We start from the raw sequence: 95167 nt of genomic DNA on the forward strand, positions 1-95167 counted from the left end.
TTTGTTGATGATGGTCATGTGTCGTCTCCTCGTTTGAATGTGACCCGGTTGCGCCGGGTGTATTCGTATGTCGGGCGGCGACGGCGGAAGGTTCAAAGAAAGACGAAATTTTCGTCAGATTTCTTTCATTGCATTGTTTTTATTGATTATTTTTTTGAAAGAAACCGGAAGGTCAGCAACCGGAGGCCTGGACAAGGCCCCACCCGGTCGCATGATCCCGCCCGCCAGCGCCGATATCACGCGCCGAGGCGCGCAGAACGCGGCGCAGGTCCGAGGCGGACAGCGCCGCACCGGCCCCAAGCTGGGCCGCAAGCGCGGTGACGATCGGCGCGGCATAGGAGGTGCCGCTGGCATAGCCGCCGCTGTCGCGCCGCGCGACCCAAAGATCGACGCCGGGGGCGGCGAACTCGATTTCCGGCCCGCGATTGGCGCGACCATAGGGCGCCATCGCCGCATCTACTGCCGTGACGGCGATGACCTCCGGCGCGGCAGCAGGCCAGCCCACGCCGCGCCCGTCATTGCCCGCCGCCCCGATCATCACGACACCCTGCTGCGCGGCGGCCGCCAGCAATGCGCCGAGCGCAGCGTTCTCGCCCCCCGACAGGGACAGGTTGATCACCCGGACGCCGCTCCGGACAAGCACATCGAGCCCGGCGCCGATCATATCCACGTTGGTCCGTTCCCGCCGGCCCGAGCCTGAAAAGGCATCGACAGCCACGAGTCTGGCGCCCGCCGCGAACCCGGCATAGACGCCGCGCGCATCCGCCCCGACGATCAGGGCCGCAACGGCCGTCGCGTGATCCGGGGCTTCGGCAGCACGCCCGCCCGGCGCGACCGAAATGGCGTCGACCCGCGCTGATGCCAGCGCGGGATGTGTCAGGTTCACGGGTCCGTCTATCATGCCGATCGTGCGGGACGGTGGCGCCCTGCACCGCCCGGCCCCCAGCACCATGCGTTCCGCATACAATCGCGGGCCACCCTCGGCATAGCGATACAGCCCATGCGCGTCGAACCGTGTCGCGGGAGCAGCGTCGGCCACCAGACGCCGGGCCCGCTCCGGCGAGAGGGTAAAGGGCAGAACGAAGATCTGCCCGACTCGTCCAAGCCCCGGATAGGCGCGCCGCCGGACCAGCGTCGCGCCGGCCGACAGGAGGGTCCGGGCAGTGCCCGCCGCCTCGCCCTCAGGCCCGATGGCGATGTATTCGGTGCGACCGTTGAGCGTCTGAACCTCGGACGCGACGATCCGCAGGGGCGTTCCGGAAGGATCGCGATCATCGCGCGGAACCCGCGTGGTCGTCCCTGATCCCGTGGGCCGCGTGGCTGGTGTCGTCGCAGGCCCCGACGGTGTCGTCGTGGTGACGGGCGTCCGCCCCGGGGTGGCGCCCCGCGGGGTCTGAGCCTGTCCCTGCGCGGCAAGGCTCAGTGCGGCGATCAGCAGAACCACGGCCCAAGGCCCCCTATGAAGCCCGAGCCTAGTCATTGCGGTCAGCGGACTCGACCTGCGGCGCCCCCCGCAGCGCCTCCAGATCCGCCTCCGTCACCTCCCCCGCAGGGTCGGCAAGCTCATACAGCCCCAGCGCACTGGGTCCGCCGACAATCTCAAGCCCCAGGCCGTTGAGAAGCGCGCGGATGTCTGCCTCGGTGGCCTCCGGATCGAATGCGACCACGATCTGGCCATCCGCCTCTCCGGCGAGCCGGTAGTCGGGCGCGCGGCTGTCGAACAGGAACAGGCTCTGCGCGACAAGCGCGACGAGCGCGAGAGCGGCCGCGACCTGCCAGAACCGAACCGGGATGCCGCGGGCGGGCGCCCGAGGCTGCGCGCGCGCCTCCCGGTCGACCTCGCGCATGAGCCGCGCAAGCCCGAACTCTCCCGGGCTCCCCGGCTCTTCCGATTGCAGGTTCTCGCGCATCGCACGCAGCACCGAAAGCTCAAGATCGAGCGACGGGTCCTCCGCCAGCGCCGCCTCGACCTCCGCGCGTTCGGCGTCCGACAGCGTGCCGTTCGCGTAGAACGGCAGCAGGGCTTCGATGTCTTCGCGCGCCATCACGCCCTCGCCTCCCGCGTCACGCGACCCGACAGGCACCGCAGCAGCAGCTTCTTCGCGTGATAAATCCGCGTCTTGATCGTGCCTTCCGGAACGCCCGCAACCTCGGCGATCTGGCCGTAAGCCATATCCTCGTAGAAGGCGAGCGAGATGGCCATGCGATGCTCATCACCAAGTTCGCCAAGGCAATGGCGCACATGAACGGCCTCCTGCCCGGCCAGAACGGCCGCCTCGGTATCGACATGCTCATCCGCAATATCCGGCGTCTCGCCCGGCAAATCCATGCGCCCCGACTTCCGCCTGAGGTCGATCACCTTGCGCCACGCGATTCCGAATACCCAGGTCTGCACTTTCGATCTCCCTTCGAACCGCCCGGCGCTGCGCCAGACGTCCATGAATACGTCATGAAGTATGTCGGCCGACTCGTGCGGATCGTTCAATTTCGACTGGATAAATCTGTAGACCGGTTTTTCGAGACGCTGATAAAGGCCCGCCAGCGCGGCCCTGTCGCCGGACGCGATCGCGGTCATCAGGGGGGAGAGGGGGTCTTCCAAGTCCGTGCTCTCCTGAAGGTTCGTGTCGCTTCGCCGAGGAATGATCGGGTACGGCAAGTGTTCGGACCCGCGCGCCACCTGTCAAGCTGTCTGGTCATGACCCCGGCGCACAAGCCCGCGCCCCGGGGGACCTGCCGGAATTGACTCGGCGGGCCGGCTGTCGGAGAGTCCCGCCATTGCACGGAAGGATTTGCCCATGACCCAGTTGCCGATGTTTTACAAGAACGTGGAGGCGCTCTCGACCGTCAACCACAAGCGGTTCCAGATTTCCGCCGCGGCCGAGCCCTTCGCCTTCGCGCGCGAGGCACAGGTGATCCCGGCGGTGTTCGACGAGTTCACGGCAGCGGCCCATGACCTTCCCATCGTCTTCGTGCCGACCGGCACCGGCTTTACCCCCGTCTTCCTGTGCGGGCTCAAGAGTGGCGAGAACGTGTTTGTCGATGCCGAAGGCAAGTGGACGCCGGGCTATATGCCGGCCTACCTGCGCCGCTATCCCTTCATCCTCGGCGAGCAGGAGGGGGCCGACCCGATCGTCTGCGTCGACAGCGGCTATGCGGGCTTTGCCGAAAGTGACAGCGGCACCCCGCTCTTCGACGAGGCGGGCGAGAAGACCGAGTTCATGGACCGCGTTGTGCGCCTTGTCACCGAATACGCGGCTTCGGCCAAGCGGACCGAGGGCGCGCTGGAGGTTCTGAAAGACCTCGACCTCTTCTCGCAGATCTCGATCGAAGCGCGTGATGCCTCGGGCGAGGTATCGGCGAGCCTGCATGGTTTCGCCGTGGTGGACGAGGAAAAGCTGCGCGCCTTGCCTGACGCCGACTACCTGAAACTGCGCGAGGCGGGGGTGCTGCCCGCGATCTACGCGCATCTTTTGTCTGTGAGCCTCGCCAACAAGCTCGCCCGCGCGACCGCCGACAAGACAAAGGCGGCCTGACCGCGCCGCGTCCGGCGCCGATTCCCCAGCCTCGGAATCGGGATGCCGAGACGCAGTGCGAAATACGCCAATTGGTTGCCACCTTCACCGACCGGCAACTTCAGATTGCGGAGTCATTGTTTGTCGCGCTATCGCAGGGCGTTAGCGGCAACAGGACGCCCAAAAACCGGGCAGTTGGCGCTTGTTAGTAGGCACAAGCACGCCGGTTTGCCCTTTTAGTCTTAAGAGAGTCTGTACAGGATGCCGCATTGCAGTATGTTGGCGCAGTGGGCTGCCGGAAACCCAGAAAGGGTTTGGTCCGGCAGGTAAGACACTGGGGGCGATAATGTCTGCCGATCCGAATATCGGGTATCGGTTTTCCGACGTTGAAAACGTCGGGACCCGATTCAAGAATGATTTTCAAAGGCCTGGCGGTTCTGCCCTATTCTGGGCGACCAAGCGCGCGTTCGACATCGTGTTGTCGGTGATCCTGTTGATCCTTGCCGCTCTGACCGGGCTGGCGCTTCTCGTGCTGAACCCGTTCTTTAACGCAGGTCCCCTGTTTTTCCGTCAGGACCGCATGGGTCGCGACTGCGAACCCTTTAAAGTCATTAAATTCAGGACGATGACCCACTCGGCCAGCACCACGCGCACCGCCAAGGACCCGCTCGAAACAAACCGGATCACCCGGCTGGGCGGACTTCTGCGCCGCATGAGGCTTGATGAGCTGCCGCAGGCCTACAACGTCCTTCGTGGCGAAATGAGCATCATCGGGCCGCGCCCCGACACCTTCTCCCATGCCCACGAATTCTCGCGCATGGTCCCGCGCTACCGCGAACGCCACCTCGTGCGCCCCGGTATCAGCGGACTTGCGCAGGTGGCGCTCGGCTATGCCGTCGGTGTCGATGCCACGCGGGCCAAGACGGCGCGCGACCTCAACTACATCCGCAACGCCGGTTTCGCGATGGAACTGCGGATCATCGGCATGACGTTCCGCACGGTCTTCGGCCGCCACGGCATGTGATCCGGGCGATCCGGCCGCTCAATTTTCAGGCAGGCTATCCGACTGACGACTGCGCCGTTTCCTCCGGCGCACCGACATGGAACCCCTGAACATAGCGCACGCCGACCGAGCTTAGCGCCGCCAACTGTTCAGCCCGCTCGATGCCTTCGATGACAAGGATCGTGCCCGTTTCGTCGCAATACCCTTGCAGCGCCCGGAAGAGCGCCAATGCCTCGGGATCGGTGTCGACCCGCGTCGACAACGCAGCATCCATCTTGCGGACGTCGGGCTTCAGGTCGAGGATATGGCGCAGCGAGGTATAGCCCGCCCCTGCGTCATCGATGGCAAGGCTCAGGCCCGCCGACCGCATCTGCGCCACCCGCGCGGCAAGGGCCGGGTAATCGCGCACCGGCTCATGCTCCGTCAGTTCCACGGTGATCCCCGGCTCGGCCTCCTCGGCCAGAAACGCTTCGAACGCCGGGGCGTGAAGCGTGGTTTCCGACAGGTTGATCGCCACGCCCGCCGCATCCGGCCAGGCCCTATCGGCTGCGAGGATCGCGCGGGCGAAGCCAAGCTCGACTTCCGGGCCAAGGCCGACGGAATGAGCCGCCGCGATGACCTCGGGCACGCTCATGCCCACATTGTCCTCAAGCCGCGTAAGCCCTTCGCGATAGATCACGTCGCCCGTGACCAGATCCAGCACCGGCTGGAACACGGGGCGGAACCGTTGCGCGCGGATCAGGTCCCGAAGCTTCCCGCGCAGCCGCTGGGCCGCCAGGGCGTCGTCGTGGAGCACGTCCAGCGCGACGGCAAGGTGCGACGCCGTCACCCGCAGCCGCGCTTCGGCATCCGCCACGACGCGCCGGGCGACCCCGCCCAACACGCCGAAGACCTCCCCGCTCGACAGGCGCAGCGCGACACCTGCCGCCCCGTCGCCGGGCGATCCGGGCCAGATGGTCGCGGGAATGATCGTTGCGAAGGGGGACGGATCGGTTGCGACGGCGGCGGCCACCACGGGGCACTCGCCGAGGCCGCACACCTGACCGGCGCGCAGCGTCGTGTCGGCGGCAGGGTCGGCCGCCACCGCCTCCACCCGCCGCTCGGCACCCGCGATGCGGGCGATGAACACCGCGTCGAACCCGGCCTCCTGCCGCACACCGTCCAGCAGAAGATCGAGCTGAGCCCGCACGCCCTCGGCAACCTGGGCATTTCAAAGGTGGTTCAGGATCACGCGACACCCCTTTCCGGACTCGACAGTATACAACTCATACAGGCAAACAAGACAAATACATTACCTAAGGTTGTTAATCGGGCGCACGGTTCGCCCCAACACGCGCCGCCCCGCCGACCAGGACCGCATCGCCCTTTTCATTCCCGGCCCGCTGCGACAGGTTCGCCGGATGACGACTCGCCTGCGCAAACAGTTCTGGACCCTGCCGCTCGACAGCCTCACCCCGCCGGAGTGGGAGGCGCTGTGCGATGGCTGCGGCAAGTGCTGCCTGAACAAGCTCGAAGACGACGACACCGGCGAGGTCGCCTTCACCCGCGTCGCCTGCCGGCTGCTCGACAACGACACCTGCCGCTGCGCGCAATACGACATCCGGCTTCAGTTCGTGCCGGAATGTATCGTGCTGACCCCCGCGAACATGGACAAGATCGCCTACTTCATGCCCGCGACCTGCGCCTATCGCCTGCGGCACGAAGGCAAACCCCTGCCCGACTGGCACCCGCTCGTCACCGGCGACCCGGAAAGCACCCACGCTGCCGGGCAATCCGTGCGCGGCTGGACGGTGCCGGAGTTCGAGGTGCCGGAAGAGGACTGGGAAGACTACCTGATCGAAGAGGACCTGTGATGTTTTTTGCCTCGGACAACGGCGGCCCCGCCCACCCCAGCGTGATCGAGGCGCTGGCGGACGCGAACACCGGCTACACCGGCGGTTACGGCGCCGACGACACGACCGCGCGGGCCGCCGCCGCTGTGCGCGAGGTGTTCGAAGCGCCCGACGCCGCCGTCCACTTCGTCCCGACCGGGACCGCCGCCAACTCCCTCGCCCTCGCCAGCTACACGCAGCCGTTTCAGACGGTGTTCTGCTCCGACACCGCCCACATCCACGAGGACGAGTGCAACGCGCCCGAATTCTACACCGGCGGCGCCAAGCTCACCCTCGTTCCCACCACCGATGGCCGCATGACCCCCGACGCCCTGCGCGACACGATCGCCGGCGAGGGCACGCGCGGCGTCCACGGGCCACAGCGCGGGCCGGTCTCGATCACCCAGATCACCGAACGCGGCACGATCTACTCCCGCGGCGACCTCACGGCGCTCTGCGAAGTCGCCAAGGATTTCGGCCTGCCCGTCCACCTCGACGGCGCCCGCTTCGCGAACGCGCTGGTGGAGCTCGACTGCACCCCCGCCGAAATGACCTGGAAGGCGGGCGTGGATGTGGTGAGCTTCGGCGGCACCAAGAATGGCCTCATGGGGGCCGAGGCGGTGGTTTTCTTCGACCCGGAGAAAGCCCGCGAGTTCGAGTTCCGGCGCAAGCGCGGCGGTCATCTCTTCTCGAAACACCGCTACCTCTCGGCCCAGTTCCTGCCCTATCTCGACGGCGGGCGCTGGCTCGACCTCGCCCGGGCCGCCAACGCCTCCCGCCTCCGGTTGCAGGACGGGATGCGGGGCCTGAACGACGTGGGCTTCGCCTATGAACCGTCGGGCAACATGATGTTCCCTATCCTGCGGGCCGGCGACCATCGGCGGCTGTTCGACGCGGGCGCGATCTATCACATCTACGACGGCCAGCTCGACGGCGCCCATGACGACGACCGCCTGACAGCGCGGCTCGTCTGCGACTGGTCGATGACCGAAGACGGCGTGGACCGCTTCCTGCACGTTCTGCGCGGCTAGACCTTCAGGAACGCGGCAATCTCGCCCGCGACATTCTCGGGATGGGTGATGGGCGACATGTGCCCGGCGCCGACCACCACCACCCGTTGCAGGTGCGCAATCCGCGCGGCCAGCGCCTCGTGCACCGCGCGCACGCCGACGGGCGGGTTGCTGCTCTCCAGCAAGAGCACGGGCTGGCGGATCTTCTCAAGCCGCCCCGGCTCCAGCAAGCCCGCAGTATCCTCGAACGTCGCCGGGGATTCCTCCAGCACCAGGTCGATGCGCGCCGCCATCCGCTTCTGCCGCTCGGGCGACAGGTCGTCGAAATACATCCCGTGGTTCGTCGCGTCGTGAAAGATGCGCGCGGCCTCCATCCGGTTGCCCCGCTCGATATGGCTGCGCAGGCCATAGATCATTTCGCGCGCCGCGTCGTATTCCGCCGTGCCCCGGATCGCGGCGAACAGCACCGGCTCGATCATGGTGAGCGTGCGCACATGCTCGGGCCATTCCATCGCGAGCCGCAGCGCCACGGTCGCCCCATAGCTGTGCCCGACCACGTCGGCCCGCTTGTCGATCAGCTGCCCCGCGATCTCGGTCGTCAGGTCATGGAGCGCCTTGCCGTCCTCGCCCCCGAGCCACGGCGCTGACCGCCCGTGTCCCGGCCGGTCGAAGGCAGTCATCGACAGCTTATCCAGAAGCGCGGCGCCAACCCCCATCCACGCCCCGCTGTGGGCCAGCGAGCAATGAATGAACAGCGCCCGGCGCACGCCAGACCCCATTCTCACGACATGGGTGGGATGCCCCGCAATCCGTGACAGCGGCGGACCGCCCTCCATCAGAGCGCGCCCTTCAGGAAAAGATCCAGATCCTCGATCCGGTCCTGCCCCCAGAACATCTCGCCCCCGTCCACGATCCACGTCGGCGCGCCAAAGACCCCGGCCGCGACGGCCTCTTCAAGGTTGCGGCCATAGGCCTCGGCCCCGGTGAACAGCCCGGTATCGGCCAGCGCCGGATCGAACCCGGCCGCGCCGAGGCATTCCTTGATGACGTCGTCCTGCGCGATGTCTTTTTCCTCGGCCCAGCAGGCCGCCAGCAGGCGCTCGACAAGGCCGAGCACATCGCCCCCCCCCGCCGCCTGTGCCGCGATGATCGCATAGGACGAGGGCGCGGGATTGGTCGGGAAATGCGCGGGCTTCACGTTGAGTGGCATCCCCGCCTTCTTCGCCTGCCGTTCGAGATCGACGAGGCGATAGGCCTGCCGCGACGGATGCCGCTCCGGCAAGGGCAGACCGCCCGTGCGCGGGAACAGCCCGATGATATCGAAGGGTTTGACCACGATCTCGGCCCCGTGCGACTCGACGATCGCGCGCAAACGCGGGCCTGCAAGGTAGGTGTAAGGGGAGATTGTGCTGAAATAGTACTCGATCTTCGCCATAACGCTTCCCCCAACGCACCACAGGTGGCCATGAACCTAGCCCGGTGTTAAGCGAAGTCAACGCGATCAATCGCGATTCTGTTACATGGACAGCCGGGGATCATTCCATGCCAGCCATCACCGAACCCAAGCTCATCTCGGGCAACGCGAACCTCAAGCTGGCCGAAGCGGTCGCCCGGCGCATGTCGATCCACCGTGGATCGCCCGTCCGTCTGGTCGATGCGCGGGTCGAACGGTTCAACGACGCCGAGGTCTTTGTGGAAGTGCACGAAAACGTGCGCGGCGAGGACATGTTCATCATCCAGTCGACCTCGCGCCCGGCCAACGACAACCTGATGGAACTGCTCATCATCGCCGACACGCTGCGCCGGTCGTCTGCGGGCCGGATCACCGCTGTGATCCCCTATTTCGGCTACGCCCGGCAGGACCGCCGGACCAAGGCCCGCACGCCGATTTCGGCCAAGCTCGTCGCGAACATGATCTCGCAGGCCGGGATCGAGCGGGTGCTGACGATGGACCTGCACGCGACCCAGATCCAGGGCTTTTTCGACATGCCCGTCGACAACCTCTATGCCAGCCCCGTGTTCGCGCTCGACGTGAAGCACCACTTCAAGGACTGCATGGACGACGTAATGGTGATTTCGCCCGACGTGGGCGGTGTGGCCCGTGCCCGTGAACTCGCCAAGCGGATCGAAGCACCCCTCGCCATCGTGGACAAGCGCCGCGAGAAGGCGGGCGAAGTGTCAGAGATGACCGTGATCGGCAACGTGACCGGCAAGCGCTGCATCATCGTCGACGACATCTGCGACACCGCCGGCACCCTGTGCAAGGCCGCCGACGTTCTGATGGAATGCGGCGCGGAAGAGGTGCACGCCTATATCACCCACGGCGTCATGTCGAACCCGGCGGTGGAGCGTGTCACGGCGTCGAAGCTGAAAAGCCTCGTCCTCACCGACTCGATCTCGCCCACCCCCGAAGTGGCCGCCGCGCCGAACATCCGCGTGGTGCCGATGGCCCCGATCTTCGCGCAGGCGATCCTGAACATCTGGGGCGGCACTTCCGTCTCGTCCCTGTTCGAACACGCCACGCTCCAGCCGCTCTACGAGACGCTGTATGCCTGACCTCGCGCGGCCTCGGCGCACGCGCACGGGCGGGCGACGGTTAACCTGATGTCATACAATCGTATGTACAGTGTGTGCACAGGATGTGCATACGGTGTGCATACCGTTTCCGGGGCCTAGATCACGTCCCAGTCGTCGTCATCGGCGACCTCACCAAAGGCCACCCAGTCGGCCCGGATTCGGGCAACCTTGGTATCGCCCCAGGTGTGAAAGACGATCTCGAAATCCTTCTCGGTGATGTTCTCGGACGAGATATCGATCCGCGAATTGGTCTCGGCGTCGATGTCCCACATCGACATGCCAACCATCACGGCCGGGGCCGATGTGAAGGGTTCGGAGAAGGGAATGAGCATCCGGATCTCCCGGTCGCCCTCGCCAGTCCACATCGCGCCATCCGTCACGAAGTCGGAAAAAAGCACTTTTGACCCGCGGTCGATGCCCATTCTATGGGTTCTGATGCGCCACATGTTCGAAACCTGCTAGCTTGTCGCCCTGCCCGGTGCCAACTTGCCTCAAACGCAGGCGGTCCTGCAAGACCGTCAGGACGATTGTGCGACCGGGCGCATCTTCAATACCACGGGCACCAAAGCGACGAGCAGCAGTCCCGCCATCAGGAACGGCGCGCCCGGCAAACGCAGTGCCGCGTCGGGGCCCGAAAAACTGCGGAACACCGGCGTCATGATGAGCGGCGCAAAGATCGCCGCGAGCGAGCCGAGCGAGGCGATCACTCCTTGCAGCACGCCCTGCCGGTCGTCGCTCGTCACATTGGCCATGATCGCCGTCAAAGTCGGCGGCGCCATATCCGACAGGCACGCAATGGGAAGCACCACCGCCACCATCCAGGCCGCCTCCATCAGCCCGAAGGCAAAGGCCGCGACGATCCCGACGCAGAGCGCGATAAGGAGCACGCGGAACTCGCTCATCCTTTTGAGAAGCGCGGGCAACACCACCGCCTGCGTGATCGCCACACCCACGCCATATGTGGCGAGCGAGACCCCGATGATCGCGGCAGACCACCCGAAATTGGCCCGTCCCCAGAAGGCCCAGAGCGTCGGGTAGACCATGTTGGCGAACTCGAAGACGAACATGCACGACAGGGGCAGCGCCAACTCTGGCAGGCGGAAGGCGTCTCGGATCGCACCAAACGGGTTGAGGTCGCTCGCCCGGAACGCCCGCCGTTTCTCGGGTGGCAGGCTCTCAGGCAGCACCGCGAGGCCGAAACCCACGTTCGCCGCCGACAGGGCGGCCGCCACCCAGAACGGCGCGGTCACGTCGATCCCGGCGAGCAGCCCGCCAAACGCCGGGCCGAGCACGAAGCCGATGCCGAAAGTCGCGCCGATCAGCCCGAAATTCGCCGCGCGCTTCTCCGGCGGTGAGATATCGGCGAGATAGGCGGTCGCGGTGATATAGGTCGCCCCCGCCACACCTGCGAGAAGCCGTCCGACCAGCAGCAGCCAGAAGCTCGTCGCCAGCGCCATGATGACATAGTCCACCGCCAGCGTCGCCAGCGCCACGAGCAGCACGGGCTTGCGCCCGATCGCGTCCGACAGCCCGCCCACGGCCGGGGCACACAGAAACTGCGTCGCCGCATAGGCGGCCATGAGGATGCCGCCCAGCACGGCCCCGTTCGACACCCCGCCCGCGCCGACACGGTCCATCAGGTCCGGCATCAAAGGAAAGATCAGCCCCACCCCGATCGCGTCGATCAGGATGGTCGCGAGGATGAAATGAAGCGGGCGCGGGGTCATGGCTTTTGCTAGGGTGCGATGCGCCCGCGATCAACGGTTTTCAGGCCGGACTAAAGCCCCAGCTCGATCCCCCGATCCGCGGCAAAGGACCGGCAATAGGCCGTCCAGTCCCGGAATTCCTGCGAAAAGACGATGCGCATCCCCTTGGCCTCCCACTCCGCCTTGGCCACGCGATAGGTCGCGTGCACGGTCTTTTCCGGATCAACCACCCCTTCGCCCACCGCCTGCACGCGCGCAGCGTCGAGCCAGTCGGCGGCGGCATGGACCAGCTCCGCCTGCCGGTTCGGGTCGGTCATGAACCGCGCCACGGAATCGTAGATGCCCGCACACTGGGCCATCGAGGTCGAAAATGGCTGCGCCGCAGCCCCTGTGGGGGCAAGAATCAGCAGCGAAACGAACAAGGATTTCAACATCATGCCGAATACTCCTTTGTGATGGCCCCCAGTCTGGACCCCCAAATGGACGATTTCGTGGCACTCCTTGGAAATGAACCGGATTTGGGCAAGGTCAGCAAGCGTGATAGGCTGCGGTCAGCCCCATCGTCAGGACACCCCATGTTGCGTTCCGCTCTCGCTTGCCTCGCCCTGTGCTCCGCCGTTCTCGGTTCGACGGCGGCCCGCGCCTGCGACATCGCGCTGGTGCTGGCTCTGGACGTCTCGGCCTCCATCGACGCCCGCGAGTACCGGCTCCAGCAGGACGGCCTGGCCGGTGCGCTGACCGATCCGGCGGTGGCTGACGCGGTGGCGGCGCGGGGCGGCATCTGGCTCACCGCGTTCGAGTGGAGCGGTTCGCGCCACCAGTACGAACAACTCCCGTGGACCTTCGTGCGGGGCGCTGACGACCTTGCACGCGCCGCCGGAACCTTCCGCAGCGCCGCCCGGCGCGTGGACGAATTTCCAACGTCGCTGGGCTACGCGCTGGGGCACGCCCTGAACCTGCTGAAGGAAGCGCCGGAGGCGTGTGACCGGCAGGTCATCGACGTGTCAGGGGACGGGGTGAACAACGATGGGTTCCCGCCTGAAAGCGCCTATCTCGCCCACGACATGTCCCTGATCACCGTAAACGGTCTCGTGATCATGGACGACGACCCGACCGTGGTTCAGTATTACTTGCAGTCGGTCATCCAGGGCGCGGGCTCTTTCGTGCAACCCACGAATAGCTACAATGATTATGAAGAGGCGATGCGCCGGAAACTGCTACGGGAGCTTGGCGCGTTCAGCTTCGTGCGGCTCGACCTCCCGGCCTTTGACCGGTGACGGTTTCGTCACTTCCACTTATTCAATTTTAGGCATAGGACTTGGGGATCACGAAGGAGATTCCAATGGTTCGTCCCCACCGCTGCGCGTCCGCTCTTCTTGCCGTCATGCTGGTCTTTGCCCCGTCGCTGGCCAGCGCGCAAATGTCCCACATGCACGGCGCGGACGGCACGGGGCATGATGAGGTGACCATGCCCGGCCTCAGGGGCGAGAACGCGACACCGGAGGAAAGCGCCGAACTCGCCATGATGTTTCGCGGCTTTCAGACCCTCTCGCGCACGGTCGAAAATCTGCCCAACGGCATCCGCACCGTCACAAGCTCCTCCGACCCGGAAGTCATGGCGGCCCTCGTCAGCCATGTGGTCGGCATGATCGGACGGGTCGAGGCGGGCGACGACCCGCGCATCTTCATCCAATCCCCGACGCTCGACATTTTCTTCGACCGCGCCGAGGGACTGGTGAACGAGATCGAGGTGACCGAAGCGGGTATCGTTGTGGTCCAGACGAGCGACGACCCGGACCTCGTCGCGGCGCTGCACACCCACGCGGCCGAAGTGAGTGATATGGCCGAGCGCGGGATGCAGGCGGTTCACGAGCGCATGATGGGCCAGAACCACTAGGCACAGGACGCCCCCCGCGCGTCCGTCCGGCCCCCACAAAGCAAAAGCCCCGCATCCGAAGATGCAGGGCTTTCACTGTCCCCCGGTCGTTCGGGTTCTTATGCCTTGCTTTGCAGGCCCAGCTCGGAGGCGACGAGCGCGATGTCGCCCACCTGCTTGGACAGCTGGTCGAGCATCTCGGGCGTCGCGTTGTCGCGGGCTGCGACGGCGGAGGCCACGAAATCGTCGATCACCTCCTGCGTCACCTCTCCGGCGGGCATGGCCCGCTCGGCCAGAACGCTGGTCCCGTCCGGCGTCACCTCGGCGAAGCCGCCGGTCACGACGAACTTCTCTTCGCCCGATGCGCCCTGCACCGTGACGATGCCGGGCCGCAGCGTGGCGATGACCGGCGCGTGGTTGGCCATCGCCGTGAAGTCGCCATCGGCGCCGGGAATCTGCACCGCGCTGGCCTCGGTCGAGGTCAGGCGGCGCTCCGGCGACACCAGGTCGAATTGCATCATGTCAGCCATGTTTGTCTCCTGTCAGGAGCCGCCCCCCGGCACGGGCCGGGGGAGGACTGATTACGCAGCTTCCGCAGCCATCTTCTCGGCTTTGGCGATCACTTCGTCGATGCCGCCAACCATGTAGAAGGCACCCTCGGGCAGGTGATCGTATTCGCCGGCGACGACCGCCTTGAACGACGAGACCGTGTCCTCCAGCGGAACCTGCACACCGTCGGACCCGGTGAACACTTTCGCCACGTCGAACGGCTGCGACAGGAAACGCTGGATTTTCCGGGCGCGGGCCACGGTCAGCTTGTCCTCTTCCGACAGTTCGTCCATCCCGAGAATGGCGATGATGTCCTGCAGCGATTTGTAACGCTGGAGAATCCCCTGCACGTCACGAGCGACCTGATAGTGCTCGTCGCCGATGATCAGCGGGTCCATGAGACGCGAGGTGGAGTCGAGCGGGTCAACCGCCGGGTAGATCCCGAGTTCCGAGATCGCGCGGTTAAGCACGGTCGTCGCGTCGAGGTGGGCAAAGGTCGTGGCCGGCGCCGGGTCGGTAAGGTCGTCCGCGGGCACATACACGGCCTGGATCGAGGTGATCGAGCCGTTTTTCGTGGACGTGATCCGTTCCTGCATCGCGCCCATGTCGGTGGCCAGCGTCGGCTGGTAGCCCACGGCCGAGGGGATACGACCCAGAAGCGCTGACATCTCGGAACCCGCCTGCGTGAAGCGGAAGATGTTGTCGACGAAGAACAGAACGTCGGTGCCGGTGGCGTCGCGGAACTGTTCCGCCAGCGTCAGGCCGGTCAGCGCGATCCGGGCACGGGCACCCGGCGGCTCGTTCATCTGGCCGTAGACCAGCGCGATCTTGGAGTCGGGCAGGTTGTCCGGGGTCAGAACGCCGGATTCGATCATCTCGTGGTAAAGGTCGTTGCCCTCACGGGTCCGCTCACCCACGCCGGCGAACACGGACAGACCCGAGTGCACCTTGGCGATGTTGTTGATGAGCTCCTGGATGAGAACCGTCTTGCCCACGCCGGCACCGCCGAAGAGGCCGATCTTGCCGCCTTTCGAATAGGGCGCCAGCAGGTCGATGACCTTGATGCCGGTGACGAGGATTTCGGCCTCGGTGGCCTGCTCGTCGAAATCCGGGGCTTCCGCGTGGATCGGGCGGAACTCGTCGGCCTCGACCGGGCCCTTTTCGTCGACCGGATCGCCGGTGACGTTGAGGATACGGCCCAGCGTCGCGGTGCCCACGGGAACCGAGATCGGCGCGCCGGTGTCGTTCACTTCCTGACCGCGCACGAGGCCCTCGGTCGCGTCCATCGCGATCGCGCGCACGGTGTTCTCACCAAGGTGCTGCGCCACTTCGAGGACGAGGCGGTTGCCGTTGTTGTCGGTTTCAAGCGCGTTCAAGATCGCCGGCAGGTGATCGTCGAACTTCACGTCCACGACGGCGCCGATGACCTGGGTCACCTTGCCTTTCGCGGCTGCTTTGGTCGGTGCTTTCGCCATGTTTCGTTTCTCCGGTTCCCTAGAGCGCCTCGGCGCCCGAAATAATTTCAATCAGCTCGTTGGTGATGACGGCCTGACGCGAGCGGTTGTACTCGATGGTCAGCTTGTCGATCATCTCGCCGGCGTTGCGGGTGGCGTTGTCCATCGCGGACATCCGCGCCCCCTGCTCGGACGCGCTGTTCTCCAGCAGTGCAGCGAAGATCGCCGTCGACACGCCCTGCGGCAGGAGGGTGGCGAGCACCTCTTCTTCCGAGGGTTCGTAGTCGTAGACGTAGCCGGTATCCTGGCTCTCCGTGTCGACATCGTCGAACTTGGCCGGGATCACCTGCCATTCGGTCGGGATCTGGCTCACCACGTTCTCGAACGTGTTGAAGAAGATCGTCGCGACGTCGAACTCGCCCGCGTCGAACCGCGTGAGGAGGTCGTTGGCGATCCCCTGCGCGTCCGGATAGGTGATGTTCTTCACCTCGGTCAGGTCGACGTGACCGATGAGCAGGTCGCCGTAGTCGCGGCGAAGCTGTTCCCGGCCCTTCTTGCCGACGGTGAGGATCTTCACGGTCTTGCCCGCCGCCTTCAGCTCGTCCGCCTTTACCTTGGCGAGCTTCACGATGGACGAGTTGAAGCCACCGCACAGACCACGCTCGGCGGTCATGACGACGAGCAGCTGCACCTGATCCGAGCCCGTCCCGCGCAGAAGGCGCGGGGCGGCGTCCGACCCGGAGGCCGCCTTGGCGAGCCCCGCGAGCACGGCGTTGAACCGCTCGGTATAGGGGCGCGACGCCTCGGCCGCTTCCTGGGCGCGACGGAGCTTGGCCGCCGCGACCATCTGCATGGCCTTGGTGATCTTGCGCGTCGACTTAACCGTGTCGATCCGGTTTTTCAGGTCCTTAAGACTTGGCATTGCCAGCCTCCTTCCAGATCACCGGGGTTTACGAAAAGCCTTCGGCGAACTCGTCGAGGGCGCCCTTGATCTTGTCGGCAAGCTCGTCCTTCACCTTGCGGTCGTTCTGGGTGATGTCGTCCAGAAGCGCCTCGTGCTTGGAGCGCAGGTGATTGAGCAGACCTTGCTCGAACCGGCCCACGTCCTTGACCGCGACCTTGTCGAGGTAGCCGTTGGTGCCCGCGAAGATCACGCAGACGATTTCCGCGTTGGTCAGCGGCGAATACTGCGGCTGCTTCATGAGCTCGGTCAGACGCGCACCACGGGCCAGCAGGCGCTGGGTCGCGGCGTCGAGGTCGGAGCCGAACTGGGCGAAGGCCGCCATCTCGCGGTACTGGGCGAGCGACAGTTTCACCGGACCGGCAACCGAGGACATGGCTTTCGTCTGGGCCGACGAACCGACGCGCGACACCGAGAGACCGGTGTTCACGGCCGGGCGAACGCCCTGATAGAACAGCTCGGTTTCAAGGAAGATCTGGCCGTCGGTGATCGAGATCACGTTGGTCGGGATGAACGCCGAAACGTCGCCGCCCTGGGTTTCGATGATCGGCAGAGCCGTCAGCGAACCACCACCGAAATCTTCGTTCAGCTTGGCCGAACGCTCCAGCAGACGAGAGTGAAGGTAGAACACGTCACCCGGATAGGCTTCACGCCCCGGCGGACGACGCAGGAGCAGCGACATCTGACGATATGCGACGGCCTGTTTGGACAGGTCATCGTAGATCATCAGGCCGTGGCGGCCGTTGTCGCGGAAGTACTCGCCCATCGCGGTGGCGGTGTAGGGGGCGAGATACTGCATCGGCGCGGGGTCCGACGCGGTCGCGGCGACGACGATCGAGTATTCGATGGCGCCGGTCTCTTCGAGTTTCTTCACCAGCTGGGCCACGGTGGACCGCTTCTGGCCGATGGCGACGTAGACGCAGTAGAGCTTCTTGCTCTCGTCGTCGCCGGCGGCATCGTTGTAGGTCTTCTGGTTCAGGATCGCGTCGAGCGCCACGGCGGTCTTGCCGGTCTGGCGGTCGCCGATGATGAGCTCGCGCTGACCACGGCCGATCGGGATCATGGAGTCGACGGCCTTGAGGCCCGTCGCCATCGGCTCGTGCACCGATTTACGCGGGATGATGCCCGGCGCTTTCACGTCCGCGACCGAGCGCTGCTCGGACTTGATCGGGCCCTTGCCGTCGATCGGGTTGCCCAGACCGTCGACCACGCGGCCGAGGAGGCCGTCACCGACCGGAACGTCCACGATCGACTTGGTCCGCTTGACCGTGTCGCCTTCTTTGATGTCGCGGTCCGAGCCGAAGATCACGACGCCGACGTTGTCGGCTTCGAGGTTCAGCGCCATCCCCCGGATACCACCGGGGAATTCGACCATTTCACCGGCCTGGACGTTGTCGAGGCCGTAGACGCGCGCAATGCCGTCACCGACGGAGAGCACATGACCCACTTCGGCCACTTGGGCCTCCTGGCCAAAGTTCTTGATCTGGTCCTTGAGGATCGCAGAAATTTCGGCTGCTTGGATACCCATTCTTATCCGACCTCTTTCATGGAATTCTGGAGTGCGTTCAGGCGCGAGGCGATCGAGCTGTCGATCATTTTCGAACCCACTTTGACGACGAGACCGCCGATGAGACTTTCATCGACGGCCAGTTTGATCTTCACGTCCTTGCCGAAAGACGACTTGAGCGCCTTGGCAAGCTTGTCCTGCTGAGCCTTGGTCATCGACTTGGCGGCGGTCACTTCGGCAACCACCTCGCCCTTGTCGTCCGAGATCATCGTGCGCAGGCGTGCGATGAGTTGCGGCAGGATGAACAGGCGGCGCTTCTCGGCCATGACGCCAAGCACGCCGGTCATCTGGGACGACAGCCCCATCTTCTCGGCAAGCGCCTTGACCGCTCCGGCCTGCTCACTGCGCGAATAGATCGGCGAGTTCACGAGGCGGGAAAAGTCCACACTGTCGTTGTAAGCAGCCTCGAGCTGGTCGATGTCCTGCTCGACAGCCGCGAGTTTCTTGTCATCCTTGGCCAGTTCAAAAACGGCCGTCGCATAGCGCTGGGCAATCCCAGAAGTTATCGAAGCTGGTTCCGACACGTCCACCCTTCCGATGTCCTTAGCCCCATCGTGGTCTGTCGTCGACAAACCGGGGCGGCCTCTTGATGCCGCGCTTTCGCGAGCAATCTGAAATTCGGCGTGGGTCTAGCAGAGCAATCCCACACCCGCAATACGCATGAGGAGGTTTTGCGCCAACATAGGGGAACTTGGCGAAAGGGGAAGGTAAATGGTGCTGCCGGACTGTGACTCCCGCGCTTTTTCTTCGTCCTATCGGGTCACGAACCGAATCCCTCGCCCGTCCGCCCGGCCTGCCGCCCCGGCTCCGGCGCCCCGAACCCGTCGAGGGCGCGCAGGGGGCGTTTGACCGCTTCGGGAAGTCCCGGACGGTTCTGTGCGCGCACCTGCTTGGAGGCCTCGACCAGAAGCACGCCCCCGGCCATGCGCGGGGCACCGGACCCGATCCGCTCCCACATCGGCCCGGTCTTGAGCCAGAACCGCCGGTGCGAGGGCGGCTGATAAAGTGCGGCAGTATGTCGCTCGATGGCGAATCCGTGGTCGCGCAGCTGATGTTCAAGCTGCCCCGTCGTATAGGGCCGCCCGTATCCGAAAGGCGTGTTGTCGGAGCGCGACCAGAGCCCCGCCCGGTTGGGCACGATGAACAGTGCACGCCCCCCCGGCCCGAGCACACGATAGGCCTCGTCCAGCAGCGCAGGCGCGTTGGTCGATGTCTCCAGCCCGTGCAGCAGCACCAGCTTGTCGGCTACGCCCGTGTCGATGGGCCAGAGCACTTCCTCGCACAGGACCGAGACATTGGGCATCCCGGCCGGCCAGGGCATCACCCCCTGCGGCCCGGGCATGAGCGCGATGACCCGGCGCGCGTCCTTGAGGAAGGGGCGCAGGAGCGGCGCGGCAAAGCCATAGCCCAGAACCGTCTGCCCCTTGCACGGCCCGCTCCAGATCCGCACCACCTCGTCGCGGATGTTCTTCTGCGCCACCCGGCCAAGGGCCGAGCGATAGTAGAAAGTGCGAAGATCCTGTGCGTCCAGATGCATGCAACGCAGGTTAGACCAAATGGCGCACTTGGAAAGAGGGCAAAACGCCCCTTGAGCAATGCCCGGCCCCGCCCCATATTCGTCTGGACATGACACTCGACCTCGTGACCATCCCCTGCCGATCGGACAATTACGCCTTTCTCGTGCATGACACGGAAAGCGGTGACACCGCGCTGTTCGATGCCCCCGAAACCGCTCCGATCAAGGCGGAACTCGACGCGCGTGGATGGACGCTGACCGATCTGTTCATCACCCACCACCACGGCGACCACGTCGAAGGGGTCGAGGATCTGCGCGCGGCCTTCGGCTGCCGCGTCATCGGCGCAAAGCACGACGCACACCGCCTGCCCGCGCTCGATCAGGCCGTCTCCCCCGGCGACGACCTGTCGTTCTCCGGCCACAAGGTCGACGTGATGGCCGCCGACGGCCACACCATCGGCCATATCGCCTTCTACATGCCCGGCGCGAAAGCCGCCTTCACCGGCGACAGCCTGATGGCGCTTGGCTGCGGGCGGCTGTTCGAAGGCACGCCCGACCAGATGTGGACGACGCTGACCACGCTGATGTCCCTGCCCGACGATACGCTGATCTGTTCGGGCCACGAATACACCGCCGCGAATGCGCGTTTCGCGCTGTCCGTCGACCCGCAGAACCCGGACCTGATCCGGCGCGCCGACGACGTGACAGCGATGCGCAACCGCGATGAATTCACCGTCCCCTCGCTCCTCTCACTTGAAAAAGCGACCAACCCGTTCCTTCGCGCGGGCGAGCCGGGGATGAAGAAAGCCGTCAGCATGGAGCATGACGGCGATGCCGAGGTTTTCGCCGCGATCCGCAAGGCCAAGGACAATTTCTAGGCCTTTGGGCAACGATCACCACCGTGTGAGCGTTGTTCAGCCAGAAAACACTTGAAGATACGCCGCGAACACCGAACCTTAAAGATATGAGGCCAAGGTCGAGACGGACGGGCCACTCCCGTCCCCGAGACCCCGGAAACGAGGAGTGAACCACTTGCCTTCTTTCTCCAACACGCTCGAACAGGCCATCCATGCCGCGCTCGCTCATGCCAATGAACGACAGCATGAGCTGGCGACGCTGGAACACCTGTTGCTCGCTTTGATTGACGAGCCCGATGCGGCCCGCGTCATGAAGGCGTGCAGCGTGGACCTGGACGAACTTCGGGGCACGCTCCTGAAGTACATCGACGACGAACTCTCGGCGTTCGAAACGAACATCGAGGGGTCCGAGGCCGTCCCCACCGCCGCATTCCAGCGCGTCATCCAGCGCGCCGCGATCCACGTCCAGTCCTCGGGCCGGACCGAGGTGACGGGGGCCAACGTGCTCGTCGCGATCTTCGCCGAGCGCGAGTCCAACGCGGCCTATTTCCTGCAAGAGCAGGACATGACCCGTTACGACGCCGTGAACTACATCGCGCATGGTGTGGCCAAGGATCCGTCCTACGGCGAAACCCGCCCCATCTCCGGCTCCCCGGACTTTGAGGAGGCGACCAACGAGGCCGCCGACGAGGAAGCCAAGGATTCGGCACTGGGCAAGTATTGCGTCGACCTGAATGCCAAGGCCCGAAAGGGCGAGATCGACCCGCTCATCGGGCGCGATCACGAGGTCGAGCGCTGCATCCAGGTGCTGTGCCGGCGCCGCAAGAACAACCCGCTTCTCGTGGGTGATCCCGGCGTGGGCAAGACCGCCATCGCGGAAGGGCTCGCCAAGAAGATCGAGGCCGGCGAAACCCCCGACGTGCTCTCGGAAACCACCATCTTCTCGCTCGACATGGGCGCGCTGCTGGCCGGCACCCGGTATCGCGGCGACTTCGAGGAGCGTCTGAAGGCCGTGGTGAACGAGCTGGAAAACCACCCCGACGCGGTGCTCTTCATCGACGAGATTCACACCGTCATCGGCGCGGGCGCGACTTCCGGCGGGGCGATGGACGCCTCGAACCTCCTGAAGCCCGCGCTTCAGGGCGGCAAGCTGCGCTGCATGGGCTCCACCACCTACAAGGAGTTCCGCCAGCACTTCGAAAAGGACCGCGCGCTCAGCCGCCGGTTCCAGAAGATCGACGTGAACGAGCCGACGGTCGATGACACCGTGAAGATCCTCAAGGGCCTCAAGCCCTATTTCGAGGAGCATCACGCGATCAAGTACACCAACGACGCGATCAAGACCGCCGTCGAACTGTCGGACCGCTACATCAACGACCGCAAACTGCCGGACAAGGCCATCGACGTGATCGACGAGGCGGGCGCGGCCCAGCACCTCGTCGCCGCCTCCAAGCGCCGCAAGTCCATCGGGACCAAGGAGATCGAGGCGATCATTGCCAAGATCGCCCGCATCCCGCCCAAGTCGGTCTCCAAGGACGATCAGGAAATCCTGCGCGACCTCGAAGCCTCGCTCAAGCGCGTGGTCTTCGGTCAGGACCCGGCGATCGAGGCGCTGTCCTCGGCGATCAAACTGTCCCGCGCGGGTCTGCGCGAGGCGGAAAAGCCGATCGGCAACTACCTGTTCGCGGGGCCCACGGGTGTCGGCAAGACCGAGGTGGCCAAACAGCTGGCGGCCTCGCTCGGGGTCGAGATGCTGCGCTTCGACATGTCGGAATACATGGAGAAGCACGCGGTCTCGCGCCTCATCGGCGCACCGCCGGGCTATGTCGGCTTCGACCAGGGCGGCCTGCTCACCGATGGCGTGGACCAGCATCCGCATTGCGTGCTGCTGCTCGACGAGATCGAAAAGGCCCACCCGGACGTCTACAACATCCTGTTGCAGGTCATGGACCACGGCCAGCTCACCGACCACAACGGTCGCACGGTGAACTTCCGCAACGTGGTGCTCATCATGACCTCCAACGCGGGCGCTTCGGAGCTGGCCAAGACGGCCATCGGCTTTGGCCGCGACCGCCGCGAGGGCGAGGATACGGCGGCCATCGAGCGGACCTTCACGCCGGAGTTCCGCAACCGCCTCGACGCGGTGATCAGCTTTGCCCCGCTGGGCAAGGAGATCATCACGCAGGTGGTCGAGAAATTCGTGCTGCAACTCGAGGCACAACTCATGGACCGCAACGTGGCCATCGAACTGACCCCGGCAGCGGCGGAATGGCTGGCCGACAAGGGCTATGACGACAAGATGGGCGCGCGCCCGCTGGGCCGCGTGATCCAGGAGCACATCAAGAAGCCGCTGGCGGAGGAGCTTCTCTTCGGCAAGCTCGCCAAGGGCGGTGTTGTGCAGGTCGGCGTCAAGGACGGCGAGATCGACCTCAGGATCGAGGAGCCGGGAAGCCCCCGCATCGCCTCGCGCAAGAAGCCCCCGCTCCTGACGGCGGAATAAGCACCGCAACGACATCATCCAGACCGGCCCTCGGGCCGGTCTTTTCACGTCCGCGACCCATGCTGACGGATCGCCGCCGCGATGCTAACCTGCAACGGATCAGCACGGGAGAACGGCGATGCAGCCCATAGATTTCTGGTATTCCATCGGCTCGACCTACAGCTACATGACCATCATGCGCCTGCCCGACGTGGCCCGCACAACCGGGGCCAGTTTCACTTGGCGGCCCTTCAACGTGCGACACGTCATGGTTCAGCAGAACAACGTGCCCTTCAAGGACAAGCCGGTGAAGGCCGCCTATATGTGGCGCGACATCGAACGGCGCGCCCCGCGCTACGGCCTCGCCCCGCGCCTGCCCGCGCCCTACCCGCTTCCGGGCCTCGTGCTCGCCAATCAGGTCGCGCTTCTGGGCATGTCCGAGGGCTGGGGGCAGGACTACACCCGCGCGACATACCGGCTGTGGTTCGAGGAGGGGCTTCCCGCCGGCGAAGACCCCAATCTGTCGCGCGCCCTGCGTGAGGCCGGGCAGGACGCCGAGGCCACGCTGGCGCGCGCTCAATCCCCCGAGACCGAGGCGCGCCTTGCCGCCGAGACCGAAACGGCCATGTCTCTGGGCGTCTTCGGCTCCCCCACCTTCGCGGTGGGGGAAGAGCTGTTCTGGGGCGACGACCGGCTGGACGACGCGCTCGACTGGGCCGCGAAACCCACCGCTTGAGCCGCCCCCGTCCCCGCGCCTAGAGTGGCGCCATGCGCCCTGTCCTGATCCTCGCCGCCCTCGCCCTCACCGCCACGCCCGCGCTGGCCCGTGACCCGATCCTGGGTCTCCCGCTCGACTGCACGCTGGGCGAGGATTGCTTCATCCTGCAATACACCGACGCCGACCCCGGACGGGGCGCTGCGGATTTCACCTGCGGGCCGATGTCCTATGACGGGCACAAGGGCACGGACTTCGCCCTGCCCACCTTCGCCGCGATGGAGGCGGGCGTTCCGGTCCAGGCCGCCGCCCCCGGCATCGTGCGCGGCGTGCGCGACGGGATGCCAGACCTCGGCGCCGACGACACGCCGCCCGCCCAGCTTCAGGGGCGCGAATGCGGCAACGGCGTCGTGCTCGACCACGGCGGCGGGTGGGAGACGCAGTATTGCCACCTCAAGGAGGGCAGCGTCGCGGTCCAGTCCGGCCAGCGCGTGACGATGGGCGCGACACTGGGTGACGTGGGCTATTCCGGGCGCACGCAGTTTCCGCATGTCCATATTGCTGTGCGTCAGGATGGCCGCGTCGTGGACCCGTTCAACACCGACGAGATCACCGAATGTGGCCTCGACGACGGCCCCGAGGACGACCTGTGGAGCGACAGCCCCGTCTACCGCCCCGGCGGCCTTGTCACCATCGGGGCCAGCGCGGGCCTGCCTGACTACGACGCGATCAAGGCGGGAACGGCGGATGAGGCCATCACCGCCGCCTCCCCCGCACTGGTCGGCTGGGGTTTCGCCTTCGGGGGCCGCGCGGGCGATGTGCTCGAGGTCACGATCACGCGGCCCGATGGCACCGAGCTTGTGAGTTCGCCGCAGGAGATAGAGGGCAACAAGCCGCTGTTCTTTCGCGCGGCGGGCAAACGCCGCCCCGACGGCGGCTGGCCGGTCGGGGAGTACGCGCTGAGCGTGCGCCTGTTGCGTGACGGGGCCGAGGTGGACGGGCGCGGCACGACCATTTCGGTCACGCCCTGAGCCTCACTTCTCGGTCAGCTTGAGCTCGATGCGCCGGTTCGCCGCCAGCGCCTCGTCACTGTCGCCTTGCACGAGTGGCTGGAACTCCCCGAACCCGGCGGCGACCAGCCGGAAAGGCGGGAAGCCAAGCTCGTCCTGCATGAAGCGCACGACCGAGAGCGCCCGCGCCTGGCTCAGTTCCCAGTTGTCGGCATATTCCGCGTTGCCCCGGATCGGCTGGCTGTCGGTATGACCGTCGACCCGCAGAATCCAGTCGATCTCGGCGGGGATCTCGGAGGCGACCTCGATAAGCGTGTTGGACACCCGCGTGATCTGCGCCCGGCCGGCGGGCGACAGGTCGGCCGCGCCCACGGGAAACAGCACTTCCGAGGAGAAGACGAACCGGTCGCCGTCGATCCGGATCCCCTCGCGGTCCCCCAGAACCTGCCGGAGCCGTCCGAAGAATTCCGAACGGTAACCTTCGAGGTTGCGGGCCTCCTCGCGGGCGCGCTCCGCTTCGGCGGCCTCGAGCTCTGCCCGGCGGCGCTGTTCTTCGGCCAGCGCGGCCTGTTCCTCGGCCAGCGCGCGCTGTTCGGCGGCCACCTGTGCAAGCGCGGTGTTGAGCCGGGACCCCAGCGCCTCGATCTGCACCTGCGCCGCGTCCTCGCGCGCCTCAGCCTCCTCGAGCACGGTCTCGAGGTTGCCCAACTGCTGACGCAGCGCGGCCGTCTGTTCGTTCAGCAGGGCCACGCGCCGCTGCGACTCGGCGCTCTGGGCCTCTTCCGTCTCCAGCGCATTGCGCGCGGTGGCGAGCAATGCGGCCTGCCGGTCCGCCTCACTCAGCGCTTCGTCCCGCGCGGCCTCCACCTCGTCACGCGCAGCGCGGGCGGCAGCGAGGAGCGTCAGCGTCTCCTCCGCCTTGCGCCGCTGTTCTTCGAGGGCGAGCGTCATGGCGGTGATTTCCTCATCCGCATCCGCCAGCCGATCACGCAACGTCTGAAGCGCGGCAGCATCGGCCAGACGCGCCGCTTCCTCGTCCGAGAGTTCTTCCTGCGCCGCGCGCGCGGCGGCCTGCGCGGCTTCAAGGTCGGCCTGCTGCTGGTCGATCGTGCTCTGGGCGTCTTCCAGCGCGGCGGTGCGCTCGGAAATCCGGGTCTGGGCATCGGCCAGCGCGGCGTCGGCCTCGGCGGCCTCGGCCCGGATGTCGGCCAGCATCGCCTCCACCGCTTCACGCCGGGCCGCTGCCAGCCGCGCTGCCTCGGCCTCGGCATCCACCTCGTCGCGGGCACGGGCGAGGGCCAGTTGCAGCGCCTCCTGCTCCGAAATCAGGCGGCTCTGCGCATCTTCCAGTTCGGAAATACTGGCGCGGAGCTGTGTCGACTGCACCTCGGCCGCGTCGCGTTCCTCGCGGGCCTCGTCACGCTCGTCGATCACCGTGTCGCGCTCGGCAATCACCGTATCGCGCTGCGCCATCAGGCTTGCCACCTGTTCCTCGAAACTGGCGATCTGCCCCTGATAGCCCGCGATCCGCTGCGCCTGTTCCTCGGTCTGTTCGACAAGTTCCCCGATCCGCGCCTGTTGCGCGGCGTTCTCGGTGCGCATGTCGCCAAGGGTCGCGGTGAGGCCCCCGACCTCCTCGCCCAATTGCGCGGTGCGCTGACGTTCCAGACCCAGCGCATCGGCGAGCCCCGCCACCTGCGCCGACAGGTTGTCGAGTTCGGTGGCCTGCCCGGAAATCTGCTCGCGCAGCACATACTGGACGACCATGAAGATCGTCAGGACGAACATCAGCACCAGCAAAAGCGCCGTCATCGCATCCACGAACCCCGGCCAGATCGTGCCGGAGACATTGCGGACAGAACGCCGGGCGAGAGCCATCACTGACCTCCGAGAGCGCGGATCGCCTTGGTGAGCGCGTTGATGTCGCCGCGCAGTTCGGACATCGTCTCCTGCCGGCCCGCCGCCATCTCTTCGAGAATGCGCAGAAGCTGCACGTCGATGGAGCGCAGGCGCATCCGGGCTTCGGCATCGTCATTGGCAGCCGCCGGAACCGCGGCGGTCCCCTGCGCTTCGATGGCGGCGATCATGCGGTCCTGACCCTCCGCCATCCGGGCGAATTCGGGGCCGAGGTCGGGTTGTTCGTTCATGTTGGAGGCGAGCCGTTCGACCCCGTCCACAAGCTGCCAGAGCCGCGCATCGGTGGTCGCGCGCCCGTCTTCGGCGGTGGCGACGGCCTGCCGGAGCGCTTCGATCTGTTCGGCCACATAGGTCAGATAGGCCGCCATGCCCGCTTCGCCCTGGCTTTCGTCGCCGGGGGAGAAGCCGACCTTGGTGATCGAGGACAGCCATTCCTCGAGTTCCCGGTAAAAGCGGTTCTGCCCGTGGCTCGCGAACAGTTCCAACAGCCCAACGACAAGCGACCCGGCCAGACCCAGAAGCGAGGACGAGAACGCCGTGCCCATGCCGCCAAGCTGCGCCTCCAGCCCGGTCATCAGCCGCTCGAACACCTGAACGCCCTCTTCCCCCTCGCCGGGGGCGAGCGAACGGATCGTCTCGACAACCGCCGGAACGGTGGTGGCGAGGCCGAAGAACGTCCCGAGAAGACCGAGGAAGATCAACAGGTTGGTGATATAGCGCGTGATGTCGCGCTCTTCGTCGATCCGGGTCGCGACGCTGTCGAGGATCGACCGCGCCGAGGTCGACCCGATCTGCATCCGGTCGCGCCGCGACCGCAGGAGTGCGGCCAGCGGGGCCAGAAGCCGCGGCGCCCCGCGCCCGTCCTGCTCGCCCGACGCGAAGCGTTTGAGCCAGCCGACCGAGCTTGCGATCTGCACGACCTGCCAGAAACAGGCGATCAGGCCGATCACGAAGACCAGCCCGATGAAGGCGTTGAGATAGAGGTTGGCGAGGAAGACCGGCAGAACCTGCGGCAGCGCAAAGAACACGCCGACACCGACGAGGCCCAGAACGATGAGCATCGTCAGGATCTGACGCAAGGGTCGTGTAAATTTCGGCTCGGCCCCGAGATCCGGCTGGTCCATGCGGACGGGCTCCTTCCGGATGTTTATTTGTTGGCGAGGTTAGTCGCTGAGCGCGGCGCTCACAAGGAACGAATGGTCGATTATCCCGTGATCCTGCGCACTTCGGTGGCGAGCCACGTCAGGTCCGGGTCCTCGATCCCCTCGTCGGTGAGATGTTGGGCGGTGTTGTAGAGGTATTCCGTGTTCGGCCCCCGCCCGCCCACGGCACGCGCGATGATCCGGGCCTGCTCATCAAGGTCGAGGTGGCAGTATTGCACATGGTCCGGGTCGATGACGTAGCAGACCGCCGTAACCGCCCGCCCGTCGGCCAGCGTGACCGGCAGGGTCTTTTCGACATAGGCCGACGAGATCAGCTCACGCTCCCGGAGCGCGACCATCGTCGGTGCGTGGTGATCGGGATGGACGCGATAGGCGATGCCCGCGCAGGACGCCCCCGCCGCCTCGTCCAGCGCCAGCACCAGGCCGGGCTCGGCATCGGTGCCGCGATGATGGATCGAGCGCATGCAGAACGACCTGTGATAGCCGTCGAGCCGGGCCCGCACCGCCTCTACATGCGGAAAGCCCTGGTTCCACAGAAGCGAACCGTAGCCGAAGACCCAAAGGTCGCTGTCCATCCCGCTTCCCCTCCTGTCACGCGCTGGCTAGAAGGGGGGACGGTAACAGAGAGGCCCCGATGCGCAAGGCACCCCAGATCATCATCGCCCTGATCCTCCTCATCTTTATCGGATGGGGCGGCTACTGGGTCGTCGGGTCGCAGGCGACCGAACGCGTGCTGGCGGGCTGGTTCGAGGACCGGCGGGCCGAAGGCTGGACGGCGCAGTACGACAGCCTCAACACGGCGGGTTTTCCCAGCCGCTTCGACACCACCATCACCGACCTCAACATCGCCGACCCCGAGACGGGCATCGCCTGGTCCGCCCCGATCTTTCAGAACCTCTCGCTCAGCTACAGCCCGACCGAAGTGATCGCGGTCCTTCCCGGCGAACAGGTCTTCGCGACCCGTGACGCGAGCCACCGCATCACGTCCGAGACCTTCCGCGCCTCGGCCTCCTTCGCCCCCGCCGTGGAGCTTCCGATCCGACGCAGCGTGATCGAGATCGACGGGGCCACCATCGCCACGACCGCCCGGGGCGAGACACGCGAGACGGGGCTGGAACACGCCCAGATCTCCATGCGCGAAACCCCTGACCGGCAGGGCCATGTCTATGATTTCGACGTGAACGCGACCGGCATCCGCCCCGATCCGGCGCTCCTGTCCGGCGCGCGCAACGCCGGGGCCATTCCCGAGGTCATCGACCGCGCCCGCCTCACCGCCACGGTGCGCTTCGACAACCCGTGGGACCGCTTCGCCATCGAACGCGCCCGGCCGCAGCCGCGTGAAATCGAACTCACCCGCCTGTCCGTCGACTGGGGCGCGCTGACCCTCGACGCGACCGGCGTGCTGGTGGTGGGCCAGAATGGCGTTACCGAGGGCGAGGTGGACGTGAAGGCCGAGAACTGGCGCGACATGATCGCGGTGGCGCAGGCGGCGGGGGCCGTGCCCGAGATGCTCGTGGGCACCATCACCCGCGCGGGCGAAATGCTCGCCCGCCTCTCGGGCGACCCCGAGACGCTGGACGCCACGCTCCGGTTTGAAAACGGTCGCGCGTTCCTTGGCCCCGTGCCGCTTGGCCCGGCCCCGGTGATCCGCCTGCCCTGACGCTTAACGCTGGCGGCGGGCCGTCAGCCAGCCGACCCAGGCCTCCACGCTGCCCGCGAAGGCGTTGAGGTCCACGTTCCCGTTCACGCCCTTGGCGACACCGGTGCCGCTGTATTGCCAGAAGGTCCAGCGCTCGTCCGGATACCGCTCCGACGGGTGCGCCGCGACCGAGCGCAGCCAGAATTCATAACCCGCCATCTGCCCAAGATCGTTCTCGGCGTAAAAGTCGGGGGTGACATAGATCACCGGCGCGGTGCCGTAGTGGTTGGACACGATCGACGCATACTGCCGGATCTCGTCGCGCACCGTCGCGCCATCGGGCCGGCGCTTGCAGGTGCGGGACTGGTGGTTCCACTCCATGTCCAGCATCGGCGGCAGGTCTCCGGCCACGCGCGGGACGTTCTTGATGAACCACCGTGCCTGTTCGGCGGGCGTGCGGCAGAAGTAGTAGAAGTGATAACCCCCGACTGGCATCCCCGCCGCCCGCGCGCGCGGCGCGTTGATCTCATAGCCGGGGTCGAGGTGGTCGCCCCCTTCCGTCACCTTGAGCCATGCGAAGTTGATCCCGTTCGCGCGCGCCGTGGCGAAGTCGATCTCACCCTGATAGCGTGATGCGTCGATCCCGTGGACCGGGTAGGCATCGGGCCGCGGCGAATGTTCGGTCCAGTCGATCGGATCGGTATCCCCGAACATCGAGGGGATACCGGTGGTCTGGTAGTTCTCGGGCAACAACGGCTTGGGCGCGGCCATGCGCCCGCGCGACGGGCCGGAGCCGCAGGCGGCCAGCGCCACCGCCGCCGCGAGCATGAGGGAAAGGGCGACGGATCGCCGGATCGTTTCGTTCATCACTGTTCTGCCTCGGTCTTTTCGGCAGACGTTAGACGATCCGGCCCCCAGGCGCATTCACGTTGTCGCGTCCGGCGGCAAGGAACCGCCGGTCGCGCGGTTCAGGCGCTTTCGCCCGTGGGCACCGTGTATTTCCCGGCTTCGCTCTGGCCCAGGATGATGACCCGCGTGCCGTTTTCGACATTGGCCGCAAGGTGGATGGCGTCCTGGTGGAACATGCGGATGCAGCCGCCGGATTCCTCGCCGCCCACGGTCCAGGGATAGGGCGTGCCGTGGATACGGTAGAGCGTGTCACGCCCCCCGCGATAGAGATAGAGCGCCCGCGCGCCCAGCGGATTTTCCAGCCCGCCTTCGAGACCGCCGCGCACGGGGCCGTATTTCTCAGGCTCACGGCGCAGCATGTTGGCCGTCGGCGTCCAGTAGGGCCAGGCCTTCTGATGGTTCACCCGCGCCTCGCCCCGCAGACCCCGGCCCGCCTTACCCACTCCGACGATATAGCGCATCGCCTCGTTCGGGCCGGAAATCAGGTAAAGCTTGTAGTCATAGGGATCGACCACGATCGTCCCTTCGGGATAGGGCGAATAATACGGAACGTATTGCCGCGCCCGCTCTTCCGAGAGGTACTGGCGTGGCACGGCGGGCACGATGAACTGCCCGTCGTCGAATTCCCGGTACATGGATCGCGTTTTCGTCGAAATGACCGGCAACACTTCCCCGGTCGAGGTCACCGCCGTATCCTCGGTCGGCACCGTCGTACAGGCGGCAAGAAAAGCGCCGAGCGCAAGGCCCGCCGCCAGTTTCGTCAAACGCAAAGCAATCAAGGGTCGTCTCCCGGTTTTCCTGCCGCCCCCAGGCGACTCGGAGAAAAACTGTCTTCCAAGAGTCAGTTAACCGGGGGGAAGCCTGTGATAACAATGGCAAAAGAGTCTTTTTTTCGTGAAGAGACGCGAAAATGTGGTGCTGCGGCAACGCGGATCGCCCCCTTCACGTCCCTGTCAGACGGCGGATTTTGCTTGCGTCCGGGCCCGAAATGACGCATGAGCGGAATGCACACTTGAATTCGCGATCCTGTTCCTATTCGGCCAGCATTCGATCTTTAAGCTGCCGAGCCGCCGCAATACCGTGGGCGGCAACACGAAAAAGGAACATTCCAATGGCGAATGGCACTGTAAAATGGTTCAACGCAACTAAAGGTTTCGGCTTCATCGAGCCGGAAGGTGGATCGAAGGACGTCTTCGTTCACATCTCCGCCGTTGAGCGCGCTGGTCTGACGACCCTGAAGGACGGCCAAGCCGTGACCTTCGACCTCGAAGCCGGTCGCGACGGTCGCGAATCCGCGTCGAACATCGCGCTGGCCTGAGCCACGCGAACCGGATGCCTGAGCATCCGTGAGGATCAAACGGGGCGCCTTGGCGCCCTGTTTTCGTTTCGGGACCCGCTCAAAGCGGATCGGCCAGCACCAGAACCCACGTCACGTTCTGCCCCGTGCCGGACACGCCCAGCGCAAATTCCTCGAAATCCGGGTCGAGCAGGTTGGCATTGTGCCCCGGCGAGTTCTGCCAAGAGGTCATGGCTTGCTGCTCGGATTGCTGTCCTTGGGCAAGGTTTTCGCCCACTTTCCGATACTGGTAGCCCGTCGCCGCAACACGGGCGCCGATGTCGGACTTGCCAGCATTGTGCGAGAACTGGTTCGTCGCGACGAGATAGCCCGCGTAAGATTGCGCGGCATTGTCGAGTTGTTGGTTCCAGGTGAGCGGCATCTCCCCTGCACTCGTGCGCACCCCGCTGAACAGCGTCGAGAACGAGGCGTCCTGCGTCGCGTTGCCGACGATTGCCGTGTTGATGGTCGGATCGGGAAGGTAGGAGTTCAGGGCCCAGGCCGGCGCATTCGGATCAAGTCTTTCCCCACCCAGCGGTGGCGGTGCAAAAAAACTCGTTCCTCCCATGCAGCCCGAAAGCGCGGAGACTGCCGCGACGCCCACAAGTGTCTTGATGAAATGCATTACGGAATCCCCCATGAGTATTGCTTGATGATGTGCCGACAACCGGCATCGCGCAACACTCCATCGAGTGCCGGGGGGTCAGGCCTCCGCGGCCATCCTCGCTTCCAGCACGTCGAACGGCACGCCCGGCTCGTCCTTGGCGTCGCGGATGACGAGCGAGGTCTTCACGCTGCCCACGTTCTCCGCCGCCGTGAGTTGCTCGGTCAGGAAGGTCTGAAAGGTCGACAGGTCCGGCGCGACGCACTTGAGGATGAAGTCCACCTCGCCGTTCAGCATGTGACACTCGCGCACGAGCGGCCAGTTGCGGCAGCGCTCCTCGAACCGCGACAGATCCGCCTCGGCCTGGCTTTGCAGCCCGACCATCGCGAAGACCTGCACCTCGAAGCCCAGCGCGCGGGCGTCCACGTCGGCGTGATAGCCCCGGATGAAGCCAGCCTCCTCAAGCGTGCGCACCCGGCGCAGACAGGGCGGCGCGGAAATGCCCACGCGCTTGGCGAGCTCCACGTTGGTCATGCGGCCGTCGCCCTGCAACTCGGCAAGGATCATCCGGTCGATCGGGTCCAGTTTCGCGTTCGGCATGCGCCATCCCCCTGCTGATTTGGCGAACCTTACCGTGAGGCCCGCGCTTGCGCAATAATATTTCGCATTTGCGCAACATCATGTCTCAAGGCGTGAAAAGTGACAGCACGCCGCAGGGGGTTCCGGGGGGCGGGTGGCATCACTATATCGGGCAGGACTTACACTTCGAAGGGATTCGTCATGTCCGGTACGCACAACACCCGTGTTCTGATCATCGGCTCGGGGCCGGCCGGTTACTCTGCCGCCGTCTATGCCGCACGCGCGATGCTGAAACCGATCCTCGTGCAGGGGATGGAGCCGGGCGGCCAGCTCACCACCACCACCGAGGTCGAGAACTACCCGGGCTTCACCGAAGTCCAGGGGCCCGACCTCATGGTCAAGATGGAAGAGCACGCGAAAGCGATGGGGACCGAAGTGGTGACCGACATCATCACCGATCTCGACCTGTCCAAGCGGCCCTTCGTGGCGCAGTCCGACAGCGGTGCGACCTATGTGGCCGACGCCGTGATCCTCGCCACCGGCGCGCGGGCCAAGTGGCTCGGGCTCGAGACGGAAGAGAAGTTCAAGGGCTTCGGCGTCTCCGCCTGCGCCACCTGCGACGGGTTTTTCTACCGCGGGCAGGAGATCATCGTGGTCGGCGGCGGCAATACCGCCGTCGAGGAGGCGCTGTTCCTCACCAACTTCGCCTCCAAGGTCACGGTCATCCACCGCCGCGACGAATTCCGCGCCGAGAAGATCCTCATCAACCGGCTCGAGAAGAACCCCAAGATCGAGGTCATGTGGGACCATGTGCTTGAGGAAGTCACCGGCACCGACATGCCGCTGGGCGTCGAGGGCGTGCGCGTGAAGAACGTGAAAACCGGCGAGGTCTCCGAGATCGACGCCAAGGGCGTGTTCATCGCCATCGGCCACGCCCCCGCGTCGGAACTGGTCAAGGACCAGCTCGAAACCCATCACGGCGGCTATGTGAAGGTCGAGCCGGGCACGACCCACACCTCGATCCCCGGCGTCTTCGCGGCGGGCGACCTCACCGATCACATCTACCGGCAGGCCGTGACCTCCGCCGGCATGGGCTGCATGGCGGCGCTGGACGCCGAACGCTGGCTCGCCGAACAGGGCGAAGCGGAGCCCGCCGCCGCGGTGGAGGCCGAGAAGGCCCCCGTCTGACGTCCGGACCACAGCGAAACGACGAACGCCGCTCCGGGGACCGGGGCGGCGTTTTCTCTATGGATTGGTGAAAAAAGAGAACCAATCGGGGAAATCCCGACAAACTATCCCCAATGCGGGACCATTCCGACGCCCGATTTGCGCGAACGCCCGTTGCGCGACTATGCTCGTAGCCGGGGGGCATTCAATGACACAGATTTTCAGACCCCCGTCATTCATCAAGGGGGGACCAAGATGGCAAAACGTCATTCAAACGGAAACGGCAAGGGACATGACAACGGTCGCGGACGCGGCCATGAAGAGGGGCACCACGGCAAGGGACGGGTCGACCCCGTCGATGTCGACGAATACGGTGTCGTCCACCTCAACCTCGACACGACCTACAGCTTCGACGAGAAAAAGCATTTCATTCTGCTGAAGGCCGACGCCAAAGGCGCGCCCGCGGTCAAGCTGGGCAAGGACGCGACATTCGCGGCCGAGGACGCCCACAAGCTCGACTTCGGTGACGACCTGCCCGACCGGATCAACCTGTCGGGGATCGAGTTCATCGGCGCCGACACCTCGGGCACGGGCGGCGCAGAAACCTCGGTCGATCTTTCCGACTTCCTCGACACGCTCTTCGCGGAAACCGACGCGGCAGGTGCTATGGACATTCTGTCGATCAACGGTTCGCCCGCCGACACCTTCGCAGTGGTCTGGGAATACCTCGACGACGGCTATGTCGACGAAGGCTACTTTGCCTCGGTGAACGAGAACTTCGTGAGCCTCGGCCTCGCCTATGCCGAGTTTCTCGCCGACGGGGGCACGCCGCTCACCGACATGATCGGCAAGTTCACCCCGGACGACGGCGACGCCAACGACACGCCGGAGCGCCTCCAGTCCCTGCATGACAACATGCTGGGCAACCTGGGACGCGGCCCGATCGAAAGCCGGTTCGGCGCGGGCACACCCGAAGCCGAGGCCCTGATCGCCGCAGTCGAAGCCATCGACCCGGACCTGCTCGACCGCCCCTACTACTCGGGGAACGAGAGCGCCGAGGCAGCTTATGACGCTGTGCGCGAATACGACTACGACCACGGGTATGCGCGGACAGATTACGTCGAAACCTTCTTCGGCGAGGTCGATGGCCGGGCGACCGAGAACGGCGACGGGATCGAGATGATCTTCGGCGACGGGAACTCCGACGACCACTATGCCGTGACCCGGCACGAAGGCGCAGGGGTCGAACTGGCGCTCAAGGCCAAGCTGCGCGGTGTCGGCGACCTCGACCCGAACAATGTGGTCTACAACGCCGATGGAACGGCAGTGTTCACGGTCGAAGCGGACCCCGCCAGCACGGACCGCATGGAATGGAACATCGACTGGGCCGCGACCGTCACCGAGGCCGGTGACAACGACAGTTTCCAATTCAAGTTCCTCGCGGACGTCGACGGATCTGCGGCCGAGGACTTCGTCGATCTCACCGGGACCGGCGGGGAATACACCGATGGCGTCACGAAGCTCCAGAATTCGTGGAACTACGGCTTCTTCCTGGATTCCATGTTCGACACCACCGATGCGGAAGGCGATTACACCGTCCGGCTGGAAGCCTGGGATGACGGCGTCATGATCGTAGCGCAGGAAATCTACCTCGACGTGGTCTGACCTAGCCGACCGCGCAGGAAAAAGCCGCCCGGACATGGCCCGGGCGGCTCTCGCTCAGATACAGTGAGCTGATCGGTCCGCTTACTGCGCGGGCAGAAGCACGGTGTCGATGACGTGGATCACGCCGTTCGACTGCTTGACGTCGGCGATGGTGACGTTGGCCACGTTGCCGTTTTCGTCTTCGATCATGATGTCGTCACCTTCGTAGGTGACGCTCAGCGTGCACGGGCCCACGGTGTCGACCGGGTGCGTGCCGCCGTCATCGTCGACCATACCCATGATGGCGTCCGACATGGCGTTGGCCGCGACCACATGGCAGGTCAGCACGTTGGTGAGCATTTCCTTGTTCTCCGGCTTCAGCAGGTCATCGACCGTGCCGTCCGGGAGCTTCTCGAACGCCGCGTTGGTCGGCGCGAAAACGGTGAACGGGCCTTCGCCCGAGAGCGTCTCCACGAGGCCGGCCGCCTTGACGGCCGCGACGAGCGTGGTGTGATCTTCGGAGTTCACCGCGTTTTCCACGATGTTCTGGTCTGCCGGCATCTCGGCGCCGCCCACCATCGGGTTGCCGCCTTCATGGCTGGCAGCGAAAGCGGGCACGGTGAGAGCGGCGAGGGCCGCAGCGGCTACAGTCGTCTTGAACATTGTATGTCCTCCTTGTCAGTTGATGCGATTTGCTATCGAACACTGAAGGTACGGGTGGCGGATGGCCGGTAGTTTCACCACAAGGTTCACGCCTGCGTGATAAGCGGGACTCGATTTCTCTTATCCTTCGGGAAGGATAAATCCGGCCCATCGCCGTCGCTCCGGGCAGAACGCGGTTTCGCTGCAACGCAGCATCGCGGGACGTCGCTCTTCTTTTCGCCTGCCCTGCCCCACGGGTTGCCAACCGGGCCCGCGCGGGGATACATGCCCCCGACCGTATTCCGAGGTCCCGATTACAACACGAAAAGGCCGTCGCGACATGTTGCCCAACCTCGCCCCCATTCCCGAGCTTTATGTTTCCTACGAAAGCGCCCAGAAACTGAAGGTGGAGGCCGGCGATCTCGTCTCGTGGGACCTCACCCCGCGCCAGATCTGCGACCTCGAACTCCTGATGAACGGCGGCTTCAACCCGCTCAAGGGCTTCCTGTCCGAAGCCGACTACGACGGCGTGGTCGAGAACATGCGCATGGCCGACGGCACGCTCTGGCCGATCCCGATCACGCTCGACGTGTCCGAGGATTTCGCGGCCAACCTCACCGAAGGTCAGGACATCGCGCTGCGCGATCAGGAGGGCGTGATCCTCGCCACCATGACCGTCACCGACAACTGGGTGCCCAACAAGGCGCGCGAGGCCGAGAAGGTCTTTGGCGCCGACGACAGCGCCCACCCGGCGGTGAACTACCTGCACAACCACGCGGGCAAGGTCTATCTCGGCGGCCCCGTGACGGGCATCCAGCAGCCGGTGCATTACGACTTCCGCGCCCGTCGCGACACGCCCAACGAGCTGCGCGCCTTCTTCCGCAAGATGGGCTGGCGCCGCGTCGTGGCCTTCCAGACCCGCAACCCGCTCCATCGCGCGCACCAGGAACTGACCTTCCGCGCCGCCAAGGAAGCGCAGGCCAACCTGCTGATCCACCCGGTCGTGGGCCTGACCAAGCCGGGCGACGTCGACCACTTCACCCGCGTGCGCTGCTACGAGGCGGTGCTGGACAAGTACCCGCAGTCCACCACGACCATGTCGCTCCTCAACCTCGCCATGCGCATGGCCGGCCCGCGTGAGGCCGTCTGGCACGGGCTCATCCGCCGCAACCACGGCGTGACCCACCTCATCGTCGGCCGCGACCACGCGGGCCCCGGCAAGAACTCGGCGGGCGAGGATTTCTACGGCCCCTACGATGCCCAGGACCTCTTCCGCGAGCATCAGGATGAAATCGGCGTCGAAATGGTGGACTTCAAGCACATGGTCTATGTGCAGGAACGCGCCCAGTACGAACCCGCCGACGAGATCGAGGACAAGGATGACGTCACCATCCTCAACATCTCCGGCACCGAACTGCGCCGCCGCCTGCAGGAAGGTCTGGAAATCCCCGAGTGGTTCTCCTTCCCCGAAGTGGTCAAGGAACTGCGCCGCACGCGCCCGCCGCGCTCGCAGCAGGGCTTCACCGTGTTCTTCACCGGCTTCTCCGGCTCCGGGAAATCGACCATCGCCAACGCGCTTATGGTCAAGCTGATGGAGATGGGCGGCCGCCCCGTGACGCTGCTTGACGGTGACATCGTGCGCAAGAACCTGTCGTCGGAGCTTGGCTTCTCGAAAGAGCACCGCGACCTCAACATCCGCCGCATCGGCTATGTGGCGAGCGAGATCACCAAGAACGGTGGCATCGCCATCTGCGCCCCCATCGCCCCCTACGCGGCCACCCGCCGCGCGGTGCGCGAGGACGTGGAACAGTTCGGCGCCTTTGTCGAGGTCCACGTCGCCACCTCCATCGAGGAATGCGAACGCCGCGACCGCAAGGGGCTCTACAAGCTGGCCCGCGAAGGCAAGATCAAGGAGTTCACCGGGATCTCCGACCCCTACGACGTCCCCGCCGACCCGGAACTGCGCGTCGAGACCGAGAACGTCGACGTCGACAACTGCGCGCATCAGGTGATCCTGAAGCTCGAAAGCATGGGCCTGATCGCGGGGCAGTAATCTCTGCGGTTCATGTCAGGAAGATTGGAAACCGGGGCCTGTGGGTCCCGGTTTTTTTGTGGGCACACATGCCGGAAAGCGCGTTCAGGCCGGTGGCCGGATCAACCATCCGTCCGTGCGGCGATCATGGCGGTCGAAACCATGCTGAACACTGTCTCGTCTTTCTGGTTGGTCATCCAGATGCGCGTTGTCACCAGGCCCTTGCGGGGATTGGAACGCGAGCGGCGAAGCGCCGTCGTCTCCCGGTGTGCGGTCAGTCGGTCGCCTGGACGCACGACCGCGCTCCACCGCACCTCATCAGTTCCAAGGCCCATCGTGGGATTGCCGCCGTAGCCGCCCGCCTCGATGAACAGCTTCAACGTCAGCGCCATGATCATCATCCCAGACGCGATGATCGTTCCATGCGGTCCCTCGGCTGCGGCCACGGGATCGATGTGCATCGACTGTGGATCGAATTCCTGCGCATAGGCGATCATTTTCGCCTCATCCATTTCGATCTCGCCGCTATGCCAGAGGCCGCCGACCGACAGGTCTTCGAAATAGATCGGTGTCATGCGGTGCCTTTCAGTCGTGAATGTCGCGGCGGCAGGTCCGGTGCCTCTACCATGGTCCCTGCTGGAGCCACTCTTCGAGAAGCTCCATCTTTTCGACGCCGAAGAACGGCTCGTCTCCGACACGGAAGAACGGTGAGCCGAACACGCCTTTCGCGACCGCGTCGTCGGTTGCTTCGCGCAACAGCGCGGCGGCGCTGCCATCGTCGAGTGCGGCGCGCAGGTCGGCGATGTCTGCCCCACCCGCCTGTGCGCAGCCCAACGCGACATCCAGATCGCCGATGTCGCGATCCTCGATCCAGTAAGCGTGAAACAGGTTCCGGGCGACCGGTTTCGCCGTGTCCGGCCGGTGCGCCCGCAGCCAATGAAAGATCCGCCCCGCCGGTAGCGGGTTCGCCGGCTCCTGCCCGAACGCGCGGCCGAGTTCGATGCCGTGGCGCCTGCAATAGCGGCGCGCGTCGCGTTGCGCATAGGCGCTTTTCAGTGGCGTTTTCGGCACCGGGGGCAGGCCCATCACCTTCATGATCGTCACGCCCGTGAGAAACGAGTGCCATTGGGTGCGGTAGCCGTGACGGGCGGCCAGTTCGTCGATCCGCAAACTCGCCAGATAACCGAAGGGCGAGATGAAATCGAAGTAGAAGTGGACGACCGGCTCAGCCCCCGCATCCCCGGTCATGGTTGATGCACCGGCTGCGCACGCCCGAACAACAGTTCGTAGGCCACAAGTCCCGCGCCAAGCGCGACACCGGCGAGATCGGTGAGGTATGCCCCCTCGAAAGCACCGGCGGGGACGAGCGCCATCAGCCCGCTCAACCCGATAACGGCCCGGCGAAATGGCGCGAGCGGGCGCACCAGATAACCGGTCATCGCGACCGAGCCGAGGAACACACCGGCGACCGCCGTCGTGGCGGCAAGCGCGCTTTCGGCGACGGTGCCCTGAAGCACGAGGGCCGGAGAGAACACGAAGAGGAAGGGCACGATATAGGCGGTCCATCCATAGCGCATGGAGGCGAGCGCGGTTGCGATGGGCTCAGCCCGCGCGATCGAGGCGGCGGCATAGGCGGCGACCGCCACGGGCGGCGTGAGGAACGACAGAAGCCCGAAATACATCACGAAGAGATGCGCCGCGATCGGTTTGACGCCGACCTCGATCAACGCAGGTGCGACGAGCGCGGCGAGCAAGACATAGACACCGACAGTCGGAAGGCCCATGCCGAGCACGATGCAGACGGCCCCGGCGATCAGCAGCAGCAGCAAGAGGCTGTCGCCGCCGACTGCGACCAGGGCGAGCGTCAGGTTGAACCCGAGGCCGGACAGCGACAGAACGCCGATCACGATGCCCGCGCCGGCGCAGATCAGCACGATGTCGAGCGCCGACATGCCCGTCGACACAAGGCCACGACGCACCGCGGTGAACGTCGGGCGCTTGCCTTGGTAGCCAAAGGCGAACGCCACCACCAGCAGGGTGACGATGGCCCAGACCGCGGCCATCTGCGGTTGCCAGTTGAACCGGAACAGGCCCATCACGAGGACGACGAAGGGCAGCAGGAAATGCCAGCCGTCCTTCAATACCTTGCCGAGGCGCGGCAGTTCAGAGGCCGGGACCGCCGCGATGCCGGACTTGCCGGCGTCGAGGTCCACGACGAAGAAGAGCGCAACGTAATACAGCAGCGCCGGCACGAGTGCGGCGAGCAGGACCTCGGCATAGGTGATCTGCAGAAACTCGGCGATCAGGAACGCCGACGCGCCCATCACCGGGGGCATCAACTGGCCGCCGGTCGAGGCGACAGCCTCGATCCCGCCGGCCCGGGCCGGGGAATACCCGGCGCGCTTCATCCACGGGATGGTGACCACGCCGGAGGCCACCACATTCGCCACGGCGCTGCCCGAGATTGTGCCGAATAGGGATGAGGCGACGACCGCGATCTTGGCCGAGCCGCCGCGGAACCGGCCCATCAGGGCCAGCGACAGATCCGACAGGAACTGCGCCCCGCCCGTGACGCTCAGAAGCGCACCGAAGAGGAGGTAGGCGATCACCACCGTGCAGGCGACGATAATCGGCAGGCCGAGCATACCGTTCAGGTCGATCGCGATGACGGCGGCCAGCCGCTCGATATCCGAGCCACGGCCTTCGAGTATGCCGGGCACGAGGTCGCCGAACAGACCATAGAGCAAGAAGACGACGATGATCGCCGGAAGCGCCCAGCCGGATGAGCGGCGCAGGGCTTCGATCGTCAGGACGATCACCACGAGGCCGGCGGCGACACCATCGGGCGGGCGCATCAGCACCAGATCGACAAGGTCGGGAATGCGCACCGCGAGGTAGGCACCGGCCGCGAAACCCACGAGCCCGAGGATGATGTCATACCACGGCGGGGAGCTTCTACGCGCCCCCCGCCGCAGGGGTAGGGCCACGAAGGCCAGAAGCAGCGAAATCGCGAGCATACCGGCCACGAATTGCTGCGCGACGATCAGAACACCGACACTGCGGAACAGGTCCGCCCCCCAGGCGACGGATCCGGCTGTCAAAAGGATGCCCAAGGCGGCGACGATGCGCCGCGCGGGGCCTTTCAGAACCGGGGTGTCAGTCGCCTCGGGGTCCAATGCCGTCGTCATGTCCGTTTACTGCCGTGCCGTGCGCGGATCAGTTCGCGATCGACAGGCCGATTTCCTCGAAATACCTCACCGCACCCGGGTGATACTCGACCGGCGCGAGGTCCTTGTACATCGCATCGGGGGCGAAGGCGCGGAAGGCGGGGAACGCGGCGGCGAGGGCATCCTTGTTCTCGTGCAGCCCTTTCGTGACCTCGTAGATCGTATCCTCAGACGTCTCGGCGCTGGCAAAGGTGATGGCGTCGAAGGCCATGATCTGCGTGGGCTCCATGATGCCGACGTTGTTGCCGCCCGGCGCGACTTCGAGGAAGTAGCCCTGGGGCAGGTGTTCGCGCATCGCGGCGAGGTTCTCGTCCGAAGCCTCGAAGGGCAGAGCGCGCACACCGCCAACGGCCGCATCCACTTCACTGACCTTGGCCGCGCCAACGGCGAAGAAGAAGGCGTCGACCTTGCCGGTCGCAAAATCGTTCGCCCCGGCAACCGTATTTGCCACGGGCACGAGGTCCACGTCGTCTTTTGAAAGATCGCTGGCCGCATAGATCGCGTCCATCATCGTGACGGCGATCTGCTGGCTGCTGTAGCTGCCCGGCAGCGACCGGCCCGCGAGGTCGGCGAGGCTTTCGATGTCCGAGTCCTCACGCACGAAAATCGCGAAGCGCAGGGGAAACATCACGCCAACGGCGCGCAGGCCGGGCTGCGGGCGGTCGCTGAAGTGTTCGGTTCCCTGAATGGCCACGTTGACCTCGTGCACCGTCCCGACGCCAAGGTCGATGTCGCCCTCGCTCACGGCGGGGATATAGACGTTGGCGCTCGCGAACGGCTGCAACGTCGCGCGGATGCCCGCCTCTTCGTTGATGACCTTGGTTACGGCCGAGGCCGACGAGTGGAACAGCGTGCCGGGGCTTGCAGTGCCGACGGCGATCATCTGGGCGGCGAGCGGTGAGGCCGCCATTCCGGCGGACAGCGCGGCTGCGTAAAACAGTGTCTTCATGGGTCTCCTCCAGGTTGGTCAAGGTCCCGCGCTTGTGGGCTGCGCCGGTTTCCTCCATCACTCAGCATGCCGGACGCGGCGGCGGGGTGCATAGAAGCTGCCGTCGAACAAGATGTTCGAAATTCGGAACACTCGGCATCAGGCGTGCTCCTTCAGGAACACTGAAATCCGGTCGAGAAAGAGCTTCGATTTGCGTGTCGCATAGCGTCTCTCAAGATAGGTGGCACTGAGCATCAGCGACGGCGCGCGCCACCCCACGTCGAGCGCAACAAGCTCGCCCGCCGCGACGCTGCTGCGGCACAGGAAGTCCGGCAACAGTCCGATCCCCAGCCCGTCGCGCACCATGCCATGCACCACATCCGCGCTGTTCACGACCGCTCGCGGGCGGCTGATGTCCATGTCCGGGGGCCAGACCGCGTCGCGTTTCTGGTAGTAGTGCATGACGATCTCGTGGTCCCTCAGATCGGCCACGCTTTCGGGTGTGCCGTACCGGTCGAGGTAGGCGGGCGCGGCATAGAGGTGCCGGTCAAGCCATGCGAGGCGCCGTGTCGGCTGGAACGTTTCGCGGGGTTCGCCGAAATGGATCGCGATGTCGAAGGCTTCCTCGGTCAGGTCGACCCAGCGATTGTGCGCTTCGATCTCCAGCCGCAGGCCGGGGTTTTCCTCGGCGAAGGCCGACAGCATCGGGCCGCTCCAGCTCATCAGGAAAACGGGCATGCTCAGTCTGAGCGCGCCGCGCATTCCGCCTTGCATTTCCGCAGCCTGAAAGTTGGCGTCCTCGAGCTCGGCGGCGATGATCTCGCACCGGGCATGAACCGCCGTGCCGATCTCGGTCAGGCTGAGCCGGCGGGTGCCGCGCCTGAGAAGCGTCGCACCGAATTGCCGTTCGAGCGCCCGCAGCTTCCGGCTGATCGTCGACTTCGGCATGTCCATCTCGGCCGCGGCGCGGTTGATGCTGCCCGCGTTGTAGGTTCGGTAGAACAGCATCATCGCGTTCAGGTCGATATCGGACGTCATGGCACGGCCCCCCAATGTGTTCCATCATTGGAACCTATGGTTCTGGGAGTTTGTCTAGTCCAAATGTCCGCCCCCGGTATCCTGCGACGGGAAGATGTACGGAGGTCCCGAGGCGTTGACATCGAACATGGACAAGGCCGCTGGCGCCGATCCGGCCCACGGCGCGGGGTACCGCGAACCGATCCGCGACCCGGCGCAGCTGCGCGAGATCGAGGGCATGGCCTATGAAAATGTCGTGCCGGTTCAATCGGTGCCCGGCCTGATCGACCGCGCCGCGCGGCTGTTTCCGGACCGACCGGCCCTGACCTATCTCGAAGAGGGGACGGCGGACGAGGTCGCATCGGTCCTCTCCTTCGCCGAGTTGCAACAGCAGGTCCATTTGGTAGCCACGGGGTTCCGGGCGCTGGCATCGGTCGACACCCCCACTGTGGCCCTGTTGATGCCCGCGATGCCGGAAACGTTCGTGTCGCTGTTCGCGGCCGAACTCGCGGGGCGTGTCTGCCCGATCAACTACATGCTGTCGCCGGACTCCATTGCCGAAATCCTGAGACAAACCGGGGCGCGCATCCTCGTCACACTGGCGCCCTGCGAAGCGCTCAACGTCTGGGACAAGGTGGAGCGCCTGCGCGACATGGTCCCGACGCTCGAGACGGTGATTTCGGTCGGGGCCGAGGTTGCGCCGGGTGCGGTGCCGTTCACGGAGCTCCATCTTTCGTCCGGTGGCGCCCTCCTGCCCGAACCGGCGCGCGACGATCTTGCGGCCTGGTTCCATACCGGCGGCACCACCGGCGCGCCGAAACTGGTGCGACACACCCATGGCAACCAGGTCCATGTGAGTTGGTTCGGCGGGCTCTACTTCGGAATCGGACCAGACGACGTCGTGCTGAACGGATTTCCCCTGTTCCATGTCGCGGGGAGCTTCGTTCTTGGCGGAAGCGCCATCGCGGCCGGCGCGAACACGGTCGTGCCGTCCCGGTTCGGGATGCGGAACAAGGCGTTCGTCCGTGACTTCTGGAAGATCGTCGAGCGCTATCGCGTGACCCTGTTGTCCGGGGGGCCGACGTTCCTGACCTCGCTGGTTGCGACGAACCCCGACCGAAACGAGATCAGGGGCGTGAAAGCTCATGTCGGTGGCGGCTCGTTCATGCCCGAGGCCCTTATCGACCGTTTCGAAGCGGCGACCGGCGTGCCGGTCAGGCCGATCTACGGGATGACCGAAGCAGCCGGAATGATCAGCGCTGCGCCGCGCCACTGCAATTCGGTCGCAGGTTCGGTCGGCTGGGCACTGCCCTTTTGTGAAATCGCCGCGTTCGGGGCGGCGGGGCGCCGGCTTCAGCCGGAGGAAACCGGCACGCTGTGCATTCGCGGACCGAACGTCAGCCCCGGCTATGCCGACCCAAAGGCCGGGTCGCGCGACCCGTCGGACTGGTTCGAGACAGGCGACCTTGGCTATGTCAGCGCCGATGGTGCGGTCTTCGTCACGGGCCGGGCCAAGGATGTCATCATCCGGGGTGGTCACAACATCGACCCGGCCGGGATTGAAGAGGCCCTTTCGCGGCACCCGGACGTGGCGCAATGCGCGGCGGTCGGCATGCCGGATGCCTACGCGGGAGAGCTGCCCATGGCCTTCGTGCAGTTGAAGGCGGATGCGAAATTCGACGAGTCGCAGCTCAGGGACTTTGCCGCGGGGCAAGTGCCCGAGCGCGCGGCAACCCCGGTGCTGATCGTCGAGATGGATGACCTGCCGCTGACGACGACCGGCAAGATCTTCCGACCGACGTTGCGCGAACGCGCGGCCGAACTCGCGTTCCGGCGCCTGATCGAAGAGAACATCGTCGGCGCCGAAGGCTTCGCACTGACCTGCAACGACAAGGCAGACGGGCGCGAACTGACCATTACGCTTGCCGCGCACGCCGATACCGAAGCTCTACGAGAAGCGATTGTCGCCGAGTTATCCGGATTTCCCGTTCAGATCGAAATGCGCCGGAACACGACTTTTCCGCACTGAAAGACATAGGTGGCACCGGCCAGGGTCAGATCGAAGGTCATATCCGGATCGGCGGGGTTCCTGGACCTGACGGTTTTCCCTGCCGTCGAACCACAGCCCTAAATGTAAGGTGGCCCGTTTGCGGGCGACAGCGGGAACTCAGGCATGACGCGTGTCTTGAGCCAACCCGCCCTCACTCCACCGTCAGCCCCAGCATCCGCCAGCCCTGCATCCCGGCGCGGTAGTAGAACACCTTCTCCGCCGGGAAGCCTGCCTCGATCATGCGCCGGGCCGCCGTGGGGGATTGGCCGCATCACGGGCCGTTGCAATAGAGCGCGACTGACTTCACCCCCTCGCCGTCACAGATCCAGCCGTCGAAATCCGGCTCGCAGCCCAGTTCGCCCAGCCGGTCGGCGGCCTCGGTGTAGGGCACGTTGACCGCGCCGGGGATCGCCCCGCCCTCGAAATCCGGGCGCACCCGTCCGTCGATCACCACCACGTCGGGGTCGTTCAGGAACCCGAGCAGTTCCAGCTCCCCGATGGGTGTCACGCCCGGCGCCGGGATCATCGGCTGGATGCAGAAGTTCGGGCAGGGCCGCGCGATGCGGGCGAAATCGCCCTCGATCACCGCGTCGTTGTCCTGCTCGCGCATGATCTCGACCGCGCCGCCCGGCGTTTCCACCGTCACGCTCATCATGTCCTTCGTGATCCCCACCGGATCGGCTGTGGCCGCCCCGGCCGCCAGCATCAGAATGGCCGCTGTCAGTCCCCGCATGTCGCTCTCCCTGCTTCGTACAAACTCTTGATGACCGGCAGGCTAGCATAAAACATTCACGCATTCGATTGTTTATTATTCATTACCACCGCCCCCACGATTGCGGTGGAGGGCGTTTTCCGTTCTGCTCGCCCCATGTACGCGATTTCGCTCACCACGATCCCGCCGCGCTTCCCCACGCTTCCCCGCGTGCTGGCGGCGCTGACCGCGCAGACGGCGGCTCCGGCGACGGTTTTCCTCACGATCCCAAGGCATTGGTCCCGGTTCGACCCGGCACCGCTCCCCGCCATCCCCTTCGGCGTGACCCTGATCGAGACCGACACGGACCTCGGCCCCGTGGGCAAGCTCCTGCCCGCCGCCGCGCGATTCGACGGCGATATCCTGATCTGCGATGACGACTGGCTCTATGCCCCGGAGTGGGCCGCGACCTTCCTGACGGCGCGCGCGCAGGCCCCAGATGTCCCCCTCGCCGCCTCCACATGGGACGCGCGGCGGATCGGCTATCCGGGAACGGTGCTCCAGGGTTTCGCGGGCGCGCTGATCCCGGCCCGGATGGCCCGCGCCATCCCGCCGCCACCGGAGGCGGCCCGGCCTGCCGACGACGTGTGGATCTCGGCCCATCTCACCGGCCTGACCCCGGTGCCCGAGGCTCGCGGCAAGATGACCCCGCTCGCCGATCCCGGCGCACTGCAATCGCGCCCGGACCGGGACGCCGCGAACCGGGCGGCGGCCCGGCTGTCGGGTCGGTGGAGCGCGCTCTGAACGGTCAGTCGCGGAAGGGCGGCATCTCGATCTCGCCTTCCCAGTCGGTGATCCGGAACCGCTTGGCGCGGAATTCCGACCCAATCCGGGTGCGCGCCGTGCCGGAGCCGCGCATACCTGCGTACTTGCCGGTGGCCCCGATGACCTTCCACGCGTTCTGCGCGGTCGATACGATGGTCCATTCCCAGGTGAAGGTGTCGATGCTCTGCGCAAAATCCCCGGTGGTGAAGACGCAGATCCCTTCGCCCCGCGACCCGCCCGCCGTGCCGAACCCGGCCCCGATGCACTGCACGAAGCCATCCTCCAGCGGACCCTCGGTCACCGAGAACGTCCCGCCGTTGTCCTGCCGCCAGTAGGTGCCATAGTCGATCGGCCAGCGGTCCTCTTTCACGATATAGCTGTTGGTGCCGGCGATGCGCTCACCAGCCGACGCCGCACACGGCACGATGGCTGCGAGTGCGCAAATCAGTATCCATTTCATGGAATGTCCCCGTTCCCACCGGCCGGTTCGATACGCGGACCGTCATGGGCGCACAGGGTCGGTGTCCACGACTACCACGCGAAACGCGTTTTCCGAAGGTCAAAGGGGGTTGGGCGGGCGGGGCCACGCGGCCCCGGCCCATCTCTGCGTGCCGTCAGTGGACGGCGACCGGCGACAACTCGTTCTGCCGGGCGAGCGCGAAGGCGAGGTTGCGGTTGCCCACAAGCGCCAGACGCTCCCCTTCGGACGAGTGGACGCCATACAGCTTGCCGTCACCCTCGACCTGCTCGCGGATTTCGTCGGGGAGCTCGTCGACGTCCACTTCGCGGACGTAGACGATGTTGTCCACCGGCTCGGTCATAACGTATTCATTCGTTTCCATGACGCACTCCTTTCATGTGAGGCGTTTCCCGTTCAACGCGGCCATTCGGGAATTTGATCCCTCAGCCTTTCGTGATCTGGATGGTCTGAACCACCGGATCGGGCTGCGTGCGTTCGAGATCGATGTGCAACAGACCGCTTTCGGTCCGTGCCCCCGTCACCTCCACACCATCGGCCAGAACGAAGCTTTTCATGAACTGACGACCCGCGATCCCGCGATGCAGGAACACCCGCGTCTCGTCGGTCTTGGGCTGGCGCCCCCGCACCACGAGCTTGCGGTCCTCGATCGTGATCGAAAGGTCCTCTTCCGAGAACCCGGCCACGGCCAGCGAAATCCGGTAGGCGGTGTCGCTCACCTGCTCGATGTTGAAGGGAGGGTAGCCCTCGGTGCCGCTTTTGGCGGCCTGTTCGATCATGCGTTCGAGCTGATCGAAGCCCAGGAAATAGGGATGGGCCCCCTGCGTCATCTTGGTCATCACACGTCCTTTGCCATGAAGCGATGTGTCGGTCCGTGGGTCCCGCATCGGCAACCCACGCGCACAATATGGGGTCAGCGCACGACCCGCGCAAGTCTGGCCGCCCCGTGCATAAAGCTTTGCCAAAAGGCGCTTTGGCGGTAGATTGAACACGACATGAAGGACGACTCGAAACCCATGAGCAATTCCTACGAGATGAAGCATGACGACGTGCTTCGTGTCGAAATCGAGGTTTTGCGGCGCGAGCATCGCGATCTGGATGAGGCGATCACCGCGCTCGAAGGGGAGGGCCGCGCCGATGTGCTCACGATCCGCCGTCTGAAGAAGCAGAAACTCCTGCTCAAGGACAAGATCGCGCGCATCGACGATGAGCTGACCCCCGACATCATTGCATGAGGTCCTGAAGGGACTATAACGGCCACTCCTGATGGAGGGCATGCATGACCGACGTGAAAGTGGGAATCATCATGGGGAGCCAGTCGGACTGGCCCACGATGAAACTTGCCGCCGACATTCTCGACGAACTGGGCGTGGCCTTCGAGGCGCGGATCGTCTCGGCCCACCGCACGCCCGACCGGCTTTGGGACTACGGCAAGAGCGCCGTGGATCGCGGTCTGTCCGTCATCATCGCGGGCGCGGGCGGCGCGGCCCACCTGCCCGGCATGATGGCGTCGAAGACCCGCGTGCCGGTGATCGGTGTCCCGGTCCAGACCAAGGCGCTGTCGGGTGTCGACTCGCTCTATTCCATCGTCCAGATGCCCAAGGGCTACCCGGTCGCCACCATGGCCATCGGCGCAGCCGGGGCCGCGAATGCCGGCCTCATGGCCGCGGGCATCCTCGCCACATCCGATCCGGCCCTCGCCGAACGCCTCGACGCGTGGCGCGCGGCGCTCTCGGCCTCCATTCCAGACGAGCCGCAAGATGACTGACCCCCTCGCCCCCGGCGCCACGATCGGCATCCTCGGCGGCGGACAGCTTGGCCGAATGCTCTCGGTCGCCGCCGCCCGCCTCGGCTTCAAGACGGTGATCTTCGAGCCGGGCGGAGACTGCCCAGCGAGCCACGTCGCGAACTATCACTACAAGGCGGACTACGACGACGACGCGGCCCTGACCGCCTTCGCCAAGGCCGCCGATGTCGTCACATATGAATTCGAGAACATCCCGACCTCCGCCCTCGACATCGTCGAGGCTCACGCCCCCGTCCGCCCCGGCCGCAAGGCGCTGCGCATCTCGCAGGACCGGCTGACGGAAAAAGCGTTCATCGCCGAACTGGGCCTTGGCGTCGCGCCCTTCGCGGCGGTGGACGACAAGAAGGACCTGACCGAGGCGATCAAGGAGATCGGCACGCCCGCGATCCTCAAGACCCGGCGGCTGGGCTATGACGGCAAGGGGCAGGCCCGGCTGAAACGTCCGGGCGACGCGAAACGTGCATTGGCCGATATGAACGGCGCCCCCGCCATCCTCGAAGGGTTCGTGGAGTTCGAGTGCGAAGTCTCGATCATCGCTGCGCGCGGGCTCACCGGCGCCTTCGCGAGCTATGCGCCGGGCGAGAACGTGCATGTGGACGGCATCCTGTCGACCACCACCATCCCCTCGCGCCTCAGCGACAAGGTCGCGATGGAGGCGCATGGCCTTGCCGCCCGCCTGCTTGAAAAGCTGGACTACGTCGGGGTCATGGGAGTTGAACTTTTCGTAACTCCGACGGGTCTTTTGGTGAATGAAGTGGCCCCGCGCGTGCACAATTCCGGCCATTGGACGCAGAACGGCTGCGCCATCGACCAGTTCGAACAGCACATCCGCGCCATCGCGGGGTGGCCGCTGGGCGACGGGTCGCGCCATGCCGACGTGGTGATGACCAACCTCATCGGCGACGACGTGAACCGCGTGCCGGAGCTGGCGCAGGACAGCGCCAACGCGATCCATCTCTACGGCAAGGCCGAGGCGCGGCCGGGCCGCAAGATGGGCCATGTGAACCGGGTCACCGGCCCGGCTGGCTGATGCCCCGCTACGCTCTGAAAATCGAATACGACGGGCGGCCCTTCTCCGGCTGGCAGCGGCAGAAGGAGCATCCATCTGTGCAAGCCGCCGTCGAAGCCGCGCTCGCCAAGCTGGAGCCGGACGTCCCATCCATCGCCGCAGCCGGACGCACCGATGCGGGCGTGCACGCACTGGGACAGGTCGCGCATTGCGACCTCGCAAAGGATTGGACGCCCTTTCGCCTGAGCGAGGCGCTGAACTTCCACCTCAAGCCCGACCCTGTCGCCATCGTCGATTGCGCCTTGGTGGACGACGATTTCCACGCCCGGTTCTCGGCGGTGGAGCGGCAGTATCTCTTTCGTCTCATCTCCCGCCGCGCACCGCTCGTCCATGATCGCGGCAACGCCTGGCGCGTGGCCCACGACCTCGACGCACAAGCGATGCAGGACGGCGCCGACCGCCTCATCGGCCACCACGATTTCACGACCTTCCGCTCGACCATGTGTCAGGCTGACAGCCCGGTGAAGACGCTGGACGAATTACGGGTGGAGACGCTGCCCTATCCCGGCGGGACCGAGTTCCGCTTCCACGTCCGCGCCCGCAGCTTTCTGCACAATCAAGTGCGCAGTTTCGTGGGCACTCTGGAGCGCGTCGGCGCCGGATCATGGACCCCCGACGACGTCACCGCCGCCCTCGAAGCCCGCGACCGCGCCGCCTGTGGCCCGGTCTGCCCGCCCGAAGGCCTCTACCTCGCGCGGGTCGGCTACCCAGCGGACCCGTTCGCCCCGGCTTGATTTTTGCCCGAAAGAATGTACATTGAAATGCACACTTTGGAGCGCAAGCCATGAACCGTATCTACGCAAAGACCGTCTGCACGATGACCGAGCTTCGGGAACCGCAAAAGGTTTTCGACCGCGCGGGCGGCGAACCCGTGGCGATCTTCAAGAACTCCAAGATCGTCGGGTACCTCGTGCCGGAAAGCATGGTGCAGGACGACGAGCCGCGCCATGCGACGATGGATGAGGTGATGGAAGCTATCCGCAGCCGCAAGGCTGTGAACCAACCCGTGCTCGATTACCTCAAGGACAAATGAGCTTTCGCCTTCTGACGCCCGAAACTGTCGATGCAATCCACGACACGGTGCTGAATCCGGGTGAGCTTTCGGGCCGCGCCGGGGACAAGTCATTGGACGGTGCGTTGGGCCGTGTCGACAATCGTCTTGTCTATGGCATGATCGAGGACGCCTTCGCGCTCGCCGCAGCCTACGCGACTGTCATCGCCACCGGGCACTGCTTCAACGATGGCAACAAGCGCACCGCGCATCAGGCAATGGACGTCTGCCTGACTTTGAACGGCATCGAACTCGACTGGCACACCGAAGAAACCGGTGACCTCATCATCCAGGTCGCCCAAGGCCGCGTTCATGAAGACGCCCTTGCCGACTGGCTGCGCGCCAAGGCGCGGTGAGGCAATGAAAAAGGCCGGGGCACCCCTACCCCGGCCTTTCCCCCTGGAGCTTCCCGGCGAACACCCCTGAACGCCAAAATGCTCTCTTCACCAGTCTTTCGTCCACGCACATCTCGCTCGCGCCGGTCCTGACCAAAGGCCGGCATGCGCCCTGGGGAGCGCTCGGGCGATCTGTTTCACGCGGGAAACGTCGCTGACCATCGTCGTGCACCCCAGATCCGGGATGCGTCCGCCGCGGTCCGTGCCAGCCCCCAAGCCAGCCGCTGCGACACGGATACTGTGCCAAATGCGCCCCACCGCGGTCAACGAAAACGCGCAAGTTTGCCCAAATTCGTCCTTATTTCCGCCGCGGTTATTCCCGATTTCGCCGCAATGCTCCCGGCTTGGCGCGCATTGTTCAGGTAAGGTAAACCATACTGTCCGCCGCGCCGCGCCCGCTGCCCGAATTCCCGCGACACCGATTCGCATCATCGGCGCTTTTTTCCGGCCCGCTTGCCTGACATAATGCCGCAAAACCCCGACAAAAAAGAGCAGCGGCACATGAGCGACCTCCTGACCAATCCCTCCAACACCTACGACGCCTCCTCGATCCAGGTGCTCGAGGATATGGAGCACGTCCGCCTGCGCCCCGGCATGTATATCGGCGGCAAGGACGACCGGGCGCTGCACCACATGGTGGCCGAGATCATCGACAACTCGATGGACGAGGCGGTGGCGGGCCACGCCACCTGGATCGAGGTCGAGCTGCACGAGAACGGCCACGTCTCGGTCCGCGACAACGGGCGCGGCATCCCGGTCGGCCCGCACCCCAAGGACCCGTCCAAGACGGCGGTGGAGATCATCTTCTGCACCCTCAACGCGGGCGGCAAGTTCTCGGGCGACAGCTATGAGACGTCGGGCGGCCTGCACGGCGTCGGCTCCTCGGTGGTCAACGCGCTCTCCGATCACCTGCGCGTGGAAGTCGCCCAGAACAAGGAACTCTTCGCGATGGAGTTCTCCCGCGGCATCCCGCAGGGCAAGCTGGAAAAGATCGGCGCGGCCCCCAACCGGCGCGGCACCACCGTCACCTTCCACCCGGACCCGGAGATCTTCGGCTCGCTCAAGCTCAAGCCCGCGCGCCTGTTCAAGATGGCGCGCTCCAAGGCCTACCTCTTCTCGGGGGTCGAGATCCGCTGGAAGACCGCGATCCCAGACGGCGAAACCCCGACCGAGGCGACGTTCCACTTCCCCGGCGGCCTTGCCGACTACCTCGCTGAAACCATGACCGGCGCCACCACCTATGCCGAGCGCCCCTTCACCGGCTCGGTGTCGTTCGAGCGGTTCAAGGCGCCGGGCAAGGTCGAATGGGCGATCAATTGGACCCCGTCCCGCGACGGGTTCATCCAGTCCTACTGCAACACCGTGCCGACCCCCGAAGGCGGCACGCATGAGGCGGGCTTCTGGGCTGCGATCCTCAAGGGCATCCGGGCTTACGGCGAGCTGACCAACAACAAGAAGGCGAACCAGATCACGCGCGAGGATCTGACCTCGGGCGGCTGCGCGCTCGTCTCCTGTTTCATTCGTGAGCCGGAATTCGTGGGCCAGACCAAGGACAGGCTGGCGACGACCGAGGCCGCGCGGCTGGTCGAGTCCTCGGTGCGCGACCACTTCGACAACTGGCTCGCCGCCGACACGAAATCCGCCGGCGCCATCCTCGACTTCCTCGTCCTGCGCGCCGAAGAGCGGCTGCGGCGGCGGCAGGAGAAGGAGACGCAGCGCAAGACGGCGACCAAGAAGCTGCGCCTGCCCGGCAAGCTCGTCGATTGCTCCGCTACCAACCGCGACGGGACCGAGATCTTCCTCGTCGAGGGCGACAGCGCGGGCGGCTCGGCCAAGATGGGCCGGGACCGCAAGACACAGGCGCTCCTGCCCCTGCGCGGCAAGATCCTCAACGTGCTGGGCGCGGCCAGCTCCAAGCTCGGCCAGAACCAGGAGATCAACGATCTCTGTCAGGCGTTGGGCGTGGGCATGGGGACCAAGTTCAACGTGGACGACCTGCGTTACGACAAGGTCATCATCATGACCGACGCGGACGTGGACGGCGCCCACATCGCGGCGCTGCTGATGACGTTCTTCTTCAGCCAGATGCGCCCGCTCATCGACCACGGCCACCTCTACCTCGCCTGCCCGCCGCTCTACCGGCTCACGCAGGGGGGCAAGCGGCTCTACGTCACCGACGACGCCGAAAAGGACATCTGGATGGAGAAAGGTCTGGGCGGCAAGGGCAAGATCGACGTCCAGCGCTTCAAGGGTCTGGGCGAGATGGACGCGAAGGACCTGAAGGATACGACGATGGACCCCAACACCCGGAAACTCATCCGCGTGACCATCGACGAGGACGAACCGGGCGAAACCGGCGATCTGGTGGAACGGCTCATGGGCAAGAAGCCCGAGCTGCGGTTCCAGTATATCCAGGAGAACGCGCGGTTCGTTGAAGAGTTGGATGTTTGAGGAGAAGTCCAAAAGGATATTGTCCTTTGGGAGTATTTCTGCCACCTTCAAAGTGACAGCTTCTCTTTCGGCCACCCCGATACGCCAGTCAAAGCGACGTATTCGTCCGATTGCGCGGTCCTGCGACTGACTTCGCCATTCCACTAAAATGTAGCCCCGTCAGCTATGGCGCCGATCCTGTGCTCACTCAGCGGCGAAGAAATTGCCGACAAACCTTGACTCGCATTCACCATGCCGTGAATATCACTCTTGGTGGGATGGATGCGCGAGACGTTAGCCTTTCATTTTTTTCCATCGAAGAATTGAAACATGAGAACGAAGGAAATCAGAATTTGATAAAGCTTGATCAGCTAGCTTTAATCAGTTCTTGTTTTTTGTTTACAGCACTTTCCGGATGCCAAACGACGACAGGGGGCACGAGCGGGTCCGGTTGGAATCTCATCGGAACCGGACCGATCGAAGCGGTCACGATAACGGACAAAGACGGGACACTTGTGGTCGAAAATGCCGAGACTGCTGCCTACCCAGACGGTGTCGATCTGATACGCCATAACAGCTCTACCCCTGCTGTTTATACTGATGGGTTTCTTCTCATCAGAGTCGTCCAAGGAGATGACGGAAAAACGATTGCCGCTGACATCAGGGACCCGCGGGACGGATACGTGGGGGCCTTTGCAGGTACGACAGGCGTGACTTTGCCCACTGGTTCAACCGCCACTTTCAGCGGCGGATATCAAGGCACGGTATTGAGTTCAATTCTTTCAAATCGGGATATCGACGGCGATGTTGAATTAATGGCCGACTTCGACAGCATGGAGATAAATGGCCGCATATTCAATCGGAACCTCGAAGATCCTTTTGGAATGATATCCATGGCCTACCCTGCCCTGGAAAACAACATCGGTATTCATGCCGATATTAGAGATGACGGCTTGTTTGTGGGTGCTGCAGCAAGCGCTACTACTGAGGGTGAGGTTCACGGGGCCATTCAAGATAATGGAGAAGGAGTGGTAGGGGCGATCGGCGTAGATCACGAGTTTTCGAATGTCCTGGGTCAAAGGTTCGAAGGCAGCGAATCTGGCGTATTCTCCGCCCAGTGAAGAACCAGTGAAGAAAAGGCCGGGCTCTCGCCCGGCCTATCTCTTCGGGGATCATGCGTCCCTCATTTGTCGAGTTCGAAGGTCACCTGCATGTTGACCTTGTAGGCGCTGATCGAACCGTCCTCGATATCGACCTTGCTCTCCTTGACCCAGGCGCCTTTTACGTTGCGTAGCGTATCGGACGCGCGCGAGATGCCTTGGGCCACGGCATCGTCGAAGCTCTTGGTCGAGGTTGCGGAAATCTCTGTCACACTTGCGACGGACATGATGTCCTCCTTTCGTTTCGCTTCACCGGACCAACGATCCCCCCTCCGCCTCATGTTCCATGCCCTCGGGAACACGAAGCCACCTGTCCGACGTTGGTGTTCAAACACCACCTGGAAGGAGACTCCCATGACCGACATCATCGCCGCCTCGGCCCTCACCCTCACCCTCGGCCTGTGCGCCATCGGCCTGATGGTCGGCATCCCCGCCACCGCGCAGGAGGCCGAAACGACCGAGGCCCGCGTGACCCGCTAGTCCGCGCCCCGCTGCCCCCCGTATGCACAATCGTATGTACAGCGTGTGCACACGCGGTGTACGCGCTGTGCATCGCCCAAACGCCTAGGTTTGCAGGCCTTCGAGGTACTGCGCGAGCCGCACCAGCGCCTGTGGCGTGGGGGTCGGCGTCCCGTCCACGTCCACCCAGGTCACCACCGGGCTGTCGATCAGATCGCCAAAGCGCGGCATCGGCCCGTGGGTGTTGTCACGGGCGTAACCGTCGATGGTGGACATGACGTAAGTCATTGGAAACACGCCGCCATTCCGGGCGGCAAGCTGGGTCAGGTCCGGGGTGGACTTGCCCGCCACCTCGACCCCGCCGGTGCCGCCCGGCCCGTGACAGGCCGCGCAGTAATCGGCGTAGAGGTCCGCGCCCGACTTGGCGCCGTCCGCCGTCTCCTCCAGTTCGCAGCCCGCGACGAGCAGCGCCACAGGGGCCAGCCAAAGCATTGATCTCATATCGTTTTCTCCCGTCCGTCCCGTTTCATGGGCAATCCCCCGCCATGCGCGGAGGGCCGCTGAACCTGTGGGCTGCACTCTGCGTTAAACAGGGGAAAAGGAAAAGGACGACAGGATGCATATTGTCACGAAAGCCGCGCTCGCCGCGCTCTGCGCCACGGCCCTCGCCGCCCCGGCCGCCGCGAAGCCCAACGGCAACAACAACGGCACCGGCTGGGGCGTGGGACAGATCCCGCCCGGCCACTGCAAGAAGATCGACGCCTGCCGCGCCGGGGTCGTGGATGATGGCCCCGACGTCCAAATCATCAACAATTACATCGTGATAGAGCAGCCGACGACCTACGGCCTGCCGACGCTGCCCGCCGATCAGCTCTACGTGCGCCGCGATAACGAAGTGTACAGGATCATGCGCGATACGGCGGTGGTGGTGGAGGCGATCGGCATCGTCTCCGAGCTGCTGAACTGAACCGGTCCGCCCGCCGTTCAGCGGGTTTGGCGATTCGGAAATCTGTTGCTAACCTGATCGGAAGATATTTCGATCGGGAGTGATAGATGCGTGCCCTTGCCATAGCCCTGACCCTCGCCGCCGCTCCGGCCGCGGCACAGGGAACCGTCCATTGGAAAAGCGTCGGCTGGTGGGACGTTCAGTTCTTCCCCGAATACGGCGCCTGCGCGGCCATCGCGGAATACGAAAACGACAGCTTCGTCTTCTTCGGGCTGGACACCACCTTCGACGATCTCGGGCTGCGCATCGCGGTGCTGAACCAGAACTGGAGCTCCATCGTCGTCGATGACGACTACCAACTCGTCGTGCGCTTCGACCGCCGCGCCCCGTGGGACATCACGATGTACGGGACCGAGGTTCAGGGCCGGCGCGGGCTGTACAACATCTTCCCCGCCACCTCGGATTCAGCGGGGAATTTCGTGCGTGAGTTTCAGCGGTCCATCCACATGGTCTGGACCTATCAGGGCTCGGAACTCGGGGATTTCTCGCTCAAGGGCACCAACCTCGCCATGCAGGAGGTGGTGGCCTGCACCGAGAGCTACCTCGATGCCGTGACCACCCCCGCCGATCCGTTTACCCAGAACGGCGGGGGCAATTCGAAAAAGGGCGACCCTTTCCAGTAAGCCGGGCCGCCCCCTCGCTTCAGAAATTGATGACCGTGTGGGTGCCGACCTCCGGCTCCTTGTCCTTCTGCTGCGCCTTGGCGATCTGCCAGGCGAAGGCGAAGGAGGAATCGGTCGAGGCCCAGATCGCGGCTTCCTCAAGGTCGAGGCGGTAGAGCGCGAGGTTCGGGTCGTCCTTGCCCTCGAACCAGGCACCGACGACGGGGTTCCAGAGTTCCTCTTTCATCTCGGCGGAATCGTCGTAGATGAGCCGGCCCTTGGCGCAGATCTGCACGTCCTGACCCTTCGAGACGATGGTGAACCAGACCTCCGGTCCGTCACCGCTCATCTTGGTCTGCCAGCCTTCGCCGGCGGTCCGGGCGAGGTCGGTGTCGCGGCTGGTCATGAACCACAGCGCCGTCCGGTCGCGATCCACGAAATGGGTCATCGGCTGAAGGTGCTGGTCCTCGTCCTTGAACCCGAGCATCCCGAAGCGCGTGTCTTCGGCGGTGCCCCAGAACAGGTCGACGGGTTCGGATTTGGCCGTCTTGATCTCTGACATGATATGTCTCCTTTCCACCGCTCAACGCCGGTGCGGCGCGGCTGTTCCTGAGGGAACAACCCGGCCCGGGTGGCGTTGGCCTCCCGACGAGACAGACCTTGACTACAACCGAACCACATCACACCTCCGATGCCCGGCCAGAGAGCATCGTGAATATCCTCAACCGGGCACGCCGTGCCTTGAGTGAGGAGGAGGTATCGGTGCGCGATGTGGTCGAGTCCCTCGGACGCGCGTCCTTCAGCCCGCTTTTGATGGTGCCTGCCCTGCTCGTGGTGACCCCGGCCAGCGGCATTCCCTTCTTCTCGACGATCTGCGGCGTGTCCATCGCCCTCATCTCGTTCCAGATGATCGCCCATCGCCGGCACGTCTGGTTGCCGAAGTGGATCATGCGGCGCCATGCCAACAGGAACCGGATCGCGAAGGGCCTCGACTGGCTCACCCCGCCCGCCCGCTGGCTCGACCGCATCACGCATGAACGGCTCTGTCCGCTGGTGGAGCCACCGCTGCTCATCGTGCCGCAGCTGATCTGCCTTGCGGCCGGGGCGATGATGCCTGTGCTCGAACTTGTCCCGTTCACCTCGTCGATCCTCGGCTTTGCCGTCTCCATCCTGGCCGTTGCGATGGTCACGCGTGACGGGCTTCTCGTCATCGTCGGCCTCTCGGCCATCGCCACCGCCTTCGCTGTCGGAAATTATTTTCTGATGTGAGACCTTTCTTCACTCGCGTCGGAACTTTTGCGGGCCACGAGGGGTTCGTCAGCGGGTACAGTACGAGTGGGATAATCTGAACAGACATGACACGACCTTCACTGCTTTCGGCGTCGCAGCCACAGGGCCGCGGCTTCCGCCAGGCCGTGCGCCGCGCGACACGACACGACCACGACACATCGGAAGCCGGCTTTGCGCCTTTCCTTGAAGACCCCGCTACGCATCTGCCCGCCTTTCTGGCAGCCCAGCGCGGCGCGCTCGACGCGCTGAACCGGGCCGCCAGCGGGCCGCCGCTGCCCGAAATGGCCGGCCTGATCCCTGCGCTGCTCGACCGGCTGGACGCCGATTGCGCCGAGCGCGGCGTGACCCCGCCCGCGCTGGTGCCGACGCAAAGCCTGTCGCCTCTCGCCGTCGGCTATCTGGTCTACGGCTCCAACCTGGGCCTCGCCGTGATCCGGAAGCGGGCGCTGGATGCGGGCATAGCCACCCTCCCCCGTTTCTTCGCGGCAGAGGACCGCCGCGCTGGCTGGCAAGCCATCTGCGCCCGGCTCGACGCCATCGACCCTGACAGCGACGAAGCACGCATCCTGACGGACGAGACCCGCGCGGGCTATGCGATTTTCGCGCGCGCCGCCGAGGTTGCGTTTCGCGGGGTTCCGGCATGACCGAAAGCCTCGTCGACCACATCGACCCGAACGAGCCTGTCGATCTGACCAACTGCGACCGGGAGCCGATCCACCTGCTTGGCCGGGTGCAATCCTACGGTGCGCTCGTGGCGCTGTCGGCGGACTGGACGGTGCGACATGCCTCGGAAAACCTTGGCGAAATCCTCGGACTGGACGTCGCGGATATCATCGGTCGTCCGGTGAGCGACCTGATCGACGCCGAGACGCTCCAGCGCATCCGCGAAGGCGCGGCACGTTCGAACATCTCCGAAATCGCACTCAGGCTCTTCGGCGTGGCCCTGCGCGACAACGGCAAGCTGTTCGATCTGTCGCTCCACGACAACGGAACCTACTTCATCCTCGAGTTCGAGCCCAAGGCCGGCCCGCGTTCCTCCGACGTGATGAGCGAGGTGTTTCCCCTCATACGCAGCATCGACACGACGCACGATCTGGGCACCCTCGCCCGCAACGCCGCCGACGGTCTGCGCACCATCGCGGGGTTCGACAGCGTGATGGTCTATGAATTCCAGCCGGACAATTCCGGCCGCGTGATCGCCGAAAGCCGCGCGGATGGCGAGACGCGCTATCACGGGCTGAACTTCCCCGCCTCCGACATTCCCGTGCAGGCGCGCGCCCTTTACAAAAAGGCGCTCCTGCGCCTGATCGCGGATGTGAACGACCCCGGCTCGGTGATCCGCCCCGGACTCGACGACGACCGAAAGCCGGTGGACCTGTCGCTGGCCGTCACGCGCGCCGTGTCGCCGATCCATATCGAATACCTGCACAATATGGGCATCGAGGCGTCGATGTCCGTGTCGATCATGAAGGACGGCGAGCTTTGGGGGCTGTTCGCCTGCCACCACAATTCGCCACGCTACATCGACTACGAGCGGCGCACGGCGGTGGAGCTCTTCGCCCACCTGTTTTCCTTCGAACTGGGCCAGTACCAGTCGATGCTGCGCGGGCGCGCGCAGGAAGACACGACCCGTCTACAGACCCGGATCATGGCGCATATGGCCGATGGCCTCGCGCTCGACCAGAGCCTGTTTTCGCTGTCGGAGGACATCGACAAGGTGATCCCCCATGACGGCATAGTCCTGTATCACGCCGGGAATTTCAGCGCGAACGGGACGACGCCGAACGCCGAAGAATTCGAGGACATCGCGCGCCTGCTGGACGGGGGGCCGGGCACCGGAACCTTCGCGACCGAGGAACTGGGCGCGGTCCTTCCGGGGGCCTCGGCCTTTGCCGACCGCACGGCAGGCATCCTCGCCATTCCCGTCTCACGCCACCCGCGCGACTACCTCGTGCTGTGCCGCGAACCGGTGGCGCGCAAGGTGAACTGGGCGGGTGACCCCACCAAGCCCGCCGAGGTCGGCCCGAACGGTACCCGCCTGACCCCGCGCAAGAGCTTCGAGACCTGGCAACAGGACGTCGAGGGCCGGTCCGAGGCCTGGTCGGACCATGCCCGCCACGCAGCCGATCAGTTGCGCGTCGTGCTCCTGGAAGTGTTTCTCAAGGTCACAGACGCCACCGCCGAGGAACGCCGGCGTGCGCAGGAACAGCAGGAGTTGCTGATCTCCGAGCTGAACCACCGCGTGCGCAACATCCTCAACCTGATGCAGGGGCTCGTGTCCCAGACCAAATCGGACGCGCGCGGGATCACGGATTTCACCAACCGGCTCGACGGGCGCATCCAGTCGCTCGCCCGCGCCCATGACCAGCTTACCCGCGACCGGTGGGAACCCGCCCCGCTGAAGGAGCTCATCCGCTGCGAGTTCGAGGCCTATGCCGCGGCCAAGACCGACCGGGTCATCATCGACGGCCCCGACGCTCTCCTGTCGCCGACCGCCTATACGAACGTCGCCCTCGTGGTTCACGAAATGGCAACGAACTCGATGAAATATGGCGCGCTCTGCGACAAGTCGGGCCGCGTGGAGATCACGATCCGCGAGGATGACGCGGGCGGGATCGGGATCGACTGGAAGGAATCCGGCGGCCCGCCGGTTCAGGCCCCCGCAAGGCGCGGCTTCGGCTCCACCATCATCGAAATGTCGATCCCCCACGAACTGGGCGGCGCGGCCTCCATCGACTACCGCGTGAGCGGGGTCGAGGCGCAGTTCGCGATTCCGGCGCGCCACATCTCGCGCATCGAACTCAACGATCTGCCGCCCGCCACGGCGACCATCGAGTCGGTCGCGCCCGAAGGTTTCCACCTGTCGGGCAGCGGTCTCATCGTCGAGGACACGCTCATCATCGCGATGGATGCGCAGGGTATCCTTGAGGATTTCGGCGCGAAGGACGTCAGCATCAGCGCCTCGGTCAGCGAGGCGCTCGACCTGATCGAAACCCACAGGTTCGACTTCGCGCTCCTCGATGTGAATCTGGGCGATGAACAGTCCGTCCCCGTGGCCGAACGCCTCGCCCGCGACGGCGTGCCCTTCGTGGTGTCGACCGGCTACGGCGAGGCGCCGGAACTCCTGAAATCCTACCCGCCCTGCCCGGTCGTCCAGAAACCGTTTTCCGACGAAACCCTGCGCGCGGCGTTTGCTCAGGCCATCGCGAACGTGGCCGCGGAGGGCGATTGAGAAGCATCCACAATCCTCGTTCATCGCGGCACGGCAAATGCGCCCAGCGTCAAGGGTTCGACATGCGGGGACCGCGGGGGCGATCCCACAGCGACGCGGGCGGCCGTGCAGCAATGATGCCACTGCTTGAGGCTTGATTGCCCCGCCGGGTGACCGCATTGTGCGGCCATGACACCAGCCGACGCAGAAAAAATCCTCGCCGACATGTTCGCCCCCTGGGTCCGTGCGCTCGACATGCGCGTGGACGAGATCGGGGAGACTGGCGCCGTGCTGTCCATCCCGATCACGGATGAGATCGCGCGGGTGGGCGGCATCGTTTCGGGTCAGGCCCTCGCGGCGCTGGCCGATACCGCGATGGTCTTTGCCGTCGCCGGACACTTCGATGACTTCAAGCCGGTCGCGACGACGAACCTCGACACCGTGTTCCTGCGCCCCGGCGCAGGCGAGCGCATCTCCTGCCGCGCCCGCGTGGTGCGCGCCGGGCGCGCAGTCATCTTTGCCGACGCGACCATGACGGCGCTGCCTGCGGACAAACCCGTGGCCACGGCCACCGCAACCTACATCCTGCCATGAACAGCACCCCCGCCTATGTGGCAATGATGCTCGCGGCGGGCATCGGTATCCCGATCCTCGCGGCCTTCAGCGCCTCGCTCGGCCAGCGGATCGGAAACCCCTTCGCGACCGGCGTGGTCGTCTTCGGCCTCGCCTTCGTCATCGCGGTGGTCGCAGCACTCCTGACCGGCCCCGGTGCACTCACACGGCTGGGCGAAGCGCCGCGCTACCTGCTTCTCGCAGGGTTCTTCGTGGCCTTCTACGTCCTGTCGATCACCTTCGTCGCGCCGCGCTTCGGCGTCGGTAACGCGGTGTTCTTCGTGTTGCTGGGCCAACTCATCTCGGCGGCGCTCATCGACCACTACGGCCTCTTCGGCGCCCGCGCTTCCCCCGTGAGCCTCACCCGCGCCGCAGGGATCGCGGTGATGGCGATGGGTGTCTGGCTCACGCAGAAGGCCTGATCCGGCTTCTTCGTTCCCGAAATACTTCGGAGGGGAGTCACGCCCACAGGCGTGACGGGGAGGCAGCGCCTCCCCCACCGCGACGACCCGTGCGCAGCACGGGACGGCGCAAGACCTGCGCGGGCGTCAGCCCGCACGATGTCCCGACCGCATCGTCAATCCTGAACGATGATATAGGTGTCGCTCTTCCCGGTCTCGAAGATCATCGAATAAAGAACCTCCGCATTGTCCGGGTGCAGGCGCACGCAGCCTGCGGACGCGGGCGCCCCGAGGCGGCTGATCGCGTCGGTCCCGTGGATCGCGTAGTCGCCGTCATAAAAGACCGACCAAGGCATCGGCGCGCCGCCGTATTTCGACGAGCGGTGATGCGGTGAAAAGAACTGCGGCTGGAACGTGCCGCGCGGTGTGATCTTGCCCGTGCGCGCCGTCGAGACGTCCCACTGGTAAAGCCGCTTGCCGCCCTGGATGACGGTCATCTTCTGCTCGGACACATCGACCCGCACGACGATCATCGGATTGGTGGACCGGTTGGACGTCGAGATCACCTCGTCGGCGCTGGCAGGCACCGCAATGGACATGAAAAGGGCCGCACCCGCGATGGATCCGGCAAGACGAAAGCATTTTTTCAACATTTAGTGTATCCCCCTGAACACGCCGCAATGATTGGGGGCTGTTGTCGATTCGGCAAGAGGGATGTGAGGCATCACTTGCCGAGTGTGACAACTCCGGCATCGAGCGCGACGACCCGGTCCATCCGGTTCGCCAGGGCGATGTTGTGGGTCGCGATCAGGGCCGAAAGGCCGGTGTCACGCACCAGCTCCATCAGCGCCCCGAACACACGGTCCGAGGTGTCGGGGTCGAGGTTGCCGGTCGGCTCGTCGGCCAGAAGCAGGTCCGGCGCATTGGCGAGCGCCCGGCAGAAAGCTACGCGCTGCTGCTCGCCGCCCGACAGCTCGGCCGGGCGGTGGTCGGCCCGGTGCGCCACGCCCACGCGGTCGAGCAGCATCTCCGCCCGCTCCCGCGCCTCGGTCTGGCCCGCGCCGTTGGCAAGCTGGGGCAGGATGATATTCTCGACCGCCGAGAATTCCGGCAGCAGGTGGTGGAACTGGTAGATGAAGCCGATGCGCGAGCGGCGCAGCGCCGTGCGCCGCCGGTCGCCGAGTTCGGTCACGTCCTCGCCACCGATGAACACCCGGCCCGAAGACGGCGTGTCGAGCAGCCCGGCAATGTGCAGGAGCGTCGACTTGCCCGCGCCGGAGGGCGCGACCATCGCCACCACTTCCCCCGGCTCGATTGCAATTTCCGCACCTTTCAGCACCGAAACCTCGCCCGGTTCGCCCCGGTTATAGACCTTTTCGATCTTTTCGAGTTTCAGCACCTCACTCATAACGCAACGCCTCCACCGGGTTCATCCGGGCCGCGCGCCGGGCCGGGAAGATGGTCACGATGAAGCTCAGGCCCAGCGACATGCCCACGGCAGAGAGCACGTCGCCCAGTTGCAGTTCGGCGGGCAGCGCGTAGATGCCCCGGATCGACGGGTCCCAGACGCCCCCGCCGGAGAGGTAGTTCACGAGCCCGAAGATCGGGTCGATGTAGATCGCGAACAGGCACCCGAGGATGACGCCCAGCGCCGTGCCCACCAGCCCGGTCATGGAACCACAAAGGAAGAACACCCGCAGAACCGACCCTTCGGTCAGCCCCATCGTACGCAGGATGCCGATGTCGCGGCCCTTGTTCTTGACCAGCATGATGAGGCCCGAGACGATGTTCATCGACGCGATGAGGACGAGCACGGAGAGGATGATGAACATCACGTTGTCCTCGATTTCGAGCGCACGCAGGAACGACCCCGCGCTGTCCTCCCACGTCCAGGCGAGTGCGCCCTCCCCCGCGGCGACAAGCGCGGGCCCGACGTAAGCGTTGATCTTCTCCGGGTCCTCGACCATCACCTCGATCTCGTCCGCAGAACCCTCCTTGTTGAAAAAGCTCTGGGCCTCGGCAAAAGGCAGGTAGACGCGGGTCGCGTCGATGTCGTAACGCCCGACCGAGAAGATGTAGGTGACGTCATAGACGTTCACGCGCGGGCTGGTGCCGAAGGCGGTCTTGACCCCGTTGGGCGAGATCAGCTTGATCTTGTCGCCCAGTCCAAGGCCCAGCTCCCGCGCGACGCCGAGCCCGATGGCCACCCCGTCCTCGAAATCGTCGATGTCGCCCGTCGCCGTCTCGTCATTCACGATCCCGGGGATGGTGCGCAAATCCTGTGACCGGATGCCGAAGATCTGGACGCCGATGTTGCGGTCGACGTTGTTGGCCATCACCTGCCCTTTGACCAGCGGGGCCGCACGGGTGACGCCCTCGACCGCGCCGATCCGGTCGGCCCAGCCTGCGAAATCGGCGATGGTGCGGTCGATGTTGCCCTGCGCCGTGACTTCGCCCTGGCTGTAGACGGTCACATGGGCGTTGGCGCCCAGGATCGTGCCGACGAATTCCGAGCGAAAACCGGTGCGCACCGCCAGCGTGATGATGAGCGCGGCGACGGCGAGCGTGATGCCGATGAGCGAAATCCACGTCATCGTGGACACGCCCCCCTCGGCGCGCCGCGCGCGCAGGTAGCGCCAGGCGATCATCCATTCGAAACGGGCAAACGGGGGCGTGCGATTGGCCACGGGCGAACTTTCTGTGAGGGCGGCGGGCGTCGGCCCGGCTCAGGCGTCCTTGGCGTCGGTGGAGTTCGCGGGCTTCTTGGACGCGACCAGCCCAGCGCCGATGGCGGCGAGCGCGATCACCACGAAGACAGCATAAAGCGTGGGTGTCAGCTCCACCCGGTCGCCGGACATGGCGAGCAGATTGATGAACCGGCCCAGAAGGTAGAAGACGACAATCAGCACGCCCTGGGTGATCAGGATGCCGCGCATCGACATGAGCCCGCCTTCACGCCCGACCCGCGCGGCACCGATGGCCGCGTTCAGGATGAAAATCGCGTAAATCGCAAGGCACCAGAACACGCTGGCCTTCAGGATGCCCGCGAGCAGCGGCATCAGGAACAAAAGACCGGCGGAAGCGAGCGCGAAACGCATCTGGATGGGCATGGGCTTTCCTTTCAGGCGGTGCGGCGCCGGCGAAACGGCCGCAGGAGGAGCGCGAGAAGCCCCGCGATGATCGACCAGCCGGCAACGAATCCGATCCCGGCCGTCAGTGCCCCGTCGACCGTGACCGGCACGGCGGGTTGATAATGCGACCACGTCCGCTCCACAAGCTCCCGGTCACGAAAGCGCCAGAAGTTCGCGAGGCGTTTCACAGGCGTGACCGGGGCCAGCGCCTCGTAATCGGCGCTCAGGCGCTCATAGCGCCCGATGCGGTCGCCGATCCCGCTGCCCACGCTCGCGACCAGCCCGGAATTGCCCGACTGCATTTCGCGCAGCGCCTCTTCGCGGGTAAGGCCCGCCGCGCTCGCCGCCCCGTCGAAAACGACCGTGACCGCACGCAGCTCATCCACCGCGCCAGAAAGCCGCTGGACGTATTGCTGGGAAAACTCGGGAAACTGCGACAGGCTCACCGCCCCCGCCAGTCCGCCCGCCAAGGCCAGAACCCGCATCTGCTCTACTCCTTTTTTTCAGTGAGTCTGCGGGGCGCGAGGCGGGGCGTCAAGGCGCAGCGGGAGTCGCCCGCTCAGGACGCGACCCACAGCGCGGCCCATGTGAGCGGCGCGAAGGCCAGAACACCTGCACCCGCGGCCGCCAGCCGGGCCGGGTCGGCCAGCGGGAGATTGCGGTAGAGCCACAGCCCCGCCGGCAGAACTAGGGCGAGCGCCGTTGCGGTGCCCGGCACATAGCTCCATGTCGCAAGGCTCAGCGCGGTGAGCGTGACGACCCGGGCAAGAACGAAACCCGTCACGACCGCAACGGCGATCTGCACGGGGCGGTTGGTTACCGTGCGCCCGACCATGAACACGGCCATCGCGCCCAGAGCGATCCAGATGGAAGCCTGCGAAATCTGCGCTTCGGTGATTGCGACCGACGCCTGCCGCGATGCGAGCCATCCCGGCAAACCGGACATCAGTTCGACGGTGTGGGCCAGAAAGGCGAGCGCGGCGTAGGAATAGGCCCGGCAGGGGTGAAACAGCCCCTGCGGCTCGGTCACCTCGCGCCGGCGGATCACACCCCGTAGATCTCTTTGACCCGCGCGACGGCGGTGTCCGGGGCCAGTTCCTCGCTCTCACCCGTGCGGCGCGAGGTCAGTTCGACCACACCGTTTTTAAGCCCGCGCGGACCGACGGTGATCCGCCAGGGCAGACCGATCAGGTCCATCGTCGCGAATTTGCCGCCCGCCCGCTCTTCGCGGTCGTCATAGAGCGGCTCGAGCCCGGCGGCGGTGAGGGCCGCGTAAAGATCCTCGCAGGCTGCATCCGCCTCGGCGTCGCCCTGACGCAGGTTGACGATCCCGCAGTGGAACGGTGTCACGCCCTCGGGCCAGATGATGCCGTTGTCGTCGTGGTTCGCCTCGATCAGCGCACCCACCAGACGGCTCACCCCGATCCCGTGGGACCCCATGTGGACGGGCACCTTGTTGCCGTCCTTGTCCTGCACGGTCGCCCCCATCGGCTCGGAATACTTCGTGCCGAAGTAGAAGATCTGCCCAACCTCGATCCCGCGCGCCACGCGGCGACGCTCTTCGGGGATCTGGTTGAACAACGCCTCGTCATGGGTTTCGTCCGTGCGTGCATAGCGGGAGGTGAACTCCTCGAGCACGGCGCGGCACTGGTCATGGCTGTCGTAGTCGATTTCGCGGTTGCCGAATTTCAGGTCCGTGATCTCGGAATCGTAGAACACCTCGGACTCGCCGGTTTCGGCCAGAACGAGGAACTCGTGCGTGTCGTCGCCGCCGATCGGGCCCGAGTCCGCGCGCATCGGGATCGCCTGAAGCCCCATGCGTTCATAGGTGCGCAGATAGCTCACCAGATGGCGGTTGTAGGCGTGCAGCGCGTCTTCCTTCGTGAGGTCGAAGTTGTAGCCGTCCTTCATGTAGAACTCCCGGCCCCGCATCACGCCGAAGCGCGGACGGATCTCATCCCGGAACTTCCACTGGATGTGGTAGAGCGTCAGCGGGAGGTCCTTGTAGCTGCCGACGTGGGAGCGGAAGATGTCAGTCACCATCTCCTCGTTCGTCGGGCCGTAGAGCATGTCGCGCCCGTGCCGGTCCTGCATCCTGAGCATCTCGGGCCCATAGGCGTCATAGCGCCCGGATTCGCGCCAGAGGTCCGCCGACTGGAGGGTCGGCATCAGGATCGGGATATGCCCCGCGCGCTGCTGCTCCTCATGCACGATCCGCTCGATATTGCGCAGAACCTTGTATCCCAGCGGCAGCCAGGAATAGTTGCCGGCGGAGGCCTGCTTGATCATCCCGGCGCGCAGCATGAGCCGGTGGCTCACGATCTGCGCCTCGGACGGCGTCTCTTTCAGAACGGGCAGGAAATAGCGGGACAGGCGCATGGAACCCTCTTGGTCAGTGGTCGTGCATCCCTAGCGCGGCCCCTGCGGCGCGACAAGTGCGCGGCTGTTCGGATCGGAAATAACGCCGGAAAAGGCGCGAACCGACCGTTTGCGTGGGCGTGGCGGGACCGGTAGGGTCCGGTCGAACGTCACATGAAATCCCACGGCACCGTCGCTGCTTGCAGGGAGTGCCGCACCGAAAGGACCCCATGCCCTACCGCGTTTCCCTGATCTCCGCCGCTGCCCTCTGCGTCACCACCGTCGCGACCGCGCAGGACCTCACGCCGCTCGACGTGGGCGCCATGTCCCGGGAGGCGTTCGTCGAGCGGTATGTCACGTCCTACGAAGAGCAGCTCGACTGGACCAAGGAGGCGTTTCGCCGGGTCGATCCGGCGTTTGCCGGGAACGTGGATGCGGAGGCGCCCGTCAACGAGGCCGAGCGCGCCGTCGCCGGCTGCCTTTACGACGCCGCCGACAGCGATGCGAAAAAGGAGCAGCTTGGCCTGCAACTGGCGATGGTCGCGCGGCTGGACGAGATGATCGAGGCGGACCCTGCGCTCGACTATGTCGACGTGGTGTTCGGCGGCGTCATGGAGGAAATCGAGGGCTTCCAGCCGTCGCAGGACCTTGCATCCATGATGCAGGCCTGCAACGCGACGGACGCGGCGATGCAACGTATGACCCTGTCACCCGAGGTTTTCGCGGCCTTGCAGGAGGAGGCGGTTTCGCGCGGTTACCTCGAACAGTAACGGGTGCGGGAGGGCGCGGCCCTCCCACGTTGACGGCGACGCGGAAATGGCCGCCCTGGCGGCCTATCTAGAAGACGCTTAGGGCCAGATCAGCCGCATTTCGAGTGGCCGCAGGAGGCGCATGTCATGCAGCCTTCGATCATCTGAAGCGTGTATTGCCCGCAGGACGGACAGGCCGGGCCGGGGCGGGTGCCGAGGTTCACGACATCCGCCGTCGGGTCGGACTTCAACCCCATGCCTTCACCGGCGAGGAAGCCTGTGGCGATCATGTGCTTTTCGATGGTGCCGCCGATGGCCGCGAGGATCGAGGGGATGTATTTGCCCTGCATCCACGCGCCGCCGCGCGGGTCGAACACGGCCTTGAGTTCTTCGACCACGAAGGTCACGTCGCCCCCGCGCCGGAACACCGCCGAGATCATGCGGGTGAGCGCCACGGTCCAGGCGAAATGCTCCATGTTCTTGGAGTTGATGAACACCTCGAAGGGCCGACGATGGCCGCCGACCACGAGGTCGTTGATCGTGATGTAGATCGCGTGTTCGCTGTCGGGCCACTTGAGCTTGTAGGTCGAACCGTCCAGCTCCTGCGGCCGGTCGAGCGGCTCGGTGATGTAGACAACGTCGCCGTGGGGCTGACGCGGTTCGTCGTCGTTGGTGGCGATGACTTCGGGGGCGGGTTCGCTCCCCGCGAATTGTTCTAACGTTTTTCCAAAAGCGGCAGCGATCTTGAGCGCGTTTTCGGCACTTGTTGAAGCGCCATCTCGAGCAAGAAGCTTGTTAATGACGTCTCGAGAAACGCTTGATTTCTTGGCGAGTGCAGCAACCGACATGCCGGTCGAAGCCATCTCCTGCTTCAATGCATCTCCAAACGGCCGAGAGACCACGTCCGGTGTGGTCACACTCAAAACCGACCCGGTAACATCGTTCGGGCGGTAGGTGGTGCAGCCTTTGCAGCCCGTCTCCCAGGCCTGCATGTAGACGTCCTTGAACCCCTCGAACGAGATGTCCTCAGGGCAGTTGATCGTCTTGGAAATCGAGCTGTCGACCCACTTCTGTGCCGCCGCCTGCATCTTGACGTGATCGAGAGGGGCGAGCGTCTGGGCGTTCACGAAATACTCCGGCAGGTCCGCATCCCCGAACTTCTCGCGCCACATCTGCACGGCGTAATCGACCACCTCTTCCTCGGTGCGCGTGCCGTCCTTTTGCAGCACCTTGCGGGTGTAGGCATAAGCAAAGACCGGCTCGATCCCTGACGACACGTTGCCCGCGTAAAGGCTGATCGTCCCGGTGGGCGCGATGGACGTCAGGAGCGCGTTGCGGATGCCGTGTTCGCGGATGGCCGCGCGCACGTCGTCGTCCATGTGCTGAAGCGATCCAGAGGCGAGGAAGGCCTCGGCATCGAACAGCGGGAATGGCCCCTTTTCCTTCGCGAGGTCCACGGAGGCGAGGTAGGCGGCCCGCGCGATGGCCTTCATCCAGCGTTCGGTCTGTTCGGCGGCCTCGTCCGATCCGTAGCGCAGCCCGAGCATGAGGAGCGCGTCGGCAAGGCCCGTGACCCCCAGCCCGATCCGGCGCTTGGCCCGCGCCTCGGCGGCCTGTTGCTCCAGCGGAAAGCGGGATTCGTCGACCACGTTGTCCATCATGCGCACGGCGGTCGCCACGAGATCGTCGAGCGCGGCGTAGTCGAGCGAAGCCCCATCCTCGAACGGCTGATCGACGAGGCGGGCGAGGTTGACCGACCCCAGCAGACAGGCACCATAGGGCGGCAGCGGCTGCTCGCCACAGGGGTTGGTGGCCGCGATCGTCTCGCAATACGCAAGGTTGTTCATCTGGTTGATGCGGTCGATGAAGATCACGCCCGGCTCGGCGTAATCGTATGTCGCCTGCATGATCTTGTTCCACAGCTCGCGGGCATCGACCGTGCGATACGTGGTGCCGTCGAACACGAGGTCCCACGGCGTGCCGTCCTTGACCGCCTGCATGAACGGGTCGGTCACCAGCACGGACATGTTGAACATGCGCAGGCGGGCGGCGTCGGATTTGGCGGTGATGAAATCCTCGATATCCGGGTGATCGCAGCGCATGGTGGCCATCATCGCGCCGCGACGGCTGCCCGCCGACATGATCGTGCGGCACATCGCGTCCCACACATCCATGAAGCTCAGTGGGCCGGAGGCATCGGCGGCCACGCCTTTGACCCCTGCCCCCTTGGGCCGGATCGTCGAGAAATCATAGCCGATCCCGCCGCCCTGCTGCATGGTCAGCGCGGCCTCCTTCAGCATGTCGAAGATGCCCGCCATGCTGTCGGGGATCGTGCCCATGACGAAGCAGTTGAACAACGTCACGTTGCGCGCCGTGCCCGCGCCCGCCGTGATCCGGCCTGCGGGCAGGAATTTGAAGTCCTCAAGTGCCGCGTAGAATTCGCCCTGCCGGTCCGGTTCGCTTTCGGACAGGGCCGTTGCGATCCGCGTCCAGGTATCCTCGATGGTCTTGTCGAGTGCTGTGCCGTCGGCCTCTTTCAGCCGGTATTTCATATCCCAGATCTGTTCGGCAATCGGGGCGGCAAAACGGGTCATGGCACGTCCTTGAAACATCGAGGTAGCTGGTTTTGGGGACGCGGACCGGACTTGAACCGGCAACCATCGGGGCATACTCTGGAGTCGTGACACACCATGAAGTTCGAATCCCCGGGCTCTTCCGTTTGAGCTACCGCGCCAAACCCCGGTTGAATCGGCTTGCCGGGGAGGCCTAACATAACCCGAACATCTAGATGAGTCACGCAGGGGAACCCAAAGATATGGGGCGGTGACATATTTGATTTGGGGGTGGCCCGTTGAGCCATGTGAATCTCGTGAAACTCTGCGTGGGCGCGGAAGGGGTCGAAGACCTCACCGCGTGGCAGAAGATGCGCGCGGGCGGCGACCCGGATTACGAGCCGCGCCATGTCACCCGCATGTGGCCCAAGCGTGAGGACGAGTTACTGAACGGCGGGTCGCTCTACTGGGTGTTCAAGGGCGTCATCCTCGCCCGCCAGCGTGTCATGCGGCTGGACGAGGTGATCCGGGAGGACGGCATCCGCCGCTGCGGCCTCGTGCTCGACAGGGAGGTGGTCCGCACCAACCCGGCCCCGCGCCGCCCGTTCCAGGGCTGGCGCTACCTCGCCCCCGAGGACGCGCCGCGCGATCTGTCCAAAGGTCGGGAAGGTGACAGCGATCTGCCGCGAGAACTGGAAAACGCCCTCGCGGAGATCGGAATCCTGTAAGTGGGGTCGGGCGCCCGGCGCGCTTAGACGCCGGTGCCGATGGGACAGCTCACGCCCGTCCCGCCCAGCCCGCAGTAGCCGTTCGGGTGCTTGTGCAGGTATTGCTGGTGATAATCCTCGGCCCAGTAGAACGGCCCGGCCATCTCGATCTCGGTCGTGATCTTGCCATAGCCCGCCTTGGCAAGCTTTGGCTGGAACGCCTCGCGCGCCGCCTTGGCGGCTTCGAGCTGTTCCGGCGTGGTCGCGTAGATCGCTGAGCGATACTGCGTCCCCCGGTCGTTGCCCTGGCGCATCCCCTGGGTCGGGTCGTGACCTTCCCAGAACACCCGAAGTAGATCCTCGTAGCTGACCTGCTTGGGGTCATAGGCCACGCGCACCGCTTCGGCATGGCCGGTGCGGCCGGTGCAGACTTCCTCATACGTCGGGTTCGGCGTGTGGCCGCCCGCGTTGCCGACCATCGTCATCCAGACGCCCGGCACCTGCCAGAAAATTCGCTCGACGCCCCAGTAGCAGCCCATCGCGAAGATCGCGACCTCCATGCCCTCGGGCACGTCCATCGTCAGCGGGCGCTGGAACACGGCGTGTTCGTCGGCGGTCGGGATCGTCGTCTCACGGCCCGGAAGCGCGTCCTTGGCCGTGACCGTTTCGGGGTCTTTGAAGAATGAAAACATGCGGTCCTCCTTTGCACCCGATATAGGTGCGGATCATTCGGCGGGCGAGACGGCGGTGCCGGACAACACGGTCTCGTGACCCTTTTCCGGGTGGCGCGGGATCAGCATGGCGAGCATGAGCGACGCCGCCGCCATGCCTGCCGCCAGTCCGAAGACCGCCCCCGGCGACTGCACCCAGAGATAGCCCAGAAGCGCCGGGAGGAACACCGCCGCGATGTGGTTGATCGTGAAGGCGACAGCAGCCGTGGGCGCGATGTCAGGCACATCGGCGATCTTCTGGAAATAGGTCTTCATCGCGAAGGCCAATGAGAAGAACAGGTGGTCGATGACATAGAGCGCACCGGCCAGCACCACGCCCCAGCCGAAATAATAGATCCCGCCATAGGCGAGGAACACGATGATCAGCCCGCCGTATTCGAAGATGAGCGCCCGCCTCTCGCCCCAGCGCATGACCGCCTTCCCCATCAGTGGGGCGAAGAGCATGTTGGCCACGAAGTTGATGATGAAGAGCGCAGTGACTTCGTGGACCTCGAAGCCGAAGCGCTCGACCATCATGAAGGCCGCGAAGACGACGAAGATCTGGCGCCGCGCGCCCGACATGGCTTGCAGCGCGTAGTACAGCCAGTAGCGGCGGCGCAGCACGAAGGTCTTGAGCTGCGGCTCGGGGCTTTCGAACTGCGGATACAGCAGGAAGGCCGCGAGGGTGAGCGCCGTGGCCACGCCGCCGGCGGCCATGTAAACGAAGTTGTAGCTCAGGTCGAAGGCCTTCCACGTCACCACGAGCAGCCCGTAGGACGTGAGAGACGCCGCCGACCCGATGGCGATCAGCCAGCCCAGCACCTGCGGCGCACGCGCCCTGTCGATCCACTGGAGCTGGAGCGACTGGTTCACCGTCTCGTAGTAGTGAAAGCCGATGGACGAGAGCATCGTGATCGTGAGGATGCCTCCCAGCGACGGAAACCACCCGGTCAGCGCGGTCGCCACACCCAGCATCACCAGCGCCACCAGGGCCAGCACCTGCTCGCGGATGAACATGATGAGCACGATCACCCCGATGGCGAGGAACCCCGGCACTTCGCGCACGGAATGGAGCCAGCCGATCTCGACCCCCGTAAAGCCCGCAGCCTCGATGACGAAATTGTTGAGCAGCGCGTTCCAGGTCGCGAAAGCGATGGGCATTGCCGCCGCCATCAGCGCGAGCAGTGCAACCGGCTGACGCCAGAGCGGGAGGCGGCGCGCCTCATCGAGAGTGAGCTTGCGGAGCGGCATCCCCTCCCATACGCCGCCAAATTCGCCAAGGCGAGAGGCCTGAAGTGTTCACGGGCGCACAATAGCGCATCCGCACGCGTGGGGGCGCACAGTCACACATATTCAGGAAATTAAATGCCTCTGATCCATGTCAAGGCGCGTCAGCTATTCGGCCCTTAGCAGGCAGGGAACGGAGGACGCGTCATGGATATCGTACCGCTGCTGGACTGGATCGGGGAGGCCCGCGTGGGGGCCCTGTTCGGGCTTCTGACCGGGATCGTTTTCGGCGTGGCCGCCCAGCGTTCGCGCTTCTGCCTGCGGGCGGCGACGGTCGAGTTCGCACGTCGGCGCATGGGGGCTTCCGTCGCGGTCTGGCTCCTCACCTTTTCGACCGCGATGGCCTGGGTGCAGGCCGCATCCCTTTCGGGCCTGATGCGGCCCGAGGACGCGCGGATGATGGCGGTGACCGGGACGTGGTCGGGCGCGATCATCGGCGGGCTGATGTTCGGTGTGGGCATGGTTCTCGCGCGTGGCTGCTCGGGCCGCCTGCTCGTGCTGGCGGCTACGGGAAACCTGCGCTCGGTGGTCTCCGGCCTGATCTTTGCCGTGGTCGCGCAGATGTCGCTGCATGGCTGGCTCGCGCCGCTGCGTGACCGGCTGGCCCGGCTCTGGACCACGGAAGGCGGGTCGAACGTGAACCTGCTGCACGCGCTGCACCTGCCCGACTGGTTCGGCCTCGCGCTCGGCCTTGCGCTCGCGGTGCTCGCGCTGGTCGTGGCCCGGCGCAACCGGATCGGCGGCGCGCGGCTGGTCTTCGCCTCCGGCGTCGGCTTCGCGGTCGCGCTCGGCTGGGTGCTGACCGCGACGTTGAGCCAGGTCGCGTTCGACCCGGTCACGGTCACCTCGGCGACCTTCACCGGCCCCTCGGCCAACACGCTGATGTTCTTTCTCGAACCCAACCCCGTGCTCGAGTTCGACATCGGCCTCGTCCCCGGGGTCGTGATCGGGGCCTTCCTTGCAAGCTGGATCAAGGGGGAGTTCCGGTTCCAGGGTTTCGAGGACGAGCAGAACATGCGCCGGTCCTTCACGGGCGCCGCCCTCATGGGCTTCGGCGGGATGCTAGCGGGCGGCTGCGCGATCGGCGCAGGCGTGTCCGGCGGGTCGATCTTCGTGGCCACCGCATGGCTCGCCCTGTTTTCCATGTGGATCGGGGCGATGGCCACGGACCTGCTCGTCGATCAGCGTGGGCCGATGGCGCAGCCCGCCTGAGGCGTTTCGACTTGCGCAGGGCGCAAGCCGACCAGGGCGGGGGCGCTGCCCCCGCACCCCCGAGGTATTTTGGACCGAAGAAGTGGGTTGGGTTCGGTCGAGACCGAGGGGCCCGCGCCCGCCGCGCGTGCCTGCCTCAGGCAGGGACGTGCAAGACCTGTGCGGGCGTCAGCCCGCTCCGTCTGGAAGCGTGGGGTCAGTAGAAGCTCTGGGGGTCGATATCGACGGAGAGGCGGATGTCGCCCTTGAGATCGAACGGGGCGAGCCAAGCGCGCAGGGCGCTTTGCAGGGGCGCTGACTTGGGGGCTTTGACGAGCAGGCGCACGCGGTGGCGGCCGCGGATGCGGGCGATGGGTGCGGGGGCGGGGCCGAAGACCTGGCCGCCGATCTTGCGGATCGGGGCGTCGGCGCGGGCGAGCGCGGTGCCCAGGGACATCGCCGGGTCGATCTCGGGCGACGAGATCACGACGCCGGCAAGGCGACCATAGGGCGGCACGCCGGCCGCCTGCCGCTCGGACGCTTCCGATCTCCAGAACGACTCCTCGTCGCCCGACAGGATAGCACGGATGACCGGGTGTTCAGGCTGAAACGTCTGGAGAAGGGCGAGCCCCGCTACGTCGCCGCGCCCCGCCCGGCCGGCCACCTGCCGGATGAGCTGGAACGTGCGTTCGGCCGCGCGCAGGTCCGAGCCTTGCAGGCCGAGATCCGCGTCGATTACGCCCACCAGCGTCAGTTTCGGGAAGTTGTGACCCTTGGCCACGATCTGCGTGCCGATGATGATGTCGGCCCCGCCCGCCGCGATCAGTTCGATCTGCGCCTTGAGCGCGCGGGCCGAGGCGAAGAGATCGGACGACAGGACCGCCACGCGGGCGTCGGGGAAGACTTCCGCCACCTCTTCGGCCATGCGCTCCACCCCCGGCCCGACGGGCGCGAGCTTGTCGACCGCCTCACAGGTCGGGCAGGCCTCCGGCATCGGTTTGGACTCACCGCATTGGTGGCAGACGAGCCGTTTGAGGAAGCGGTGCTCGACCATCCGCGCGTCGCAGTGGTCGCAGCCGATCTGGTGACCGCAGGCGCGGCAGACCGTGACCGGGGCATAACCGCGCCGGTTGAGGAAGATGAGCGCCTGCTCCCCTTCCTCGATCCGGCCCCGGACCGCCGTGGCCAGCGTGGGTGAGATCCAGCGGTTGCCGGGCAGGCTCTCGTTCCGCATGTCGATGGCCCGCATTTCGGGCAGGACCGCCTCGCCGAACCGGCTGGTCAGGTCGAGGCGCTTGTATTTCCCGGCTTCGGCGTTGGCCCATGTTTCGAGCGACGGTGTGGCCGAGGCGAGCACCACCTGCGCGCCGTTGATCGAACCGCGCAGCACCGCCATGTCGCGGGCGGAGTAGAGCACCCCGTCCTCCTGCTTGTAGGAACTGTCGTGTTCCTCGTCGACGACGATGAGGCCGATGTCACGGAACGGCAGATACAGCGCCGAGCGCGCGCCGATCACCATCTGCGCCCCGCCCTCGGCCACCATGCGCCAGACGCGTCGCCGTTCGGTCATGGTGACGCCCGAGTGCCATTCGGCGGGCTTTGCGCCGAAGCGCTCCTCGACCCGTTTCAGAAACTCCGAGGTCAGCGCGATTTCGGGCAGGAGGACGAGCGCCTGCCGCCCCTGCGACAGGCATTCCGCCACCGCCTCGAGATAAACCTCGGTCTTCCCCGACCCGGTGACGCCGCGCAGGAGCGTCGCGCCGAAGTCGCCGGAGCGCACGCCCGCCCGCAGCGCCTCGGATGCCGTTGCCTGATCGCCGGTAAGGTCCTTGCCTTTCGCCGTGTAATCGAGATGCGCGAACGGGAGGTCGCGGGGGCTTTCCTCCTCCTCCACCGCGCCTTGTTTCACGAGACCCTTCACCACAGACGAGGTGACGCCCGCCTCCTCCGCCAGTTCCTTGAGCGTGAAGGCGGATTGGGCCTGCGATTCCAGCACCTCAAGCACCCGTTCGCGCGCCTCGGTCATCCGGTCCGGTTCGCGGTGGCCCAGACGGTAGATCTTCCGCATCGAGGGCGGGTTGGTCAGCCCCGGCGCGCGGGTGGCGAGGCGCAGCATGAAGCTCATCGGTGTAAGCGTGTAATCCCCGACGCGGGTGAGGAACTCGGCCATTTCGGCGCGCATCGGCGGCACGTCGAGCACGCGGACAAGGGCGCGCAGCTTGGAGGCGTCGAACCCCTGCTCGCCCGGACCCCAGACCACGCCCATCACGCGACGCGGGCCCAGCGGCGCCTCGACGAAAGCGCCTTCCCAGCAGCCGCCCTCGGGCGCGCGGTAGGTCAGGAGCCGGTCGAGCGGCTGGGTCGTGAGAACCGCGACCCGCGCCCCTTCGTCAAAGAATTCAGCCATGCGCCACCTGCCCGGCATCCATGCGCGGGGGGAAAATCGGGGGCTTTCTGCGACGGGTGACCTCCTGTATGACACCGCTAACACTTCCGACCATCCGAGCCAGGGACGCTGCCATGAAATTCTTTGCCGATACCGCCGACGTCGATGCCATCCGGGACCTCAACGACCTGGGGCTTCTCGACGGGGTGACGACCAATCCGTCTCTCATCAAGAAATCGGGGCGCAACATCCTCGAGGTGACCAAGGAGATCTGCGAGATCGTCGATGGTCCCGTCTCTGCCGAAGTCACCGCCATCGAGGCCGACCAGATGATCGCGGAAGGCCGCAAGCTTGCCGAGATCGCCGGCAACATCGCCGTCAAGGTGCCGCTGACACTGGACGGCCTCAAGGCCTGCAAGGTTCTGTCGGGCGAGGGCAACATGGTGAACGTGACGCTGTGCTTTTCCGCCAACCAGGCGCTTCTCGCCGCCAAGGCGGGCGCGACCTTCATCTCGCCCTTCATCGGGCGACTGGACGACATCAACATGGACGGCATGGAACTGATCTCCGAGATCCGCACGATCTATGACAACTACGGCTACGAGACGCAAATCCTCGCCGCCTCGATCCGGACCGTCAACCACATCAAGGACGCCGCGTTGATCGGTGCCGACGTGATTACCGCGCCGCCCGCCGTGATCAAGGCGATGGCCAACCATCCGCTGACCGACAAGGGGCTCGACGCGTTCCTCGCCGACATCAAATCCGGCGGCATCTCGATCCTCTGAGACCGCCACTTCCGGGTCCGGATATGACTTTTGCGCCATACCGGACCCGGAATACCCCGATTTTTCGCAAAAAAGTTGCAGAAATCCGATTCGCGACCTGCTAGACTCGCTGTCAAGAACACGAACAAGTGGCAGTAGGACAGGCGAATGACGAGCAACGCTCCGATCAGCGACGATGTGCGCGAAGAACTCCTCACCAAGCCCGAGGCGATCCTGGAAGATCAGGACATGATGCGGGCGCTCATTGCGGCGAACGAACGCGCGATGGGGGCCAATATCGTGGACCTGCGCGGGATCGCGATGGAACGGCTCGAGGCCCGGCTGGACCGGCTCGAAGACACCCACCGCTCGGTCATCGCGGCGGCCTACGAGAACCTCGCGGGCATGAACCTCATCCACCGCGCGACGCTGCGCATCCTTGAACAGGAAGATTTCGAGGCGTTCCTGCGCGAACTCGGCACCGACATCGCAGACATCCTGCGGGTCGATTGCCTCCGGCTCGTGCTGGAAACGGTGCAGGAGGAAGAGAACGAGGCGATCCGGAAGATGGGCGATGTGCTCGTCACCGCGCCGGTCGGGTTCTCGGATACCTACGTCGGTCGCCCCCGTGATGTCGGCGGCCCGGCCGTGGTGCTCCGGCAGGTGCAGGAGCAGGACAAGCGGCTGTTCGGCGACTCGGGCTACTGGATCCGGTCCGAAGCGATCATCCGGCTCGACCTCGGCGAGGGACGGCTGCCTGCGATGCTCGTCATGGGCGCCGAAGATCCGCACCAGTTCAAGCCGGGGCAAGGCACGGACCTGCTGTCCTACTTCGGTGGCGTGTTCGAGCGCACCATGCGCCGCTGGCTCGGGTGATCCGGGCCACGCGAAACACCCACGCCTGACCCGATGAGCGACGGCATCACCATTTCCGAAGGTGCGCGCGACGCGCTGTCCGGCTGGCTCGACCACCTGCGGGCGCTGGATGGCGCATCGCACAACACGCTCGAGGCATATCGCAAGGATGTCGTCGGGTTCCTCGCCTTCCTGTCAGCACATCACGGCACGTCGCATGGCCGCCGTGCGCTCGCCACTGTGACGCTGTCGGACATGCGGGCGTGGATGGCCAGCGAACGGGCCGGCGGGTTGTCGGCGCGGTCCCTCGCCCGGGCCCTGTCCGCCGTCAAATCCTTCTACCGCTGGCTGTCGGACCACGACGATTTCGACGCGAGTACGGTTCTCTCTGTCCGCGCGCCCAAGTTCACCGCGAAGTTGCCGCGCCCGGTGTCGGCAGACGCCGCGCAGGACGTGATCTCGACCGCCGCCACGCAGGCGCGCGATGGCTGGATCGGGGCGCGCGACGCCGCCGTGGTGACGTTGCTGTACGGATGCGGATTGCGGATTTCCGAGGCTTTGGGCCTTACGGGCGCAGCCCACCCCCTGCCCGAGGTGCTTCGCATCATCGGCAAGGGCGGGAAGGAGCGGGTGGTGCCGGTGCTCCCCGCCGCGCGGGACGCCGTGGAAAGCTATGTGCGCCTCTGCCCCTATCCGATCACGGCGGAGACACCGCTGTTTTATGGCGCACGCGGCAAGGCCCTGGGCCCGCGCGTGGTGCAGAAGGCGATGGAAAGCGCGCGGTTGCAACTGGGCTTGCCCGCGACGGCCACGCCACATGCGATGCGCCACAGCTTCGCGACCCATCTGCTCAATGCCGGTGGCGACCTGCGCGCGATACAGGAATTGCTGGGCCACGCCTCGCTCTCGACGACGCAGGCCTATACTGCCGTGGACACCCAGCGGCTGATGGAAGTCTACGACCGCGCCCATCCCCGCGCCCGTTAGGCGAATCTTCAGGGCTTCATGCCAATCTGGCGGGCGATACCGCTTGTCCAGAAAGGAAAAGCCATGTTTCCAGCCGCATTGGGCGCCGTCGCGCCCCTCGCCCTCGCCGGCAAGGCGATCTCGACGGTCGCGACCCTCGCCGCCGAAGGGAAAGCAAGGGATTTTCAGAACACGGTCGAGAAGCTGAGCGCACAGCTTGACGAGATCGGCGTGACCGGCGACGGGCCGCCGGGAACCGGCGCCTCACGCCGAGGGGTGGTGCCGGTCGACTCGCAGGCTTCGGCGCCCCTGCCCCCGCCGCCAGCGGTCAGCCAGACGCCGATCCCGCCGACCGTCGAGGGCATCCACGACCTCTACGCCACGTTGCGCGCGATGCGATGATCCCGGGGGGCTTGTGATAGCCCGATGCATCGTCCAAGAAGGCGGGCATGACCCGTGATTTGAAGGCTCTCGCCGTCCACCTGTTCACCGCCACCGGTGCCATCTTCGCCATGCTCGCAATGCTGGCGGCGGTCCAGGAGGAATGGGGCCTGATGTATGTCTGGCTCGTCGTGGCCTTCGTCGTCGACGGAATCGACGGGCCGCTCGCGCGGCGCTACGACGTGAAACGATATGCGAAACAGATCGACGGGGTCCTGATGGACCTCATCATCGACTATCTCACCTACGTTTTCATCCCGGCCTATGCGCTGTTCAAGTCCGGGCTGCTGCCGGGCTGGACCGGCTGGATCGCGATAATCGTCATCACCTATGCCTCGGCGGTCTATTTTGCAGACAGCCGGATGAAGACGAAGGACAACTCCTTCGCCGGGTTTCCGGGCTGCTGGAACATGGTGGTCGTCGTGCTCTTCGCGACCGCGCCGAATTTCTGGATCACGCTGGTGCTCGTCATCGCGCTGGCCATCGCCATGTTCACGCCGCTCAAGTTCATCCACCCGGCCCGCACCGTGCGCTGGCGCACCCTGTCGCTGCCCGTGGCAGTCGCCTGGACCGGCTTCGCAGGCTGGGCGGCCTGGTTCGATTTCGCCCCGGGGCTCTGGGCGCATTGGGGGCTGGTCATCACGAGCGTCTACCTGCTGTTCGCGGGGATCGTGCAGCAGATCGTCCCCCCGCGCGGCAGCCCGCGCAGCGCCTAGATCAGAAGCCCGGCCGCGCCTTCGTGGCGCAGGAGCGCGACCTTCGTTTCCACGCCCCCTTCTCCGGAAAAACCGCCGAGATTGGTCGCTCCAAGAACCCGATGGCAGGGAATGATGACCGGGATCGGATTGCCGCCGCAGGCCTGACCGACCGCCTGCGCAGGTACACCAAGCTCGGCGGCGATGTCGCCATAGCTGCGCGTCTCGCCAAACGGGATGGCCGCCATTGCATCGCACACCTGCCGTTGGAAGGCCGACCCGGAAACAGAAAGCGGCAGGTCAAAGTCCTGCCGCGTCCCGTCGAAATAGGCCCGAAGCTGACGGCGCGCCTCGACAAGCAGCTCCGTCTCCTCGCCCGCACCGTCTCCGCGCCAACTCACCCGCGTGATCGCCCCGCCTTCCTCGCTGATGAACAGCGGGCCGACGGGGCTCTCGACGCGGAGCGTCGTCACCCCAGCGCCTCGTCGCAGCGTCCGCAGACGCCTGCGTGCGCATGGGTGCCGACGTCCGGCAGGATCTTCCAGCAGCGATGGCATTTCTCGCCGTCCGCCGTTTCGAACACCACGGCGACACCTTCGACCTCGGGCAGGCGGAACGCCTCCGCAGGCGCCGGGTCGGTCGTGACCGAGATGTCCGAGCAGATGCAGAGATCCGCGAAATCCACCGTGCCCAGCATGGCTGCAAGCCCGGCATCCTCGATATGGACCACTGGCGCCGCTTCGAGCGAGGCGCCGATCACCTTGTCGCGCCGCTGGATTTCCAACGCCGCCGTCACCACGCGGCGGACACGCCGGATGCCCGCCCACTTGTCGGCAAGCCCGGCATCGCGCCAGTCCTCCGGAGTCTGGGGCATATCGACGAGGTGGATCGAGCTGTCGTCGCCCGGGAACCGTTCCAGCCACACCTCCTCCATCGTGAAGACGAGGATCGGGGCGAGCCATGTGGTCAGGCGGTGGAACAACAGGTCCAGCACCGTGCGCGCGGCGCGGCGGCGCAGGCTGTCGTCGGCATCGCAGTAAAGCGCGTCCTTGCGGATGTCGAAGTAGACCGACGAGAGGTCCACGGTCGCGAAGGTGAAGACCTTCTGAAACACGTCCTGGAAGTCGAAGGTCCGATAGCCTTCGCGCACCTGCGCATCCAGTTCGGCAAGCCGGTGCAGCACCCAGCGCTCCAGTTCCGGCATGTCCGCCGGGTCCACCCGCTCGCTCTCCTCGAAGCCTGACAGATTACCGAGGATGAAACGCATCGTATTGCGCAAGCGGCGGTAGCTGTCGGCTACGCCCTTGAGGATTTCCGGCCCGATCCGCTGATCGACCGTGTAATCCGTCTGCGCCACCCAAAGCCGCAGGATGTCCGCGCCGTATTGTTTGATGACCGTCTCGGGCACGATGGTATTTCCGAGCGATTTGGACATCTTCATGCCCTTCTCGTCCAGCGTGAAGCCCGCCGTCACCACGTTGCGATAAGGCGCACGGCCCAGCGTGCCCGACCCTTGCAGGAGCGAGGAATGGAACCAGCCGCGGTGCTGATCGGTGCCTTCAAGGTAAACGTCGGCGATTCCGTCATCCGTCCCGTCCGCGCGGTCACGCAGCACGAAGGCGTGGGTGGAGCCGGAATCGAACCACACGTCGAGCACGTCGAACACCTGCTCGTAGTCGTCAGGGTTCGCGATGCCGTCGAGCATCTTCTCCTTGAAACCGTCCTCGTACCACACGTCCGCGCCGTTCGCGTCGAAAGCCGCGACGATGCGCGCGTTCACGGTCGCGTCGCGCAGGAGGTAGTCGTCGTCGGTCGGCAGCGCGCCCTTCTTCGTGAAGCAGGTGAGCGGCACGCCCCAGGCGCGCTGGCGGCTCAGCACCCAGTCAGGGCGGGATTCGACCATGGAATACAGCCGGTTGCGCCCGCTCTGCGGCCACCACTTCACCAGCTTGTCGATCGAGGTCAGGGCGCGTTTACGGATCGTATCGCCGTATTCGCCCATTCCGTCGTCGAGCGTGATGTCGATCCCCGCGAACCATTGCGGCGTGTTGCGATAGATGATCGGCGCCTTGGAGCGCCACGAATGCGGGTAGCTGTGCTTGATCTTGCCACGGGCGAGGAGGCCGCCGACCTCCACCAGCTTGTCGATCACCGCCTTGTTCGCGTTGCCCTCGCCGCCCTTGCGGCTGAGGATATAGGTCCCGCCGAAGAACGGCAGGTCCGCGCGGAAGCCGCCGTCATCCATCACGTTGTAGGTGATGACCTCTTTGAGCATTCCGAGGTCGCGGTAGAGCTCATATTCCTCCATCCCGTGCGACGGCGCGCAGTGGACGAAGCCCGTCCCCTCCTCGTCCGTCACGAAATCGGCGGCACGGAAGTCGCGCGGGTCGTCCCATTCGCCTTCGGACCCTTCGGCGCCCGCGAGCGGGTGGGCCAGCGTCATCGCGGCAAGCTGGTGAGAGGTGACGTCGCAGACGCGTTTCCACTGGCCTTCCTCGAGCCGCGCCCTCGCGAAGGTCTGCGCCGCGAGTTTGTCGGCGAGGATGAAACGTTCGCCCACCTCGGCCCAGCATTCACCCGGCGTCTCGGTCACTTCGTAAAGCCCATAGGCATAGTCCGCGCCGAAGACGACCGCCTTGTTCGAGGGGATGGTCCAGGGCGTCGTCGTCCAGATCACGACGCTCGCGCCCACGAATTTCTCACGCGTCTCGGCCACGGTCTGCGCCACGGCCTTGCGCATGTCGGAGCTTTCCTCCTCCGACGAGCGGTCCTCTTCGGGCGAGGTGAAGTCGGTCACCTTGAACTTCACCCAGATCGTGAAGCTTTCCTTGTCGTGATACTCGACCTCGGCCTCGGCCAGCGCGGTCTTCTCGATCGGCGACCACATGACGGGCTTGGAGCCCTGATAGAGCGTGCCGTTCATGAGAAACTTCATGAACTCGTCCGCGATCACCGCCTCGGCGTGGTAATCCATCGTGAGATAGGGCGCGTCCCACTTGCCGGTCACGCCGATCCGCTTGAACTCCTCGCGCTGGACGTCGACCCACTCGTCGGCGAAGGCCCGGCATTCGCGGCGGAAATCGACGACCGGCACCTCGTCCTTGTCGAGCCCCTTGGCGCGATACCGTTCCTCGATCTTCCATTCGATCGGCAGGCCGTGGCAGTCCCACCCGGGCACATAGCGCGCATCGTGGCCCATCATCTGATGCGAGCGCACCACCATGTCCTTGAGCGTCTTGTTCAGCGCGTGACCGATGTGAAGGTGGCCGTTGGCATAGGGCGGGCCGTCGTGCAGCGTGAACGGCGGGCGGTCCCCGGCGGTTTCGCGCAGGCGGTCGTAGACCCCGATCTTCTCCCACCGGGCCAGCCATTCCGGCTCGCGCTTGGGCAGTCCCGCGCGCATGGGGAAATCGGTTTCGGGAAGGTTCAGGGTGTCTTTGTAGTCAGGCGTGTCGGCGCACATGTCATGTGTCCTTCGAATTCTGGTCGCGTGGTGTGTAGGGGAAGGGCGGCGCGGGGTCCATACGCCTTGTCCCGGCGTCTCGTATCAGAGAGCCGGGTTCGTAATTCGAATGATGATCGCCCAATGCATCATGGGCGCGGGTATAGCGTGGCCGTATGGGCGCGACAAGGCACGTTGCGCGGGCGGATCAGCTGCCCTTCGAGCCGAACAATCCCGTGAGCGCCCGCTGCACCAGGCTCGTGACCGAGGGTTTTTTCGCCCGCATGAAGGGCAGCGGGCGGCAGACCTCCATAGCAGCGACGCCCACGCGGGCGGTCAGCGCACCGTTGACGACGCCCTCGCCGAAGCGGCGCGAGATGCGCGAAAGCGCCGTGCCGCCGGCAACCGAGCCGATAAGGTCATCGCCCACCGCCACGGCGCCGGTCGCCACGAGATGCGTCATCACCGCGCGGGTTAGGCGCCACGCTCCCAACGCACCGGCCCGACCGCCATAAATCTCGGCGATCCGGCGGATCATGCGGATGTTGGAGGTGAGCGCCGTCACCACGTCGGCCAGAGCCAGCGGCACAATGGCCGTGACCGTGGCCACCTGCCGGGCGGCTGCCTCGATCTCGCGCCGGGCGGCGGCGTCGAGCGGCACCAGAAGCTCGGTTTCGGCGAGGTGCAACAGGCCATCGGCATCGAACACGTCGCCCTCGCGCTCAGCCAGCCGGTCAAAGCCCCAGCGCAGTTCTTCGCGCCCCCGGAAAAGCTTGCGCAGCTGGCCCACGACCGTCTTGGCCTCGGCCAGATCCGTATGCGTGATCGCGGCTTCGGCGGCGGCATGGATGTCATCCACACGCCGCAGTCGCGCGAAGGCCGCCAGTTCGCGGATGGCGAGGATCAGGAGCACAACGACGAAGGCCACAACGAGCACGGTGGCAATCAGGCCAAGCACCGGGTTGCGCTCGAGCAGGCGGGTCACGAAATCCCACGCGGCCACCGAAACAGCGAACCCGACGATGGACAGGGCCAGCGACCAGAACCACCGTGACAGCCGCGAGGGTTTTCGCGCGGCAATGCGCGCGGCCATTTCCATCGCCCGTGGCTCGGGAAGCGCGGGTTCCGGCTCGGGCACAGGGGGGGCCGAGGCCGGAGTTTCCTTCGGCGGCCTATCGCCCTCGAGGTCGATCAGCACGGGGCCCTTGGTCATACCGCCTTCTCCCATTCATAACGCACTTCGGTCAGCCGCTCGTCATTGTTGGCGCCAACGGCCACCGGGCGGAAGCCCGTGGCGGCATAGAACCGGCGCGCCGGGTGGTTGGCGGCATGGGCCCACAGGCCAAGGCGTGCGCTGTCGGATTGGGCGCGGGCGATGAGGGCACGGCCCACGCCTTGCCCCCGCGCCCCGGTCGTGAGGTAGAGGCCATGCACCTCCCCCTCCCCGACCGCGATGAAGCCCACGACCTTTGGCCCACGCCGGGCCACGCGGACCCAGCCGCGCGCGATGAGGCCGCGCAGGGTGCGCATATCCTCGCGCCGGGTTCGGGCGCGCGGAAGCCACGGGCTTTCGTCCCCGAACTCCCACAGGATGCGCGACAGGGCCGGCGCGTCCCAGACCCGCGCCCGGGTGATCCGAACAGCGTTCACAGCCGATCCCCGATCAGGAACTCGGCCGCACGGTCGAGCCGGATGTGCGGCGGCCCTTCGTTCGGGGCGAGCGTGATTTCAGCCGGGGCGAAGCGCATGATCGAATAGTCCGCGTCGAGCCAGCTTCCGGCCCTGTCCCGCGCGGGTTTCAGGAGACGTGCGGGGTCTTCGGGCAGCGCACCGGGGTAGAAAGCCGCGCGTTTGCCGGTGTCGAGGAGCGTCCCGCGCACGCAGTCGAGCTTTTCGCCCCCGTGATCCAGTGTTTCTTCGGTCGTGGTGCGCAAACTGGCGACGGACATGGCCGCCGTGTCAGCCCCGGCGAAGTCGGCGCGATCCTTGGCCTCGCGCATGAGGGCGGACATGATCGCGGTGAGCTGCGGGTGCTGGCTATGGTGCAGGTGGTCGGCCTTGGTCGCGGCGAATAGGATCTTCTCCACCCGGCGTCCGACGAACAGCGATGTGAGCCAGGCGTTGCGACCGGGGCGAAAGGCCGAAAGAATTTCGGCCATCGCGCGGCGCAGATCCTCGAGCGCGGCGGGGCCGGAATGGATCGCGCCCAGCACGTCGACCAGCACCACCTGCCGGTCGATCCGGGCGAAGTGATCGCGGAAAAAGGGTTTGACGACGCGCGACTTGTAGGCTTCGAACCGCCGCTCGAATTCGCGATGGAGCGAGCCGCGCGGGGCGCGGTCGGGGGTGGGCAACGGCGCGAAGGTGAGCGCGGGCGAGCCCTCCATCTCGCCGGGCAGCAGGAAGCGCCCCGGCGTGCAGTCGGAGAACCCGGCCTCGCGGGCCGCGCGCAGGTAGGTGGTGAAACTGTCGGCAAGCGTGCGCGCGCCCGCCTCGTCATATCCCGCCGTGGGATCGGCGGCATGGACAGCGGCGAGGAAATCGCCCCCCATCTTGCGCGGCTCCGCCCGCTTCAGCGCATCCTGCGACCAGCTCGAATAATCGAGGTCGAGCAGCCCGAGGTCGAGTAGCCACTCACCGGGATAGTCCACGATGTCGAGATGCACCGTGCGCGGCGCACGCAGGCCCGAAAGCAGCCCGCCCGGCTTGACCCGGAACGACAGGCGAAGCTCGCTCACCGCCCGCGTAGACTCGGGCCAGGCAGGCGCGGGGCCCGTCATGGCCGAGAGGTGGGATTCATAGTCGAACCGCGGGACGTGGTCGTCGGGCTGCGGCTGGAGAAAGGCGGTGAGGATGCGCCCGTCTGCGGCGGGGAGGAAGCCCGGCATCCGCTCACGGTTCATCAGGTTGGCGACCAGCGAGGTGATGAACACGGTCTTGCCAGCCCGGCTCAGACCCGTGACGCCGAGCCGGATCACCGGCTCGAACAGCGCCTCGTTCACGCCGTTTCCGACAGCTTCGACCTGCCGGACGATGCCATCCGCGATATCGTTGAAAATCAACCGCAATCCCTTTCGTTTGGCCAAACATAGGGGGCAGGCCCCGCCGCTGCCAGTGGGGAGGCGTTATCTATCGGTGCGGGCTGACGCCCGCGCAGGTTTTGCGCCGCACCGGGCTGCGCCCCGTGCGTCGCGGTGCGGGCGCACAGCGCCGTCGGATTGGAGGGTTGCGAAGGCAGAGGCGGGGGCGCTGCCCCCGCACCCCCGAGGTATTTGAGGACCGAAGAAGATCAGTCGCCGATATCGAGGCGCGCGATCAAGGCAGTGAGCGTTTCGCGCTCGGCCTTGTCCCACGGGGCCTGCCGACTTTTGAACAGCGTGGCCTGCGACCGGTGGACGGGGCCGCCCGACAGCACCTTGAGGTGGTTCGCGCGCAGCGTTTCGCCCGTGGAGGTGATGTCTGCGATGGCTTCCGCGGTTTCGTTTTTCACCGTGCCTTCGGTCGCGCCCTGGCTGTCGACGAGTTGGTAGTCGGCCACGCCGTTGTCGCGCAGGTAGTCGCGGATCAGGCGGTGATACTTGGTTGCGATGCGCAGGCGGAAGCCGTGGTGGCGGCGAAAGGCCGCCGCGACCGCGTCGAGGTCGTCGAGCGTGGTGACGTCGACCCAGGCACGCGGAACGGCGATCACGAGGTCGGCATGGCCGAAGCCCATCTGGGCAAGCTCGCGCACCTTCTCCTCCCACATCCCGAGCTTTTCGCGCACGAGGTCGGATCCGGTCACGCCGAGGTGGATGCGCCCCGTCGCGAGCTCGCGCGGGATCTCTCCCGCCGACAAGAGCACGAGCTCGACACCGTCGATCCCGGTCACGGCGCCCGCGTATTCGCGGTCCGATCCGGTGCGCGAGAGCGTGATGCCGCGCTCGGCGAACCAGTCGAAGGTCTTTTCCATGAGCCGGCCCTTGGAGGGCACACCGAGCTTGATCGTCATGCGCCGCCTCCTGCCGCCAAGAGCAGTTCGGGGCGGATCACGCCGCCCACCGCCGGAATCTCGCGCCCCCGGCCCAGTTGCCGGGTGAGCGCGTCGTAGCGCCCGCCGGTTGCCACGGGGGGCAGGTCGGGGCGCGCGGCGGCGTAGAAGCCGAAGACGAAACCGTCGTAATATTCCAGCGTCGTGCGCCCGAAGGAGCCTTCGAAGTCGAGGTTTTCGATGTCCACACCCCGCGCGGCGAGCGCGTCCGTGCGGGCACAGAACCGGTCGACCGCGGCCCCGATGGACGGCATGTCGACGGCGAGGTCACGCAGGTTCTCGGCGACGTTGGTGAGCGTTTCACGCAGGGACATCAGATCGTTCAGGAGCGCCACTTCGCCTTCGGGGATCGGGGGCGTGGCCATGTCTTCGCGCAACGCGGCGATCCGGTCCTCGACCTCGGCGCGCGCGCGAAGGCCGATGTCGGGCGCGTCGAGCCCCGCGAAGGGGTCGCCATCGGCGAGCGCGTTACGGCCCTCCGGGTTGGGCGCGCGGCCTGCGAACCGGTCGAGCAGGGTACGAAACCGGCGCGGCCGCCAGAGGTGGCGCAGGAGCGCGTTGCGCCGCCGCTCGGTCGTGGTCAGCCCGCGCACGGCGGCGAGCAGCAGTCCGAGGTCGCCCGTCGCGGCACGCAGGCCGTGGGGGGCGAGAATATCGGAGAAGATCGCGAAGACCTCGGCGTCGGACGCGGCGGGATCGGTGCGGTCGAACACCTCGTAGCCCACCTGCATGTATTCCGGCGCGCGCTCCGGGTCGTCCTCCTGCTTGCGAAAGACCTCGCCCGCATAGGTGTAACGGGCGGGTTCGGCGCCCTCGGCCATGTGGGCCTGCACCACGGGTACTGTGAAGTCGGGGCGCAGCATCGCCTCGCCCATCATCGGGTCGGATGTGACGTAGGCGCGGGCTCGGATATCCTCGCCATAGAGGTCGAGGAGCGTTTCGGCCGGTTGCAGGACGGGAGTCTCGACCGTCCGGGCGCCGTGGCCTTCGAACACGGCGAGCAGGCGCGCCGCCTCGGCCCGGACCGCAGCCTTTGGCAGGGTTTCAGGCATTCTGATCGTCCAGCATTTTTCGAACCTCGGCGACGAGATCCGCCCGCGAAACTTCGATTTGCGAGGGGCGGTCCTTCCACTCTTCCAAGGTCGCGCTCTCGGCGATCTTGGCCCCGAGGATCAGGTCCTTGAGTTGGACGACGCCCTTTTCCTTTTCGTCGCCGCCCTCAATGACGGCGATGGGCGACCCGCGACGGTCGGCGTATTTCATCTGGTTCCCGAAGTTCTTGGGGTTGCCCAGATAGACCTCGGCCCGGATGCCCGCGTTGCGCAGTTCCGCCACCATCGACTGGTAGTCGGCCATGCGGTCGCGGTCCATGACGGTGACGACGACGGGACCTTGGGCGATGCCGCCCATCCGGCCCTTTTCGCGAAGTGCTGCCAGCAGGCGGTCGACACCGATCGAGACACCAACGGCCGGCACGGTCTGGCCGGTGAAGCGCGCGACGAGGTCGTCGTAGCGGCCTCCGCCGGCGACGGAGCCAAACTGGCGCGGGCGGCCCTTGTCGTCGAGGATTTCGAAGGTGAGCTCGGCTTCGAAGACCGGGCCGGTGTAGTAGCCGAGGCCGCGCACGACCGAAGGGTCAATAACAATGCGTTCGGGGCCGTAGCCTTGGGCGGCGAGCAGGTTGGCGATCTGGCGCAGTTCGTTCACGCCCTCCTGTCCGCTAAGGCTGTCGCCCACGGCGGCGGCAAGGTTGTCGAGCGTCGCCGCAGTGGTGTCGCCCTTGGAGGTGAGGAACTGGATGATCCGATCCGCGGCTTCCACGGTTAGACCAACCCCGTCAATAAATGCTCCAGATGCGTCTTGCCGCCCGTCGGTCAACAATTCACGGACGCCAGCCTCTCCGGCTTTGTCGAACTTGTCGACTTGCCGTAGGACATCCTCACGCGAGATCTTCTCGATATTTTTTCGAACCATCTCGGAATAAAGCGCTTCAGCAGCTTCGCTGACAGACATATCCCTAGGGTTTAAGAGCAAATCCTCGCTAAGGCCGATCGACTCAAGCACCCCGTTCAGCACCTTGCGATTGTTGATCCGCACAACGTAGTCGCCGCGCGGTATGCCGACCACTTCGAGCGCGTCCGACAGCATTGCGCAGATCTCGGCATCCGCCGCCATGCTGGCCGTGCCCACCGTATCCGCGTCGCATTGATAGAACTGCCGATAGCGCCCCGGCCCCGGCTTTTCATTGCGCCAGACCGGCCCCATCGCGTAGCGGCGATAGGGCGTCGGCAGGTCGTTTCGATGCTGCGCATAAACACGGGCCAAAGGCGCGGTCAGGTCATAGCGCAGCGCCATCCAGGTGTCGTCCTCGTCCTGCCAGGCGAACACACCCTCGTTCGGGCGGTCCACGTCGGGCAGGAACTTGCCCAGCGCCTCGACGGTCTCCACGCCCGAGGACTCCAACGCGTCGAACCCATAGCGATGATACACGCCCGCGATGGCGTCGAGCATCTGGCGACGCTCCTCGACATCCGCACCGAAATAGTCGCGAAAACCCTTGGGCGTCTCGGCCTTGGGTCTGGGCTGTTTCTTCTGCTTGGCCATGTTCGGTCCCGTGCTTGTTCGCGGGCGGAATATCCCGGTTCCGGCCACGGGGCAAGCGAGGGTCAGCGCATCGTCATGTCGACGTAGCAGATATAGTCGGTATGAACCCAGCCCGAAGGACCGGCGTCGGGCCAGAACGCATCCGGCGTGTCGATGACCGAGACCTCGCGCCACACGCCGACGGCCTCAGGCTCGTGGGTCAGAAGGAACGTGCCCGGACCGAGTCGGGCGAGCCTTTGCGCTCCGATATCGGGCGCGGCCTTCAGCGCGAGCCAGTTGTCGCCGTTCGGATCGAGGTGGCAGGTCACATAGACCTCGCCGTCATAGGCGGTGGCCGTCCCCGCGATCAGCATCGCTGCGACGGTTGCAAACACACGTCTCATCTCTACCTCCTGTGCCACGGGAAAGTGTCGCGCTTCTGCGCGTCTCTCGCTATGACACCGATCAAAGGGAGATGGACATGACCGACCGCATCACCGATCTCGAAGAACAGGTGGCCTACCTCACCCGGACCGTCGACGAGCTGTCCGAGGTCATTGCCAGGCAGGACCGGACGCTCGACACCGTGACGCGCCGGCTCCACCTGCTCATGGAGCGCTCTGCCGAGCAGGAGCTGGAGGCGGGCGGCACCGTGCCGCTTGCCGATCAGAAGCCCCCGCACTGGTAGACGCTAGTGCTCACGGTCGCGTCGGGTCTGGCCGTAAATCAGCATGGTGAAGATGGCGGTACCACCGATCACGTTGCCCGCCAGAACAGGCAGGAAGAACGAGAAAACGGCGGGCTGAACCGCAAGGTTGCCGGTGACCAGCAGGAGCGCCATCTCCACCGACCCGGCGATGATATGGGTGAAATCGCCCGCCGCGATGAGCCATGTGAAGATGATGATGATCATTACGGAGGCGTCCTTCGCCTGCGGCAACATCCACACGATGCCCGCCACCAGCACGCCTGCCGGGATGCCCTTGGCAAAGCCCAGCGCCGCGGGGTTTTCAACCGCGTGACGTGACAGGTGCATGAGCGCGCCCATAAACCGGTCGTCGATCGCACCGCTGTAGGCGATGAACCACGCCACGACGAAAGCCCCGATGACGTTGGCGACGAGCACGATACTCCAAAGCGTCGCCGTCTGGCCGAGCACCCGCCAGCCGGGCCGGTCCAGCACCGGCAGGACGGTCGTCATCGTGTTCTCGGTGAAAAGCTGCATCCGCCCCACGATCACGACAAGAAACCCCAGCGAGTACCCGAGGTTCTCGATCAGGTAACTTGCAGGGCTCTCGGGCAGGTAGGTGCGGAAAATCGCCTCGCCCAGTACGGACAGGCTCATGAGCAGACCCGCGGAAATCCCCGACCACATGAGCGAGAGCTTGTTGCGGCTGAGTTCCTCTTCCCCGTCGAGGCGGATCACCTCGTAGATCGTGACGGGCGAGAGCTTGCTCGCTTCCTTGATTTCTTCCTGTTCTTCCTGTCGGCCGAGCTCATGGCCGTCCGGTCTCTTGGACCTGCTCAAGTGGTCATGCACTGGCACGCGCTTTCCCTTCGTTACCCACCGGTAACGGCGGAGCGACCGGATTGGTTCAGATACAAAAAGGGATAACGCGGATGCCCCGCCCTGACCACATCGTCCGGGCCCGCGCAAGACACACGCGACCGCGCCGGCCCCACGGCCGCGAGACCGACAGGAACCTTCCGCCCCGCAGGCTCGTTCCGTCTGCCAAGGCAAGACGGAGGAATTCCCATGTCCAACGGCAAAAAGTCGCCCCCCACCACCACCGATGCAGGCATCCCGGTTCAAAGTGACGAACACTCCCTCACCGTGGGCCCCGATGGTCCGATCGTGCTGAACGATCACTACCTCATCGAACAGATGGCCAACTTCAACCGGGAGCGCATCCCCGAGCGCCAACCCCACGCCAAGGGCGGCGGCGCTTTCGGGCATTTCGAAGTGACCGGAGACATTTCCAAATACACCCATGCCAAGGTGTTCCAGCCGGGCGCGAAGACCGACCTCGTGGTCCGCTTCTCCACCGTCGCGGGCGAGCGTGGCAGCCCCGACACATGGCGCGACCCGCGCGGCTTCTCGGTCAAGCTCTACACCGAGGACGGCAACTTCGACATGGTGGGCAACAACACGCCCGTCTTCTTCGTCCGCGACCCGATGAAGTTCCAGCAGTTCATCCGCAGCCAGAAACGACGCGCCGACAACGACATGCGCGACCACGACATGCAGTGGGACTTCTGGACCCTGTCGCCCGAAAGCGCGCATCAGGTCGCCTATCTCATGGGCGACCGCGGCATCCCGCGCAGCTGGCGCGAGATGAACGGCTACTCGAGCCACACCTATTCGATGGTCAATGCCGCGGGCGAACGGTTCTGGGTCAAGTTCCACTTTCACACCGTTCAGGGCGACGGGAACGCCTATCTCAGCCAGGATGAGGCCGACCGGCTTGCGGGCGCCGACGGCGACTACCACCGCCGCGACCTCTTCGGCGCCATCGCCGGGGGCGACCACCCGAGCTGGACCCTGAAACTTCAGGTGATGCCTTACGAGGATGCCAAGACCTACCACATCAACCCCTTCGACCTGACGAAGGTCTGGCCGCACGCGGACTACCCGCTGATCGAAGTCGGGAAAATGACGCTCGATCGCAACCCGACCGACTTTCACACCCAGATCGAACAGGCAGCGTTCGAGCCCAACAACATGGTGCCGGGGATCGGGCTGTCGCCGGACAAGATGCTGATGGCGCGCGGCTTCTCTTATGCCGACGCCCACCGGGCCCGGCTCGGCGTGAACTACAAGGAAATCCCGGTGAACGCCCCGAAGGTCGAAACGCACAGCTACACCAAGGACGGCCACGGACGCACGGTCCCGGTCACCGACCCGGTCTATGCGCCCAACTCCTATGGCGGCCCTGCCGCGCAATCCGACGTGCCGGAGGCCGGGCTCTGGCACGCCGATGGTGACCTGATGCGGTCCGCATACACGCTGCGCGAGGATGACGACGACTGGTCGCAGGCCCATGCGCTGGTGCGCGACGTCATGGACGACGCGGCGCGCGAGCGCCTCGTCACAAACGTCACAGGCCACCTCCTCGACGGCGTAAGCGAAAAGGTCCTCCAGCGCGCCTTCGACTACTGGAAGAACATCGACGAGGAGGTCGGAGCGGAAATCGAAAAGCAGGTGCGCGACGAACTCGGCGGCGAATCGAAAGCCCCCGGTATGGCCTCTGCCGAAAGCATCGAGGGCTAGACACCGCCCGGCTCCCGCTTCTTCGTTTCAGGAAACCTCGGGGGT

At 65.5% G+C, this 95167-nt stretch carries 101 protein-coding genes and 1 tRNA gene (1 of these 102 only partly in view); 44 read left to right on the forward strand and 58 right to left on the reverse strand.

Annotation, left to right across the window (positions count from 1 at the left end; genetic code table 11):
• From B2585_RS09420 to B2585_RS09435, 4 genes are all read right to left on the reverse strand, one after another.
• Positions 1 to 18, reverse strand: partial view of a hypothetical protein gene (locus tag B2585_RS09420; RefSeq protein WP_292022329.1) — the 5' portion only. Its footprint begins 333 nt before the window's first position; only the first 18 of its 351 coding nucleotides appear in the window; the start codon lies at positions 16 to 18; its stop codon lies off the left edge, out of view.
• A gap of 154 nt (positions 19 to 172) precedes the next feature.
• Entirely contained in the window at positions 173 to 1444 is a 1272-nt protein-coding gene (locus B2585_RS09425) for a S8 family serine peptidase (protein WP_292022331.1), read from the reverse strand.
• A gap of 28 nt (positions 1445 to 1472) precedes the next feature.
• Positions 1473 to 2045, reverse strand: coding sequence for an anti-sigma factor family protein (locus B2585_RS09430; protein WP_292022333.1), 573 nt, complete (start codon positions 2043 to 2045; stop codon positions 1473 to 1475).
• Complete coding sequence (locus B2585_RS09435) at positions 2045 to 2599, reverse strand: RNA polymerase sigma factor (protein WP_292022335.1); 555 nt, start codon at positions 2597 to 2599, stop codon at positions 2045 to 2047. Before B2585_RS09435 ends, B2585_RS09430 begins: the two co-directional genes overlap by 1 nt.
• Positions 2600 to 2795: 196 nt before the next feature.
• Between B2585_RS09435 and B2585_RS09440 the strand changes: the two genes are divergently transcribed.
• A complete protein-coding gene (locus tag B2585_RS09440) occupies positions 2796 to 3533 on the forward strand; it encodes a SapC family protein (protein WP_292022337.1) in 738 nt (245 codons plus the stop codon).
• A 325-nt stretch (positions 3534 to 3858) separates the two neighbouring features.
• Entirely contained in the window at positions 3859 to 4536 is a 678-nt protein-coding gene (locus B2585_RS09445; protein WP_292022339.1) for a sugar transferase, read from the forward strand.
• A gap of 34 nt (positions 4537 to 4570) precedes the next feature.
• Here B2585_RS09445 and B2585_RS09450 read toward each other — a convergent pair whose 3' ends face one another.
• Complete coding sequence (locus tag B2585_RS09450; protein ID WP_292022341.1) at positions 4571 to 5704, reverse strand: EAL domain-containing protein; 1134 nt, start codon at positions 5702 to 5704, stop codon at positions 4571 to 4573.
• 211 nt (positions 5705 to 5915) lie between these two features.
• Between B2585_RS09450 and B2585_RS09455 the strand changes: the two genes are divergently transcribed.
• Together B2585_RS09455 and B2585_RS09460 are read left to right on the forward strand one after the other, a co-directional pair.
• Complete coding sequence (locus B2585_RS09455) at positions 5916 to 6368, forward strand: YcgN family cysteine cluster protein (RefSeq protein ID WP_292022343.1); 453 nt, start codon at positions 5916 to 5918, stop codon at positions 6366 to 6368.
• Entirely contained in the window at positions 6368 to 7417 is a 1050-nt protein-coding gene (locus B2585_RS09460) for a threonine aldolase family protein (protein ID WP_292022344.1), read from the forward strand. Before B2585_RS09455 ends, B2585_RS09460 begins: the two co-directional genes overlap by 1 nt.
• Here the strand turns inward: B2585_RS09460 and B2585_RS09465 are convergent.
• Positions 7414 to 8175, reverse strand: a complete 762-nt coding sequence (locus tag B2585_RS09465; RefSeq protein ID WP_292022346.1) for an alpha/beta fold hydrolase — start codon at positions 8173 to 8175, stop codon at positions 7414 to 7416. The genes B2585_RS09460 and B2585_RS09465 overlap by 4 nt on opposite strands.
• A gap of 56 nt (positions 8176 to 8231) precedes the next feature.
• Positions 8232 to 8831, reverse strand: a complete 600-nt coding sequence (locus tag B2585_RS09470; protein WP_292022349.1) for a 2-hydroxychromene-2-carboxylate isomerase — start codon at positions 8829 to 8831, stop codon at positions 8232 to 8234.
• A 107-nt stretch (positions 8832 to 8938) separates the two neighbouring features.
• Between B2585_RS09470 and B2585_RS09475 the strand changes: the two genes are divergently transcribed.
• Positions 8939 to 9952: a ribose-phosphate pyrophosphokinase gene (locus B2585_RS09475; RefSeq protein ID WP_292022351.1), complete on the forward strand. Its 1014-nt coding sequence runs from the start codon at positions 8939 to 8941 to the stop codon at positions 9950 to 9952.
• Between the two features lie 116 nt (positions 9953 to 10068).
• Here B2585_RS09475 and B2585_RS09480 read toward each other — a convergent pair whose 3' ends face one another.
• From B2585_RS09480 to B2585_RS09490, 3 genes are all read right to left on the reverse strand, one after another.
• Positions 10069 to 10395 (reverse strand): H-type lectin domain-containing protein, encoded by a 327-nt coding sequence (locus tag B2585_RS09480; RefSeq protein ID WP_292022353.1) that lies wholly within the window; start codon positions 10393 to 10395, stop codon positions 10069 to 10071.
• 96 nt (positions 10396 to 10491) lie between these two features.
• On the reverse strand, positions 10492 to 11700 hold the full coding sequence (locus B2585_RS09485) for an MFS transporter (RefSeq protein ID WP_292022356.1): 1209 nt from the start codon (positions 11698 to 11700) through the stop codon (positions 10492 to 10494).
• A 50-nt stretch (positions 11701 to 11750) separates the two neighbouring features.
• Positions 11751 to 12116 (reverse strand): hypothetical protein, encoded by a 366-nt coding sequence (locus tag B2585_RS09490; RefSeq protein ID WP_292022358.1) that lies wholly within the window; start codon positions 12114 to 12116, stop codon positions 11751 to 11753.
• 138 nt (positions 12117 to 12254) lie between these two features.
• Here B2585_RS09490 and B2585_RS09495 point away from each other — a divergent pair, with 138 nt between their 5' ends.
• Both B2585_RS09495 and B2585_RS09500 read left to right on the forward strand, forming a co-directional pair.
• Positions 12255 to 12956 (forward strand): DUF1194 domain-containing protein, encoded by a 702-nt coding sequence (locus tag B2585_RS09495; RefSeq protein ID WP_292022360.1) that lies wholly within the window; start codon positions 12255 to 12257, stop codon positions 12954 to 12956.
• A 65-nt stretch (positions 12957 to 13021) separates the two neighbouring features.
• Positions 13022 to 13576 (forward strand): hypothetical protein, encoded by a 555-nt coding sequence (locus B2585_RS09500; protein WP_292022361.1) that lies wholly within the window; start codon positions 13022 to 13024, stop codon positions 13574 to 13576.
• A 98-nt stretch (positions 13577 to 13674) separates the two neighbouring features.
• Here B2585_RS09500 and B2585_RS09505 read toward each other — a convergent pair whose 3' ends face one another.
• The 6 genes from B2585_RS09505 to B2585_RS09530 all read right to left on the reverse strand — a co-directional run bounded on the left by B2585_RS09505 (position 13675) and on the right by B2585_RS09530 (position 19623).
• Positions 13675 to 14085, reverse strand: a complete 411-nt coding sequence (locus B2585_RS09505; RefSeq protein WP_292022364.1) for a F0F1 ATP synthase subunit epsilon — start codon at positions 14083 to 14085, stop codon at positions 13675 to 13677.
• Between the two features lie 51 nt (positions 14086 to 14136).
• Positions 14137 to 15579 carry a F0F1 ATP synthase subunit beta gene (gene atpD, locus B2585_RS09510; protein WP_292022366.1) on the reverse strand — a complete coding sequence of 481 codons (1443 nt, stop codon included), beginning with the start codon at positions 15577 to 15579 and terminating at the stop codon, positions 14137 to 14139.
• A 19-nt stretch (positions 15580 to 15598) separates the two neighbouring features.
• Complete coding sequence (locus B2585_RS09515; protein WP_292022368.1) at positions 15599 to 16480, reverse strand: F0F1 ATP synthase subunit gamma; 882 nt, start codon at positions 16478 to 16480, stop codon at positions 15599 to 15601.
• A 28-nt stretch (positions 16481 to 16508) separates the two neighbouring features.
• Entirely contained in the window at positions 16509 to 18047 is a 1539-nt protein-coding gene (gene atpA / locus B2585_RS09520; protein ID WP_292022370.1) for a F0F1 ATP synthase subunit alpha, read from the reverse strand.
• Between the two features lie 2 nt (positions 18048 to 18049).
• A complete protein-coding gene (locus B2585_RS09525) occupies positions 18050 to 18610 on the reverse strand; it encodes a F0F1 ATP synthase subunit delta (RefSeq protein WP_292022372.1) in 561 nt (186 codons plus the stop codon).
• Positions 18611 to 18846: 236 nt separating this feature from the next.
• Complete coding sequence (locus B2585_RS09530; protein WP_292022374.1) at positions 18847 to 19623, reverse strand: hypothetical protein; 777 nt, start codon at positions 19621 to 19623, stop codon at positions 18847 to 18849.
• An 89-nt stretch (positions 19624 to 19712) separates the two neighbouring features.
• Between B2585_RS09530 and gloB the strand changes: the two genes are divergently transcribed.
• The 4 genes from gloB to B2585_RS09550 all read left to right on the forward strand — a co-directional run bounded on the left by gloB (position 19713) and on the right by B2585_RS09550 (position 24684).
• A complete protein-coding gene (gene gloB, locus B2585_RS09535; RefSeq protein WP_292022376.1) occupies positions 19713 to 20480 on the forward strand; it encodes a hydroxyacylglutathione hydrolase in 768 nt (255 codons plus the stop codon).
• Between the two features lie 154 nt (positions 20481 to 20634).
• On the forward strand, positions 20635 to 22959 hold the full coding sequence (gene clpA / locus B2585_RS09540) for an ATP-dependent Clp protease ATP-binding subunit ClpA (RefSeq protein ID WP_292022378.1): 2325 nt from the start codon (positions 20635 to 20637) through the stop codon (positions 22957 to 22959).
• Between the two features lie 118 nt (positions 22960 to 23077).
• Positions 23078 to 23674: a 2-hydroxychromene-2-carboxylate isomerase gene (locus B2585_RS09545; RefSeq protein ID WP_292022380.1), complete on the forward strand. Its 597-nt coding sequence runs from the start codon at positions 23078 to 23080 to the stop codon at positions 23672 to 23674.
• Positions 23675 to 23706: 32 nt separating this feature from the next.
• The gene (locus B2585_RS09550; RefSeq protein ID WP_292022381.1) at positions 23707 to 24684 is read left to right on the forward strand and encodes a M23 family metallopeptidase; all 978 of its coding nucleotides are present in this window, start codon (positions 23707 to 23709) and stop codon (positions 24682 to 24684) included.
• A gap of 3 nt (positions 24685 to 24687) precedes the next feature.
• On the opposite strand, the gene B2585_RS09555 is transcribed toward B2585_RS09550, so the two are convergent.
• The 3 genes from B2585_RS09555 to B2585_RS09565 form a co-directional block, all read right to left on the reverse strand.
• Positions 24688 to 26541 (reverse strand): peptidoglycan -binding protein, encoded by a 1854-nt coding sequence (locus tag B2585_RS09555; protein WP_292022383.1) that lies wholly within the window; start codon positions 26539 to 26541, stop codon positions 24688 to 24690.
• A complete protein-coding gene (locus B2585_RS09560) occupies positions 26541 to 27704 on the reverse strand; it encodes a biopolymer transporter ExbB (RefSeq protein ID WP_292022385.1) in 1164 nt (387 codons plus the stop codon). Before B2585_RS09560 ends, B2585_RS09555 begins: the two co-directional genes overlap by 1 nt.
• Positions 27705 to 27784: 80 nt before the next feature.
• Positions 27785 to 28318: a gamma-glutamylcyclotransferase gene (locus B2585_RS09565; protein ID WP_292022386.1), complete on the reverse strand. Its 534-nt coding sequence runs from the start codon at positions 28316 to 28318 to the stop codon at positions 27785 to 27787.
• A 59-nt stretch (positions 28319 to 28377) separates the two neighbouring features.
• On the opposite strand from B2585_RS09565, the gene B2585_RS09570 reads away from it, so the two are divergent.
• A complete protein-coding gene (locus B2585_RS09570) occupies positions 28378 to 29403 on the forward strand; it encodes a DUF2125 domain-containing protein (RefSeq protein ID WP_292022388.1) in 1026 nt (341 codons plus the stop codon).
• Positions 29404 to 29406: 3 nt separating this feature from the next.
• On the opposite strand, the gene B2585_RS09575 is transcribed toward B2585_RS09570, so the two are convergent.
• A complete protein-coding gene (locus B2585_RS09575; RefSeq protein ID WP_292022389.1) occupies positions 29407 to 30249 on the reverse strand; it encodes a GH25 family lysozyme in 843 nt (280 codons plus the stop codon).
• A 101-nt stretch (positions 30250 to 30350) separates the two neighbouring features.
• Positions 30351 to 31055: a L,D-transpeptidase gene (locus B2585_RS09580; protein ID WP_292022392.1), complete on the reverse strand. Its 705-nt coding sequence runs from the start codon at positions 31053 to 31055 to the stop codon at positions 30351 to 30353.
• 347 nt (positions 31056 to 31402) lie between these two features.
• Here B2585_RS09580 and B2585_RS09585 point away from each other — a divergent pair, with 347 nt between their 5' ends.
• On the forward strand, positions 31403 to 31609 hold the full coding sequence (locus B2585_RS09585; RefSeq protein WP_292022394.1) for a cold-shock protein: 207 nt from the start codon (positions 31403 to 31405) through the stop codon (positions 31607 to 31609).
• 79 nt (positions 31610 to 31688) lie between these two features.
• On the opposite strand, the gene B2585_RS09590 is transcribed toward B2585_RS09585, so the two are convergent.
• Positions 31689 to 32252, reverse strand: a complete 564-nt coding sequence (locus tag B2585_RS09590) for a CAP domain-containing protein (protein ID WP_292022396.1) — start codon at positions 32250 to 32252, stop codon at positions 31689 to 31691.
• A gap of 78 nt (positions 32253 to 32330) precedes the next feature.
• Positions 32331 to 32831, reverse strand: a complete 501-nt coding sequence (locus B2585_RS09595; RefSeq protein WP_292022398.1) for an Lrp/AsnC family transcriptional regulator — start codon at positions 32829 to 32831, stop codon at positions 32331 to 32333.
• Positions 32832 to 33011: 180 nt separating this feature from the next.
• On the opposite strand from B2585_RS09595, the gene trxB reads away from it, so the two are divergent.
• Together trxB and B2585_RS09605 are read left to right on the forward strand one after the other, a co-directional pair.
• Positions 33012 to 33998: a thioredoxin-disulfide reductase gene (gene trxB, locus B2585_RS09600; RefSeq protein WP_292022400.1), complete on the forward strand. Its 987-nt coding sequence runs from the start codon at positions 33012 to 33014 to the stop codon at positions 33996 to 33998.
• Between the two features lie 234 nt (positions 33999 to 34232).
• On the forward strand, positions 34233 to 35642 hold the full coding sequence (locus B2585_RS09605) for a hypothetical protein (protein ID WP_292022402.1): 1410 nt from the start codon (positions 34233 to 34235) through the stop codon (positions 35640 to 35642).
• 81 nt (positions 35643 to 35723) lie between these two features.
• Here the strand turns inward: B2585_RS09605 and B2585_RS09610 are convergent, their stop codons facing one another.
• Positions 35724 to 36284, reverse strand: a complete 561-nt coding sequence (locus tag B2585_RS09610; protein WP_292022403.1) for a fasciclin domain-containing protein — start codon at positions 36282 to 36284, stop codon at positions 35724 to 35726.
• A 319-nt stretch (positions 36285 to 36603) separates the two neighbouring features.
• Here B2585_RS09610 and B2585_RS09615 point away from each other — a divergent pair, with 319 nt between their 5' ends.
• Entirely contained in the window at positions 36604 to 38316 is a 1713-nt protein-coding gene (locus tag B2585_RS09615; protein ID WP_292022405.1) for a bifunctional sulfate adenylyltransferase/adenylylsulfate kinase, read from the forward strand.
• Positions 38317 to 38417: 101 nt separating this feature from the next.
• Here B2585_RS09615 and B2585_RS09620 read toward each other — a convergent pair whose 3' ends face one another.
• The 5 genes from B2585_RS09620 to B2585_RS09640 form a co-directional block, all read right to left on the reverse strand.
• On the reverse strand, positions 38418 to 38870 hold the full coding sequence (locus B2585_RS09620) for a MaoC/PaaZ C-terminal domain-containing protein (RefSeq protein ID WP_292022407.1): 453 nt from the start codon (positions 38868 to 38870) through the stop codon (positions 38418 to 38420).
• Positions 38871 to 38916: 46 nt separating this feature from the next.
• Positions 38917 to 39543, reverse strand: coding sequence for a 2-hydroxychromene-2-carboxylate isomerase (locus B2585_RS09625; protein ID WP_292022409.1), 627 nt, complete (start codon positions 39541 to 39543; stop codon positions 38917 to 38919).
• Complete coding sequence (locus B2585_RS09630; RefSeq protein WP_292022411.1) at positions 39540 to 41483, reverse strand: TRAP transporter permease; 1944 nt, start codon at positions 41481 to 41483, stop codon at positions 39540 to 39542. The genes B2585_RS09625 and B2585_RS09630 overlap by 4 nt, the downstream gene beginning before the upstream one ends.
• A gap of 28 nt (positions 41484 to 41511) precedes the next feature.
• A complete protein-coding gene (locus B2585_RS09635) occupies positions 41512 to 42471 on the reverse strand; it encodes a TAXI family TRAP transporter solute-binding subunit (RefSeq protein WP_292022413.1) in 960 nt (319 codons plus the stop codon).
• Positions 42472 to 42609: 138 nt separating this feature from the next.
• The gene (locus B2585_RS09640; RefSeq protein WP_292022415.1) at positions 42610 to 43488 is read right to left on the reverse strand and encodes a LysR family transcriptional regulator; all 879 of its coding nucleotides are present in this window, start codon (positions 43486 to 43488) and stop codon (positions 42610 to 42612) included.
• Positions 43489 to 43615: 127 nt separating this feature from the next.
• Here B2585_RS09640 and B2585_RS09645 point away from each other — a divergent pair, with 127 nt between their 5' ends.
• The gene (locus tag B2585_RS09645) at positions 43616 to 45496 is read left to right on the forward strand and encodes an AMP-binding protein (RefSeq protein ID WP_292022416.1); all 1881 of its coding nucleotides are present in this window, start codon (positions 43616 to 43618) and stop codon (positions 45494 to 45496) included.
• Between the two features lie 292 nt (positions 45497 to 45788).
• On the opposite strand, the gene B2585_RS09650 is transcribed toward B2585_RS09645, so the two are convergent.
• The gene (locus B2585_RS09650) at positions 45789 to 46250 is read right to left on the reverse strand and encodes a rhodanese-like domain-containing protein (protein ID WP_339717958.1); all 462 of its coding nucleotides are present in this window, start codon (positions 46248 to 46250) and stop codon (positions 45789 to 45791) included.
• A 135-nt stretch (positions 46251 to 46385) separates the two neighbouring features.
• Here B2585_RS09650 and B2585_RS09655 point away from each other — a divergent pair, with 135 nt between their 5' ends.
• A complete protein-coding gene (locus tag B2585_RS09655) occupies positions 46386 to 47012 on the forward strand; it encodes a hypothetical protein (protein ID WP_292022418.1) in 627 nt (208 codons plus the stop codon).
• Between the two features lie 4 nt (positions 47013 to 47016).
• Here the strand turns inward: B2585_RS09655 and B2585_RS09660 are convergent, their stop codons facing one another.
• The 3 genes from B2585_RS09660 to B2585_RS09670 form a co-directional block, all read right to left on the reverse strand.
• Entirely contained in the window at positions 47017 to 47493 is a 477-nt protein-coding gene (locus B2585_RS09660; protein ID WP_292022420.1) for a hypothetical protein, read from the reverse strand.
• Between the two features lie 154 nt (positions 47494 to 47647).
• Positions 47648 to 47875 carry a DUF1150 family protein gene (locus tag B2585_RS09665; RefSeq protein WP_292022422.1) on the reverse strand — a complete coding sequence of 76 codons (228 nt, stop codon included), beginning with the start codon at positions 47873 to 47875 and terminating at the stop codon, positions 47648 to 47650.
• A gap of 61 nt (positions 47876 to 47936) precedes the next feature.
• Positions 47937 to 48350: an Hsp20 family protein gene (locus B2585_RS09670; protein WP_292022423.1), complete on the reverse strand. Its 414-nt coding sequence runs from the start codon at positions 48348 to 48350 to the stop codon at positions 47937 to 47939.
• A gap of 177 nt (positions 48351 to 48527) precedes the next feature.
• On the opposite strand from B2585_RS09670, the gene B2585_RS09675 reads away from it, so the two are divergent.
• The 8 genes from B2585_RS09675 to B2585_RS09710 all read left to right on the forward strand — a co-directional run bounded on the left by B2585_RS09675 (position 48528) and on the right by B2585_RS09710 (position 55384).
• Positions 48528 to 48746 (forward strand): YdcH family protein, encoded by a 219-nt coding sequence (locus tag B2585_RS09675; protein WP_292022780.1) that lies wholly within the window; start codon positions 48528 to 48530, stop codon positions 48744 to 48746.
• Positions 48747 to 48790: 44 nt separating this feature from the next.
• Positions 48791 to 49279: a 5-(carboxyamino)imidazole ribonucleotide mutase gene (gene purE, locus B2585_RS09680; RefSeq protein WP_292022425.1), complete on the forward strand. Its 489-nt coding sequence runs from the start codon at positions 48791 to 48793 to the stop codon at positions 49277 to 49279.
• Positions 49272 to 50348 (forward strand): 5-(carboxyamino)imidazole ribonucleotide synthase, encoded by a 1077-nt coding sequence (locus B2585_RS09685; RefSeq protein ID WP_292022427.1) that lies wholly within the window; start codon positions 49272 to 49274, stop codon positions 50346 to 50348. The genes purE and B2585_RS09685 overlap by 8 nt, the downstream gene beginning before the upstream one ends.
• The gene (gene truA, locus B2585_RS09690; protein ID WP_292022429.1) at positions 50348 to 51121 is read left to right on the forward strand and encodes a tRNA pseudouridine(38-40) synthase TruA; all 774 of its coding nucleotides are present in this window, start codon (positions 50348 to 50350) and stop codon (positions 51119 to 51121) included. The genes B2585_RS09685 and truA overlap by 1 nt, the downstream gene beginning before the upstream one ends.
• A 50-nt stretch (positions 51122 to 51171) precedes the next feature.
• Entirely contained in the window at positions 51172 to 51420 is a 249-nt protein-coding gene (locus B2585_RS09695; RefSeq protein ID WP_292022430.1) for a hypothetical protein, read from the forward strand.
• Positions 51417 to 51794, forward strand: coding sequence for a type II toxin-antitoxin system death-on-curing family toxin (locus B2585_RS09700; protein WP_292022432.1), 378 nt, complete (start codon positions 51417 to 51419; stop codon positions 51792 to 51794). Before B2585_RS09695 ends, B2585_RS09700 begins: the two co-directional genes overlap by 4 nt.
• Before the next feature lie 540 nt (positions 51795 to 52334).
• Positions 52335 to 54284 (forward strand): DNA topoisomerase IV subunit B, encoded by a 1950-nt coding sequence (parE, locus tag B2585_RS09705; protein ID WP_292022435.1) that lies wholly within the window; start codon positions 52335 to 52337, stop codon positions 54282 to 54284.
• Between the two features lie 236 nt (positions 54285 to 54520).
• On the forward strand, positions 54521 to 55384 hold the full coding sequence (locus B2585_RS09710; protein ID WP_292022438.1) for a hypothetical protein: 864 nt from the start codon (positions 54521 to 54523) through the stop codon (positions 55382 to 55384).
• A gap of 62 nt (positions 55385 to 55446) precedes the next feature.
• Here the strand turns inward: B2585_RS09710 and B2585_RS09715 are convergent, their stop codons facing one another.
• Positions 55447 to 55650 carry a dodecin family protein gene (locus B2585_RS09715; RefSeq protein WP_292022441.1) on the reverse strand — a complete coding sequence of 68 codons (204 nt, stop codon included), beginning with the start codon at positions 55648 to 55650 and terminating at the stop codon, positions 55447 to 55449.
• Positions 55651 to 55777: 127 nt separating this feature from the next.
• Here B2585_RS09715 and B2585_RS09720 point away from each other — a divergent pair, with 127 nt between their 5' ends.
• A complete protein-coding gene (locus B2585_RS09720; protein ID WP_292022442.1) occupies positions 55778 to 55903 on the forward strand; it encodes a hypothetical protein in 126 nt (41 codons plus the stop codon).
• Between the two features lie 84 nt (positions 55904 to 55987).
• Here the strand turns inward: B2585_RS09720 and B2585_RS09725 are convergent, their stop codons facing one another.
• Positions 55988 to 56383: a c-type cytochrome gene (locus tag B2585_RS09725; RefSeq protein ID WP_292022444.1), complete on the reverse strand. Its 396-nt coding sequence runs from the start codon at positions 56381 to 56383 to the stop codon at positions 55988 to 55990.
• A 115-nt stretch (positions 56384 to 56498) separates the two neighbouring features.
• Here B2585_RS09725 and B2585_RS09730 point away from each other — a divergent pair, with 115 nt between their 5' ends.
• Both B2585_RS09730 and B2585_RS09735 read left to right on the forward strand, forming a co-directional pair.
• On the forward strand, positions 56499 to 56849 hold the full coding sequence (locus B2585_RS09730) for a hypothetical protein (RefSeq protein WP_292022445.1): 351 nt from the start codon (positions 56499 to 56501) through the stop codon (positions 56847 to 56849).
• A gap of 86 nt (positions 56850 to 56935) precedes the next feature.
• A complete protein-coding gene (locus B2585_RS09735) occupies positions 56936 to 57511 on the forward strand; it encodes a hypothetical protein (RefSeq protein ID WP_292022447.1) in 576 nt (191 codons plus the stop codon).
• A gap of 19 nt (positions 57512 to 57530) precedes the next feature.
• Here the strand turns inward: B2585_RS09735 and B2585_RS09740 are convergent, their stop codons facing one another.
• Positions 57531 to 58052, reverse strand: coding sequence for a pyridoxamine 5'-phosphate oxidase family protein (locus B2585_RS09740; RefSeq protein ID WP_292022449.1), 522 nt, complete (start codon positions 58050 to 58052; stop codon positions 57531 to 57533).
• A 149-nt stretch (positions 58053 to 58201) separates the two neighbouring features.
• Here B2585_RS09740 and B2585_RS09745 point away from each other — a divergent pair, with 149 nt between their 5' ends.
• The 5 genes from B2585_RS09745 (at position 58202) to B2585_RS09765 (ending at position 63025) form a co-directional block, all read left to right on the forward strand.
• Positions 58202 to 58759 carry an exopolysaccharide biosynthesis protein gene (locus tag B2585_RS09745; RefSeq protein WP_292022452.1) on the forward strand — a complete coding sequence of 186 codons (558 nt, stop codon included), beginning with the start codon at positions 58202 to 58204 and terminating at the stop codon, positions 58757 to 58759.
• 86 nt (positions 58760 to 58845) lie between these two features.
• Positions 58846 to 59424: a hypothetical protein gene (locus tag B2585_RS09750; RefSeq protein ID WP_292022454.1), complete on the forward strand. Its 579-nt coding sequence runs from the start codon at positions 58846 to 58848 to the stop codon at positions 59422 to 59424.
• Positions 59421 to 62012 (forward strand): HWE histidine kinase domain-containing protein, encoded by a 2592-nt coding sequence (locus tag B2585_RS09755; RefSeq protein ID WP_292022456.1) that lies wholly within the window; start codon positions 59421 to 59423, stop codon positions 62010 to 62012. Before B2585_RS09750 ends, B2585_RS09755 begins: the two co-directional genes overlap by 4 nt.
• Positions 62013 to 62180: 168 nt before the next feature.
• Positions 62181 to 62585 carry a PaaI family thioesterase gene (locus tag B2585_RS09760; protein WP_292022458.1) on the forward strand — a complete coding sequence of 135 codons (405 nt, stop codon included), beginning with the start codon at positions 62181 to 62183 and terminating at the stop codon, positions 62583 to 62585.
• The gene (locus tag B2585_RS09765; RefSeq protein ID WP_292022460.1) at positions 62582 to 63025 is read left to right on the forward strand and encodes a DMT family transporter; all 444 of its coding nucleotides are present in this window, start codon (positions 62582 to 62584) and stop codon (positions 63023 to 63025) included. The genes B2585_RS09760 and B2585_RS09765 overlap by 4 nt, the downstream gene beginning before the upstream one ends.
• Positions 63026 to 63180: 155 nt before the next feature.
• On the opposite strand, the gene B2585_RS09770 is transcribed toward B2585_RS09765, so the two are convergent.
• From B2585_RS09770 to proS, 7 genes are all read right to left on the reverse strand, one after another.
• Positions 63181 to 63657 carry a L,D-transpeptidase gene (locus tag B2585_RS09770; RefSeq protein ID WP_292022462.1) on the reverse strand — a complete coding sequence of 159 codons (477 nt, stop codon included), beginning with the start codon at positions 63655 to 63657 and terminating at the stop codon, positions 63181 to 63183.
• Positions 63658 to 63728: 71 nt separating this feature from the next.
• Positions 63729 to 64412: an ABC transporter ATP-binding protein gene (locus B2585_RS09775; RefSeq protein ID WP_292022465.1), complete on the reverse strand. Its 684-nt coding sequence runs from the start codon at positions 64410 to 64412 to the stop codon at positions 63729 to 63731.
• Positions 64405 to 65652: a lipoprotein-releasing ABC transporter permease subunit gene (locus tag B2585_RS09780; RefSeq protein ID WP_292022468.1), complete on the reverse strand. Its 1248-nt coding sequence runs from the start codon at positions 65650 to 65652 to the stop codon at positions 64405 to 64407. Before B2585_RS09780 ends, B2585_RS09775 begins: the two co-directional genes overlap by 8 nt.
• A 78-nt stretch (positions 65653 to 65730) precedes the next feature.
• Positions 65731 to 66114, reverse strand: a complete 384-nt coding sequence (locus B2585_RS09785; protein ID WP_292022470.1) for a hypothetical protein — start codon at positions 66112 to 66114, stop codon at positions 65731 to 65733.
• A gap of 11 nt (positions 66115 to 66125) precedes the next feature.
• The gene (locus B2585_RS09790) at positions 66126 to 66620 is read right to left on the reverse strand and encodes a DUF2937 family protein (RefSeq protein WP_292022472.1); all 495 of its coding nucleotides are present in this window, start codon (positions 66618 to 66620) and stop codon (positions 66126 to 66128) included.
• A 74-nt stretch (positions 66621 to 66694) separates the two neighbouring features.
• The gene (locus B2585_RS09795) at positions 66695 to 67183 is read right to left on the reverse strand and encodes an HXXEE domain-containing protein (RefSeq protein ID WP_292022473.1); all 489 of its coding nucleotides are present in this window, start codon (positions 67181 to 67183) and stop codon (positions 66695 to 66697) included.
• Positions 67180 to 68514: a proline--tRNA ligase gene (proS, locus tag B2585_RS09800; protein WP_292022475.1), complete on the reverse strand. Its 1335-nt coding sequence runs from the start codon at positions 68512 to 68514 to the stop codon at positions 67180 to 67182. The genes B2585_RS09795 and proS overlap by 4 nt, the downstream gene beginning before the upstream one ends.
• A 209-nt stretch (positions 68515 to 68723) precedes the next feature.
• Here proS and B2585_RS09805 point away from each other — a divergent pair, with 209 nt between their 5' ends.
• Positions 68724 to 69263 carry a hypothetical protein gene (locus B2585_RS09805; protein ID WP_292022478.1) on the forward strand — a complete coding sequence of 180 codons (540 nt, stop codon included), beginning with the start codon at positions 68724 to 68726 and terminating at the stop codon, positions 69261 to 69263.
• An 89-nt stretch (positions 69264 to 69352) separates the two neighbouring features.
• Here the strand turns inward: B2585_RS09805 and B2585_RS09810 are convergent, their stop codons facing one another.
• Both B2585_RS09810 and B2585_RS09815 read right to left on the reverse strand, forming a co-directional pair.
• Entirely contained in the window at positions 69353 to 71836 is a 2484-nt protein-coding gene (locus B2585_RS09810) for an adenosylcobalamin-dependent ribonucleoside-diphosphate reductase (RefSeq protein WP_292022480.1), read from the reverse strand.
• A 33-nt stretch (positions 71837 to 71869) separates the two neighbouring features.
• A tRNA-Arg gene (locus tag B2585_RS09815) sits at positions 71870 to 71976 on the reverse strand.
• 117 nt (positions 71977 to 72093) lie between these two features.
• On the opposite strand from B2585_RS09815, the gene B2585_RS09820 reads away from it, so the two are divergent.
• The gene (locus B2585_RS09820; RefSeq protein ID WP_292022482.1) at positions 72094 to 72522 is read left to right on the forward strand and encodes a DUF1489 family protein; all 429 of its coding nucleotides are present in this window, start codon (positions 72094 to 72096) and stop codon (positions 72520 to 72522) included.
• Positions 72523 to 72545: 23 nt separating this feature from the next.
• Here B2585_RS09820 and msrA read toward each other — a convergent pair whose 3' ends face one another.
• Both msrA and B2585_RS09830 read right to left on the reverse strand, forming a co-directional pair.
• Positions 72546 to 73193, reverse strand: a complete 648-nt coding sequence (gene msrA, locus B2585_RS09825) for a peptide-methionine (S)-S-oxide reductase MsrA (protein ID WP_292022484.1) — start codon at positions 73191 to 73193, stop codon at positions 72546 to 72548.
• Between the two features lie 33 nt (positions 73194 to 73226).
• The gene (locus B2585_RS09830) at positions 73227 to 74462 is read right to left on the reverse strand and encodes an MFS transporter (RefSeq protein ID WP_292022486.1); all 1236 of its coding nucleotides are present in this window, start codon (positions 74460 to 74462) and stop codon (positions 73227 to 73229) included.
• Positions 74463 to 74645: 183 nt separating this feature from the next.
• On the opposite strand from B2585_RS09830, the gene B2585_RS09835 reads away from it, so the two are divergent.
• Positions 74646 to 75710, forward strand: a complete 1065-nt coding sequence (locus B2585_RS09835) for a YeeE/YedE family protein (RefSeq protein WP_292022488.1) — start codon at positions 74646 to 74648, stop codon at positions 75708 to 75710.
• 196 nt (positions 75711 to 75906) lie between these two features.
• Here B2585_RS09835 and B2585_RS09840 read toward each other — a convergent pair whose 3' ends face one another.
• Positions 75907 to 78096 (reverse strand): primosomal protein N', encoded by a 2190-nt coding sequence (locus B2585_RS09840; protein WP_292022490.1) that lies wholly within the window; start codon positions 78094 to 78096, stop codon positions 75907 to 75909.
• A 113-nt stretch (positions 78097 to 78209) separates the two neighbouring features.
• Here B2585_RS09840 and fsa point away from each other — a divergent pair, with 113 nt between their 5' ends.
• The 5 genes from fsa (at position 78210) to B2585_RS09865 (ending at position 81820) form a co-directional block, all read left to right on the forward strand.
• Positions 78210 to 78863, forward strand: coding sequence for a fructose-6-phosphate aldolase (gene fsa, locus B2585_RS09845; protein ID WP_292022492.1), 654 nt, complete (start codon positions 78210 to 78212; stop codon positions 78861 to 78863).
• Positions 78864 to 79010: 147 nt separating this feature from the next.
• Positions 79011 to 79718, forward strand: coding sequence for a DUF484 family protein (locus B2585_RS09850; protein WP_292022494.1), 708 nt, complete (start codon positions 79011 to 79013; stop codon positions 79716 to 79718).
• A 33-nt stretch (positions 79719 to 79751) separates the two neighbouring features.
• On the forward strand, positions 79752 to 80684 hold the full coding sequence (locus B2585_RS09855; RefSeq protein WP_292022497.1) for a tyrosine recombinase XerC: 933 nt from the start codon (positions 79752 to 79754) through the stop codon (positions 80682 to 80684).
• A gap of 63 nt (positions 80685 to 80747) precedes the next feature.
• Positions 80748 to 81065 (forward strand): hypothetical protein, encoded by a 318-nt coding sequence (locus B2585_RS09860; RefSeq protein ID WP_292022498.1) that lies wholly within the window; start codon positions 80748 to 80750, stop codon positions 81063 to 81065.
• Positions 81066 to 81112: 47 nt separating this feature from the next.
• Entirely contained in the window at positions 81113 to 81820 is a 708-nt protein-coding gene (locus B2585_RS09865; RefSeq protein ID WP_292022500.1) for a CDP-alcohol phosphatidyltransferase family protein, read from the forward strand.
• Here the strand turns inward: B2585_RS09865 and B2585_RS09870 are convergent.
• The 9 genes from B2585_RS09870 to B2585_RS09910 form a co-directional block, all read right to left on the reverse strand.
• Positions 81817 to 82272 (reverse strand): methylated-DNA--[protein]-cysteine S-methyltransferase, encoded by a 456-nt coding sequence (locus B2585_RS09870; RefSeq protein WP_292022502.1) that lies wholly within the window; start codon positions 82270 to 82272, stop codon positions 81817 to 81819. The two genes, B2585_RS09865 and B2585_RS09870, sit on opposite strands and share 4 nt — an antisense overlap.
• Positions 82269 to 85262: an isoleucine--tRNA ligase gene (gene ileS / locus B2585_RS09875; protein ID WP_292022504.1), complete on the reverse strand. Its 2994-nt coding sequence runs from the start codon at positions 85260 to 85262 to the stop codon at positions 82269 to 82271. Before ileS ends, B2585_RS09870 begins: the two co-directional genes overlap by 4 nt.
• A 187-nt stretch (positions 85263 to 85449) precedes the next feature.
• Entirely contained in the window at positions 85450 to 86454 is a 1005-nt protein-coding gene (locus tag B2585_RS09880; RefSeq protein ID WP_292022506.1) for a YcjF family protein, read from the reverse strand.
• Complete coding sequence (locus B2585_RS09885; RefSeq protein ID WP_292022507.1) at positions 86451 to 86891, reverse strand: GNAT family N-acetyltransferase; 441 nt, start codon at positions 86889 to 86891, stop codon at positions 86451 to 86453. Before B2585_RS09885 ends, B2585_RS09880 begins: the two co-directional genes overlap by 4 nt.
• Positions 86888 to 88303 (reverse strand): YcjX family protein, encoded by a 1416-nt coding sequence (locus tag B2585_RS09890; protein ID WP_292022781.1) that lies wholly within the window; start codon positions 88301 to 88303, stop codon positions 86888 to 86890. The genes B2585_RS09885 and B2585_RS09890 overlap by 4 nt, the downstream gene beginning before the upstream one ends.
• Positions 88304 to 88530: 227 nt before the next feature.
• Entirely contained in the window at positions 88531 to 89229 is a 699-nt protein-coding gene (gene hisG / locus B2585_RS09895) for an ATP phosphoribosyltransferase (RefSeq protein WP_292022510.1), read from the reverse strand.
• Positions 89226 to 90320, reverse strand: coding sequence for an ATP phosphoribosyltransferase regulatory subunit (locus B2585_RS09900; RefSeq protein WP_292022512.1), 1095 nt, complete (start codon positions 90318 to 90320; stop codon positions 89226 to 89228). The genes hisG and B2585_RS09900 overlap by 4 nt, the downstream gene beginning before the upstream one ends.
• The gene (gene hisS, locus B2585_RS09905; protein ID WP_292022514.1) at positions 90313 to 91872 is read right to left on the reverse strand and encodes a histidine--tRNA ligase; all 1560 of its coding nucleotides are present in this window, start codon (positions 91870 to 91872) and stop codon (positions 90313 to 90315) included. Before hisS ends, B2585_RS09900 begins: the two co-directional genes overlap by 8 nt.
• A gap of 62 nt (positions 91873 to 91934) precedes the next feature.
• Complete coding sequence (locus B2585_RS09910) at positions 91935 to 92255, reverse strand: hypothetical protein (protein WP_292022516.1); 321 nt, start codon at positions 92253 to 92255, stop codon at positions 91935 to 91937.
• Positions 92256 to 92332: 77 nt separating this feature from the next.
• Here B2585_RS09910 and B2585_RS09915 point away from each other — a divergent pair, with 77 nt between their 5' ends.
• A complete protein-coding gene (locus B2585_RS09915) occupies positions 92333 to 92539 on the forward strand; it encodes a SlyX family protein (protein ID WP_292022518.1) in 207 nt (68 codons plus the stop codon).
• Positions 92540 to 92542: 3 nt separating this feature from the next.
• Here the strand turns inward: B2585_RS09915 and B2585_RS09920 are convergent, their stop codons facing one another.
• Positions 92543 to 93379, reverse strand: a complete 837-nt coding sequence (locus tag B2585_RS09920) for a formate/nitrite transporter family protein (protein ID WP_292022520.1) — start codon at positions 93377 to 93379, stop codon at positions 92543 to 92545.
• A gap of 228 nt (positions 93380 to 93607) precedes the next feature.
• Here B2585_RS09920 and B2585_RS09925 point away from each other — a divergent pair, with 228 nt between their 5' ends.
• On the forward strand, positions 93608 to 95122 hold the full coding sequence (locus tag B2585_RS09925) for a catalase (RefSeq protein ID WP_292022522.1): 1515 nt from the start codon (positions 93608 to 93610) through the stop codon (positions 95120 to 95122).
• Positions 95123 to 95167 lie beyond the last annotated feature (45 nt).

The sequence above is a fragment of the Maritimibacter sp. UBA3975 genome (assembly GCF_002384975.1).
Taxonomy (GTDB): domain Bacteria; phylum Pseudomonadota; class Alphaproteobacteria; order Rhodobacterales; family Rhodobacteraceae; genus Maritimibacter.

Excerpts from the sequence above, each read along its gene's own strand:
- B2585_RS09430 (WP_292022333.1), bottom strand. The coding sequence starts at position 2,045 with ATGGCGCGCGAAGACATCGAAGCCCTGCTGCCGTTCTACGCGAACGGC.
- B2585_RS09440 (WP_292022337.1), top strand. The coding sequence starts at position 2,796 with ATGACCCAGTTGCCGATGTTTTACAAGAACGTGGAGGCGCTCTCGACC.
- B2585_RS09445 (WP_292022339.1), top strand. The coding sequence starts at position 3,859 with ATGTCTGCCGATCCGAATATCGGGTATCGGTTTTCCGACGTTGAAAAC.
- B2585_RS09455 (WP_292022343.1), top strand. The coding sequence starts at position 5,916 with ATGACGACTCGCCTGCGCAAACAGTTCTGGACCCTGCCGCTCGACAGC.
- B2585_RS09460 (WP_292022344.1), top strand. The coding sequence starts at position 6,368 with ATGTTTTTTGCCTCGGACAACGGCGGCCCCGCCCACCCCAGCGTGATC.
- B2585_RS09465 (WP_292022346.1), bottom strand. The coding sequence starts at position 8,175 with ATGGGGTCTGGCGTGCGCCGGGCGCTGTTCATTCATTGCTCGCTGGCC.
- B2585_RS09470 (WP_292022349.1), bottom strand. The coding sequence starts at position 8,831 with ATGGCGAAGATCGAGTACTATTTCAGCACAATCTCCCCTTACACCTAC.
- B2585_RS09475 (WP_292022351.1), top strand. The coding sequence starts at position 8,939 with ATGCCAGCCATCACCGAACCCAAGCTCATCTCGGGCAACGCGAACCTC.
- B2585_RS09480 (WP_292022353.1), bottom strand. The coding sequence starts at position 10,395 with ATGGGCATCGACCGCGGGTCAAAAGTGCTTTTTTCCGACTTCGTGACG.
- B2585_RS09485 (WP_292022356.1), bottom strand. The coding sequence starts at position 11,700 with ATGACCCCGCGCCCGCTTCATTTCATCCTCGCGACCATCCTGATCGAC.
- B2585_RS09490 (WP_292022358.1), bottom strand. The coding sequence starts at position 12,116 with ATGATGTTGAAATCCTTGTTCGTTTCGCTGCTGATTCTTGCCCCCACA.
- B2585_RS09495 (WP_292022360.1), top strand. The coding sequence starts at position 12,255 with ATGTTGCGTTCCGCTCTCGCTTGCCTCGCCCTGTGCTCCGCCGTTCTC.
- B2585_RS09500 (WP_292022361.1), top strand. The coding sequence starts at position 13,022 with ATGGTTCGTCCCCACCGCTGCGCGTCCGCTCTTCTTGCCGTCATGCTG.
- B2585_RS09505 (WP_292022364.1), bottom strand. The coding sequence starts at position 14,085 with ATGGCTGACATGATGCAATTCGACCTGGTGTCGCCGGAGCGCCGCCTG.
- atpD (WP_292022366.1), bottom strand. The coding sequence starts at position 15,579 with ATGGCGAAAGCACCGACCAAAGCAGCCGCGAAAGGCAAGGTGACCCAG.
- B2585_RS09515 (WP_292022368.1), bottom strand. The coding sequence starts at position 16,480 with ATGCCAAGTCTTAAGGACCTGAAAAACCGGATCGACACGGTTAAGTCG.
- atpA (WP_292022370.1), bottom strand. The coding sequence starts at position 18,047 with ATGGGTATCCAAGCAGCCGAAATTTCTGCGATCCTCAAGGACCAGATC.
- B2585_RS09530 (WP_292022374.1), bottom strand. The coding sequence starts at position 19,623 with ATGCATCTGGACGCACAGGATCTTCGCACTTTCTACTATCGCTCGGCC.
- gloB (WP_292022376.1), top strand. The coding sequence starts at position 19,713 with ATGACACTCGACCTCGTGACCATCCCCTGCCGATCGGACAATTACGCC.
- B2585_RS09545 (WP_292022380.1), top strand. The coding sequence starts at position 23,078 with ATGCAGCCCATAGATTTCTGGTATTCCATCGGCTCGACCTACAGCTAC.
- B2585_RS09550 (WP_292022381.1), top strand. The coding sequence starts at position 23,707 with ATGCGCCCTGTCCTGATCCTCGCCGCCCTCGCCCTCACCGCCACGCCC.
- B2585_RS09555 (WP_292022383.1), bottom strand. The coding sequence starts at position 26,541 with ATGGCTCTCGCCCGGCGTTCTGTCCGCAATGTCTCCGGCACGATCTGG.
- B2585_RS09560 (WP_292022385.1), bottom strand. The coding sequence starts at position 27,704 with ATGGACCAGCCGGATCTCGGGGCCGAGCCGAAATTTACACGACCCTTG.
- B2585_RS09565 (WP_292022386.1), bottom strand. The coding sequence starts at position 28,318 with ATGGACAGCGACCTTTGGGTCTTCGGCTACGGTTCGCTTCTGTGGAAC.
- B2585_RS09570 (WP_292022388.1), top strand. The coding sequence starts at position 28,378 with ATGCGCAAGGCACCCCAGATCATCATCGCCCTGATCCTCCTCATCTTT.
- B2585_RS09575 (WP_292022389.1), bottom strand. The coding sequence starts at position 30,249 with ATGAACGAAACGATCCGGCGATCCGTCGCCCTTTCCCTCATGCTCGCG.
- B2585_RS09585 (WP_292022394.1), top strand. The coding sequence starts at position 31,403 with ATGGCGAATGGCACTGTAAAATGGTTCAACGCAACTAAAGGTTTCGGC.
- B2585_RS09590 (WP_292022396.1), bottom strand. The coding sequence starts at position 32,252 with ATGCATTTCATCAAGACACTTGTGGGCGTCGCGGCAGTCTCCGCGCTT.
- B2585_RS09595 (WP_292022398.1), bottom strand. The coding sequence starts at position 32,831 with ATGCCGAACGCGAAACTGGACCCGATCGACCGGATGATCCTTGCCGAG.
- trxB (WP_292022400.1), top strand. The coding sequence starts at position 33,012 with ATGTCCGGTACGCACAACACCCGTGTTCTGATCATCGGCTCGGGGCCG.
- B2585_RS09605 (WP_292022402.1), top strand. The coding sequence starts at position 34,233 with ATGGCAAAACGTCATTCAAACGGAAACGGCAAGGGACATGACAACGGT.
- B2585_RS09610 (WP_292022403.1), bottom strand. The coding sequence starts at position 36,284 with ATGTTCAAGACGACTGTAGCCGCTGCGGCCCTCGCCGCTCTCACCGTG.
- B2585_RS09615 (WP_292022405.1), top strand. The coding sequence starts at position 36,604 with ATGTTGCCCAACCTCGCCCCCATTCCCGAGCTTTATGTTTCCTACGAA.
- B2585_RS09620 (WP_292022407.1), bottom strand. The coding sequence starts at position 38,870 with ATGACACCGATCTATTTCGAAGACCTGTCGGTCGGCGGCCTCTGGCAT.
- B2585_RS09625 (WP_292022409.1), bottom strand. The coding sequence starts at position 39,543 with ATGACCGGGGATGCGGGGGCTGAGCCGGTCGTCCACTTCTACTTCGAT.
- B2585_RS09630 (WP_292022411.1), bottom strand. The coding sequence starts at position 41,483 with ATGACGACGGCATTGGACCCCGAGGCGACTGACACCCCGGTTCTGAAA.
- B2585_RS09635 (WP_292022413.1), bottom strand. The coding sequence starts at position 42,471 with ATGAAGACACTGTTTTACGCAGCCGCGCTGTCCGCCGGAATGGCGGCC.
- B2585_RS09640 (WP_292022415.1), bottom strand. The coding sequence starts at position 43,488 with ATGACGTCCGATATCGACCTGAACGCGATGATGCTGTTCTACCGAACC.
- B2585_RS09645 (WP_292022416.1), top strand. The coding sequence starts at position 43,616 with ATGGACAAGGCCGCTGGCGCCGATCCGGCCCACGGCGCGGGGTACCGC.
- B2585_RS09650 (WP_339717958.1), bottom strand. The coding sequence starts at position 46,250 with ATGCGGGGACTGACAGCGGCCATTCTGATGCTGGCGGCCGGGGCGGCC.
- B2585_RS09655 (WP_292022418.1), top strand. The coding sequence starts at position 46,386 with ATGTACGCGATTTCGCTCACCACGATCCCGCCGCGCTTCCCCACGCTT.
- B2585_RS09660 (WP_292022420.1), bottom strand. The coding sequence starts at position 47,493 with ATGAAATGGATACTGATTTGCGCACTCGCAGCCATCGTGCCGTGTGCG.
- B2585_RS09665 (WP_292022422.1), bottom strand. The coding sequence starts at position 47,875 with ATGGAAACGAATGAATACGTTATGACCGAGCCGGTGGACAACATCGTC.
- B2585_RS09670 (WP_292022423.1), bottom strand. The coding sequence starts at position 48,350 with ATGACCAAGATGACGCAGGGGGCCCATCCCTATTTCCTGGGCTTCGAT.
- B2585_RS09675 (WP_292022780.1), top strand. The coding sequence starts at position 48,528 with ATGAGCAATTCCTACGAGATGAAGCATGACGACGTGCTTCGTGTCGAA.
- purE (WP_292022425.1), top strand. The coding sequence starts at position 48,791 with ATGACCGACGTGAAAGTGGGAATCATCATGGGGAGCCAGTCGGACTGG.
- B2585_RS09685 (WP_292022427.1), top strand. The coding sequence starts at position 49,272 with ATGACTGACCCCCTCGCCCCCGGCGCCACGATCGGCATCCTCGGCGGC.
- truA (WP_292022429.1), top strand. The coding sequence starts at position 50,348 with ATGCCCCGCTACGCTCTGAAAATCGAATACGACGGGCGGCCCTTCTCC.
- B2585_RS09695 (WP_292022430.1), top strand. The coding sequence starts at position 51,172 with ATGAACCGTATCTACGCAAAGACCGTCTGCACGATGACCGAGCTTCGG.
- B2585_RS09700 (WP_292022432.1), top strand. The coding sequence starts at position 51,417 with ATGAGCTTTCGCCTTCTGACGCCCGAAACTGTCGATGCAATCCACGAC.
- parE (WP_292022435.1), top strand. The coding sequence starts at position 52,335 with ATGAGCGACCTCCTGACCAATCCCTCCAACACCTACGACGCCTCCTCG.
- B2585_RS09715 (WP_292022441.1), bottom strand. The coding sequence starts at position 55,650 with ATGTCCGTCGCAAGTGTGACAGAGATTTCCGCAACCTCGACCAAGAGC.
- B2585_RS09720 (WP_292022442.1), top strand. The coding sequence starts at position 55,778 with ATGACCGACATCATCGCCGCCTCGGCCCTCACCCTCACCCTCGGCCTG.
- B2585_RS09725 (WP_292022444.1), bottom strand. The coding sequence starts at position 56,383 with ATGAGATCAATGCTTTGGCTGGCCCCTGTGGCGCTGCTCGTCGCGGGC.
- B2585_RS09730 (WP_292022445.1), top strand. The coding sequence starts at position 56,499 with ATGCATATTGTCACGAAAGCCGCGCTCGCCGCGCTCTGCGCCACGGCC.
- B2585_RS09735 (WP_292022447.1), top strand. The coding sequence starts at position 56,936 with ATGCGTGCCCTTGCCATAGCCCTGACCCTCGCCGCCGCTCCGGCCGCG.
- B2585_RS09740 (WP_292022449.1), bottom strand. The coding sequence starts at position 58,052 with ATGTCAGAGATCAAGACGGCCAAATCCGAACCCGTCGACCTGTTCTGG.
- B2585_RS09750 (WP_292022454.1), top strand. The coding sequence starts at position 58,846 with ATGACACGACCTTCACTGCTTTCGGCGTCGCAGCCACAGGGCCGCGGC.
- B2585_RS09755 (WP_292022456.1), top strand. The coding sequence starts at position 59,421 with ATGACCGAAAGCCTCGTCGACCACATCGACCCGAACGAGCCTGTCGAT.
- B2585_RS09760 (WP_292022458.1), top strand. The coding sequence starts at position 62,181 with ATGACACCAGCCGACGCAGAAAAAATCCTCGCCGACATGTTCGCCCCC.
- B2585_RS09765 (WP_292022460.1), top strand. The coding sequence starts at position 62,582 with ATGAACAGCACCCCCGCCTATGTGGCAATGATGCTCGCGGCGGGCATC.
- B2585_RS09770 (WP_292022462.1), bottom strand. The coding sequence starts at position 63,657 with ATGTTGAAAAAATGCTTTCGTCTTGCCGGATCCATCGCGGGTGCGGCC.
- B2585_RS09775 (WP_292022465.1), bottom strand. The coding sequence starts at position 64,412 with ATGAGTGAGGTGCTGAAACTCGAAAAGATCGAAAAGGTCTATAACCGG.
- B2585_RS09780 (WP_292022468.1), bottom strand. The coding sequence starts at position 65,652 with ATGATCGCCTGGCGCTACCTGCGCGCGCGGCGCGCCGAGGGGGGCGTG.
- B2585_RS09785 (WP_292022470.1), bottom strand. The coding sequence starts at position 66,114 with ATGCCCATCCAGATGCGTTTCGCGCTCGCTTCCGCCGGTCTTTTGTTC.
- B2585_RS09790 (WP_292022472.1), bottom strand. The coding sequence starts at position 66,620 with ATGCGGGTTCTGGCCTTGGCGGGCGGACTGGCGGGGGCGGTGAGCCTG.
- proS (WP_292022475.1), bottom strand. The coding sequence starts at position 68,514 with ATGCGCCTGTCCCGCTATTTCCTGCCCGTTCTGAAAGAGACGCCGTCC.
- B2585_RS09805 (WP_292022478.1), top strand. The coding sequence starts at position 68,724 with ATGCCCTACCGCGTTTCCCTGATCTCCGCCGCTGCCCTCTGCGTCACC.
- B2585_RS09810 (WP_292022480.1), bottom strand. The coding sequence starts at position 71,836 with ATGACCCGTTTTGCCGCCCCGATTGCCGAACAGATCTGGGATATGAAA.
- msrA (WP_292022484.1), bottom strand. The coding sequence starts at position 73,193 with ATGTTTTCATTCTTCAAAGACCCCGAAACGGTCACGGCCAAGGACGCG.
- B2585_RS09830 (WP_292022486.1), bottom strand. The coding sequence starts at position 74,462 with ATGCCGCTCCGCAAGCTCACTCTCGATGAGGCGCGCCGCCTCCCGCTC.
- B2585_RS09835 (WP_292022488.1), top strand. The coding sequence starts at position 74,646 with ATGGATATCGTACCGCTGCTGGACTGGATCGGGGAGGCCCGCGTGGGG.
- B2585_RS09840 (WP_292022490.1), bottom strand. The coding sequence starts at position 78,096 with ATGGCTGAATTCTTTGACGAAGGGGCGCGGGTCGCGGTTCTCACGACC.
- fsa (WP_292022492.1), top strand. The coding sequence starts at position 78,210 with ATGAAATTCTTTGCCGATACCGCCGACGTCGATGCCATCCGGGACCTC.
- B2585_RS09850 (WP_292022494.1), top strand. The coding sequence starts at position 79,011 with ATGACGAGCAACGCTCCGATCAGCGACGATGTGCGCGAAGAACTCCTC.
- B2585_RS09855 (WP_292022497.1), top strand. The coding sequence starts at position 79,752 with ATGAGCGACGGCATCACCATTTCCGAAGGTGCGCGCGACGCGCTGTCC.
- B2585_RS09860 (WP_292022498.1), top strand. The coding sequence starts at position 80,748 with ATGTTTCCAGCCGCATTGGGCGCCGTCGCGCCCCTCGCCCTCGCCGGC.
- B2585_RS09865 (WP_292022500.1), top strand. The coding sequence starts at position 81,113 with ATGACCCGTGATTTGAAGGCTCTCGCCGTCCACCTGTTCACCGCCACC.
- ileS (WP_292022504.1), bottom strand. The coding sequence starts at position 85,262 with ATGTGCGCCGACACGCCTGACTACAAAGACACCCTGAACCTTCCCGAA.
- B2585_RS09880 (WP_292022506.1), bottom strand. The coding sequence starts at position 86,454 with ATGACCAAGGGCCCCGTGCTGATCGACCTCGAGGGCGATAGGCCGCCG.
- hisG (WP_292022510.1), bottom strand. The coding sequence starts at position 89,229 with ATGACGATCAAGCTCGGTGTGCCCTCCAAGGGCCGGCTCATGGAAAAG.
- B2585_RS09900 (WP_292022512.1), bottom strand. The coding sequence starts at position 90,320 with ATGCCTGAAACCCTGCCAAAGGCTGCGGTCCGGGCCGAGGCGGCGCGC.
- hisS (WP_292022514.1), bottom strand. The coding sequence starts at position 91,872 with ATGGCCAAGCAGAAGAAACAGCCCAGACCCAAGGCCGAGACGCCCAAG.
- B2585_RS09910 (WP_292022516.1), bottom strand. The coding sequence starts at position 92,255 with ATGAGACGTGTGTTTGCAACCGTCGCAGCGATGCTGATCGCGGGGACG.
- B2585_RS09915 (WP_292022518.1), top strand. The coding sequence starts at position 92,333 with ATGACCGACCGCATCACCGATCTCGAAGAACAGGTGGCCTACCTCACC.
- B2585_RS09925 (WP_292022522.1), top strand. The coding sequence starts at position 93,608 with ATGTCCAACGGCAAAAAGTCGCCCCCCACCACCACCGATGCAGGCATC.